111 protein-coding genes and 3 tRNA genes (2 of these 114 cut by a window edge) are annotated in these 115,343 nt (G+C 34.9%); 46 read left to right on the top strand and 68 right to left on the bottom strand.

All coding sequences use genetic code 11. The features are described 5' to 3' along the window. The 7 genes from PI23P_RS04765 to PI23P_RS04735 form a co-directional block, all read right to left on the bottom strand. On the bottom strand, nt 1-1,463 hold the 5' portion of the coding sequence (locus PI23P_RS04765) for a M1 family metallopeptidase (protein WP_004569615.1). 379 nt of this gene lie to the left of the window's left edge; 1,463 of the gene's 1,842 nt are visible here — the first part of the coding sequence; the start codon lies at nt 1,461-1,463; its stop codon lies off the left edge, out of view. Nucleotides 1,464-1,516: 53 nt separating this feature from the next. Continuing rightward, nucleotides 1,517-3,214, bottom strand: coding sequence for a S8 family peptidase (locus PI23P_RS04760; RefSeq protein ID WP_004569614.1), 1,698 nt, complete (start codon nt 3,212-3,214; stop codon nt 1,517-1,519). A gap of 10 nt (nt 3,215-3,224) precedes the next feature. Continuing rightward, entirely contained in the window at nt 3,225-4,070 is an 846-nt protein-coding gene (locus PI23P_RS04755) for an MBL fold metallo-hydrolase (RefSeq protein ID WP_004569613.1), read from the bottom strand. Between the two features lie 174 nt (nt 4,071-4,244). After that, nucleotides 4,245-4,318 (bottom strand) — tRNA-Cys (locus PI23P_RS04750). Between the two features lie 94 nt (nt 4,319-4,412). Then, on the bottom strand, nt 4,413-4,769 hold the full coding sequence (folB, locus tag PI23P_RS04745) for a dihydroneopterin aldolase (protein ID WP_004569612.1): 357 nt from the start codon (nt 4,767-4,769) through the stop codon (nt 4,413-4,415). Then, nucleotides 4,770-5,198 carry a DUF2452 domain-containing protein gene (locus PI23P_RS04740; RefSeq protein ID WP_004569611.1) on the bottom strand — a complete coding sequence of 143 codons (429 nt, stop codon included), beginning with the start codon at nt 5,196-5,198 and terminating at the stop codon, nt 4,770-4,772. 203 nt (nt 5,199-5,401) lie between these two features. Then, nucleotides 5,402-5,617: a zinc ribbon domain-containing protein gene (locus PI23P_RS04735; RefSeq protein WP_004569610.1), complete on the bottom strand. Its 216-nt coding sequence runs from the start codon at nt 5,615-5,617 to the stop codon at nt 5,402-5,404. A gap of 110 nt (nt 5,618-5,727) precedes the next feature. Here PI23P_RS04735 and PI23P_RS04730 point away from each other — a divergent pair, with 110 nt between their 5' ends. Further along, nucleotides 5,728-7,419: a glutamine--tRNA ligase/YqeY domain fusion protein gene (locus tag PI23P_RS04730; RefSeq protein WP_004569609.1), complete on the top strand. Its 1,692-nt coding sequence runs from the start codon at nt 5,728-5,730 to the stop codon at nt 7,417-7,419. Between the two features lie 41 nt (nt 7,420-7,460). Next, nucleotides 7,461-7,775, top strand: coding sequence for a DUF6370 family protein (locus tag PI23P_RS04725; protein ID WP_004569608.1), 315 nt, complete (start codon nt 7,461-7,463; stop codon nt 7,773-7,775). A 99-nt stretch (nt 7,776-7,874) separates the two neighbouring features. Here the strand turns inward: PI23P_RS04725 and PI23P_RS04720 are convergent, their stop codons facing one another. Both PI23P_RS04720 and PI23P_RS04715 read right to left on the bottom strand, forming a co-directional pair. Next, nucleotides 7,875-8,915, bottom strand: coding sequence for an aldo/keto reductase (locus PI23P_RS04720; RefSeq protein ID WP_004569607.1), 1,041 nt, complete (start codon nt 8,913-8,915; stop codon nt 7,875-7,877). Nucleotides 8,916-9,099: 184 nt separating this feature from the next. Then, complete coding sequence (locus tag PI23P_RS04715) at nt 9,100-10,287, bottom strand: phosphoglycerate kinase (protein WP_004569606.1); 1,188 nt, start codon at nt 10,285-10,287, stop codon at nt 9,100-9,102. A 197-nt stretch (nt 10,288-10,484) separates the two neighbouring features. Between PI23P_RS04715 and PI23P_RS04710 the strand changes: the two genes are divergently transcribed. Beyond that, nucleotides 10,485-11,627: a DNA polymerase III subunit gene (locus PI23P_RS04710; protein ID WP_004569605.1), complete on the top strand. Its 1,143-nt coding sequence runs from the start codon at nt 10,485-10,487 to the stop codon at nt 11,625-11,627. 253 nt (nt 11,628-11,880) lie between these two features. Here the strand turns inward: PI23P_RS04710 and PI23P_RS04705 are convergent, their stop codons facing one another. The 3 genes from PI23P_RS04705 to PI23P_RS04695 form a co-directional block, all read right to left on the bottom strand. Further along, nucleotides 11,881-12,438 (bottom strand): MOSC domain-containing protein, encoded by a 558-nt coding sequence (locus PI23P_RS04705; RefSeq protein ID WP_004569604.1) that lies wholly within the window; start codon nt 12,436-12,438, stop codon nt 11,881-11,883. Between the two features lie 4 nt (nt 12,439-12,442). Further along, nucleotides 12,443-13,210: an enoyl-CoA hydratase/isomerase family protein gene (locus tag PI23P_RS04700; RefSeq protein WP_004569603.1), complete on the bottom strand. Its 768-nt coding sequence runs from the start codon at nt 13,208-13,210 to the stop codon at nt 12,443-12,445. A gap of 90 nt (nt 13,211-13,300) precedes the next feature. After that, nucleotides 13,301-14,635, bottom strand: coding sequence for an MATE family efflux transporter (locus PI23P_RS04695; RefSeq protein WP_004569602.1), 1,335 nt, complete (start codon nt 14,633-14,635; stop codon nt 13,301-13,303). Between the two features lie 94 nt (nt 14,636-14,729). Between PI23P_RS04695 and PI23P_RS04690 the strand changes: the two genes are divergently transcribed. Further along, the gene (locus tag PI23P_RS04690) at nt 14,730-15,518 is read left to right on the top strand and encodes a universal stress protein (protein WP_004569601.1); all 789 of its coding nucleotides are present in this window, start codon (nt 14,730-14,732) and stop codon (nt 15,516-15,518) included. Nucleotides 15,519-15,524: 6 nt separating this feature from the next. On the opposite strand, the gene PI23P_RS04685 is transcribed toward PI23P_RS04690, so the two are convergent. Continuing rightward, nucleotides 15,525-18,278 (bottom strand): PD-(D/E)XK nuclease family protein, encoded by a 2,754-nt coding sequence (locus PI23P_RS04685; protein WP_004569600.1) that lies wholly within the window; start codon nt 18,276-18,278, stop codon nt 15,525-15,527. A 79-nt stretch (nt 18,279-18,357) separates the two neighbouring features. Between PI23P_RS04685 and PI23P_RS04680 the strand changes: the two genes are divergently transcribed. Both PI23P_RS04680 and PI23P_RS04675 read left to right on the top strand, forming a co-directional pair. Beyond that, nucleotides 18,358-19,179: an amidohydrolase gene (locus PI23P_RS04680; protein ID WP_004569599.1), complete on the top strand. Its 822-nt coding sequence runs from the start codon at nt 18,358-18,360 to the stop codon at nt 19,177-19,179. 121 nt (nt 19,180-19,300) lie between these two features. Beyond that, nucleotides 19,301-19,819: a GNAT family N-acetyltransferase gene (locus PI23P_RS04675; RefSeq protein WP_004569598.1), complete on the top strand. Its 519-nt coding sequence runs from the start codon at nt 19,301-19,303 to the stop codon at nt 19,817-19,819. A 115-nt stretch (nt 19,820-19,934) separates the two neighbouring features. Here PI23P_RS04675 and PI23P_RS04670 read toward each other — a convergent pair whose 3' ends face one another. The 16 genes from PI23P_RS04670 to PI23P_RS04595 all read right to left on the bottom strand — a co-directional run bounded on the left by PI23P_RS04670 (nt 19,935) and on the right by PI23P_RS04595 (nt 37,739). Beyond that, nucleotides 19,935-20,915, bottom strand: a complete 981-nt coding sequence (locus PI23P_RS04670) for an acyl-ACP desaturase (protein WP_004569597.1) — start codon at nt 20,913-20,915, stop codon at nt 19,935-19,937. Between the two features lie 4 nt (nt 20,916-20,919). Further along, entirely contained in the window at nt 20,920-21,648 is a 729-nt protein-coding gene (locus tag PI23P_RS04665; protein WP_004569596.1) for a lysophospholipid acyltransferase family protein, read from the bottom strand. A gap of 85 nt (nt 21,649-21,733) precedes the next feature. Continuing rightward, entirely contained in the window at nt 21,734-22,159 is a 426-nt protein-coding gene (locus tag PI23P_RS04660; RefSeq protein WP_004569595.1) for a hypothetical protein, read from the bottom strand. Nucleotides 22,160-22,321: 162 nt separating this feature from the next. Then, nucleotides 22,322-25,606: a TonB-dependent receptor gene (locus tag PI23P_RS04655; RefSeq protein WP_004569594.1), complete on the bottom strand. Its 3,285-nt coding sequence runs from the start codon at nt 25,604-25,606 to the stop codon at nt 22,322-22,324. A 221-nt stretch (nt 25,607-25,827) separates the two neighbouring features. Next, a complete protein-coding gene (pgi, locus tag PI23P_RS04650) occupies nt 25,828-27,396 on the bottom strand; it encodes a glucose-6-phosphate isomerase (RefSeq protein ID WP_018941892.1) in 1,569 nt (522 codons plus the stop codon). Between the two features lie 4 nt (nt 27,397-27,400). Beyond that, entirely contained in the window at nt 27,401-28,669 is a 1,269-nt protein-coding gene (locus PI23P_RS04645) for a peptidoglycan DD-metalloendopeptidase family protein (protein ID WP_004569592.1), read from the bottom strand. A 120-nt stretch (nt 28,670-28,789) separates the two neighbouring features. Then, a complete protein-coding gene (locus PI23P_RS04640; protein WP_004569591.1) occupies nt 28,790-29,560 on the bottom strand; it encodes a DUF3108 domain-containing protein in 771 nt (256 codons plus the stop codon). A 102-nt stretch (nt 29,561-29,662) separates the two neighbouring features. Beyond that, complete coding sequence (locus PI23P_RS04635) at nt 29,663-30,580, bottom strand: tryptophan 2,3-dioxygenase family protein (RefSeq protein ID WP_004569590.1); 918 nt, start codon at nt 30,578-30,580, stop codon at nt 29,663-29,665. Nucleotides 30,581-30,768: 188 nt separating this feature from the next. After that, a complete protein-coding gene (gene hppD / locus PI23P_RS04630; protein WP_004569589.1) occupies nt 30,769-31,932 on the bottom strand; it encodes a 4-hydroxyphenylpyruvate dioxygenase in 1,164 nt (387 codons plus the stop codon). A 294-nt stretch (nt 31,933-32,226) separates the two neighbouring features. Beyond that, nucleotides 32,227-33,384 carry a homogentisate 1,2-dioxygenase gene (locus PI23P_RS04625; protein ID WP_004569588.1) on the bottom strand — a complete coding sequence of 386 codons (1,158 nt, stop codon included), beginning with the start codon at nt 33,382-33,384 and terminating at the stop codon, nt 32,227-32,229. 343 nt (nt 33,385-33,727) lie between these two features. After that, entirely contained in the window at nt 33,728-34,783 is a 1,056-nt protein-coding gene (locus PI23P_RS04620; RefSeq protein WP_004569587.1) for an NAD(P)/FAD-dependent oxidoreductase, read from the bottom strand. Nucleotides 34,784-34,888: 105 nt separating this feature from the next. Then, nucleotides 34,889-35,125, bottom strand: a complete 237-nt coding sequence (locus PI23P_RS04615; protein WP_004569586.1) for a NifU family protein — start codon at nt 35,123-35,125, stop codon at nt 34,889-34,891. 3 nt (nt 35,126-35,128) lie between these two features. Further along, complete coding sequence (locus PI23P_RS04610) at nt 35,129-36,268, bottom strand: Mrp/NBP35 family ATP-binding protein (RefSeq protein WP_004569585.1); 1,140 nt, start codon at nt 36,266-36,268, stop codon at nt 35,129-35,131. A gap of 185 nt (nt 36,269-36,453) precedes the next feature. After that, nucleotides 36,454-36,780, bottom strand: a complete 327-nt coding sequence (locus PI23P_RS04605; protein WP_004569584.1) for an MGMT family protein — start codon at nt 36,778-36,780, stop codon at nt 36,454-36,456. 56 nt (nt 36,781-36,836) lie between these two features. Continuing rightward, on the bottom strand, nt 36,837-37,508 hold the full coding sequence (gene trmB, locus PI23P_RS04600) for a tRNA (guanosine(46)-N7)-methyltransferase TrmB (RefSeq protein WP_004569583.1): 672 nt from the start codon (nt 37,506-37,508) through the stop codon (nt 36,837-36,839). A 9-nt stretch (nt 37,509-37,517) separates the two neighbouring features. Next, a complete protein-coding gene (locus PI23P_RS04595) occupies nt 37,518-37,739 on the bottom strand; it encodes a DUF6341 family protein (RefSeq protein ID WP_004569582.1) in 222 nt (73 codons plus the stop codon). A gap of 41 nt (nt 37,740-37,780) precedes the next feature. Here PI23P_RS04595 and PI23P_RS12890 point away from each other — a divergent pair, with 41 nt between their 5' ends. Then, nucleotides 37,781-38,710, top strand: coding sequence for a DUF6427 family protein (locus PI23P_RS12890; protein WP_367888911.1), 930 nt, complete (start codon nt 37,781-37,783; stop codon nt 38,708-38,710). Here PI23P_RS12890 and upp read toward each other — a convergent pair. Beyond that, nucleotides 38,705-39,358 carry a uracil phosphoribosyltransferase gene (gene upp, locus PI23P_RS04585; RefSeq protein ID WP_004569579.1) on the bottom strand — a complete coding sequence of 218 codons (654 nt, stop codon included), beginning with the start codon at nt 39,356-39,358 and terminating at the stop codon, nt 38,705-38,707. The two genes, PI23P_RS12890 and upp, sit on opposite strands and share 6 nt — an antisense overlap. Before the next feature lie 179 nt (nt 39,359-39,537). Here upp and PI23P_RS04580 point away from each other — a divergent pair, with 179 nt between their 5' ends. The 7 genes from PI23P_RS04580 to PI23P_RS04550 all read left to right on the top strand — a co-directional run bounded on the left by PI23P_RS04580 (nt 39,538) and on the right by PI23P_RS04550 (nt 45,738). After that, complete coding sequence (locus PI23P_RS04580; RefSeq protein ID WP_004569578.1) at nt 39,538-40,425, top strand: DMT family transporter; 888 nt, start codon at nt 39,538-39,540, stop codon at nt 40,423-40,425. Nucleotides 40,426-40,481: 56 nt separating this feature from the next. Then, nucleotides 40,482-41,336, top strand: coding sequence for a YicC family protein (locus PI23P_RS04575; RefSeq protein WP_004569577.1), 855 nt, complete (start codon nt 40,482-40,484; stop codon nt 41,334-41,336). Between the two features lie 72 nt (nt 41,337-41,408). Next, entirely contained in the window at nt 41,409-41,990 is a 582-nt protein-coding gene (gene gmk, locus PI23P_RS04570; RefSeq protein WP_004569576.1) for a guanylate kinase, read from the top strand. A gap of 81 nt (nt 41,991-42,071) precedes the next feature. Beyond that, complete coding sequence (gene nadD, locus PI23P_RS04565; RefSeq protein ID WP_004569575.1) at nt 42,072-42,656, top strand: nicotinate (nicotinamide) nucleotide adenylyltransferase; 585 nt, start codon at nt 42,072-42,074, stop codon at nt 42,654-42,656. An 82-nt stretch (nt 42,657-42,738) separates the two neighbouring features. Next, nucleotides 42,739-43,605, top strand: a complete 867-nt coding sequence (locus PI23P_RS04560) for a M23 family metallopeptidase (protein ID WP_004569574.1) — start codon at nt 42,739-42,741, stop codon at nt 43,603-43,605. After that, a complete protein-coding gene (locus tag PI23P_RS04555) occupies nt 43,605-45,113 on the top strand; it encodes a GH3 auxin-responsive promoter family protein (RefSeq protein ID WP_004569573.1) in 1,509 nt (502 codons plus the stop codon). Before PI23P_RS04560 ends, PI23P_RS04555 begins: the two co-directional genes overlap by 1 nt. Nucleotides 45,114-45,288: 175 nt before the next feature. Beyond that, nucleotides 45,289-45,738 carry a 6-pyruvoyl trahydropterin synthase family protein gene (locus PI23P_RS04550; protein ID WP_004569572.1) on the top strand — a complete coding sequence of 150 codons (450 nt, stop codon included), beginning with the start codon at nt 45,289-45,291 and terminating at the stop codon, nt 45,736-45,738. Nucleotides 45,739-45,779: 41 nt separating this feature from the next. Here PI23P_RS04550 and pth read toward each other — a convergent pair whose 3' ends face one another. The 3 genes from pth to PI23P_RS04535 all read right to left on the bottom strand — a co-directional run bounded on the left by pth (nt 45,780) and on the right by PI23P_RS04535 (nt 48,079). Further along, nucleotides 45,780-46,346 (bottom strand): aminoacyl-tRNA hydrolase, encoded by a 567-nt coding sequence (gene pth, locus PI23P_RS04545; RefSeq protein WP_202899943.1) that lies wholly within the window; start codon nt 46,344-46,346, stop codon nt 45,780-45,782. Nucleotides 46,347-46,517: 171 nt separating this feature from the next. Then, nucleotides 46,518-47,117 (bottom strand): 50S ribosomal protein L25/general stress protein Ctc, encoded by a 600-nt coding sequence (locus PI23P_RS04540; RefSeq protein WP_004569570.1) that lies wholly within the window; start codon nt 47,115-47,117, stop codon nt 46,518-46,520. Nucleotides 47,118-47,137: 20 nt separating this feature from the next. Beyond that, nucleotides 47,138-48,079, bottom strand: a complete 942-nt coding sequence (locus tag PI23P_RS04535; RefSeq protein ID WP_004569569.1) for a ribose-phosphate pyrophosphokinase — start codon at nt 48,077-48,079, stop codon at nt 47,138-47,140. Nucleotides 48,080-48,202: 123 nt separating this feature from the next. Here PI23P_RS04535 and PI23P_RS04530 point away from each other — a divergent pair. Beyond that, nucleotides 48,203-48,284: transfer RNA gene (locus PI23P_RS04530), tRNA-Leu, on the top strand. A gap of 114 nt (nt 48,285-48,398) precedes the next feature. Here the strand turns inward: PI23P_RS04530 and PI23P_RS04525 are convergent. The 4 genes from PI23P_RS04525 to PI23P_RS04510 are packed head-to-tail and all read right to left on the bottom strand — an operon-like array spanning nt 48,399 to nt 52,480. After that, nucleotides 48,399-49,418: a UDP-glucose--hexose-1-phosphate uridylyltransferase gene (locus tag PI23P_RS04525; RefSeq protein ID WP_004569568.1), complete on the bottom strand. Its 1,020-nt coding sequence runs from the start codon at nt 49,416-49,418 to the stop codon at nt 48,399-48,401. Nucleotides 49,419-49,420: 2 nt separating this feature from the next. After that, on the bottom strand, nt 49,421-50,572 hold the full coding sequence (galK, locus tag PI23P_RS04520; RefSeq protein ID WP_238299975.1) for a galactokinase: 1,152 nt from the start codon (nt 50,570-50,572) through the stop codon (nt 49,421-49,423). Then, nucleotides 50,565-51,479 (bottom strand): aldose 1-epimerase, encoded by a 915-nt coding sequence (locus PI23P_RS04515; RefSeq protein ID WP_004569566.1) that lies wholly within the window; start codon nt 51,477-51,479, stop codon nt 50,565-50,567. Before PI23P_RS04515 ends, galK begins: the two co-directional genes overlap by 8 nt. 2 nt (nt 51,480-51,481) lie before the next feature. Continuing rightward, on the bottom strand, nt 51,482-52,480 hold the full coding sequence (locus PI23P_RS04510; RefSeq protein ID WP_004569565.1) for a GntR family transcriptional regulator: 999 nt from the start codon (nt 52,478-52,480) through the stop codon (nt 51,482-51,484). 97 nt (nt 52,481-52,577) lie between these two features. Between PI23P_RS04510 and galE the strand changes: the two genes are divergently transcribed. Continuing rightward, nucleotides 52,578-53,609 carry a UDP-glucose 4-epimerase GalE gene (gene galE, locus PI23P_RS04505; protein ID WP_004569564.1) on the top strand — a complete coding sequence of 344 codons (1,032 nt, stop codon included), beginning with the start codon at nt 52,578-52,580 and terminating at the stop codon, nt 53,607-53,609. 69 nt (nt 53,610-53,678) lie between these two features. Beyond that, the gene (locus PI23P_RS04500) at nt 53,679-55,328 is read left to right on the top strand and encodes a solute:sodium symporter family transporter (protein ID WP_004569563.1); all 1,650 of its coding nucleotides are present in this window, start codon (nt 53,679-53,681) and stop codon (nt 55,326-55,328) included. Between the two features lie 152 nt (nt 55,329-55,480). Here the strand turns inward: PI23P_RS04500 and accC are convergent, their stop codons facing one another. From accC to pdxA, 6 genes are all read right to left on the bottom strand, one after another. Beyond that, nucleotides 55,481-56,818 (bottom strand): acetyl-CoA carboxylase biotin carboxylase subunit, encoded by a 1,338-nt coding sequence (accC, locus tag PI23P_RS04495; RefSeq protein WP_004569562.1) that lies wholly within the window; start codon nt 56,816-56,818, stop codon nt 55,481-55,483. Between the two features lie 64 nt (nt 56,819-56,882). Further along, nucleotides 56,883-57,353, bottom strand: a complete 471-nt coding sequence (accB, locus tag PI23P_RS04490; protein ID WP_004569561.1) for an acetyl-CoA carboxylase biotin carboxyl carrier protein — start codon at nt 57,351-57,353, stop codon at nt 56,883-56,885. 25 nt (nt 57,354-57,378) lie between these two features. Beyond that, the gene (locus PI23P_RS04485; protein WP_004569560.1) at nt 57,379-58,374 is read right to left on the bottom strand and encodes a beta-ketoacyl-ACP synthase III; all 996 of its coding nucleotides are present in this window, start codon (nt 58,372-58,374) and stop codon (nt 57,379-57,381) included. 153 nt (nt 58,375-58,527) lie between these two features. Further along, the gene (rpmF, locus tag PI23P_RS04480) at nt 58,528-58,722 is read right to left on the bottom strand and encodes a 50S ribosomal protein L32 (RefSeq protein WP_004569559.1); all 195 of its coding nucleotides are present in this window, start codon (nt 58,720-58,722) and stop codon (nt 58,528-58,530) included. 1 nt (nt 58,723) lies between these two features. Beyond that, entirely contained in the window at nt 58,724-59,260 is a 537-nt protein-coding gene (locus PI23P_RS04475; RefSeq protein WP_004569558.1) for a YceD family protein, read from the bottom strand. Nucleotides 59,261-59,340: 80 nt separating this feature from the next. Beyond that, nucleotides 59,341-60,381, bottom strand: a complete 1,041-nt coding sequence (pdxA, locus tag PI23P_RS04470) for a 4-hydroxythreonine-4-phosphate dehydrogenase PdxA (RefSeq protein WP_004569557.1) — start codon at nt 60,379-60,381, stop codon at nt 59,341-59,343. Nucleotides 60,382-60,438: 57 nt separating this feature from the next. On the opposite strand from pdxA, the gene PI23P_RS04465 reads away from it, so the two are divergent. Beyond that, entirely contained in the window at nt 60,439-61,026 is a 588-nt protein-coding gene (locus tag PI23P_RS04465) for a riboflavin synthase (protein WP_004569556.1), read from the top strand. A gap of 48 nt (nt 61,027-61,074) precedes the next feature. Here the strand turns inward: PI23P_RS04465 and azu are convergent, their stop codons facing one another. After that, the gene (gene azu, locus PI23P_RS04460; RefSeq protein ID WP_004569555.1) at nt 61,075-61,602 is read right to left on the bottom strand and encodes an azurin; all 528 of its coding nucleotides are present in this window, start codon (nt 61,600-61,602) and stop codon (nt 61,075-61,077) included. Between the two features lie 398 nt (nt 61,603-62,000). On the opposite strand from azu, the gene PI23P_RS04455 reads away from it, so the two are divergent. Continuing rightward, nucleotides 62,001-62,291, top strand: coding sequence for a DUF8622 domain-containing protein (locus tag PI23P_RS04455; RefSeq protein WP_238299974.1), 291 nt, complete (start codon nt 62,001-62,003; stop codon nt 62,289-62,291). 563 nt (nt 62,292-62,854) lie between these two features. On the opposite strand, the gene PI23P_RS04450 is transcribed toward PI23P_RS04455, so the two are convergent. From PI23P_RS04450 to PI23P_RS04435, 4 genes are all read right to left on the bottom strand, one after another. Further along, on the bottom strand, nt 62,855-63,292 hold the full coding sequence (locus PI23P_RS04450; RefSeq protein WP_004569552.1) for a hypothetical protein: 438 nt from the start codon (nt 63,290-63,292) through the stop codon (nt 62,855-62,857). Nucleotides 63,293-63,334: 42 nt separating this feature from the next. Further along, the gene (locus PI23P_RS04445; protein WP_004569551.1) at nt 63,335-63,574 is read right to left on the bottom strand and encodes a hypothetical protein; all 240 of its coding nucleotides are present in this window, start codon (nt 63,572-63,574) and stop codon (nt 63,335-63,337) included. A gap of 99 nt (nt 63,575-63,673) precedes the next feature. Next, the gene (locus PI23P_RS04440; RefSeq protein ID WP_004569550.1) at nt 63,674-64,123 is read right to left on the bottom strand and encodes a JAB domain-containing protein; all 450 of its coding nucleotides are present in this window, start codon (nt 64,121-64,123) and stop codon (nt 63,674-63,676) included. A 175-nt stretch (nt 64,124-64,298) separates the two neighbouring features. Next, nucleotides 64,299-64,700 (bottom strand): hypothetical protein, encoded by a 402-nt coding sequence (locus tag PI23P_RS04435; protein ID WP_004569549.1) that lies wholly within the window; start codon nt 64,698-64,700, stop codon nt 64,299-64,301. Nucleotides 64,701-65,167: 467 nt separating this feature from the next. Between PI23P_RS04435 and PI23P_RS04430 the strand changes: the two genes are divergently transcribed. The 6 genes from PI23P_RS04430 (at nt 65,168) to PI23P_RS04405 (ending at nt 70,573) form a co-directional block, all read left to right on the top strand. Further along, complete coding sequence (locus PI23P_RS04430; protein ID WP_004569548.1) at nt 65,168-66,454, top strand: DUF2130 domain-containing protein; 1,287 nt, start codon at nt 65,168-65,170, stop codon at nt 66,452-66,454. A gap of 17 nt (nt 66,455-66,471) precedes the next feature. Continuing rightward, nucleotides 66,472-66,960, top strand: a complete 489-nt coding sequence (locus PI23P_RS04425) for a 5' nucleotidase, NT5C type (RefSeq protein WP_004569547.1) — start codon at nt 66,472-66,474, stop codon at nt 66,958-66,960. A gap of 24 nt (nt 66,961-66,984) precedes the next feature. Then, nucleotides 66,985-67,272, top strand: coding sequence for a hypothetical protein (locus tag PI23P_RS04420; protein ID WP_004569546.1), 288 nt, complete (start codon nt 66,985-66,987; stop codon nt 67,270-67,272). Continuing rightward, nucleotides 67,254-68,021, top strand: coding sequence for a putative phage abortive infection protein (locus PI23P_RS04415; protein ID WP_004569545.1), 768 nt, complete (start codon nt 67,254-67,256; stop codon nt 68,019-68,021). Before PI23P_RS04420 ends, PI23P_RS04415 begins: the two co-directional genes overlap by 19 nt. A gap of 4 nt (nt 68,022-68,025) precedes the next feature. After that, a complete protein-coding gene (locus PI23P_RS04410) occupies nt 68,026-69,993 on the top strand; it encodes a DUF2779 domain-containing protein (protein ID WP_004569544.1) in 1,968 nt (655 codons plus the stop codon). 61 nt (nt 69,994-70,054) lie between these two features. After that, entirely contained in the window at nt 70,055-70,573 is a 519-nt protein-coding gene (locus PI23P_RS04405) for a hypothetical protein (protein WP_004569543.1), read from the top strand. Nucleotides 70,574-70,814: 241 nt separating this feature from the next. Here PI23P_RS04405 and PI23P_RS04400 read toward each other — a convergent pair whose 3' ends face one another. The 7 genes from PI23P_RS04400 to PI23P_RS04370 all read right to left on the bottom strand — a co-directional run bounded on the left by PI23P_RS04400 (nt 70,815) and on the right by PI23P_RS04370 (nt 76,277). Next, on the bottom strand, nt 70,815-71,147 hold the full coding sequence (locus tag PI23P_RS04400; protein ID WP_004569542.1) for a hypothetical protein: 333 nt from the start codon (nt 71,145-71,147) through the stop codon (nt 70,815-70,817). 367 nt (nt 71,148-71,514) lie between these two features. Continuing rightward, a complete protein-coding gene (locus tag PI23P_RS04395) occupies nt 71,515-71,937 on the bottom strand; it encodes a hypothetical protein (protein WP_026288391.1) in 423 nt (140 codons plus the stop codon). A gap of 447 nt (nt 71,938-72,384) precedes the next feature. Continuing rightward, nucleotides 72,385-72,651, bottom strand: coding sequence for a hypothetical protein (locus tag PI23P_RS04390; protein WP_238299973.1), 267 nt, complete (start codon nt 72,649-72,651; stop codon nt 72,385-72,387). 846 nt (nt 72,652-73,497) lie between these two features. Next, the gene (locus PI23P_RS12670; RefSeq protein ID WP_004569538.1) at nt 73,498-73,671 is read right to left on the bottom strand and encodes a hypothetical protein; all 174 of its coding nucleotides are present in this window, start codon (nt 73,669-73,671) and stop codon (nt 73,498-73,500) included. A 248-nt stretch (nt 73,672-73,919) separates the two neighbouring features. Then, on the bottom strand, nt 73,920-74,216 hold the full coding sequence (locus PI23P_RS04380; protein WP_004569536.1) for a hypothetical protein: 297 nt from the start codon (nt 74,214-74,216) through the stop codon (nt 73,920-73,922). A gap of 904 nt (nt 74,217-75,120) precedes the next feature. Further along, nucleotides 75,121-75,194: transfer RNA gene (locus PI23P_RS04375), tRNA-Ile, on the bottom strand. A gap of 60 nt (nt 75,195-75,254) precedes the next feature. Further along, a complete protein-coding gene (locus tag PI23P_RS04370; RefSeq protein WP_004569535.1) occupies nt 75,255-76,277 on the bottom strand; it encodes a polyprenyl synthetase family protein in 1,023 nt (340 codons plus the stop codon). A gap of 75 nt (nt 76,278-76,352) precedes the next feature. Between PI23P_RS04370 and PI23P_RS04365 the strand changes: the two genes are divergently transcribed. The 5 genes from PI23P_RS04365 (at nt 76,353) to PI23P_RS04345 (ending at nt 83,604) form a co-directional block, all read left to right on the top strand. Beyond that, entirely contained in the window at nt 76,353-76,952 is a 600-nt protein-coding gene (locus tag PI23P_RS04365) for a TetR/AcrR family transcriptional regulator (RefSeq protein ID WP_004569534.1), read from the top strand. An 8-nt stretch (nt 76,953-76,960) separates the two neighbouring features. After that, entirely contained in the window at nt 76,961-78,367 is a 1,407-nt protein-coding gene (locus PI23P_RS04360; protein WP_004569533.1) for a TolC family protein, read from the top strand. Between the two features lie 6 nt (nt 78,368-78,373). Beyond that, entirely contained in the window at nt 78,374-79,546 is a 1,173-nt protein-coding gene (locus PI23P_RS04355; protein WP_004569532.1) for an efflux RND transporter periplasmic adaptor subunit, read from the top strand. A gap of 10 nt (nt 79,547-79,556) precedes the next feature. Continuing rightward, the gene (locus PI23P_RS04350) at nt 79,557-83,051 is read left to right on the top strand and encodes an efflux RND transporter permease subunit (protein WP_004569531.1); all 3,495 of its coding nucleotides are present in this window, start codon (nt 79,557-79,559) and stop codon (nt 83,049-83,051) included. Nucleotides 83,052-83,124: 73 nt separating this feature from the next. Next, on the top strand, nt 83,125-83,604 hold the full coding sequence (locus PI23P_RS04345; protein WP_004569530.1) for a regulatory protein RecX: 480 nt from the start codon (nt 83,125-83,127) through the stop codon (nt 83,602-83,604). 158 nt (nt 83,605-83,762) lie between these two features. Here PI23P_RS04345 and PI23P_RS04340 read toward each other — a convergent pair whose 3' ends face one another. Both PI23P_RS04340 and PI23P_RS04335 read right to left on the bottom strand, forming a co-directional pair. After that, complete coding sequence (locus tag PI23P_RS04340) at nt 83,763-84,269, bottom strand: nuclear transport factor 2 family protein (RefSeq protein ID WP_004569529.1); 507 nt, start codon at nt 84,267-84,269, stop codon at nt 83,763-83,765. Nucleotides 84,270-84,271: 2 nt separating this feature from the next. Next, entirely contained in the window at nt 84,272-85,018 is a 747-nt protein-coding gene (locus PI23P_RS04335) for a hypothetical protein (protein ID WP_155811759.1), read from the bottom strand. Nucleotides 85,019-85,190: 172 nt separating this feature from the next. Here PI23P_RS04335 and PI23P_RS04330 point away from each other — a divergent pair, with 172 nt between their 5' ends. The 5 genes from PI23P_RS04330 (at nt 85,191) to PI23P_RS04310 (ending at nt 90,232) form a co-directional block, all read left to right on the top strand. Then, nucleotides 85,191-86,144 (top strand): NAD-dependent epimerase/dehydratase family protein, encoded by a 954-nt coding sequence (locus PI23P_RS04330; RefSeq protein WP_004569527.1) that lies wholly within the window; start codon nt 85,191-85,193, stop codon nt 86,142-86,144. Nucleotides 86,145-86,173: 29 nt separating this feature from the next. Continuing rightward, nucleotides 86,174-86,776 carry a thioredoxin family protein gene (locus PI23P_RS04325; protein ID WP_004569526.1) on the top strand — a complete coding sequence of 201 codons (603 nt, stop codon included), beginning with the start codon at nt 86,174-86,176 and terminating at the stop codon, nt 86,774-86,776. A 94-nt stretch (nt 86,777-86,870) separates the two neighbouring features. Next, nucleotides 86,871-87,356 (top strand): hypothetical protein, encoded by a 486-nt coding sequence (locus tag PI23P_RS04320; protein WP_004569525.1) that lies wholly within the window; start codon nt 86,871-86,873, stop codon nt 87,354-87,356. 60 nt (nt 87,357-87,416) lie between these two features. Beyond that, nucleotides 87,417-88,565, top strand: coding sequence for a lycopene cyclase family protein (locus tag PI23P_RS04315; RefSeq protein ID WP_004569524.1), 1,149 nt, complete (start codon nt 87,417-87,419; stop codon nt 88,563-88,565). After that, entirely contained in the window at nt 88,562-90,232 is a 1,671-nt protein-coding gene (locus tag PI23P_RS04310; RefSeq protein WP_004569523.1) for an RluA family pseudouridine synthase, read from the top strand. The genes PI23P_RS04315 and PI23P_RS04310 overlap by 4 nt, the downstream gene beginning before the upstream one ends. On the opposite strand, the gene truB is transcribed toward PI23P_RS04310, so the two are convergent. The 7 genes from truB to PI23P_RS04275 form a co-directional block, all read right to left on the bottom strand. Next, nucleotides 90,222-90,932: a tRNA pseudouridine(55) synthase TruB gene (gene truB, locus PI23P_RS04305; RefSeq protein ID WP_004569522.1), complete on the bottom strand. Its 711-nt coding sequence runs from the start codon at nt 90,930-90,932 to the stop codon at nt 90,222-90,224. The two genes, PI23P_RS04310 and truB, sit on opposite strands and share 11 nt — an antisense overlap. Before the next feature lie 22 nt (nt 90,933-90,954). After that, a complete protein-coding gene (locus tag PI23P_RS04300) occupies nt 90,955-91,749 on the bottom strand; it encodes an undecaprenyl-diphosphate phosphatase (protein WP_004569521.1) in 795 nt (264 codons plus the stop codon). Between the two features lie 2 nt (nt 91,750-91,751). After that, entirely contained in the window at nt 91,752-91,994 is a 243-nt protein-coding gene (locus PI23P_RS04295; protein WP_004569520.1) for a DUF3098 domain-containing protein, read from the bottom strand. Between the two features lie 4 nt (nt 91,995-91,998). Continuing rightward, on the bottom strand, nt 91,999-92,877 hold the full coding sequence (locus PI23P_RS04290) for a cell division protein FtsX (RefSeq protein WP_004569519.1): 879 nt from the start codon (nt 92,875-92,877) through the stop codon (nt 91,999-92,001). 130 nt (nt 92,878-93,007) lie between these two features. Next, complete coding sequence (mce, locus tag PI23P_RS04285; protein ID WP_004569518.1) at nt 93,008-93,427, bottom strand: methylmalonyl-CoA epimerase; 420 nt, start codon at nt 93,425-93,427, stop codon at nt 93,008-93,010. Between the two features lie 11 nt (nt 93,428-93,438). Next, nucleotides 93,439-94,860: a DUF5689 domain-containing protein gene (locus PI23P_RS04280; RefSeq protein ID WP_004569517.1), complete on the bottom strand. Its 1,422-nt coding sequence runs from the start codon at nt 94,858-94,860 to the stop codon at nt 93,439-93,441. 19 nt (nt 94,861-94,879) lie between these two features. Continuing rightward, nucleotides 94,880-97,630, bottom strand: coding sequence for a carboxypeptidase regulatory-like domain-containing protein (locus tag PI23P_RS04275; protein ID WP_004569516.1), 2,751 nt, complete (start codon nt 97,628-97,630; stop codon nt 94,880-94,882). 130 nt (nt 97,631-97,760) lie between these two features. On the opposite strand from PI23P_RS04275, the gene PI23P_RS04270 reads away from it, so the two are divergent. After that, a complete protein-coding gene (locus PI23P_RS04270; RefSeq protein WP_004569515.1) occupies nt 97,761-98,813 on the top strand; it encodes an endonuclease/exonuclease/phosphatase family protein in 1,053 nt (350 codons plus the stop codon). A gap of 701 nt (nt 98,814-99,514) precedes the next feature. Here PI23P_RS04270 and PI23P_RS04260 read toward each other — a convergent pair. Continuing rightward, nucleotides 99,515-100,141, bottom strand: coding sequence for an HmuY family protein (locus PI23P_RS04260; RefSeq protein ID WP_004569513.1), 627 nt, complete (start codon nt 100,139-100,141; stop codon nt 99,515-99,517). Nucleotides 100,142-100,178: 37 nt separating this feature from the next. Beyond that, a complete protein-coding gene (locus tag PI23P_RS04255; RefSeq protein WP_004569512.1) occupies nt 100,179-102,227 on the bottom strand; it encodes a TonB-dependent receptor plug domain-containing protein in 2,049 nt (682 codons plus the stop codon). A gap of 97 nt (nt 102,228-102,324) precedes the next feature. Between PI23P_RS04255 and PI23P_RS04250 the strand changes: the two genes are divergently transcribed. Genes PI23P_RS04250 through PI23P_RS04230 form a run of 5 tightly spaced genes read left to right on the top strand, consistent with a single transcriptional unit; the run spans nt 102,325 to nt 107,771 of the window. Further along, entirely contained in the window at nt 102,325-103,224 is a 900-nt protein-coding gene (locus tag PI23P_RS04250) for a DUF6607 family protein (protein WP_004569511.1), read from the top strand. A gap of 3 nt (nt 103,225-103,227) precedes the next feature. Continuing rightward, entirely contained in the window at nt 103,228-104,706 is a 1,479-nt protein-coding gene (locus PI23P_RS04245; RefSeq protein WP_004569510.1) for an ankyrin repeat domain-containing protein, read from the top strand. 9 nt (nt 104,707-104,715) lie between these two features. Next, nucleotides 104,716-105,210: a DUF2271 domain-containing protein gene (locus tag PI23P_RS04240; protein WP_004569509.1), complete on the top strand. Its 495-nt coding sequence runs from the start codon at nt 104,716-104,718 to the stop codon at nt 105,208-105,210. Between the two features lie 10 nt (nt 105,211-105,220). Beyond that, nucleotides 105,221-107,407 (top strand): PepSY domain-containing protein, encoded by a 2,187-nt coding sequence (locus tag PI23P_RS04235; RefSeq protein ID WP_026288389.1) that lies wholly within the window; start codon nt 105,221-105,223, stop codon nt 107,405-107,407. Nucleotides 107,408-107,417: 10 nt separating this feature from the next. Further along, the gene (locus PI23P_RS04230) at nt 107,418-107,771 is read left to right on the top strand and encodes a DUF6686 family protein (RefSeq protein ID WP_238299972.1); all 354 of its coding nucleotides are present in this window, start codon (nt 107,418-107,420) and stop codon (nt 107,769-107,771) included. Between the two features lie 408 nt (nt 107,772-108,179). Here PI23P_RS04230 and PI23P_RS04225 read toward each other — a convergent pair whose 3' ends face one another. Then, a complete protein-coding gene (locus tag PI23P_RS04225; RefSeq protein ID WP_004569506.1) occupies nt 108,180-109,709 on the bottom strand; it encodes an Rne/Rng family ribonuclease in 1,530 nt (509 codons plus the stop codon). 318 nt (nt 109,710-110,027) lie between these two features. Next, complete coding sequence (locus PI23P_RS04220) at nt 110,028-110,318, bottom strand: HU family DNA-binding protein (protein ID WP_004569505.1); 291 nt, start codon at nt 110,316-110,318, stop codon at nt 110,028-110,030. A 141-nt stretch (nt 110,319-110,459) separates the two neighbouring features. Here PI23P_RS04220 and mutY point away from each other — a divergent pair, with 141 nt between their 5' ends. The 5 genes from mutY to gldD form a co-directional block, all read left to right on the top strand. Next, the gene (gene mutY, locus PI23P_RS04215; RefSeq protein WP_004569504.1) at nt 110,460-111,503 is read left to right on the top strand and encodes an A/G-specific adenine glycosylase; all 1,044 of its coding nucleotides are present in this window, start codon (nt 110,460-110,462) and stop codon (nt 111,501-111,503) included. A gap of 150 nt (nt 111,504-111,653) precedes the next feature. After that, complete coding sequence (locus PI23P_RS04210; RefSeq protein ID WP_004569503.1) at nt 111,654-112,766, top strand: glycosyltransferase family protein; 1,113 nt, start codon at nt 111,654-111,656, stop codon at nt 112,764-112,766. A 383-nt stretch (nt 112,767-113,149) separates the two neighbouring features. Next, nucleotides 113,150-113,584 carry a single-stranded DNA-binding protein gene (locus tag PI23P_RS04205; RefSeq protein ID WP_004569502.1) on the top strand — a complete coding sequence of 145 codons (435 nt, stop codon included), beginning with the start codon at nt 113,150-113,152 and terminating at the stop codon, nt 113,582-113,584. Nucleotides 113,585-113,603: 19 nt separating this feature from the next. Further along, nucleotides 113,604-114,932, top strand: coding sequence for a gliding motility-associated protein GldE (locus tag PI23P_RS04200; protein ID WP_026288388.1), 1,329 nt, complete (start codon nt 113,604-113,606; stop codon nt 114,930-114,932). Next, nucleotides 114,925-115,343, top strand: the 5' portion of a protein-coding gene (gene gldD, locus PI23P_RS04195) for a gliding motility lipoprotein GldD (protein WP_004569500.1). Its footprint extends 142 nt past the window's final position; the window shows 419 of its 561 coding nt (coding positions 1-419); it begins with the start codon at nt 114,925-114,927; its stop codon lies off the right edge, out of view. The genes PI23P_RS04200 and gldD overlap by 8 nt, the downstream gene beginning before the upstream one ends.

Below are 115,343 nucleotides of genomic sequence, written 5' to 3'. Positions count from 1 at the left end.
TCATTTGGTGTGGGATGCTTAAAACTAAAATCTGTAAAATACTTTTTAAGTCCCTTTGCAACGTTCTGCGCACCGATAACATATTCTAATTGTGACAAGAAAATATTTCCTTTCGAATAGCTCGCGATGCTGTATGCCGTGTTCGTTTTATAACGATCTGCGTGTGTTGTAAGCGGCTCTTCCATGTTGTTCTTTACTACATAATTATACCCTTTGTAAGAACCTGCATGTGGGTTTTCTCTTCCTTCCTCCAAAATTAAATTTTCTGCTTTGTTCGAAATATAAGAAGTAAAGCCTTCATCCATCCAGGGATGTTTGCTTTCATTAGAAGCTAGTAAAAACTGAAACCACGTATGCGCCATTTCATGGGCTGTTACGCCAAAGAGACTCCCAAACTTTCGTTCACCAGTAATTAAAGTAGCCATTGCATATTCCATTCCGCCATCTCCTCCCTGAATTACAGAGTATTGCTTATATGGATACGCTCCAACATGCGCTGAATAGTAGGTCATTAAATCTGCTGTTTTAGATTGTAAATCTTTCCAATTCTGTAAAAATTTTACTGCTAGATCTTTCTTATATAAAAAATGTAAATCAATTCCAGTTGCTGTTGTTAAAATATCATGCTGATAATTAGGATCCGCTGCCCACATAAAATCGTGCACGTTGGGTGCTTTAAAATACCAAGTTAGCTTTTCTGTATTTGGAATGTTTAGCGCTTTTGAAACGTCTTCGTAACCATGTCCTATTTCTTGCGGGTTTTGCAAATACCCTGTACCTCCGAGAACATACTCTTTATCAATTGAAATTTTTACGTCAAAATCACCCCACACTCCATGGAACTCTCTTGCGATATAAGGAGGTGTATGCCAACCCTCAAAATCATATTCTGCCATTTTAGGATACCATTGTGCCATCGACAAGGCAACACCTTCTTTATTATCTCTTCCTGATCTTCTAATTTGCAACGGAATTTGCGCGTCAAAAAGCATATCAAAAGTCACACTTTCACCCGCTTTAACCGGTGTATTCAAGGTAACTTCTAAAATAGTCCCTACGGTTTCGTAAAAGACTGCAGCACCGTTTTGTTTTAGTGAATTTACCTTTATATACCCTATTTCATCCGCATTTAACTTGCTAATTCTATCCCGAACTCTGGCATCTGGATCGATAATATTTAAAGATCTTACATCCATTTGAGAACCTGGCTGGAAGGCATTAAAATACAAATGATAGTATACTTTTGTCAACTCATCTGGCGAATTATTTGTGTATACTACTTGCTGTGTTCCCTTGTATTGGTGCTTTTCTACAGCAACATCGATATCCATTGCATAGGAAATGTGCTGCTGCCAATATGTAGTGTTAGTAGCCACATTTGTTTGCCGAGCGGCAGCTTCCTTTACCTGAACGCAAGAAGTTGTCAATGCAATTGTAAAAATAAAAATTAAGAGTTTTTTCATAGTGTTTGTTGATTAAAATTTAAATTTGAGAATCCCCTAGGGATTGTAACCTATTATTTTTTTCCAGCTACAATTCTATCTGCCATTTTCAAAGCATTGTAGGCATTCACAACTCTACCTGAAACGGATAGGTCTGAAAAAGGAACGCGCGCTTCTTCAGTTCCGGGTTTGAGAACCTCAAAATTAACTTTCATCCCAGAATTCATAAGTATGTGTTTTACTTGACTTGCTGAAAGCATCGGATAATACGAACGCACTAAAGCTGCCACTCCTGCAGTAGAAGGCGCTGCCATTGATGTTCCACTAATAGATGCATATGCGTTGTTTGGGTACGATGCATAAATAGCTACGCCCGGAGCAAATACATCTACATTTACTTTTCCATAATTAGAAAAAGTTGCAGGCAATTGTTCATCGTAATGCAAACTCATCGCTCCAATAGTCAAAACATTGTCAGAAATTTCATGCATTGAATCTTCAGAATCATTTGGAAATGTTCTTTCTACATCAATATCTTTCCCATCGTTTCCTGCCGCATTTACGATCAGTACGTCTTTTTTTGCTGCATATATAATTGCATCATACACCCACTTTTTATTTGGGGAATATGCTTTTCCAAAACTAGTATTGATCACCTTTGCACCGTTATCCACCGCGTATCGTATCCCTAGAGCAACATCCTTATCGTGTTCATCTCCGTCAGGCACTACTCTTACCGCCATAATTTTTACATGATCTGCAACACCATTTACCCCTTTACCATTATTTCTAGACGCCGCAACAATTCCGGCGACATGTGTTCCATGACTCTCTAAATCACGATCCCCAATTATATTATTGTTTCCATAAATCTTATCTGTAATATCAGATAAGTCATCTCCTAAAGATTGGCGTGCATTGAATTCTAAATCATAACTTTTAGAAGCTTTTTTAGCACCCATATAGGTCATTAGTTCCTTCTTATAGTCAATAATAGCTACTTCTGTCATTCCCTTGCTAAGCATGTTCACAACATCTGCAATTTTAGCGGCTAGCAACGCACTTTCTGGACGTGCACTTTTTAAAGCTTCCTCTGTGATCTCGGCATCCCCAAGAAACACTTTTACATCTTTAAAATTCTCTTCAATTTGAGTAATTCTCGCTACTGTTTTTTGAAGATTCTCTAATTCTGTTGTGTGTGCGTTGACTGATTTTGTATATTTTTCTTTTAACTTTACAAACGCTTCATATGGCACTCTGTTCGCCTCAGAAATTTCTGCTGCTTTTTTGTCTCCAAATTGAAGCATTCCCTGCTTTACAATTCGCGTCATTTCTAATTGATCTGCATGTACCATAACTCCTGCTTTATTTCCTAAGAAATTCCAACCGCGCACATCATCTACATACCCATTATTATCATCATCCTTGTTATTTTCTGCAATTTCTCCTGGATTTTCCCAAGCCACACCAATTAAATCTTCGTGCTCTAAATCAACACCAGAATCTGCAATTGCTACAATAACGGTCACTCCCTTTTTCCCTTCTAAGAATTGATATGCCTTTGCAATACTCATCCCAGGAATAGAATCTGTTTCTAAATCCATATGGCTCCAAGTCTGCAACTCAAGCGCTGTTAATATTCCTTTTTTTGCAGGAATATTCAGGACATTATTGCTTCCATTTGGGACTGGAATCGTATTTATAGCTACACTACAACCTGTCAAAATAATACCAGCAAATGCTGTATAAACTATTGTTTTTAATCCGTTCATTTCTATTTTCTTAATTAAATATGTCTGTAAATCTATGAGTATCTTTTAGTCGAACGCCTTTTTCTGTATGCATTACAGTACAAATTTCGTTGTGTGCGTCGTGTTCTAAAAAGAGGTAATAATTATGGGTGGCGGCTTCCGCTAAAAAAGAAGCTTTTTCTTTAATTGTTAAAAGTGGTCTCGTATCGTACCCCATGACATAAGGTAAAGGAATGTGGCCCACCGTTGGTAATAAATCTGCCATAAAAACAAGTGTTTTGCCTTGATACTTTAACTTTGGTAGCATTTGTTTTTCTGTGTGACCGTCCATAAATAACACGTCAAAACCAACTTGGTCCATTGCCTCCGTTTGAATAAAGTGCAACTGTCCACTTTCTTTTATAGGGTTGATATTCTCTTTCAAGAAGGATGCCTTTTCTCTAGGATTTGGAATTGTTGCCCATTCCCAATGCGCTTCATTAGACCAAAATTTTGCATTTTTAAAAGCGGGCTGTAAAACTGTTTTTTGCACATTCCATTCGATAACCCCTCCACAATGATCAAAGTGAAGATGCGTTAAAAAAACATCTGTAATATCTTCTCTGTGAAAGCCCAATTTTGCAAGTGAGTTGTCCAGCGAAAAATTTCCAAACAAATGGTAGTAACCAAAAAACTTTTCTGATTGTTTGGCCCCCAAACCCGTGTCTATTAAAAGTAAACGCTCTCCGTCTTCTATAAGCATGCATCGCATACTCATGTCTATTAGATTGTTGGAATCTGCAGGGTTTGTTTTTTGCCAAATTGTCTTCGGCACCACACCAAACATTGCACCCCCATCTAACTTAAAGTTCCCCGTTTCTATTGGATAAATTTTCATCGAGACAAATATGCAGAAAAAAGGACACTTTTTTGTTAATAAAAGTCTAAACATTCTCTTTTAACATCTGGTGTTTATCAGAACTTAATATTTTAAAAGTCGCAAGAGGACTGCTCTTTTTTGGAGCTCTCAAATCTGAATAAAAAAAACCTCAATCTTTTCGATTGAGGTTTTTGGAGGTGTCTAGCGGATTCGAACCGCTGTACATGGTTTTGCAAACCATTGCCTAGCCACTCGGCCAAGACACCTTTTGTATTTTAAATAACATACTGCTGTTGTTGCATGTTATTTAAAGATTGCAAATTTAGACAAATTTACAAGTATACCAAGTGTTTTTTACGCTTATCGCTTTTTTGTAAGAATAATAACCACTTCTTCTACATTTCCACCAATGGGTGGATTTATTTTTGATACGGCAACTTTGGCCCTTTTTACTTTTCTTATTTCCTTAAAAACCCGATTTAATATACGCTGTGCAACTTCTTCTAATAATTTAGATCGAATGGCCATTTCTTCTTTAACAATGTGATTTAGATGCACATAATCGACAGTATCTGCCAACTCATCACTCTTTGCTGATTTTCTTAGATCCGCTTTTACCTCCACATCAACCCGATATTCACTTCCTATTTTGGCCTCTTCATCTAGGCATCCATGAAATGCATACAGCTTGATATTATTTACTTGAATTATCCCCATCTATTCTTCTTTATTTGAAAGCTCCTCAATTTTTTCCCACATTTTGTCAGAATTTAATCTAAAAGACCCTCTATGCTCTAAATTCCATTGATCTGGATCAATAATGGACAAGAATAATTCTTCCTTTTTATTTATATACAAATGATAGGTTTCTCCGATAATGGGTTCAAACCCAAACTTGGCATTGTAGAGCATGTCGTTGTACTGAAATTTTTCCATCAGCATTTCATACTCTTTCTTTACCTCGTCAAACTTTCCTTTCAAAATTTTATTCACCCTTCTCACACCATCACCTGTCCAAGTAGCTGTGTTTGTTGGCTTAATTACAGGAGAACTTGCAGACGTCCCGTAAGGTTTTAACGCCGCGTCATAACGCTGTGTTTCTTCATTAAAAACGACTAAATCTGGTTTTTTTTCTTGCTCTTCCATACTTTGCAAAAATACGATAAAAAATAAGTATCACAGAAGCTTTTAGAAAATTTTAACGCCTATAAATAGTTCTAAAAACAACTACTCCTTCTTTAATAATCGTTTTGAAATGCGCATTTATATCAGATACATGCGTATCCTTTTCGCGGGATTGTAGCCCTTAAAATTGAGAGACAACTTCTACTTTTTTAAACGGAAACCTACTACCCCGTAAAAAAATCAAAAACATTGCTAATTGCACTCGTTTTCGTTTTATAAAACTCGGTGTACTTACAGCGCTCACAAGTTACACTCGTAAACTTCTGATTTTGAATATCAAAAATTTTTGACAAGGTTCCGCCAGTAGCCCGCATCTCCCCCAACTTATAGGTTTTGGAATCACATTTAGGGCAACTATAATTTCTAATTTGATCACTCATCGTAAAACGTATTTATTTGTTAGAAGTTGAATTTACAATTTTGTTACAAAACGCTCAATGACAATCAAGTATTTTATGTAATTTTGTTTCTTAATTTTTCGTAGAAAATGATGTCTGAAGAGAAAAAAACGCTCAATTTTTTAGAGCATATTATTGAAGAGGATTTGACAAATGGAATGCCGAAAGAAAGTTTACGCTTTCGCTTTCCACCAGAGCCAAACGGATATTTACACATTGGCCATACCAAAGCTATTGGAATTAGTTTTGGCTTAGGAGAAACATACAATGCACCCGTAAACCTGCGTTTTGACGATACAAACCCTGCAAAAGAAGAGCAAGAATACGTAGATGCCATTAAAAAGGATATTTCTTGGTTGGGATATTCTTGGGCAAATGAATGTTATTCTTCGGACTATTTTCAACAGCTATTCGATTGGGCCGTATTGCTGATTAAAAATGGAAAAGCCTATGTAGATTCTCAATCATCGGAAGAAATGAGAACGCAAAAAGGAACGCCTACTTCTTTGGGAACAAACAGCCCATTTAGAAATCGGTCTGTGGAAGAAAACTTGGAATTATTTCAAGGAATGAAGGATGGAAATTTCAAAGAAGGCAGTCATACATTGCGCGCAAAAATTGACATGGAAAATCCAAATATGTTACTGCGAGATCCGTTGATGTACAGAATTCTGTTTAAATCTCATCATAGAACTGGCAATGATTGGTGCATTTACCCAATGTATGATTGGACACACGGTGAAAGTGATTATATCGAACAAGTCTCACATTCTTTGTGTTCTTTAGAATTTAAACCGCACAGAGAATTATACGATTGGTTCCGAGACCATGTCTTTGAGTATGGTAAATCTGAATATCCAAATCCACCCAAGCAAAGAGAATTTTCTCGGTTGAATTTGAGTTATACCATTATGAGTAAACGCAAGCTATTAACACTTGTTGAAAACGGCGTTGTTTCGGGATGGGACGATCCGAGAATGCCAACAATTTCTGGCTTGCGAAGAAGGGGTTACACCCCAAATTCGATAAAAAGTTTTGTAGAAACTGTGGGAGTTTCTAGGCGTGAAAACGTGATTGACGTCGCCCTTTTAGAATTTAAAATTCGTGAAGATTTAAATAAAACAGCCAACAGAGTTATGGCAGTTTTAGATCCTGTAAAAGTGGTAATTACAAATTATCCAGAAGGAAAAGAAGAATTTTTAACCGCAGAAAACAATCAAGAAGATGCCGCTGCTGGATTTAGAGAAGTTCCTTTTTCTAGAGAAATTTACATCGAAAAAGAAGATTTCAGAGAAGAAGCAAATAAGAAGTTCTTTCGTTTAAAGATAGGAAAAGAAGTGCGTTTAAAAAGTGCCTATATCATCAAAGCAGAAAGCTGTACAAAAGACGAAAACGGAAACGTAATCGAAATTCAATGCACCTATGACGCACTGAGCAAGTCTGGAAGCGGCTCTGAAGAAAGCTTGCGAAAAGTAAAAGGAACTCTTCACTGGGTTTCTGTAAAACACGCAGTAAAAGCAGAAATTAGAGCGTATGACAGGCTCTTTTTAGAGGAAGCACCTGATTCGCACAAAGACAAAGACTATATGGATTTTGTAAACCCCAATTCTTTAGAAGTAATTCATGCTTTTTTAGAACCAAGTTTGCAATTGGCGGAAATAGGGGAACGTTTTCAATTTCAGCGATTAGGGTATTTTAATGTTGATGATGACGCGACTGCTGACAAACTAGTATTCAATAAAATTGTTGGATTGCGAGATTCTTGGGGAGGTGATAAAAGTTAAATAAACAAATTAAAATAATAAAATTAACGCTATTCAATAGGATGAAAAAATTACTTTTCGCAACGCTTTTCAGCATTACTTTTTCCTGCTCAAACAGGAAAGAAGTACCTCAAATTGTAGAAATTGCTTGTGGACAATGCCAATTTTCATTAAACAGTGAGCAGGGTTGCAACTTAGCAGTCCGTATTGATCATAAAGCCTATTTTGTAGATGGCTTTGACATTGATGCCTTTGGAGATGCGCACGACGAGCACACAGGCTTCTGTGAAGTCATTCGGAAAGCGGAAGTTTCTGGAAGTGTTCAAAAAGACCGTTTCAAAGCCAGTGCGATGCGATTGATAGAAAATGTAGAGTAAAGAAATAAAGGTCGAAAGATAAAAAAAATCCGAAGTATAAGTATACTTCGGATTTTTTTATGGCCTCATTTATAAGCTCCTTCGAGACTAAGTGCTCCTTTAAGGAGCAGGATTCGGTATTGCAGCGTGCACTGCCTCTATTTCTTTCAGAGTGTCTTCTGATAAATCGATGTGGATGCTCCCAATGTTTTCTTTTAATTGACTCATTTTTGTTGCCCCTATAATATTGCTAGTAACAAAAGGCAATTGATTCACAAACGCCAAAGCAAGCTCCGTTAATGTAATCCCATTTTTCTTGGCAATAGCGTCATATCTTTTCACGGCTTCTAAAGAAGAATCGCCCATATACCGTGCAATAAAACGTGGAAATAAATCTCCTCTTGAGCCTTCGGGTGAATTTCCGTCTAAATACTTTCCAGACAACACACCTTGCGCCAAGGGCGAATATGCCAACAAACCAATGTCTTCTCGCAGCGAAACTTCCGACATGCCATACTCATATCCTCTGTGCACCATCGAATAGGAATTCTGAATGGTAATTGGACGTGCTAAATTATGAATTTTAGCAGTTTCTAAATATTGCATAGTACCCCAAGGTGTTTCATTTGAAAGTCCAATGGCTTTAAGCGTTCCCTTTTTTACAAACTCATCTAATGTGGCTAAGATTTCTAGATGATTTTCTGCTTCCTTACTCGCTGTTTTATAGGGATAATCCCGCACTCCAAAAGCATTTACACCCCGCTCTGGCCAATGCAACTGAAACAAGTCTAAATAATCTGTTTGTAGACGCTTTAAACTGCCCTCCACCGCTTCTGTAATATTTTTCCGATTGAATTTACCCGTTCTAATATGTTTTGTATAGTCACCACCTCCGGCAATTTTAGTTGCTAAAATTACCTTTGCTCTGTTCCCAGTTTTCTGAAACCAATTTCCAATAATTCTTTCTGTGTCTGCATAAGTTTCTGGACTTGCAGGAACGGGATATAGTTCTGCGGTGTCAAAAAAGTTAACTCCTTGTGAGAGCGCATAATCCATTTGCTCAAAAGCCTCTTCTTGCGTATTTTGATTTCCCCAAGTCATCGTTCCCAAACATATTTTGGAAACTTCAATATTCGTATTTGGTAATTTTGTGTATTTCATTGCTCCTTATTAATTCGTGTATTTGTATGCGTGCACACTTGCTAAAAATCCAACCACGAAATTAGAACTTATATTCTATTAAAAAAAGAAGCATATAATTTTAACAATTATACGCTTCCTTAAAATTTTATTTAAAAAAATAGCATTTAAAAATTTAAGCTAAAAAACATATAATTATAGAACCTTATTTTAAAATTGCTTCAATACCAGGCAACGTTTTTCCTTCTAACATTTCTAACATAGCACCACCGCCTGTTGAAACGTAACTCACCTTTTCTGCAAAACCAAACTGTTTCACTGCAGCAACAGAATCTCCACCACCTACGAGAGAAAATGCTCCATTTTTGGTTGCAGTATCAATCGCATGACCTAAGGCAATTGTTCCTCCGGCAAAAGATTCCATTTCAAAAACACCCAAAGGCCCATTCCATAAAATTGTCTTACACTTATTTACCACCGCGTCAAAAATTGCGATAGATTTAGGCCCAGCATCTACACCTTCCCAACCGTCAGGTATTGCAGAAATATCACAAATTTGTGTGTTTGCATCGTTTGAAAAATCATCCGCAGCAATAACATCCACAGGAATGTGAATTTGCACGTTTTTAGCCTTGGCTTGCTTTAAAATTTCCAATGCCAATTCCATTTTATCGTCTTCACAGATCGAATTTCCGATGTTCCCACCTTGTGCTTTGACAAAAGTAAAACTCATACCACCTCCAATAATTAAGTGATCTACTTTGTCTAATATATTTTCAATAACTGTAATTTTCGAAGATACTTTGGCACCTCCTAAAATTGCCAATACTGGCTTTTCAGAATTATTTAAAACCTTATCTATGCTTTCTATTTCTCTCGCTAATAAATTACCAAAACATTTGTTATCCTTAAAAAACTGAGCAATAATCGTAGTAGATGCGTGCGCCCTGTGCGCAGTTCCGAACGCATCGTTTACATAAATATCTCCAAATTTGGATAATTTTTCTGCAAAAGCAAGCTCTCCTTTTTCCTCCTCTTCATAAAAACGAAGGTTTTCTAATAACAAGATTTCTCCTGCTTCTAAATTTGCCACAGCATCTGCGACCTTATCACCAATACAATCGTCGATAAACTTTACGGTATAACCAATAATAGATTCAATAGATTTCACAATATGTTTCAATGAAAACTCTTCTTGAAAACCTTTTGGGCGCCCTAAGTGAGACATTAAAACGCAGCTTCCACCCTGCTCTAATATTTCTATAATTGTTGGCTTTGCAGCCTGAATTCTAGTAGCATCAGTTACCTCAAAAGCACCATTCAAAGGCACATTAAAATCTACGCGAACAATCGCTTTTTTATTTTTGAAATTAAAATCTTTTACTATTTTCATGGTGTATCGTTTTGGGCAAAAATACCTAATTCTTTAGATGTATCGAATTTCAAACCTCAAAATTTAATATATCGTTTGCGTGGCATTTATATTTTAAAGGAGTATTAGGTGATAGCTCAGGGTTTGCTACTAAAACTAAAACAAAGATTGCTTTCTAAAATTGATGCATGTGTGCAGAACAAATTTTATATTTGTAGATGCTTTTCAACCAAATTATAGGTCAAGAACATATAAAAAACCATTTGCAAGTTTCTGCAGAAAATGGGAGAATACCGCATGCACAACTATTTGTTGGCAAAGAGGGGAGTGGCACCTTGCCTATGGCAATTGCATATGCACAATTTTTATTGTGTAATTCTTCTGAAAACCCAGAAGCATGCGCCGTAAAATGCAATAAATTGCAGCACCCCGATTTACATTTTGCATTTCCTGTGACCACAAACGATGTCGTAAAAAAACACGCAGTAAGTAACTTATTTCTTGAAAATTGGCGCAATTTTATTGCAAGTGATCCCTACGGTGGCCTTTTTAACTGGTTGCAATTTATTGGTGTTGAAAACAAACAAGGAAACATTGGTGTTGATGAAGCCGAAGCTGTAGTAAAGAAACTACAATTAAAATCTTTTGAAGGTGGTTTTAAAGTGATGATTATTTGGATGGCAGAAAAAATGAATATTGCTGCTGCTAATAAATTATTAAAGCTCATTGAAGAACCCCCAAATAAAACTGTTTTCATTTTAATTACAGAAAATGAAGAGCAGATTATAAGTACCATAAAATCCCGTTGTCAAGCCCTGCATTTTCCTGTTTTAAGTGAAAATGATATTTCAAGTGCGTTGATGGAAAGAGAAAAGTGCAGCCTACCAGAGGCTTCTAAAATTGCACAGCAAGCAGCCGGCAACTATAACAACGCCCTGCATTTATTGCGCAACGATGGAAATGATTTGGTTTTTGAAGAATGGTTTGTAGCCTGGATTAGGACCGCTTTTAAAGCAAAAGGAAATGCTGCTGTTGTCCAACAATTAATTGAATGGTCTGAGACAATTGCGAGAACAGGAAGAGAAACTCAAAAACAATTTTTAGAATATTGTTTGCAATTTTTTAGAAATGCTTTGCTGTTAAATTACAAGAGCGATCAGCTGGTTTTCATGGAAACCCAAACAGGTTTTGATCTTTCAAAATTTGCACCTTTTGTGCATGCTGGAAATATTATGGACATCGAGAAAGAACTAAATGATGCCCTATATCACATCGAAAGAAACGGGAGTGCCAAAATTATATTATTGGATCTTTCCATGAAGTTAACTCGATTTTTGCATAAAAAAGAGGAAGCCGTTTAATTATTTTCACCCTACTATCCAATTGCATAGATTTATTAGAGACCAATGTATTTGAATTGAAAATTTCAATTTTTAGCAATACAACTTCTCGATATAATTCTTGGTTCCATTTCACTATTTCAGAAAACACGCGAATAGTTCGCAAGGATTATAGCCCTTTATATACCTGATATCACACTGAATAATTTCGGTATTCAAATTCCTACAAAAATAGAAATTACAAATAAGTCCATTCAAACAAGTACGCTAAAAACTACGCGCCCGTATCCACTCTTTTTGCTAGATATAAATCGGCAATTGTTGGATTTTCTAAGCAGCTTTTAATTTGCACAAACACGTCACCAACGGTTACTTTTCCTGGTTGGATCACTTTAAAATAAACGCCACAAAAAGTAGTATTCCAAAATTGCTTTATAATTTTCATGTCGTTAAACCGAACCCCTAATTTCAGACAAGGATCTCTCTGAAGTGTTGCCTCTATAATCGCATTTCCAACTTTAAAAGTGTCTCCGACATGAATTTTTGTCTCGTCTAAATCATCCATCGTCAAATTTTCACCAAACATCCCAAGTTGCCATTCTAAATTTGGATATAAAGGTTTAAAGTGATCGTAATGTTTTACTGAATAGACGTAAGTTGCTTGTAGGATTCCTCCATGATTTTCACGGTCGGAAATCTCGTCTCCTTTCACATCTTCAAAGTCTAGGAAAATAGGAGTGTCGACAGGAAATTTAAAAATCCCCGTGGTAATCAGCGTCCCTTTCCAGTCGATTTCTTTTCGCGCACCAATGTTTGTAGAAATTATTTTCATGCCGTTACTTTTTAAATTTTAAAAGTGCTGTTTTCGTAAATTCAGACAATACTAATTTCCCAGAAATAGCAGTTCTTTCTGACAACAACGCATTCCATTCTTCTGTTCCTCTCCAAAAAACCTTTTTCATTTCTGCCAAAGCTGCGGGATTGTATGAAGCTAGCTTTGCAGTGAAAATAGATACCTCATTGTCCAAGTCGTGAATGGAATCAAATACCTTTGCGTATAGCCCCTTCTCCTTTGCCCAGTAAGCACTTTTCCAATCGGTTGCATCCATAGTAAGTGCAGCCATTTCAGCAACTCCTATTTTTCGAGAAACTGCGGGCTCAATAACAAAAGGACCAATACCTATTGTAAGTTCAGAAAGTTTTATGGCGGCGTGCTCCGACGCCAAAACATAATCACAGGCTGCTACCAAACCAACACCACCACCCACGGCCTTTCCTTGAACTCTTCCAATAATTAACTTTCCACAAGTTCGCATGGCATTGATTACATTGGCAAAACCTGAGAAAAAGAGTGCTCCTTCCTCCAAATTTGAAATCGCTACCAACTCATCAAAAGAAGCCCCTGCACAAAAGGCTTTTTCTCCTTCTGATTTCAATACAATTATTAAAACCTCCGGATTGTTTCCCAAAGAAATAAACTCCTTAGAGAGTCTGTCTAACAACTCACTAGGAAAGCAATTGCTTGAAGGGTGCCCAAAGGCGATTGTAGCAATCTTATTTTGAATATCTGTATATAAACTTCCGTTCTCTTTTGTTTTACTCATAGAAATTGATTTGAGGTAAAAGTATGATTTTATTCTTAAAAGCGCTCAAATCCCTTTTTTCAATCTTATAAAAAAAACCAAGATTTCATTTTAATTCTCTTTTACAAGGGGTAAGAAAGTACTTCTAAATTTGAGAATTAATGGCAAACCTCTGGCTACAATCCAACAGGTAAAAGCGATCCAAATGGCGATCAACTTAAAACCAAAATAATCAAAAATCAACAATGTTGGAATAAAAACAATACCCGTTGATAAAAGTAATAAATTTCTCAAATACTTCATTTCTCCCATCCCCTTAAAAATCCCGTCATAAATAAAAGTAACTGCGTTTATGGGTTGCGTGACTAGTACGATCCAAAAAATAGAATAGAACTGCTCTAAAACAAGGGGTTCTTTTGTAAATATTCTTCCAATAGAATTGTAAAAGAGGGCGCCGACTCCCGCAACAATAATTCCAATTACAATTCCGTATCTAAAGAGTTTCGAACTTAAGCTTAACAGCGATTTATAATCTTTTGCACCTAATAATTTTCCTGATAAAATATTCCCTGCACTGGAGTACCCGTCAATCATAAAGGCACCTAACAACCAAATATTTAAACTAATAGTATATGCTGCAATATATTCTTTCCCGTAAGCTGTAGCATACGAAGTGGCTAAGTACAAAGCTGTATTTAAGGCAATTGTTCTAATGAAAAGATTGCCTATCATATTTAATAACCTCGGAATTTCTGGATGGAGTTGAAAACTTATTTTTAACGAGATGGGTGTTTTCTTTATCAATAAAAACAAGGAAATTCCCGCCATTGTAATTTGTGCTATTAAACTTGCATATGCAGCACCTTCGATGTTCATCGCTGGAATATAGCCTTCAATTCCGTACACCAGAATAATATCTAAGACAATATTTAAGGAGGCTCCAATAATTGCAATAATCATGGGGTAAAAAGTATTTTGTAGACCTCTAAATGTTCCAAACACCGCAAAGACAAACAGTGCAAAAGGAAAGCCGAAAATTCGAATATTAAAGTAGGCGATGCAGTATTCTAAAATCTGATCCGAAGCATTATAGAATTCAAAAATTTGCCGAGAGAAAGGATAGGAAATTGCCAATACGGCCAAACTTCCAATTACAACAATCGCTATTGCTTGCGCAGGAAGTTCTTTCACTTCGTTTATTTTATTAGCTCCAACATATTGTGAGATAATAGATGAAATCGCGCTTCTTATTTGGCCAAACACCCAAATTAACATCGAGATAAAAGCACCTACAATACCAACCGCTGCTAAACTCTCTGTGGCATTACCGTCGATATTCCCGACAATAGCAGTATCTGTAATAGACAAAACAGGTTCTGCAATACCAGCGATTAAAGCGGGAATTGCCAATTTATTTATGCGCTTAAAGCCAATATTTATATCCAAAAAAAATATTTTTGCAAAGATACATATCTAAAAAATAGAAAATCAGCGGATTCCCTTAAAATTAACTAGCTTTGCATCCTTATCTCTAAGCACTATGAAACACATTTTAGTACCAATAGGATCTACGGAAAATGCTCAAAAAACACTGCAATATGCAATTGATTTTGCTGCTGCAATCAACGCAAAAATATTTGTATTTAGAGCATACAGTTCACTCACAAAAGCAGGGACTATGATAAACGTAGATACCATCATCACTAGGGAAACAAACTTATACCTAAGAGCTATGGTAAATTCTTGTGTTCTTAAAAATGTGGATATCAAGCTAATTTCAGCCAAAGGAAGCGTTGTAGACAGTGTTGCTGCGATCGACCAAGAGCTGGGAATCGACTTGGTAATTGTAGGGGCAAAAAGCAACTCTATTAAGGAAAACCTTTTTCTTGGAAGAACAGCAGGGAGCTTAGTAAAACGATCAAATGTAGCGGTATTGACGATTCCAGAAGGATACATTTACAAGCCCGTTTCTACTATTTTAATGGCGTTTAAATCGGGAATAATAAAAAGTAAAACAATCTTAAAACCATTGCAATTTGTCGTTGAAGAATTTAAAGCAGACGTAAATTTACTTTTGGTGAAAACCCCAAATTATACGGAAGAGGATTTAATACTACACCCGCATTTAAAGGCATTACAAAGCACATTAACAGTCACCGAAAATGCAACTACCTTTCAAGGTGTTTTAGAACATATTAAAATTCAAAATCCTGATATGGTTTGTGTTTTAAGACGAAAAAGAGGATTCTTTCAAAAACTTTGGGAAAAAAATACAATCCTTAAAGAAGAGTTTTACTCAAATGTTCCATTACTAGTTTTAAAGGGATAATAAACGCTAATATCTTAAATCTGACGGCTCAATAAAGCCTGTTGTAGGCGTAAATATCTCTAATATACATTTTTTAAGCTCTTCTATAAAAGCGTCTAGTTTTTCGGAGGTAATATTTGTATCCGGTGCCTTGCGTGCTGGTGCAAAATCAATCGCTAAAAATCCACTGTGTAAGTTTTTAAAAGAATAAATACCCGCTTCGAGAGGTTGAGAAAAATCATGCTTTTTGTTTTTTGTAAACAAATACGCATACAGCAAAACCTGAATTGCTTTCAAATGCTTTTCATCTCGTACATTCTCAAATTCTGGTACTCGTAAATTAGTTGCAGCCACCATTCCTGTTTTGTAATCTATAATTCGCAAGACTCCATTTAATTCATCCACGCGGTCTACTTGACCGTGCAATTTTATTGGAAAATCAATCCCTTCAATTGTTATTTCTGTAGCCAAATTTTCCTCTGTGGCAATAATTTTCAATTGGTTCTTTTCATCTTGAAGTAGGTCTATTTCTTTTGATAAAAAGTTAGCGACAAACCGATTGGCTACCTCAAAAATTAATCTATTTTTTCCAGTTTTTAAATCTCCATTTTTAAATTGAAGTTTAAAATGTTTTATGACTAAATCTTTCGCTATTTTTTGCATGTTGACAACATTTGTCAACGACAAAAATTTTCCAACAAAAGGCCTATATAGTTCATCTAAGGCCTCATGAACTACAGTCCCTAAAGTATTAAAAGCAACCGTTTCTTCCACCTCATCAAACTCCTTAATCTTTAACACTTTTTGCTTGTAGAATGAAATTGGGTTGTGTAGATAATTGGTGAGCGCAGAGGGTGATATTCCTTTGGTTGCCAACTCTTTTAAGCGCTCTAAAGTCGCCTCATTTTTAGAGACTTCTTTTAATTCTGTTTTACTAGGAATTACTTTTGGTGCAATATTTTTTTGAATAATGTCTGGCCTCATCATTTCCAACTGTGTGACAAACCGACTTTTTTCTCCGCTTCCAAAGGCATCGTGCTCCGTATTGTACAAAATAAAAATATTTTTTGCTCTTTGAATTAACCTAAAAAAGTGATACGAAAAAATAGCATCTTTCTCTCTGTAAGTAGGCAACCCAAAAGCGAGTTTCACATCAAAGGGAATGAAAGAATTTTGCTGAGAACCTGCGGGCAACACGCCTTCATTGGTGGACGTTAAAATAATGTTTTCAAAATCTAAAACCCGTGTCTCTAACATCCCCATTAGCTGTAAACCTCGCAAAGGTTCTCCCTGAAAAGACAGTGTCTCTGAAGCAATTAGTTGCTTAAAAAACAAAGTCAATGTTTTTAGGTCTGTAAAATATTCATACTCTTTCTGTAGCGTTTTTAGCTGCGTAAAAACCGTATAAAATCGAAATAAATATTCTTTTTCTAAACCTGTAACCTCCTCTTTTAGAAAACGGATAAGGTTTAAAATTCTCTCTAAAAAATCGTTGATCGAAGTATAGGGGCTAAAAATTGAAGAAATTAATTCTCTTACTTCTGCACTTTCTTTTATTACTGCAACTTCCAACTGTTTCTTCCGAATAAAGATATAGTTCTCCTCTCCTATTTCAGTGATAAAGGAAGTGACAAAAGATTGGGTATTTTTTGAGAATAATGGATGCATCGATTGATGCTTTAAAAATCGAACCACATCTTTGTGATAAAACTCATTCACTGCTGTTTTCTGCAATTTTTCTTGAGATACAAACAATTGAAATATTGAAAAAAACAAACTTGTTGTAGGGATATCTTTCAAAGGATATCCCATTGTAATATTAATAGCGTTGATGTTTTTTGGCAAAGAGTTTAAGGTAATCGGTAATAAGGTCTCGTCTGCTAAAATTAATGCCGTGTTTTTAAAATCTGTAAAATTTTCTAAAATTTCCCCAGCATATTTTAATTGTGTTGTGTTTTTAGAAGCCCCTATGACTTCAATTTTTTTTGGCTGAGAAAAAGAATTGCTCAACGTTTTCAAAGCATTTCTCTGATAGTACTTCCACTCCTTTGTATACTTTCTGATAAAGGTTCCTGCTTGGTGGTTTGAGTTGAAAAAAGCAGCATCTAAATCCCAGTAAATATCAGCGTTATTAGTGTCCAAGACTTTTTGAAACAAAAATTCCTCTGCTTTATTTAACGCGTTAAAACCGATAAAGAAAAACTTTTTACGCTTATTTTTCTCCAAATACTCATCAACCTTCTTGCATGCCTCTCGGTACATTAGTCCCTGATACCCAATTTTTTTTTCTATCAAAAAGGCATACAGTGGCGGATAAAAATGATTTAATTTTTCTAAAAAAGAATAATGATCTTTCATGAGTTCTGTTTCCGTAAAAGTGCCACTTACAGACCATTTCTTTAAGCGTTGGATGTCTCTTAAATATATAAAAATCTCTTTTGTCTTTAATAAGTTTTGATCGATTTCATTAAAATCCTGCAAAACAGTGAATGCCCAAGAAGAAAAAGTATCAAAAGAATCTGGGTCTTTTTCTAAGCTTTTGTAAATCGTATAGAAATGAAATAACAACTGTATACTGTCTGCTTTTTCTAGCTCCGATACTTGCTGCACGAACTGCTCTATATTGAGCGTCTCGGGCAAAAAACCAACTGAAATTTTATCTTTTAACGTTTGTTTTAAAAACACTTTGGCTCTTTGGGAAGGCAGTATAAAAACAGCGTTTTCAAAAGATGTTGTTGTTTTTAGAATGGAATCGAGCGTTTCTGAAATAAAGGACTGCATGTTATTTTACGGTGTTCAATTGGGATTCTAAATTACAAAAACTTACTTTTATACTTGTTACATCTTTAAATTTATTTAAGTGAAAAACGAATTGAAAATAATAGGACTACAAGCCGAACTTATTTGGCACAATTCCGAACAAAATATACAGCACTTTGAGCAGCAGATAGACCAATTAGAATCTTCAGTAGACCTCATTGTACTTCCAGAAATGTTTACCAGTGGTTTTACAATGCATCCAGAACAGGTTGCCGAACAGATGGATGGTTTTACGGTCTCTTGGATGCAAAAGATTGCCAAAGAAAAGGAAGCTGCCATCTGCGGAAGTATTGTGATTTGTGAACCCGTGAATGTCCCTACTATTGCAGAAAAAGGAAAAACACATCCGTCTAAAAATTATTACAATCGTTTTATTTTTGTGCACCCCTCTGGAGAAATACATTGCTATGATAAAAGACATTGTTTTACCCTTGCAGGTGAAGACAAAGTATACATCGCTGGGAATCAAAAAACCCTCATCCCGTATAAAGGATGGAAAATTTGCCCACTGATATGCTATGACTTGCGTTTCCCTGCTTGGTCTAGAAACCAAGAGGAATACGATCTTTTAATCTATGTTGCCAATTGGCCCATTGCTAGGATTAAAGCCTGGGAAAGTCTCTTAAAAGCCCGTGCTATTGAAAATATGAGTTACGTCATTGGCGTAAATAGAATTGGCACAGACCAAAACAACTACGCATATTCGGGCAACTCTTTGATCCTTAATTATTTTGGAGAAATATTGTCTGATGTAGAGAAAGACACTAATGGAGTTGTAAATGCCACCATTCATCGGAAAGAACAAGCTGCTATAAGAACACAACTTGGATTTTTAAAGGATATGGACTCTTTTAAAATTTAACAATAGGTTTTTAACATTCTAAACCTCTTAACGCTTCCAACCCTAAAAATGAAACTGCATTTCAAAAACGAGCTATAGATTGCAAAATAAATTTAACCATCGATTCTTTTAAACCACTATTATGACGATTAAAAATAGTTCCATTTCTGATATTGATGCAATTTTTAAACAATATCAGCTTGCCTCAAAATATCAAAAATCGAAAAAAAAAGTAATTGTGTGGCCCGATTTCGATAGAAAAATGATTGAAGATGAAATTGTAGAAAAAAGACAGTTTCAACTTTTAAGAAACAATGAAATTGCTTGTATTTGGGCCATTACTTTTTCTGACCCAGATATCTGGGAAGAAAGAAATACAGATAGCGCAGTCTATATTCATAGAATTGCAACAAATCCTGAGTATCGAGGAAATAATTTTATCAGCGTTATTGTGCAATGGGCGAAAGCACTTGCGCGCAAAGAAGGTTTTCAGTTTATTCGATTAGATACCCTAGGTGAGAATAAAAAACTCATCACACATTACAAAAATGTAGGGTTTGATTTTCTTGGATTGTTTCCTTTAAAAAATCCCACAAATTTACCTGAACATTATAAGAAAGCTCCAGTTTCTCTTTTTGAAATTAATATGTTCAAAAAATAAAAAACCCTTCGGAATTTGAAATCCAAAGGGTTTATACTCTTTATTTTTGATAAGAAATTGTCACAGGAAGCACAAAAAACTTCCCTAAAACAATCACCACTGCGCACCTAATATTTTAAGCGGGCAACATCCATTTAAAATCAAACTTTGTATCTGGAATTACAATACGTTCTGAAATGCGATACATTCTATCTGGAAGTTTCATTAAATAATCTCTCGCTTTCTCTGCTTCTGGTGTTAGATTTGTAATTTTATCAATCTCCCACATGGTATTTAATTTCCTTAAGATATCCACGTAATCAAAACCTGTATACACTCCTATTCTTTGAGCTACTGCTGAAAAATCATCAAATGCCGTTCCTTTAGCTCCAAAAGATTCTCTTAAGTGCAGTGCTGGCATTACAATTTTATATTTCATCATGTCCCGAAAAGCCAACATCATTTCACTTGGGTCTATCTTGAAAATTTCCTTTACAAAATGTGAATATGCTTGGTGATGACGCATTTCGTCTCCTGCAATGATTTTAGACATCTTTGCCAATACTTTATGACCCTTTTTACGCGCTATCTTAGCAACATTGTTGTGAGACACGTACGTGGCTAATTCCTGAAATGTAGTGTATACAAAGTTTTTATACGGATCTGTAGACGTCCCAATATCAAAACCATCTGCAATCAAATGCTGTGTAGAAATTTCTACTTCTCTCATGTTTACACGCCCTGATAAATACAAGTATTTGTTTAAAACATCTCCGTGCCTATTTTCTTCTGAAGTCCAGGTCCTTACCCATTTTGCCCATCCATTGTCTGGATCTTGGTTCACACCGTCTAGATCTAACAACCAAGACTCGTAGGTTGGTAGTGCCTCTTCTGTAATCGTATCACCCACTAAAACTACCCAAAAATCGTCATGTAATTCTTTAGAGATCTCTCTAATTTCCTCCACTTCAGAGATAAAAGAATCTTTTTGAGAATTGGGTAAAAAATCTGTCGGCTGCCAAATTTTTTCTGCAGGAATTAAATACCTATCCATAAAGCTTTGCATGCTTTTTTCTAAGTTTAACATCACTTCTTTTCTAACGTTGTATATAGACATATTTCTAATTTATGTGTTTTTTAATAATTGTTTCTGTTTTTTCAAATAACTCTTCAAACGGCAAAGAGCCAATTTTCATGGGGGTATGAACTGTAATTGTTATTGGACTTCCCATTCCGAAGGGAAACTTACCATACTTAAAGACTTTCCAAGAATTGTTTATTGTTAAAGGTACGACATAGCTCTCTTTATTATACTTTGTAATTATTTTTACCCCATTGGACGCAAATGACTTTGGAACTCCATTTCTACTTCTTGTTCCCTCTGGAAAAATAACTGCTGACCAGGTGTTGTCTTGTATTCTTTTTGAAAAATTAACCAACGCACCAATTGCTTGTTTTGGATCATTTCGGTCAATTAAAACGGCTCCTCCGTGACGTAAATTATAGGAAATACTCGGTATTCCCCTTCCTAGTTCTGTCTTTGATACGAATTTTGGATGGTATTTTCGAAACGCCCAAATTATTGGAGGAATGTCAAAAAGACCCTGGTGGTTTGAAACGAAAACGAGCGGTACACCATTTGGCAACTCCTCTTCATTCTTGACGGTAACGGTAACCCCTATAATCAACAACGATTTTACCAACAGAAAATTCATCGTATCAACGATAAACTTGTGCCCTTTGTAACCAAACCCGTGCAATCCAATCCACTGCAAAGGATGGAAGACGATTAGTACTAAAAAAAACACCAGCATAAATATTGGTGATACCAAAAAACTTAAAATTTTCATACCTCAAACTTTAAACACTTAAGCTAATTTTATCTGCTCACCTTTTAGACAAATGTATTATTTGCCAAGATTCTATTTAAAATAATTAAGAAAACCAGTTGCTCCAAGGAATCTTGGAAAGCATTAATAGCAAACCGACTCCGTAAAAAATCGAAAATATTTTAAACTTTTCAATTGCAATAGTCTTCTTCTTGTGCTTCGACCAGCCTACTGTAATAATTGCAATGGCTATGATCATTGTAATCGGATGTTCTACTGCCAATAACCGCACTGACTTCTCTTTCATCACTGCACCTGCATCACTTATTAATGCAGCAAACCAAGGTGACATAAAATACCATACCAAGCCAATTAACAATTGAATATGGCACACGATTAAACCAAACAATCCAATGCGCAAATCTTTGTCTGTAAATTCCTTTTTCTTAATAAAACCAATGCTTGCGTTTACTACTGCATATATCAGAACAATTAACACTACATATGCCCAATAAGAATGAATATTTTTCATGCTATCTTTTTTACATTGATGTGCAAAGTTACTCATTTTTAAAACAAAAAAACCACCTCATTTGAGGTGGTTTTTTTCTAATCTATCATCTTAAAATACCATGTAATTTAAATCCCGATTGCTACGATCTCTTGTATACCGAAATTTGCACTATTGGGCTTTTTAGAATGAGTACTTAACACCAATTTGTAGTCTCCAAGTTTGGTTAAAGTTATAGTTGTAATCAAATGTCTCAGTAGGATATTCACCAGAAACTTTCGCGAATGAATAGCTTGGTTCATTTTCACTGTCTTTACCTTCATATTTTAGAATGTCTCCACGATTTGATACCGAAGTACTTTGTGTAACACCCCATTTAGAATTTAGGAGGTTTCCAACATTTAAAATATCACAACTAAACTGCAAAGTATGCTCACTTTCACCTGCATTGATATAATACTCACGTAATATTCTCAAGTCAAAATTATGCACCCAAGGAGCTAATGCTGCATTTGCTTCAGCATATTTACCCTTATTCGCTTTTAAGTAACTGTCTTGTTCCATAAAGTTGAAAAAAGCGTCCTCGTCAGCAGGTGTTATGAAATTAACATCACCTCTTTCTTTAGGAATATAAATTAAATCCGATGCAATCCCATCGTTATTCATGTCATTTGAATACGTATAGCTATATCCATAAGCTGAAGAGCCTGAATAAAACAAATTGATTAGAGTAGCTGCCTTTAGTTTATCATTGGCCCAAGGAAGTTTATACCCAACAGAAGCAATTACTTTGCTTGGTACCACATATTGTGACCGTTGTAGTTCTGGTAAATGTGGTCCGTTCACTCCAACAAGTCCATCATATGCAGAACGTGCATTACTACCTGGCATCCCTGAAATTTCTTGTGACTCAGTATACGTGAAAGCCGCCATTAATTTTAAATCTTCAACAGGTTCTGAATTCACCGTAATGTTTCCAATAGCTCCCCATCCTTCATTATTATTTGAAAGTATGTAGGCTGCTTTTGAAGTATACGTAAGATCTGCTTTCGCTGGATAAATATACCTGTCATCTGCACCAGAAAAACGTTCCCAAGTTGCATCTGGTTGTTTTAGATTCTTGTTTTTAAGCATAACACCATTAATATTTTTTGTAACAATACCTTCTACTGTAACAAATAATGGAAAAGAAACTGGAACTTGATAATCCAAAGCTAAAGAAGTTTTCCAAACTTGTGGCATTTTGAAATTAGGATCTACTCCATTTACATCCCGTGGCAACACGCCGTCTTCAGGAGTAATTGTATTTGGCAAACCTAATCTGCTAATCATTTCATCTACATCAGTGATCATCGGACCTGCGAGACCTGCTAAAGCAGGATCTGCCGCTTTTACTGAACCATCTGCATTATACGTAGTAGTAGCTGAATAACTTCCCTGCACCATTCCTGCATTGGTTGGCATATTCGTAAAGAACACTAAAGGTAATCTTCCTGTAAAGATTCCTGTTCCACCACGTAATTTCATGGATTGGTTTCCCTTTATGTCCCATGCAAAACCTACTCTTGGTGAAAACAAAACATTTGCGTCTGGAAATTTACCAGTATCAATTGAAGTACCCCCAAAATCAAGGTCATAAATTGCGTTATTTCTAATTAGGTTATCGTCATATCTTAAATAATCTGCACGAATTCCAGAAGAAAGTTTAAAATTAGGATTGATATCCCAATCATCTTGAACATAAATTCCTAATTGGTTGAATGCAACCTCAGCAGAAGGATTTGATTCACCGTCGTATCCATACGTTAAAGCGAAATCTCTAGGAGCTGCTTGGGTAAGGAAGTCATTCATACTTGCATATCTGTAGTAACCAGTACCATTACGCATGTATGAATTATTTGCCAATTGGCGCTCAAAACTTACACCTCCAGTAATTTTATGGTTGTCTAAATAGTACGTTAAGTTATTTGTAACGGTTAACGTGTTATTATTTACTGCATTATTCCAAGTAAAAAGCTCATAACCTGCTGACATGTAAGGCTCTAAAATTTGATTTCCTTCAGGTGTTAAACCATTCATGATATCGATAAAAGGAAAGGGTGAAGAGTTAGAACCTCGAGCATCTTGAATTTTTGAATATGTCGCAAGAAGCTGATTTGAAAGCTTGTCTGAAATTCGACTATTTAAATCAAATGAAACTGTATTTACTACGTTATCAGCTGAATAAATAGAATTTGAAAAAGCCATAGAATTTTGTGAAATACGATTCATATTTCTATTTCGGTAACCACCGTCATTTGAATTACCATTCGTAGCGTTCCAACCTTGATTTTTTGCATGGTTGTATCGCACACTTAATTTATTTGCATCGTTGATATTCCAATCAAGACGAACAAGTAGTTTTTTATTCGTTTCATCTGCAGGAAAGTCTTCGTAAGATCCCGTGTCATAACCATAGTTAGAACTTAAATGTTGTCTTACACTTTCCATGTCCGCTAAACTGGTGCGCGAAGTCATCAAATCTAAATTTGCCACTCCATTTTCAGAAGCTCTCCAATTCACAACTTGTCCTGGACGCACTATAGACTCTGCATTTACGAAAAAGAATAATTTATTTTTAATAATCGGACCTCCAAAAGTCACACCCCTAATTGTTGTAGAGGACTCAGGTCGCTCTCCAAAATCAACATCACCAATTTTATTACCTCGCATTTCTTGGTTGTTGTAATAAGCGTAAGCAGACCCTTTAAATTTATTATTTCCTGACTTAGTAATCGCATTAATTCCACCACCAATAAAATTTGTTTGACGGACATCAAAAGGAGCTATTACTACCTGCACTTCCTCAATCGCGTCTAAAGAGATTGGACTCCCACCACCGGGAAGACTAGAACTCAAACCAAAATTATTATTAAAATTAGCACCATCTACAGTGAAGTTTGTAGAACGCCCATCCCCTCCTGCTATACTCATGCCATTTGCATATGGAGACATCTTAGCAATATCAGCAATACTTCTGTTGATCGTTGGCATAATTGTCAACTGCTGATTAGAAATATTGGTAGTCGCTCCTGTTTTTTCTGCTGCAAATTTGGATCTTTTAGCAGTAATAACAATTTGACTTAGTGAAACATTATCTTCTGTTAAAACAACATTGTGAACATAAGCCGCACCTAAACTAGTAATAATACCGCTCGTCTTGTTTGTTCCGTATCCAAGATAAGAAACTTCTACACTGAATGGCCCACCTACACGCAAACCGGGTAAGTTGTAACGCCCTTCACTGTTTGTCGAAGTACCGTACTTTGTTCCAGAAGGTGTGTGCGTAGCAACAACCGAAGCGCCAATAATAACTCCTAGTTCATCTGTAACTCGACCGTTCATACTGGAAGAGGTTACCTGAGACATTGCCACAGTAGCGAGCAACAAAGCGAAAGGTACCAATAAAAATTGAGTAATTCTTTTCATGATAAATTCTTGATTTAATATTATTTAATTTCTGCAAAAATCCTCCTTTTGTAACTGTAACATGTTAACTTAATGTTAAATTTCAACCAAAAATTAAGATACTCAAAAGTAAAAATAAATTGTTTTTTACTGAATTTAAAAGAAATTATATATCAACAACCTTATGAACACGAAAGTTGGACTCTACTACAATGTTGTTATTGAGTGATTCAACTGCAAACCTACTGTGCTGTTAGAAACTTTTTAGCGAGCTCTTTTCCCAACTCTACACCAAATTGATCATAACTATAAATGTTCCACAGAATTCCTTGTGTAAAAATTTTATGTTCATACATCGCGACTAACTTCCCTAAAGAATGTGGTGTTAATTTATCAAAAACGATGGCGTTGCTTGGTCTATTTCCCTCAAACACTTTAAAGGGCAACAATTTTTCAATTTTCTCTTGATCTCCAGAAAATTTCAACTCTAAATGCACCGCTTCTTTTGTTTTACCATAAGCTAACGCCTCTATCTGACCATAATAATTTGCCATTAAACTCTTATGATGCTCTGTTAAACCATACAAAGACTCTTTATAACCGATAAAATCAGCGGGGATCAACTTGGTCCCTTGATGCACCAACTGCATAAAAGCGTGTTGCATATTTGTACCCGTGCTTCCCCAAACAATAGTTCCAGTTTGATAGTCTACAACGTCTCCATTTCTATCCACACCTTTTCCATTACTTTCCATAATCGCCTGCTGCAAGTAATCCGGTAGCTTTTTTAAATATTGAGAATACGGAAGTACTGCCTCTGTTTCTGCACCATAAAAATTATTATACCAAATGCTTAACAATGCTAAAATTACGGGTATGTTTTTCTCAAAAGGGGTGTTCCTATAATGCAAATCCATCTCCTCTGCACCGTCTAACAACGCTCTATAATTGTCATATCCAATAGACAGACTGATTGACAAACCCACTCCAGACCATAAAGAAAAACGACCACCTACCCAATTCCACATCGTGAAAACGTTTGATTTATCAATTCCAAAATTATCTACAGCTTCTAGGTTGGTAGATACTGCCACAAAGTGTTTTGGGATGTCAAAAATTGTTGCGGACTTTAAAAACCAATTTTTTAAAGTTTCTGCATTTGTAATGGTCTCCTGCGTTGTAAATGTTTTAGAAACAATTACAAACAAAGTTGTTTCTGGGTTTAATTTTTTCATTACCTCAGAAACATGATCTCCATCTATGTTAGAGACGAAATGCGTGGTCAATTGGTTTTTATAGTATTGTAGGGATTCTACAACCATGTCTGGCCCAAGATCAGACCCTCCAATACCAATATTTACAATATCTGTTATTGATTTACCCGTATACCCTTTCCATTTTCCAGAGACTACCTTATTGCTAAAGCTTTTGATCTTCCTTAAAGCCGTTTGAATTTGAGGCTTTATATTTTTTCCCGCAACATAAACAGGATCCTCAGAAGTACTTCTTAAGGCCGTATGAAGCACCTCTCGTCCTTCTGTTACATTAATAATTTCACCATTGAATTGTTTTTCTATCGCATCTCTTAAACCTACCTCTTCTGCCAAAGCTACTAGCAACGAGATGGTCTCTTTATCGATCCTGTTTTTTGAGAAATCTACTGACAAGTCCCCTAGTACAACAGAAAAATCTTCTTTTCTCATAGGATCTTTACAAAGATCTTTGATCGTTTTATTTTTGTTTTCACCAAAGTGAGCGGTCAGTTTTCCCCAAGCTGAGGTTTTCGTTGGGTTGATATTTTTTAATGCCATACTGTTATTTTTGAGCAATTACTTTAGTGGATACTGAAGATGCGATTGTTTGTGGTTGGTATTGATTTAGCTGTCCCTTTAAAGACTTGATAAAGGCAAAAAAGCTAGGTTTTATATTTTCTTTCATCGGTTTTGCAGCGGGAAGCTTTTCTCTTAGAGGATCTACCTGCTTTCCATATTTCCAAAAACGATAACACACATGGGGACCTCCAGTATTTCCAGTCATACCTACAGTTCCAATTACATCGCCCTGTTTTACATATTGTCCTTTTCTAACTTTGCGCTTATTCATATGCAGATACTGCGTAGCGTAGGTGTTGTTGTGTTTTATTTTTACATAATTACCATTGCCTCCTCTTTTTTCGGATTCGGATACAGTACCGCTAGCTGTGGCTATAATTGGTGTGCCCACTTTGGCTGCAAAATCGGTTCCTTTGTGGGGCTTTATTTTGTTTCCATAATACGCGATTCTTCTCCTTAAATTGTATCGTGAAGAAATCCGGTATTGAAACTTTATCGGTGCTTTTAAAAACTGACTGCGCAGCATTTTTGCATTTTCATCATAGTATTCATGAATGTTCATAATAGAATCTGCAAGGAATCTAAAAGCGTAAAAATCCTGACCTACATGATTAAATACAGCGGACTTTACCTCTCCATAGCCTCCGAAAATACTGTCATTAATTATTTTCTCTTCAAACACAAACTTGAAAGAATCGCCTTTCTGCAGTTTTCCAAAGTCCAAAGTCCAAGCATAAATATCTGCAATTCTCCAGGTTAAATTCGGAAGCAAATGCAAGCTATCCATCGCATTAGACAAGTTTGAATAAATTTCTCCTTGTACAATTTTCTCTACAGTTTTTATAGGCTGAAAGTAGGGGTATGCCTGAATAATAGAATCTTGGAAATCTACAACCGTTGCTCTAATCTCGTCATTCTTATAGATAAAAACTTTTGCTTGCTCCGTAGAATCCTTGCTAGACAAAATCATGTAAGGCTTCCCTGCCCTAACTCTTCTCACATCAAAAACATCTTTAATGGAAGTGGCAATTTCATTAATTTTTGGATACTCGACGTGGTGCCTGTCTAGAATTACGCCAAAACTCTCACCACTTCTAATTGTATCTAAAACAATTTTATAATCTTTTATTCTGTAACCGTACTCATAGATGGGCTTTGGAACGAGTTTGAGAACAGACTCTTTCTTTTTTTCTTCGTTTTTACACGCCGAAAATGCAAAAAAGATACAGAAAAGGAAGCTTATTTTTTTCAAGAGCGAAGGTGTTTAATTTCAAGTTTCAAAAGTACAATTAAATTTGATTTCTCCGATACCTGTTTTGGGAAGTTCCAATAAAGGTTTCGTTAAATTTTAATGTGGTCCAAAAGTGTCTCATTACTGTTTATTGAAAGCATTCGCCAAACCTTTATAATTTTCTAACTCTGCTCTTAGCGACCCTACCGCTAAATCTGCTTGCATCTTAATTGGTATTTTATTGGCATCGTCCGTAATCCAAATAGTCACACTTTCTTGTGCTTTAAATGTTCTACCAGATTGCACCAAGGGTCTAATTACCAAACAATTTACTTTTCCGAATTTTGTATTTAACACCTCTTTTCCTAAAAACAGTAGTTTAAATGGATAAACTTGAGAATCGATAAACAGATCAATAGATATTTCATCTCCTTTTTTAAACCCTTTTACATTTTGATTTCTTAAATAATAAAAAGAAGAAAGTATATCTTGCACTTTAGAAAAAACCATCGTAGTATCTGTCTGGTTCTTAATATCTTGAATGTATACTTTATTAGAAGCATAATCAAACTTTGTTACCCGGTGTTTTTTATACCCACCTTCATCTATTTTTCTTTTGAATAAGTAAGGTTTAATCGTGTCTTTATCAAAATAGCTTTCGTACACATCATCTACTTTAAAAAACCATTTTATCATACCAGAAGTCCAACCTGTGCCTATGGTATGAAAAACTTTTTTACCACCTAAACTTGTCTCTTCAATCTTTAGTATTGCCGTTCCAGCTCTTAAAAAACCACTGTAATTCATTTTGTATCTCAACCATTCCCCCCCCTTAAAGGCAGATTTTTCTTTCTGTGAAAAACTTGTAAAAGACAAAAAAAGAAGAAGGACTACTGCTAGCTGTTTTTTCATAAAAATCAAACTTATAAAAAAGTATTGACAAAACCCATTCCAAAAAAGAAAAAGTCATTCACAAGTTGATTGTAAATGACTTTTTAACCTTTCTTTTTGATTTTATAAGGTGCCCCAATTTTTTAACTCTTCGGCACTCCACAAATCTGGATAAAATATTCTTCGTTGGTACTTCGGATGCATGTACTTTCTCCAGCTACTTCCACCAGTTGCTTCTAAATCTTTTTCTTTACCTCCTAAATATTTCCCTGCAGCATCATAATGAGCCAACACCCACTTTACATTCACTGTGTAATCATAATGGCGCATTGCGTTGATAAGCGCTTTGTCTTCTTGCACTTCTAATGGAAGTGCTTTGAATTTTTTAGAGAGGTTAATCTCATTATAGTCTTCCATAAAATCGATAAACTCTCCTAAATATTTTTCCTCAAAAAGATTTAGCAAAGTCGATTTTTGACCAGTTGTATAGTTTTTTCCTGCTGCCTGCCAATACAAGTGATTGTACGCATTTTTTAAAGAAGAATCTTGGTCTATGGTATCCCTAAAACGTGCGTCGATTAAATTAATTAATTCTGTGGAAGCAAATTCAATTTTGCGATATTGCGAACTTTGAAAACCGCTTGCGGGCGTAAGTGTCGTTCTAAATTTAAGATATTGTTCTCTCTCCATACCGTCTGCCATCACAGAAAAGGAGGTACATAGCATGTCGAAATATCTGCTAATTCTGTTGAGATGTAGCGAAAATTTATCTGCGGAAACAGTTGCTGTTTTCGCCACTTGATCAATTTCCCACAAAATCATTTTAAACAACAATTCATTGACCTGATGGTACATGATAAAAACCATTTCGTCTGGCTGTGTTGTTCTTGGGATTTGCAAGCCCAAAAGCGCATCTGTTTGTATATAATCCCAGTATGTAATTGGCGTGCTCCATAACAAACCTTCTAACATCGCGTCTACTGGAACTCCTAATTTTTCGTACTTTTCTTCTATTGCTTTTAAAATTTCTTCTCTTTCCATTTTCCTTCTGAAATTAACAATCTTTTGAGCTTTTTATTTTTACTGCAATTTACTACTAAAATGGAGATTTATATCATTTTAAAGGCACGGAATGTCACATAATCTTTAGTGTATATTGGAGCTAAATACAAAAAGAATTAAAAACCAGGAGGAACTCTTGCTTCTTAATTCTTTTGCCAAAACGCTTCTTAAAGGGTTCCTCTTTTCGCTTGCTCTCTTTCGATAGATTCAAACAATGCTTTAAAATTTCCCGCACCAAAACCTCTCGCACCCATTCTCTGGATAACCTCAAAAAATAAGGTAGGTCTGTCTTCAATTGGCTTCGTGAAAATTTGCAACAAATACCCTTCTTCGTCGGCATCAATCATAATCCCCAAATCCATTAGCTTTTCAATATCCTCTCGTAATTCATGGCTAAACTCCTGCAATCTTCCAGGAACTGATTTGTAATAGGCAGCTGGTGGTGTCGATAAAAATTCAACCCCGTTGGCTTTTAATTGAGACACTGTTTTTATAATATCATCTGTTGCAACTGCAATATGCTGCACCCCTGCACCCTCATAAAAATCTAAATACTCTTCAATTTGAGAACGTTTTGCTGCTTTTGCTGGCTCGTTGATTGGAAATTTAATTCTTCCATTTCCATTCGACATTACCTTACTCATTAATGCAGAATACTCTGTGTGAATTTGCTTGTCATCGAAAGATAAAAAGTTTTCAAAACCCATCACATCTTCATACCATTTTACCCAAATATCCATTTGATTCCAACCTACATTCCCAACCATGTGATCTATGTATTTTAATCCTGCACTAGGTGGATTGTAATCGGACTCCCATGCATCAAAACCGGGTAAAAAAGTACCTGTATAATTTTTACGCTCTATAAAGAGATGCACTGTCTCGCCGTAGGTATAAATTCCTGCACTTATAACTTCTCCGTTCTCATCGGAAGTTACAGTGGGCTCCAGATACGCTTTTGCTCCTCTTGCAGTCGTTTCTTCAAATGCTTTCCGCGCATCTTCAACCCACAATGCAATCACTTTCACACCATCACCATGTTTTACAATATGATCGTTTATAGGAGATTTGCTATGTAGCGGAGTGGTTAGTACTAATTTAATTTTGTCTTGTGTTAACACATAACTCACAGAATCTTTAGAACCCGTCTCTAAACCACGATATGCATGTGACTGAAAACCAAACGCTGTTTTATAAAAATGCGCTGCCTGTTTTGCATTCCCTACATAAAACTCTATGTAGTCTGTTCCTAGCAATGGAAGAAAATCCTGTGCTCCTTCAAATATTTTTTCTAAACCGTAGTCAACTGATTTTATTTCTTTTTTGCTCATGTTTCTGTTTTAAAGAGAGGCGAATTTAAATATGAAGAAAAAAAGATTGCGACTTGTTTCAAAAAATTCCCAACCAGTTTTAAAATTCATGCATTTTAGATTCAAACTGTATTAATTGCTAATTTAAAAGATTTCACTCGTTTTTAAAACCTTTGAAATCTTATCTTATTAATTCTAAGATTCTTTCAGAAGGCTAATTGCATATTTACAAGTTGAGCCCTGATTGAAGTGACATCTTTTTTGCTTTTCCAAAAAGATATAGCGGAAAGCAGGAAATAGCTACCCACACTAATTTTACTCCAACCAAGATTTATAGTAGTTTTCGTCTGCAATTTTCATCGCCTCTTCGGTCACCTGTAAAGGCTTGAAAGTATCTACCATCACTGCTAATTCTTCCGTTTTTGTATGCCCGATACTGCGCTCTGTAGCTCCAGGGTGCGGCCCATGAGGTATTCCAGACGGATGCAGACTAATCTGCCCCTGAGCCACGTCATTTCTACTCATAAAATCACCATCTACGTAATACAATACCTCATCTGAATCAATATTGCTGTGATTGTATGGCGCTGGAATTGAATTGGGGTGGTAATCATATAAACGGGGTACAAAGCTGCAAATTACAAAGGCGTTTGTTTCAAAAGTCTGATGCACTGGTGGTGGTTGATGAATTCTACCTGTAATCGGTTCAAAATCATGAATTGAAAATGCATAGGGAAAATTATACCCGTCATATCCCACTACGTCAAAAGGATGTGAAGCATAGATCATTTCTATAATTTCGCCTTGTTTTTTTACTTTGATTAAAAAGTCTCCTAAAACATCATGGGTTTCTAACTCATAAGGCCTCCTGATATCTCGCTCACAAAAAGGGGAATGCTCTTGTAATTGACCAAAATGATTTCGATATTTCTTTGGCGTATAAATAGGCGAATAAGATTCTACAATAAACAAGCGATTGTTTTCATCGTCAAAATCTAACGTATAGATAACTCCTCTTGGAATCACTAAATAATCACCATATTTGAAGTCAATATTCCCTAAGTGAGTTCTTAATTTCCCAGAACCTTTGTGAATAAAAATCACCTCATCCGCATCTGTATTTTTATAAAAATAGGCATCAGTAGACTGTTTTGGAGCTGCTAAAATAATATTACAATCTGTATTTGTTAACACAATCTTTCTGCTTTCTAAATAATCGTCTTCCGGCGGTACTTGAAATCCTTTAAAGCGGTAACTCTGAATGTTATTTGCTTTTGCAATTTTTGGTTTTACCGAGTACTGCTTTCCAATTTCTTTGACCATTGTCGGTCTGTGCTCGTGGTAGGAATTGGTAGACATTCCGTCAAAACCGATGGTACCAAAAAGCTGCTCATAATAGAGACTTCCATCTTTTTTGCGAAACTGCGTGTGTCTTTTCGGTGGAATTTCTCCTAATTTGTGATAAAAAGGCATGATGCTAATATTAATGAATTAATAAATAAAAGGTAAACGTTTGTCTTTGGCTATAAACTTTTAAATGTACACAATAAAAAAAGGTGTGTTCAATCTTTATTCTAGATTGCACTTTCTTAAAAATTTTTAATCTCTTTGCAATTGTGTAAACATTTCAATCGATTTCGTTGTACGGCAAATGTACAAAAAGTCTGTTAAAAATTTTCTTTTAAGTGAAGTATCCTGTACTAAAGGTCTAAAAGCTGACTGCTAATTTTTGGAATCTCACAGTGAAGAACTGCGAAAATAAAGCCGAAGATTTTGGTCTTCACGAGTTTCAAAAACTTGTGAAGACCTTTATTTATTATTCAATCTTTTTAACCACTGCTTTGGGTGCCTCTTTTCTTGTGCCGTCAAAACCATCTACACCTCCAACGGTGGTGTATTTCATCACATATTTTTTATCGGGAAAAATACGTTTGTAAACACTTTGACACATTAAAGTTGCTTCGTGGAAACCACAAAGAATTAGTTTCAACTTTCCTGGGTAGGTATTTACATCTCCAATGGCATAAATTCCTGGAATGTTGGTTTGATAATCGAGGGCATTGTTTACTTTAATCGCATTTTTTTCGATTTCTAATCCCCAATTTGCAATCGGGCCTAGTTTTGGAGACAATCCAAAAAGCGGAATAAAATGGTCTGTTACAATGGTAAATTCTTCGCCTCCATCTCGAATCACAGCAACTCCGGTTACTTTATCAGTACCCAAAATTCCCTTTACTTCTGCTGGTGTTATCATAATAATTTTACCAGCATCTTTTAATTCTTGTACTTTATCTACAGAGTCTAAAGCCCCTCTAAACTCATTTCTTCTGTGAATTAAAGTTACTTCTGCAGCCACATCTGTTAAAAATATTGCCCAATCTAAAGCAGAATCTCCTCCTCCAGAAATCACCACTTTTTTATTTCTATACAACTCTGGATCCCGAATAATATACTCTACTCCCTTGTCTTCAAAATCTGAAATGTTGAGAATCGGAGGTTTTCGAGGTTCAAAAGACCCTAATCCTCCAGCAATTGCTACTGTTTTGGCGTGGTGTTTTGTCCCTTTATTCGTCGTCACTACAAAAGTTTCATCTGCTTGCTTTTCTATGGTCTCTGCACGCTCTCCTAAAGTGAAACCGGGTTCAAATTGTTTAATTTGTTCCATGAGCTTGAGCGTTAAGTCTCCTGCAAGAATCTCTGGATACGCAGGGATGTCATAGATTGGTTTTTTGGGATAGATTTCAGAACATTGTCCACCAGCTTGTGGCAGTGCATCTATTAAATGACAGCGCATTTTTAACAAGCCTGCTTCAAAAACGGTAAACAGTCCTGTAGGCCCTGCCCCAATAATTAAGATATCTGTTGTAATCATTCTTTTTCTTTTCAAAACCCCACAAAGTAGTATCCTTGTGAGGTCTTTTTTATATGGTTAATGGCGCTAGCGCCCTTGCTTATTCGTTTGTATTCCTCCACTGGCTTAAGCCACGTTTATAACTTCTACAATCTGTGGTGCATACTTTTTAATGGTTGCTTCCACACCGTTCTTTAAGGTCATTTGATTTACAGAGCAACCTGTACAAGCGCCCTCTAACTGAACTTTTACAACACCGTCTTCTATCGACAGTAGTTTAATATTACCTCCATCACTCATTAAAAATGGGCGAATTTCTTCCAAGGCTTTTTCTACATTTTCTAGTGTTTCTTCTGTTGTCATAATTTATTTTTTTACGGCACTACAACCACTCATTGTTGTAATTCTCACAACTTCTGTCGGTGGCAAACTCTCGTTTCTTTTTAACAGTTCTGCAACCATTTCTTTTGTGATCTCTTTAAACGCATTTTCTAATGCAGTCCCCTCTTGCAAGGCTACTGGGCGTCCAACATCGCCAGATTCACGGATGCTTTGTACTAAAGGAATCTCGCCTAAAAACCTAGTTTTAATGTCTTCTGCTAAATTCTTTGCTCCATCTTTTCCAAAGATATAGTACTTATTGTTTGGCAATTCTTCTGGTGTAAAATAAGACATATTCTCTATGATTCCTAATACGGGCACATTGATGTTCTCTTGTTGAAACATGGCAACACCCTTTCGAGCATCTGCCAAAGCTATGTTTTGCGGAGTGCTTACCACTACCGCTCCACTAATTGGCAATGCCTGTACAATTGACAAATGCACATCACCTGTTCCCGGTGGCAAATCGATTAACAAAAAATCCAATTCACCCCAATCTGCATCAAAAATCAATTGATTTAAGGCCTTAGAAGCCATTGGCCCCCGCCAGATTACTGCCTGTCCTGGATCTGTAAAAAAACCTAAAGACAATAACTTTACACCGTAATTCTCTACAGGTTTCATTTTTGAACGTCCTTCTACATTTACCGAAAGTGGCTTTTTACGTTCAACATCAAACATTATATGTTGCGATGGACCGTAGACATCCGCATCTAAGACACCAACATTAAAGCCCATTTTAGCTAAAGATATCGCGGTATTTGCCGTAATTGTAGATTTTCCTACACCTCCTTTGCCAGACGCAATCGCAATAATATTTTTGATGTTTGGTATTTCTTTTCCACGAATCTTATTCGGATTCTCCTTTGAAGCTGTCTTTTCCACAGTTAAATTGATCTTTACAACAATTTTCTCTGAGACTTTTGCATGAATCACCTTAGTAATCTCCCCTTCAATTTTCTTTTTTGCCTGTAACGTAGGATTCCCAATCGTTACATCGATCTCTACCTCGTCTCCAAACGCAACAACATTTGTTATATTTTTGTTTTCCACCAAACTCTTTCCTTCTCCAGGAGCCGTTATAGTGTCTAATGCTTTATATACGTCCTCTTTTTTAAAACTCACGTCTTGTGTTGATTTAATCTTGTTTACAAAGGTACGCCTTACTGTTCAGAAAATAAAGCTTGTAGATTGTGATTCTTTATGGTTTAATAGCTGGAAATTATGCAAATCGCTTTCTATAAGTTCTATCCAACTTTTTTCTTTCAAATAGTGCCTGCTTTTTGTAAAATTCAAAACAGCAAAGACCACTATTCTATAGGATTCCAAAAAACGCGTTCAAAATCTTGAATTTGATTTTCAACGACCACAATTCCCTCGCTTTCTAGCAATTGCTGCATTAAATTAGTCCCTTCAAAATGATGTTTCCCCGTAAGCAAACCCTTTCTATTGACGACTCTGTGGGCAGGTACCGATGTTGGTTGATGGTGAGAGTTATTCATCGCCCAACCCACCATTCTTGCTGATTTTGCAGCACCAAGATAACTTGCAATAGCACCGTAACTAGTAACTCGACCAAAGGGAATTAAACGTGCAATTTCGTATACTTTATCAAAAAAATTATCTGTGTCTTTCAAGATGTGAAGGTAAGAAGTTTTGTGAAATAATTATTTCACAGTACCCCTACATAACATTAATACTTCAGTCGAAATTTAATATATGTAATGGGCTTTCCAACTTCTAAATACTGGTTTTCATAAAAAGTCTGGATCTCTGTCACCTCTTTGGGAGCACCCTCATTTTTATACACCGTATGATTTGCATACAGCACCTCATGCCCAGCACCTTGCAACAACCCAAGTGTATAACCATGCATAAACTCACTGTCTGTCTTTAAATTCACAATCCCATCTTCATTTAAAATATGATGGTACTTTTTCATGAAAGAACTGTTGGTCATTCGATGTTTTGTACGTTGGTATTTTATTTGAGGATCTGGAAAGGTAATCCAGATTTCAGCAACTTCATTTTCAGCAAAAACACAAGCTACCAATTCTATTTGAGTTCTTACAAAAGCAACATTTGGTAAGTTTTCTTCAATTGCTGTTTTTGCGCCACGCCAAAATCGTGCACCTTTGATATCGATTCCAACATAGTTTCTATTTGGATTTTTTCTAGCCAGCGCAATGGTGTATTCACCCTTACCGCAACCCAGTTCCACAACAATAGGATTGTTGTTTCCAAAAAAAGAATGCCATTTGCCTTGCTGAGAAAAATTTGTAACTACTTCCTCTCTTGTCGGCTGAATGACATTTTTAAACATTTCATTTTCTTTGAAACGTTTCAGTTTGTTTTTACTTCCCAAATTATAGAATTAAGCTTTATCTTCTGTTCCCTCTTTTGCAAAGCGACGCGATTCTTTCATCCAATATGCAAACAGAACTAAAAGAATTAATAAGAAAAACCAATTTACTGCATTCGATATCCACCAACCTAAATCTCCTTTTGCAACTGTTGTGCGTAACCAATTAAAGGGAAGAAATAATAGATCTGTAAATAAACTACCAATCCACTTAAAAATATTGCCTGCTATCATAACTTATTTATCTTTACCCTGCAAAAATAACAAAAGAATCAATGCGAGCCAATTTTTTAGGGAAATCTAAGCCAATCAATTTTATAATTCTTCTCAGCTTGTTTACTGGCTCGTTTTTATTTGCCTCTTTTTCACGCTTCCCTTCCCAAAATTTTAACTTTAACAACCTGTTCGAAACCGCAGGGTTTCTCGGATTCTACTACAGTATTTTTTTTTTTTATAACTTTATTGTTTCTAAAAATAATTTAACCTTCGACAATTCTTATGCTTTTTTTATTTTTACGATATTACTCAGTGATTTCCTACCGACAATAAGCAACTTTAAAACGTTAACTATCCTATTGTTATACACTCTTTTCCTCAGAAAAACATACAGCTTAAAATCGCACAAAAACGTCTTAAAAAAACTTTTTGACAGTGGCTTTTGGCTCGGTGTTTTATTTCTTATAGATCCTTTTACTGCCGTCTTTTCAATACTGATATACAGCGCTATTCTTCTTCATCAAGAATTGACAATCAACAACTTATTCACGCCGATAATTGGCTTTTTAACTCCTGCCCTTTTATACTTTACGCACTGTTTCTGGTTTGATCAATTGTATCTTTTTACCAATCTTTTTTATTTTGAGATTCCTGCTTCTTTTAATTTCTATGCAGTGCGCCCTTTTTACTGGCTCACCATTGCCGTTCTAAGCCTTTCTTTTCTTTCAATGCTCGTGAAATCTCCAAAAACCTTCTCTATTAACAACTCTTTTAAAAAAAGTTGGATTCTTCTCATCCTAAATGTATTTCTTGGGGTTTTGTTTGCATTATTGATTTCTAATAAAAATGGTTCGGAGCTTTTATTTTTAGTCTTCCCTGCTGCAATAATTATTGCAAACGGAGCAGAAACAATTCCTACTGTGTTTTTGAGAAATCTATTTTTTATAGTCCTGTTTATAAGTGCTGTCTCTTTTCCTTTTTTATTATAATTTACTTCCAAAAGCAAGGTCTCCAGCATCACCCAAGCCAGGAATAATATACCCTTTGTCACTTAGATCGTTGTCTATTGCTGCAATCCATAAATGCGTGTTTTCAGGAAAATGTTCTTTCACGAAGGCAATGCCTTCTTTTGCAGCGATCACAACAACAATATGCAATTCTTTTGGTGCACCGTATTTCTGAATAGCGTCATACACTGCAACTAAACTTTGACCAGTAGCCAGCATCGGGTCTGCCAATAGTAATGTTTTCCCTTTTATTGAGGGTGCTGCAAAATATTCGACAACAATCTCGAAATCGGCATCGTTGTTTGGATGCCGTCTGTAAGCAGAAATAAAAGCATTTTCAGCAGCATCAAAATAATTTAACAACCCTTGATGTAGCGGCAAACCTGCCCTTAAAATGGAACACAACACGACATCATTCACGGGTTCATTTATTAATTTTGTACCCAAAGGAGTCACAACCTCAACGCTTTTGTAAGAAAGGTTTTTACTCAACTCGTAGCCTAAAACCTCCCCAATTCTCTCTATATTTCTCCGAAAACGCAAAGAATCCTTCTGAATAGTAACGTCTCTAATTTCTGCTATAAATTTATTTAAAATGGAATTACTCTCTGAGATGTGGTGTATTTGCATTCTGTGAAGATAAGTAAACAAATTCACTGCAAATCGCAAAATCGTCTCTCTTCAGAAGTGCCTTGTACAATGGCGATTTTAAGCTGCAGAATTTTAAAAAGTGTTTCCCCTTTTTTTAGAGATACATTTAAAATTTATACGCATCTTCGCAGGCTTTATAGGAATCAAAATACTTCCAAATGAACAAAAGAATACTTGCTTTAATTGCGGTGTCTATTGCTACCCTAATTTACGGAATCACTTTCACAGTTGCCAAAGAAGTCATGCCACTATATATAAAGCCCTATGCTTTTATTTTATTAAGAGTTTCTGGGGGTACCCTGGTGTTTTGGACCTTAGGCTTGTTCTTAAAACAGCAAAAAATAGAAAAATCTGACTATCAAAAAATAGGCGTTGCTTCTTTTTTTGGCATCGCACTAAACATGCTTACTTTTTTCAAAGGATTGAGCATCACCACTCCAATTAGCGCCGCTGTCATGATGGTTATGGCGCCTATTATGGTGCTTCTTTTTTCCAGTATTTTAATTAAAAAAGCCATCGGAAAACAACGCATTGTCGGAGTCTTTGTCGGTTTAATCGGAGCCCTGTTATTGATCACTTTCGGCAGCGCTTCTGAACAGAGTAGCACCAATAATAATTGGGGAAACTTTTTAGTTTTTGTAAACGCGGCCTCTTATGGTTTGTACCTTGTACTCGCAAAACAATTGCTCGTAAAATACCACCCCGTAGTGTTTGTAAAATGGTTGTATTTGTTCGGGTTACTTTTTGTAATCCCTTTTGGATATGCGGAATTCATAGAGATTGCTTGGAGCGGAATTCCAAAAAATAGCTACTGGAATATTGCTTTTATAGTGCTGTTAACTTCTTGTGTAACCTATCTTTTTAACCTCTACGGATTGTCAAAATTAAAACCCACAACAGTGGGTGTTTTTATCTATTTACAACCTGTAATTGCTGCTATTTACGCTCTAATTGTTGGCAGTGATTCTTTAAATTTAGTAAAGATTAGCGCAACATTACTCATCTTTTTAGGTGTATATTTAGTAACCAAACAAGTAGAAAAATAGGGGAATTAAAAGTATATTTGCGACTCATTTAAAATAACGATTTTATGATTCAATCGATGACAGGTTACGGAAAAGCAGTTTTACAATTGCCTACAAAAAAAGTAACCATAGAAATTAAATCTTTAAACAGTAAAAGTTTGGATTTAAATGTTCGCATTCCTTCCCACTACAAAGAAAAGGAATTGACTGTTCGTAAAAAATTAGCAAGCGCTTTAGTTCGCGGAAAAGTAGATTTTTCAATCTACATAGAAATGACGTCAGACGAAACTTCTACCACTGTAAATCTTGGAGTGGTACAAGCGTACATGCAACAATTAAAGAATGTGTTTCCACAGGGCGATGGCAATGATGTTGAATTGCTTAAAATGGCAGTAAGAATGCCAGATGCATTAAAGACAGACCGTGAGGAATTAGATGACAATGAATGGCAACTTATCGATGACAGCATCACCACAGCCATTAGAGAAATTGTACAATATAGAACAGACGAAGCGGCTTCTTTAGAAATTGATTTTAAAGAAAGAATAAAAAACATACAAACCTATCTAGAGGAAGTAAAGGCATTGGATGGCGATCGCGTTGAAAATGTAAAAATCCGTTTAAAAAAGGCTATCGACGATTTAAAAGTAGACCTCGATGAAAATCGTTTTGAACAAGAATTGATTTACTATCTTGAAAAATTAGACATCAACGAAGAAAAAGTTCGCTTGGCAAACCATTTAGACTATTTCCTACAAACCTTGGCTTCAGAAGATTCTAATGGTAAAAAATTAGGGTTTATTGTTCAGGAAATGGGCAGGGAAATTAATACCACTGGATCTAAAGCTAATTTTGCTCCAATGCAAAAAGCAGTGATTCAGATGAAAAATGAGTTGGAACAAATAAAAGAACAAATATTAAACGTTTTGTAAACACGTTATTTTCGAAAAAAACGTTTCACTGCGCTCAAGGAAGTCTCCTTATGACAACGTAAAAACCAGATTATGAGTAAGCATTTTAAAGGAAAGTTATTTGTATTTTCGGCACCTTCAGGCTCAGGGAAAACAACCATCGTGCGTCATTTGTTAAAACAAGAGCGGTTCAATTTGGCCTTTTCTGTTTCTGCAACTTCAAGAGATCCAAGGGGCTTTGAAAAAAATGGAGAAGATTATTACTTTATCGACTTAAAAGATTTTAAAAGTAAGATTAAAGGTGATGAATTTCTAGAATGGGAAGAGGTCTATCGAGATAATTTTTATGGAACTTTAAAAACAGAAATTACACGCATCTGGGCATTAGAAAAACACGTTATTTTTGACATTGATGTTGTTGGTGGATTGCGCATTAAAAAGAAATACCCTTTAGAGACATTGGCGGTTTTTGTAAAACCACCAAGTGTAGACGAATTGAAGATTCGCTTAAAAAAGCGCAAAACAGAAAGCGAAGAAAAAATCAATATGCGCATTGCAAAAGCTTCCGTAGAACTGGCAACAGCACCACAATTTGATAAAATCATTAAAAATTATGATTTAGAGGTTGCTTTCAAAGAAGCCGAAGATTTAATTGGTGCTTATTTAGGATTGTAACAACACTAAAAAAAGAGAGCGCGATTTCATCATATTTTAAAATGTATTTTGACCTACTGATCTCTTTAATCTGCAAAGAACATGAGTAAAATTGGATTGTATTTCGGCACTTTTAACCCCATTCACGTAGGGCATTTAATCATTGCCAATCACATGGTTGAAAATTCAGATTTAGATGAAATTTGGATGGTTGTTACCCCACACAATCCTTTTAAAAAGAAAAGTTCTCTGCTCGAAAATCATCACCGCTTCGAACTGGTATACAAAGCGACAGAAAATTATCCTAAAATTAAGGCTTCTGATATTGAATTCAAATTACCACAACCCAATTATACTGCACATACCCTAGCACACATCTCCGATCGCTATAGCGACAAAGAATTTTGTTTGATTATGGGTGAAGACAATCTCAAAAGCTTTCATAAATGGAAAAATTTTGAAACAATCTTAGAGCACCATCAATTGTATGTATACCCAAGAATTTCTGACGGAGTTCTAGAGACCACACTTGATAGTCATCCAAAAATTCAAAAGGTGGAAGCTCCCATCATACAAATTTCTGCTACCATGATCCGAAATGGAATTAAAGAAGGTAAAAACATACGGCCAATGCTGACAAAAGAAGTTTGGAATTATATCGATGAAATGAATTTTTATAGAAAATAATTTTCTTAATTTTATGCCCTTGACAAATTGAAGTCAGCCCACAAGTTTTCATTGTATATTTGTAATTATTCAAAACAAAATATTGGCTAAGAAGAACAAAAAAAAAGGAAGATTCAAACAAAAACTAACTGACAAATACCGGTTGGTTGTTTTAAACGATGAAACTTTTGAAGAGCGTTTTTCACTAAAACTATCCCGCTTAAATGTGTTTGTACTAGGAGGTCTTTTTTCTATTGTACTCATTGCTGTTACGTCAGTTATCATCGCATTCACCCCTATTAAAGAATACATTCCTGGATATGCCTCTTCAAAATTAAAGGCAAAAGCCATCAAATTAACCTTTGATGCCGACTCTCTAAAACAGAAGTTAGCAATTCTAGAAAATTATACCAAAGCCTTGAAGCCAATCCTAACAGGGGAAATTAGCTCAGAAGAAATCGATTCTCTACAAGTGCAGGCAAAACAAATAACTATTGATGAAAGTGAATTAGATGCCTCAAAAGAAGACTCTTTGTTTAGAGAAAAAATAGATAGGGAAACACGTTTTTCAATTTTAAACAATTCTAAAAGTAATGTCAAAATTGTATTCTTTGCTCCTTTAACAGGAACTATTTCGCAAGGCTTTGAAGCAACTTCAAAACATTTTGCCATCGATATTGTTGCAAAAACAGGTACCCCGGTACAAGCTGTGGCAGATGGAACTGTTATTTTTTCTGGATGGAGTGCAGAAACTGGATATGTCCTTCTTCTAAAGCATGACAATGACTATATCTCTGTATACAAACACAATGGAGACTTATTGAAACAGCAAGGAGATTTTGTGAAATCTGGCGAAGTAATTGCAAGTGTTGGTTCTACAGGTGAACTTTCGACAGGACCTCATTTACATTTTGAACTTTGGAAAGGTGGATATGCCATGAATCCAAAAAACTTTATAGACTTTAAATAATGAGTATTAAATCTTTTTTTGCGATTCCATATGCTAAAATTGCCACGAGAAATGTCTACAAATGGGCAAACCAACCGCATGTAACTCAAGAAAAAGTTTTTAAAAACTTAATTTCTAAAGGTGGTAAAACTGCCTTTGGAAAAGATCATAATTTTGATACGATTTCTAATTATAACGATTTCAAAAAAGCGGTACCAGTTACAGATTACGAGGGATTAAGACCTTATGTAGACCGCATGGTGGCTGGAGAATCGGATGTTTTATGGATCGGGAAACCGCTCTATTTTGCCAAAACGTCTGGCACTACCTCAGGTGCAAAATACATTCCTATTACCAAAGAATCAATGCCTACACATATCAAAGCTGCAAAAAATGCTTTGTTGTTTTACATCATCGCAAAAAAAGATGCAAGTTTCGTAGATGGTAAAATGATCTTCCTACAAGGAAGCCCAGTTTTACAAGAGAAGAACGGTGTAAAACTTGGTAGATTAAGTGGTATTGTGGCGCACTACATTCCGCAATACTTGTTAAAAAACAGGCTGCCAAGCTGGAAAACCAACTGTATAGAAGATTGGGACGCCAAAGTAAATGCCATTGTAGAAGAAACCGTCTGTGAAGACATGTCTGTGATCAGCGGCATTCCTTCCTGGGTGCAAATGTATTTTGAAAAACTAATTGAAAAAACAGGAAAGCCGATTTCTGAAATCTTTCCAAACTTTAATTTCTTTATCTATGGCGGTGTGAATTTTGAACCTTACAAAAATAAGTTCGAGAGTCTCATTGGTAAAAAGATAGATTACATCGAATTATATCCAGCCTCAGAAGGATTTATTGCCTACCAAGATTCGCAGACAGAAAAAGGAATGCTCCTACAGTTAGATTCTGGTATTTTTTACGAATTTATTCCCGCAGACAACTTCTTTGAAGAAAATCCGCCAAGACTCTGCTTAAAGGAGGTAGTAATTGGGGTTAATTATGCCATTATTTTAAATACTACTGCAGGCCTTTGGGGTTATAATATTGGAGATACTGTAGAATTTATATCTACAAAACCCTACCGAATTAAAGTAACTGGGCGCATAAAACACTTTATTTCTGCATTTGGTGAACACGTGATAGGGAAGGAAGTAGAAACCGCTTTGAACGAGGCTATCCAGGGAACTGCGATAAACATTAGTGAGTTTACTGTTGCTCCCCAAGTAAACCCACTAAAGGGATTGCCATATCACGAGTGGTTTATCGAGTTTGACAATGCTCCTGAAGATGTAGATACCTTTAGCGCGAAAATAGATGCTGCCATGCAAACTCAAAATATCTATTATTATGATTTAATCAAGGGACAAATTTTGCGTCCATTGATTATCCGGAAAATAAAAAAAGGCGGCTTTCACGCCTATATGAAATCTATTGGGAAATTCGGAGGACAAAATAAAATTCCACAATTATCTGACAACCGAAAAATTGCAGATGTACTCGAAAATTTTTTAATTGAAAATAATAAAATATAAACAAAATGGGCGATTATTTATTTTTTGTATTGGCAATCGGATTGGTTATTGTGTACTTTTACAACAAGTACAGAAACAAACGTCGCTAACGCTATTTCCAAAGCAAAAACACACACACTATAACTTCGATACGTACGCACTTTAGTGCCGTTTTGAAAACACCAATAAAATTAAAATGAGCACAATTAGAATTACAAAAAAATTTAATTTTGAAACAGGACATGCATTGTACGGATACGATGGAAAATGCAAAAATGTTCACGGGCACTCTTACAAACTTTCTGTAACCGTTTCAGGGAAACCCATTACAGACAACACCAATCCAAAATTTGGGATGGTAATTGATTTTACAGACTTAAAAAAGATTGTAAATGAAGAAATTGTCGATGTATTTGACCATGCAACTGTCTTCAACCAAAACACACCGCATGTAGAGCTTGCAAAAGAATTAATGGCAAGAGATCACCACGTGCTATTGGTAGATTACCAGCCCACCAGTGAGATGATGGTTATAGACTTTGCTCAAAAAATTAGAAGTAGATTGCCAGAAAATATAAAATTACACGCTATAAAACTGCAAGAAACAGAATCTAGCTTTGCGGAGTGGTTTGCTAGTGAAAACTAAGATTTTGCAGACGCAATAAAGCGCAGCAGTTAGTACTACTGTTATTTTCCGTTGAAAATATTCATGGTATTTGCCAAGCCATCAGTGCCAAAAGAGGTAATTGCATTGGACGAAGTAGGAAGGCGCTCAATTAATTGACTCGTTTCTTCTTTGTCCCATTCCCCAAGCACAAAATCGACTTGCCGACCTCTGGCAAAGTTTGCCCCCACACCAAATCTAAAACGGGAATATTCTTGTGTATTTAGTTTCTCTTGAATGTCTCTTAGTCCATTGTGACCACCAGCGGTCCCTTTGGCCTTGATCCGTATCGTACCAAAATCTATGTGTACATCATCGGTTACTATTAAAATATTTTCAATGGCTATGTTTTCTTTGTCCATCCAATATTTTACTGCTTTACCACTTAAATTCATATATGTACTCGGTTTTAAGAGGGTAAAACTTTTCCCTTTAAAACCAAAGCTTGCGATGTCTCCTAACTTCTCTGTTTCAAAAGTTACCGCATGCGCAGCTGCAACGGCATCTAAAATTTTAAAACCAATATTGTGACGGGTATTTTTATAGGCATCTCCAATATTTCCCAAACCTACAATTAAAAATTTTTTCATTACGTCTTCTTTTGTTTGCAAATTCTTACTAAAAAAATATTTTAAAAATGCTGCAAGCTTCCTACTTTAAAAATACTAAGAAATTAAATTGGAACCACCAGCAACACGTTTAAAGCAAAAAAAAGCGTTACAAATTTGTAACGCTTTCGTATACTTAAAGAGCTTACCGATTTATTCTGCTGCTGCTTCTGATTCTTCTTCTCCTTCAATGTCGTCTTCTGCAGTCGCATTACGAGAAGTTCTTACTTGTACTACCACAGTATTGTCTGGGTGCATAAAAGTGTAACCATCTGTTGTTAATGAAGCGACTGTTAATTTACCACCAATTCTCAATGCTGAAATATTGGCGTTTACAAAATCTGGTAAATTAGCGGGTAACGCTTTCACTTTTAACTTTCGGTTTGTAAAACGCAAAGAACCTCCATTTAAAACTCCTGGTGAAGTTCCTGTTAAGTTCACAGGAATTCTCATGGTAATTTCTTTATCCTCAAACAACTGATAAAAATCTGCATGTATAATGCGATCTGTTACAGGATGAAATTGGATGTCTTTTAAAATTGTTTGTATTGATTGTCCATCAACAATAATTGTAGCGGTATAAACATTGGGAGTGTATACCAATTTTTTAAATGCTAATTCTTCTGCTGAAAAATGCACTAGCTTACCTCCTCCGTATATAACGCAAGGAACCATACCAGCATTACGTAAGGCTTTTGTTGCTACTTTGCCCACGCTTTCTCTTTTTGATCCTTTAATTGTAATTGATTTCATTACTTTTTTTATTAATTTGTTTACATTAAAAATTGCCCACTAATTGACGTGTTATCTTGAACTTTGCCCATAACATCAGCAAATAATGGGGCGCAAGATACAACTTTTATTTTAGAAGTCTCTTTTCGTAATGGAATAGTATCTGAAACAATGAGCTCTGTTAAACCCGAATTTTCTATTTTTTCATAGGCATCTCCTGAAAGAATTGGATGTGTACAAATTGCACGAACACTTAAGGCACCTCTTTCCATCATTAAATTTGCAGCATGTGCTAAAGTACCTCCTGTATCAATCATATCGTCTACGAGAATTACATTTTTTCCTTCCACATCTCCAATCAACTCCATACTCGAAATTTCATTGGCTTTCTTGCGTTGCTTGTAACAAATAACAACATCAGAATGCAAATGTTTTGAATAAGCATAGGCACGTTTAGAACCTCCCATATCTGGAGAAGCTATTGTTAAGTTGTCTAATTTTAAACTCTTTATGTAGGGCATAAAAATAGTAGAGGCATATAAATGATCCACTGGCTTTTCAAAAAATCCTTGAATCTGATCTGCATGTAAATCCATTGTAACAATTCTAGTTGCCCCTGCAGATTGCAAAAGGTTTGCAACTAATTTTGCGCCAATTGCGACCCTTGGCTGGTCTTTTCTATCTTGTCTCGCCCAACCAAAATAAGGCATAACTGCTGTAATATGTCTCGCTGATGCTCTTTTAGCCGCATCTAACATTAAAAGCATTTCCATTAAATTGTCTGCATTTGGAAATGTAGAACCAATAATAAAAACACGCCTTCCTCGAACAGATTCTTGAAAAGCAGGTTGAAACTCTCCATCACTAAAGTGTGTTGTTTTTACTTTTCCTAAAGTAGTGTTGTACTCTTTGGCAATATTTTCTGCCAAAATAATACTTTGTCTGCAGGCGAAAAGTTTTGGCATTAATTGATTTGTAGGCATTTAGTTGTTGTTTAAGTGCTGTTATTGTGTGCAAACAAAAGTAAAAATATTTATTGAGTTTGAAATTAATTTATGGACTTTAAAATAAAATAATTTTATACATTTGCATTGCTATTAAAAAAAGCTCAAGTGGCGGAATTGGTAGACGCGCTGGATTCAAAATCCAGTTTTTTCGGAAGTGCGGGTTCGATTCCCGCCTTGAGTACTAAAAGCCCTTTAAAAATATTTTAAAGGGCTTTTTAATTGATTCCTTACAAATTTCCCCGATCTTTTTACTACCGATAATTATTCTCTATAATCAAAAATAAAAGCGAAAAAGTTAAACGAACTCTTTCAGTCGTTGTGCCGCTATTTCTGGAGTAATGTCTCTTTGCGGAGAACCGAACAGCTCATAACCAACCATAAATTTTTTTACTGTTGCACTTCTCAATAGTGGGGGATAAAAGCTCATATGCCAGTGCCAATACTCGTTTTTATCTCCATTTGTTGGTGCTTGATGAATTCCGCTAGTATACGGAAAAGAGGTTTGAAACAATTGATCGTAGGCCCTGGTAACAACCGCTATTGCTTCTGCAAAGTTATTCGCCTCAGAAGCCTTCATTTCTGAAATATCCCTTTGTGCTTTTTTAGGTGCAATCATCACCTCAAATGGCCAAATCGCCCAAAAAGGAGTCAAAACTAAAAAATCTTCATTTTCAAAAATCACTCTTTCCTTTGCAGCAATCTCCTGAGCTAGGTAGTCTACTAACAAGCTACTGTTGTGGTTTTTAAAATAGTTTCGCTGCTCCCTATCTTTCTTTTCAACTTCATTTGGCAAAGAAGATTGACTCCATATTTGTCCGTGTGGATGTGGATTGCTGCAACCCATCACTGCTCCCTTATTTTCGAAAATCTGCACGTAATTAATTTCTTCGTTTTGTCCTAAAGAAAGGTATTCTCTTTGCCAAACATGCACTACTTTTTGAATGTCTTCCACCTCCATATCTGCTAAACTTTGAGAGTGATCTGGACTGAAACAAATAACTTTACAGATCCCTGTTTCACTTTTTGCTTTGAACAAGCCCTCTTCCACTTCAAAAGACGGAGATTCTTTTTGAAGAGCTGCAAAATCATTTGTAAAGACAAATACATCTGTATAAGCTGGATTTATTTCTCCATTAATTCTTGTATTTGTAGCACACAAGTAGCAATTTTCGTCGTAGGAGGGTCGTTTTTCTTTAGAGACCTCCTCGTGCTGACCTTGCCAAGGCCTTTTTGCCCTATGTGGAGAAACCAACACCCACTCTCCTGTTAGCATATTCAACCTTTTGTGCGAGTACTCTTGTAAATTTGTAGCCATTTTTATTTTTTTATAACCCTGGTTCCTTTGGATAGTTTTACGTGATAGCTTGTGCATTCTTTTCGGAACTCCTGCTTGAATTTTTTTGAAATTTCTTTTTTAAACTCCGCAACTGCCGATTTCTTTATCAAATTAATCGTGCATCCTCCAAAGCCCCCACCCATCATTCTTGCGCCTAATATATTTTTATTTTCTTTGGTTTGGGCGACTAAAAAATCAAGTTCTTTACAGCTAACTTTATACTGATCTCGCAAACCTGTGTGCGATTTATAAAGTAGTTTTCCCAATTTTTTTAATTCGTTGTTCCTAATCGCTTTGGCAAACAATTTTACGCGGTGATTTTCTTGAATTACATACAATGCCTTTTCATAATCCGCTGCAGAAATTTCATCTTTTATTTTTGCTAACTCTTTTTTAGTTGCGTCTCTTAAAGCAGCTACTTTTAATATTTTTGCCACTCTTTCACAAACTTCCCTTTTCTCATTATAAGCACTTTCTGATAAATCGTGCTTTACATTGCTATTAATCAAAAGCAATTGGTATTTTTTTAAATTTATTTTAAAGGATTTGGCTTTAATCGTTCTACAATCCAAAAGCAATGCACTGTTCTTCTTTCCAAACATACTTACAAATTGATCCATAATTCCGCATTTTACGCCTACAAAATTATGTTCCGCTTTTTGTGAAATCAAAATCATCTCACTCTTTTTTAAAGAAAATTGGAACAACTCATTCAAGGCAAAAACGACACTATTTTCTAAAGCTGCCGAAGAAGACATGCCTGCACCCCCAGGAATATCTCCTGCAAAAACCATATTAAAGTTGGGTACTGTAATTCCTAAATTCTGAACCTCTGCAACCACGCCAACAATATAGTTTCTCCAACTACCTGCCTCTAAAGGCACAATACTCCGGACATCAAAAGAATACATCTCTTCTTTATTCAATGCGTATACATGACTTTCATTCTCCTTATTTTCTTGAATCGCCAATAGAATTCCCTTGTCAATCGCTGCCGGAAACACAAAGCCTTCATTATAATCTGTATGCTCCCCTATTAAGTTTATTCTTCCTGGAGAAAAAACCAATATCGGTTTCTTACCAAAATGAGACTCAAAACTCTTTCGAACGTTTTTTACTAATTTCTTATTCATTCTTGCTGCCTTTTTTAATAAAATGAACATCCCATTGTGCCCTATACCCCGCGTTGGAATCTAATATTTGCAATCCTTTTTTATTATTAAAACTATCTGAAATTCCACTCATAGGTTCAAGAGCGGTTACCTGCTTATCTTTTGGTGTATAGACTTGTAAATAATTTTCTTTCGCATCACTATTTAACAAAATACTGTGCGTGGGGGTGCTGAACTCGACAGAACCCTCTCTTAATACATAACAATCATCGAACCCCTTGTTTTTAATTTGACACGGATTTTCCGCTTCGAATTCAATAATTGTATCCGTAATTAAATTGGCGTCGAATTGCACTTTTTGCTGACTTTTAAAAGACAAAAAACTATGGTAAAGGTCTGTGGAAACAAAATAAGGGTGCCAACCTAGCGTGAATGGAAAAGAAGTAATATCTGTATTTTTTACCTGCACAGCAATCGAAATATGCTCCTCTTTTAAAATATATTTTAAAGTCATATCGTACAAAAAAGGAAATCCTATTGACCTTTCTTTTTCTTGATAAAAGAGTGTAACAGAACAAAGGTTCATTTGTATTTGTTGATCAATTACCAAAAACTGTTTATTATAAACCAATCCGTGCAGTGCGTTGTTATTTCCTTTTTCATTGCATTCAAACTGATACACGGTGTTGTTAAAAGAATAGTTGCTATTCTTAATTCTGTTTGCAAATGGAAATAAAATAGCAGCAGCAAAAGAGTCCTCGTACTTTTGTCCAATGGGTTCTTTCACTACGTCAATTGCGTCAAATTGCAATGCCTGTAATCTACCGCCTTCCGTCAAAGAAACAACAGCTTTTGTTGCATTATTTGCACTTTTTAATTCGATATAAGATTTTTTGTTTTCTTTTATTATGGGTGAGATGACAAACATACTTATAAAGATTTTCGTAAAATAAAACTACTCGTATTGGCAATTTTCTCCTGCTGTTTGTGCAGCACCATATTCGCTAACCGCGCTCCCATCAGATTAAAATCTGTTGAAATTGTAGTAATCCCCCCAGCTACAATTTCTTTAAGCATGGTCTCATTGTAAGAGATAATGCCGATATCCTGCGCTAAAATTAATTGTTCTTGTTTTATTTTTTTGACAACCCTAATAAGATCTTTGTCGTCTAGAAGGATGTATAAAGCTCCTTTTTGCAAGGTTCTATCTTCAAGAGAATCAATGACGGCACTCTTTAAATTGTTGTCTTTACAAAATAAATTAAATCCGGCTAACAATCCCTGTGGTTGTTTTTCTTTAGAAAACAATAAAATTAATTTTGTATACTTTTTTATCTGTGAAAGTCCCTTTTGCAAACCATGATAAAGGTCTTTTTCAAAATTTTGAAAAATTCCGGAATATTCCGATAGCTCTTTGTGCATCTGGTCTAAGATATACACTTTTTCTCTCGGTAAATTTTGGAGCACCTCTCCAGTTCCTACTAAATTTGCCGGCATGATTACATATCTGCTATAGTTGCCTACATTATCATGAATTAACTTTGTAAAAACAGCCATATTAAAGTGATGGAAAAAAATATCAACTTGAACATTTGCTCCTAAATTTTGTACAAAAGAGGTATATAAATCCTCTTTAAAAGAATTGAACTCGTCAAATAATAAGAATATTTTTTGCACAACATCAATTTCTTCCGTAGAAACATAATACCCTTTCCCAACTACAGAATGAATAATCCCTCTGTTTTTTAAAGCGTTGAATGCATTTAAAACAGTATCTCTAGACAGCTTGTGCTCATTTTTAATTGTATTTAATGAAGGCAATTTGTCTCCTTTTCTTAGCAACCTATTCATAATCGCATCTTCTACAGCCTGCACTATTTGCTTGTATTTAGGTGTTCCAGGTGTTTTTTCTAAGGACAATGTTTTCATACAACAAAGATAAAATAATATTTATAAAAACTACTGGTACGAACTGGTAGTTTTTAAATTTATTTTATTATTTTTGAAAACGATATCCGATACAGAAATGAAAAATAAGATTATTGTTACTGGGGGGTGCGGCTACATTGGCGCTCACACCGTAATTGAATTAATTACACACAATTTTGAGGTGTTAATTTTAGATAATTTATCAAATGCTACTGAAAAAACATTGGAACGGATTCAAAAAATTACTGGAATAAAACCACGCTTCACAGAAATTGATTTAAAAGATGCCGTAAAAACCAATGCTATTTTTTCGAAGCACCAAGATGCCATAGCAGTCATTCATTTTGCAGCACACAAAGCGGTAGGAGAATCGGTTGACAATCCAATAAAATACTATAAAAACAATCTGTACTCTTTATTAAATACCTTGAGTGCACAGAGAAAAAACGGGATTCAAAATTTTATTTTTTCTTCGTCTGCCACGGTTTATGGGACTCCAAAAACATTGTCAATTACCGAAGAAAATGAAACGCAACGACCTTTTTCTGCATACGGAAATACTAAAAAAATAGCCAAAGAAATCTTAGAAGACCTCATCAGCACAGACAAAACATTCTCGGCGATTTCATTGCGTTATTTCAACCCAATTGGAGCGCATGATTCTGGCTTGATTGGAGAATTGCCTAGCGGGATACCCAACAACTTAATGCCCTATATCACACAAACTGCTGCTGGTATTCGTGAAAAACTAATGGTCTACGGCATGGATTACCCTACAAAAGACGGCACGCCCGTTCGAGATTATATACATGTAGTTGATTTGGCAAAAGCACATGTCGCCGTTACAAGACTCCTTGAAAAAAAACAAGAAAAAGCGTTTGAAGTTTATAATTTAGGCACCGGTGTGGGTTTTTCAGTTTTAAAAATTATCAAATCTTTTGAAGCCGTTTCAGGCATCGCACTAAATTACGAAATTACAGACAGGAGGCCTGGAGATGTTCCCCAGCTATTTGCATCCACAGCACTTGTAAAAGAAAAACTAGGATGGTCGGCAGAAAAAAATTTAGATGCAATGATTCGTTCTTCATGGGAATGGGAACAAAACGTAAGATCCATTAAAAATTTGTAAATTTTACCTACTTTGTGCCCGTAAAAATCGACTGCTAAAACATAAACTAAAGAACCAATATTAATTACAATGATGCAAATTTTAACCTTTTTAGGATTCACAATACTGGTTGCGGTCATCTCTTATTTCGCAACAAGAAACACAGAAGAAGCATCTTCAGATGGCTACTTTTTAGGAGGAAGAAGTTTAACTGCGGGTGTAATCGCAGGTTCCTTGCTACTCACAAACTTGTCAACAGAACAAATTGTTGGCCTAAACGGTGCCTCTTATCAAAGTGGGTTATCTGTAATGGTTTGGGAAACTTTAGCAGCAATTGCCATGGTGGTTACCGCCCTCTTTTTATTACCGCGATACCTAAAAGGAGGTCTAACAACCGTCCCTGGATTCTTGGCAAAAAGATTTGATACGACCACAAAAACCTTGACCTCTGTTTTATTTCTCTCTGGGTATGCAATTGTGCTACTCCCTGTCATTTTGTACTCTGGATCCCTTGCCATAAGCGGTATGTTTAAGATCCCCGAATTATTAAACGTTACACACACGCAGTCTATTTGGATTTGTGTGTGGGGAATTGGAATTATTGGCGCTATTTATGCCGTTTTTGGGGGGCTAAAGGCGGTAGCAGTGTCAGATTCCATCAATGCAATTGGCCTCTTAGCAGGCGGTATTTTAATCCCTATTTTTGGCTTGCTGCTTATTGGGAACGGAAATATTTTAGAGGGATTAAATAGCATAACTACCGCACATCCAGAGAAGTTCAAATCGATGGGTGGACCAACAGATCCAGTTCCTTTTTACACCATATTTACAGGAATGATGTTGGTACAATTATTCTATTGGGGAACAAATCAACAAATTATACAGCGCGCTTTGGGCGCAAAAAACTTAGAAGAAGGTCAGAAAGGACTGTTGCTAGGTTCTTTTGTAAAAATATTAGGACCGTTAATTGTAGTATTGCCAGGTATTATTGCGTTTCATCTTTTTGAAGGAAAGCTAGAAAATGCAGACAGTGCGTATCCAATGTTGGTAAACAAAGTACTCCCAGATGCCTTTGTCGGTTTTTTTGCAGCAGTCCTTTTTGGAGCCATTTTAAGCTCATTTAACAGTGTCTTAAACAGTTCTGTTACCTTGTTTGGTATTGATGTGTACAAAGAGCATATCAACAAAGAGGCCACAGAAAATACAATTGTCAAATACGGAAAAATATTTGGAGTAATTTTGGCGATTGTCGCCATGTTTATTGCGCCTTTAATTGCAAATGCAGGAAGTCTATTTGACTATTTACAAGAAATTAATGGTATTTATAGCATTCCTATTTTAACCATTATAGTGGTTGGATATTTGACAAAACGCGTTCCTGCAATCGCTGCTAAAATAGGGTTGGTTTCGGGATGTCTTTTGTACATTATAAGTCAGTTTTTTATGCAACCTTACTTTGTTGTCACGGCACTAGAAAAAGCTTCGGAACGTGGGATCACAGATGCTGCAGCACTGGCCTTAATCGAAGTACAAGCCTACCCTCACTTTTTAGATGTCATGGCTATTTTATTTGTACTGAATATCGCAATCATGTTGCTGATTGGAAAGATAAAGCCAAGAGCTACCGATTTTATTCAAGAATATACACAGCAAGTAGATATCAAACCTTGGAAGCATGTAAAAGTTGCAGGTCTTGGAATTTGTTTTATAGTCATAGGAATCTATGTCTATTTTGCTTAAAAAAAATACTAAAGAAGAGAGCTGCATTCCATTGAATGCATCCCTCTTTTTTCACTGAGAATTTTTGAGAACTTAAAAAAAATAAGGACACAAAAAAAGAGAATACTTTAAAGTATTCTCTTTTTTTATTACTTGTATTACCACCTTATCTACTATTTCATCACAAAATCTTCCATAAATTTTGTCGTATAATTTCCTGAAATATAATCTGGATGGTCCATGAGTTGCCTGTGAAAAGGAATGGTTGTTTTTACGCCCTCTATTACAAATTCGTCTAAAGCCCGCTTCATCTTGTTAATCGCCTCTTCTCTGGTTTGAGCAGTGGTGATTAATTTTGCGATCATAGAATCGTAATTTGGTGGAATCATGTACCCTGCATACACGTGAGTATCAATGCGAATTCCATGGCCTCCTGGCGCGTGAAAAGTAGTAATTTTTCCCGGTGCTGGTCTAAAATTGGCGTAGGGATCTTCTGCATTAATTCTACATTCTATCGCATGCATTTTCGGATAGTAATTCTTACCAGAAATTGGCACCCCTGCAGCAACTAATATTTGTTCTCTAATTAAATCATAATTTACAACTTCCTCTGTAATGGGATGTTCTACTTGAATCCGCGTATTCATCTCCATAAAGAAGAAGTTTCGATGCTTGTCTACCAAAAACTCTACCGTTCCTGCACCCTCATATTTTATGAATTCTGCCGCCAAAACAGCTGCATTTCCCATTTTTTCTCTCAACACATCTGTCATGAAGGGAGAAGGTGTTTCTTCTGTTAATTTTTGATGACGCCTTTGCACAGAACAATCTCTTTCAGATAAGTGACATGCTTTCCCAAAAGAGTCTCCAATCACCTGAATTTCAATATGTCTTGGCTCTTCAATGAGTTTCTCCATATACATATCGTCATTGCCAAAAGCCGCTTTTGATTCTTGTCTTGCAGAATCCCAAGCATCTTTTAAATCTTCTGCTTTCCAAACGGCACGCATTCCTTTACCACCACCACCAGCAGACGCTTTTAGCATCACGGGATATCCGGTCTCTAAAGCCACCTTAATACAGTCTTTAAAGTCAAGAATAATGCCCTCACTACCGGGAACACATGGCACACCTGCAGCTTTCATGGTTGCTTTCGCATTTGCTTTGTCACCCATTTTATCGATCATCTCACCAGTAGCTCCAATGAACTTGATATGGTGCTCTTCGCACAATTTAGAAAACTTAGCGTTCTCTGATAGAAAACCGTACCCTGGATGGATTGCATCGGCATTTGTAATTTCCGCCGCAGAAATAATATTTGACATCTTTAAGTAAGATTCTGAACTTTGTGGAGGACCGATACAAACTGCTTCATCCGCAAAACGAACATGCAAACTTTCTGCATCGGCTGTAGAATAAACAGCAACTGTTTTAATACCCATTTCTCTACAGGTTCTAATAACGCGCAGCGCAATTTCTCCCCTATTGGCAATCAATATTTTTTTAAACATACCTATAAAAAATTATGAATTATGACCTACAAATTCTAAATTTAGAATTCGAACTTCATAATTATTAAGATGGATCTACCAAAAACAAGGGTTGGTCAAATTCTACTGGAGAAGAATCGTCCACAAGAATTTTAACAATTTTCCCTGAAATTTCAGACTCTATCTCGTTAAATAATTTCATTGCTTCAATCACACAAACTGTATCTCCAATTCTTACCTCGGTACCCACCTCTGCAAAATTTGGTTTGTCTGGCGATGGTTTTCTGTAAAAAGTACCAATAATTGGCGACTTGATAGTAATGTACTTCGCGTCTTCATTCTCAGAAACCACGGCTGCAACCGCACCAGGAACCGCAGCAATCGGCGCAGCACTTTGCGGAATCCCTTGCATTGGCGGAGCTTGAACAATTGTTGTTTCTGTAGCACCTGAACCTGTTTTAATTGTAATTTTCACATCTTTTATTTCTAACTTTACCTCGCTAGCGCCAGATTTAGCTACAAATTTTATAAGATTTTGAATTTCCTTAATATCCATTTTTCTTATTGTTTAATTATTGTATTTATGAATTGTATGCCCATTTTAAGTAGGCAGCTCCCCATGTGAAACCTCCACCAAATGCAGCAAAAATTAAATTATCCCCTTTTTTTAATTGCGTTTCATAATCTGCGAGTAACAAAGGCAATGTAGCCGATGTGGTATTCCCATATCTATGAATGTTCATCATTACTTTTTCTGGAGAAACCCCTACCCTTTTCGCAGTTGCCTCTATGATTCTTTTGTTTGCTTGATGTGCTACTAACCATTGAATGTCTGGCTCTGTCAGATTGTTTCGAGAAAGCATCCTTCCAGCAACATCAGCCATGTTTGAAACGGCATATTTAAAAACAGTTTTCCCTTCTTGATAAACATAGTGTTTTTTACCGGCTACCGTTTCTTTTGTGGTGGGCATCAAAGAACCTCCAGCTTCAATTCTTAAAAAATCTCTACCAACACCGTCACTTCTTAGATACTCGTCTTGCAATCCCAAACCTTCATGATTGGGCTCAAATAAAGCTGCTCCAGCGCCATCACCAAAAATAATACAGGTTGCTCTGTCTGAATAATCGATGATAGAAGACATTTTATCTGCTCCTATTAACAACACTTTTTTATACATCCCAGAAGCAATGTATGCTGCTGCCGTAGACATGCCATATAAAAAACTAGAACATGCCGCTTGTAAATCATAGCCAAAAGCATTGATAGCACCTATCTCACTGGCTACATAAGCAGCTGTAGAGGCGATTGGTAAATCGGGTGTAGCAGTAGCAACAATTACGAGGTCGATCTCTTTGGGATCAATATTTCCTTTTTTAAATAAATCTTCAGAAGCTTTTATAGCCATGTAAGAGGTTCCTAAGCCCTCTCCTTTTAAAATTCTTCTTTCCTTGATTCCAGTTCTAGAAGTAATCCATTCATCGTTGGTCTCTACGTAAGATTCCAACTCTTTATTTGTTAAAACATATTCGGGAACGTATTTCCCAACTGCGGATATTGCTGCAGTAATTTTTGTCATAATTGTTGTTTATTGTCCCAATCTTAAGGGGGATCAAAGAAATGAAATTTATTTTAATTTTTGACCTAAAACTTGTCAAAAACGCGTGAATTTCGAATAAAAGCACAAAAAAACCCTCCAAATAGAGGGTTTTTTGTACAAAATAAAATTTATTTATACCTCTGCAGTTGCAGATTCTAAAACAATTTGGCCTCTGTAATAAAGTTTCCCTTCATGCCAATGTGCTCTATGATATAAGTGTGCTTCACCCGTTGTAGGATCTGTAGCAATTTGCTGATCAGATGCCTTGTAATGTGTTCTCCTTTTATCTCTTCTTGTTTTGGATATTTTTCTCTTAGGATGTGCCATTTTATGTCTTTTTTTCTGTTATTAAATTCTTTAATTTATCCCACCTTGGGTCTGTTATTTCAACAGTTTTCTCTTCTTCTTTTTCTACTCCTTCTAAATGCTGCGTTTCATCGGTCTCCTCATCTTCTAAAATTACATCTGGATGTATTCTTTTCGAGGGAACTCCCAACACAATCATCTCGTAAATAAACTGTGCAACGCTAAATTGATATACTTCGTGTGGCAAGATTAAAATCTCTTCATTTTCGTCATTGTACTCTGGTCCAAACTTAACAACTAACGGTAACGTGGCTGTTATTTCCTGGTCAAAATATTCATTTGTAAGGTCACAGGGAACGTGTACGGTTCCTGTAGCCGTGAAATTAAGCTCAAACAACGTGCTTTTTTTCACAAACTCTAAAGTAACTTTTACTGACGCTTTTCCAAACTCACGATAGTTATATATCTCAAAGAACGTAGTATCAATATGATACTCAAATACATGTTTGCCTTCCTTTAATCCTACAAACGGAATGTCGAATTGTTTCAAGTCTTTCATTATCAAACATCATTTAAGCGTGCAAAGATATAAAAAATAGTTTTTCTACACTCTTTTCTTAGAAAAAAATAATTTTATTTTTAACGCTTTACAAAAAGCGGGTTCTTCGTAAGTTCTTTGTATTCTTTTCTTGTTTTATAAATTTCAATTGCCGCAAACAAAGCTTCTTTAAAAGAGGTGGCATTTGCCTTATTCTTCCCTGCAATATCAAAGCCTGTTCCGTGATCTGGCGAAGTTCTAATCGCATTCAATCCTGCTGTAAAATTAACACCGCTTCCAAAAGACAAGGCTTTAAAGGGTGCTAAACCCTGATCGTGATATGTTGCCAGCACGCCATCAAATTGCTTGTACGTTTCAGAACCAAAGAACCCATCTGCTGCATAGGGACCAAAAACCAATACTCCTGTTTCTGCAATAGCCGCTAAGGTTGGCCTTATAATTTCATCGTCCTCTTTGCCAATAACTCCTTTATCTCCACAATGTGGATTCAACGCCAAGACAGCAATCTTCGGTTTCGAAATACCAAAATCTTCTTTCAAAGAAGCATGCATGGTCTTTACTTTTTCTCTGATGAGCGCAGGTGTAATCGCGTCTGAAACCTTAGAAATTGGAATGTGCCCTGTGATCAGACCAATTCTTAATTGTGAGGTCATGAGCATCATTAAACCCTTGCCTTCTAAATTTGCTGCTAAATATTCTGTATGGCCAGGAAAATTAAAACTTTCTGATTGAATGGTTTCTTTGTTAATGGGTGCGGTTAGCAAAACATCTATGCTGTGTTCCTTTAAGTGTTTTACGGCCTCTTCTAGCGACTTTGCAGCATATTTTCCAGAAATTTTAGTCGCCTGCCCCAAGGCAACAGCTACATCTTCTTTCCAAATATTTAAAACATTTATTTTGGAATGGTTTATCTGATTGATTGCTGCAATTCCGTGCAAAGGAACATCTAACTCCAACACATTTTTATGGTGCGAAATTACCTTTACAGACCCAAACAACACAGGAGTACAAAAGTCTAACATCCTCTTGTCTTCAAATGTTTTCAAAATAACCTCTATCCCGATTCCATTTAAATCTCCAATCGAGATTCCCACAATAATTTTATCCGTTTTATCCACCATAATTCCTGTAAAGTTCTTAATTTTGTTCTTCTACAAAAGTAACTAAAATTTAAAGAAATGTTTACGGGAATTATTGAAACACTCGGTGAGATTACAAACCTAGTTAAAGACCAACAAAATCTTCACATTACAGTAAAAACAGCCATTGCAAATGAGCTAAAAGTAGACCAAAGTGTGGCGCACAACGGCGTCTGTTTAACCGTTGTAAAAGTGCAAGAAGACACGTATACAGTAACGGCTATCAAAGAAACTTTAAGCAAAACAAATATTGGTGATTTGGTGCTGTCTCAGAAAGTAAACCTAGAGCGCGGTATGAAACTTGGAGATCGCCTTGATGGTCATATTGTGCAAGGCCACGTTGACGAAACTGGTGTTTGTACCCATATTGAAAATCAAAGCGGAAGTACTGTTTTTAGTTTTACATACCAATCTGTACAAAATAACATTACCATCGAAAAAGGCTCTGTTACCGTAAATGGCGTAAGTTTGACTGTCATAAACTCTACAGACAGCTCTTTTAGCGTAGCGATTATACCCTACACAAAAGACAACACTTCTTTTAGAAGTTTAAAAGTGCATGACAAAGTAAATTTAGAATTTGACGTGATTGGTAAATACGTGAGCAGATTGACACAAAACAAATAACTTCACTTAAAAAGTGAAGTTATTTGTTACAAAGTCTTTTCTATTGGATTACTCTACTACAAACTTTCCTTTCATCAATGCGTAATGCGCAGGAAAACTGCAGATATAATCATAGATTCCCGCCTCTGGCGCAGTAAACTCAACGGTTGTTGTTTCGCCTCCACCAATCATCTTGGTATGCGCAATCACCTCAGTGGTTCCTGCTGGGATGAAATCATTGTCGCGAGACGCAGCGGCTTTTGAAGCAAAAGAAGACAGGCGTGTTCCTTTTTTTAAAATAACTACATTGTGTCCCATGATCCGCTTGTCTAATCTTCCAGAATGCGTTAATGTAAGTTTCACTTTCTGACCCGCTTTTACAACGATCTTTTTTACGTCGAATTTCATGCTGTCATCGCTGCGTATTTCGATATGTACAACCCCATCTGCTGCCATACTTGCGCTTTCTTCTGCACTAGAAGTGACCACTTTCTGAACGGTTTTTATTTCTTTCTTCTGATCTGATGTGCCTTTTTTGTCTTTTCCACAGCCAACGATAAAAAAGAGGCCAATGATTGCAATTAAAATAGATTTCATTTTTTTGTGTTGTTTTTAGAAGCTCTAAAATACTGCTTTCTTCGCTGTAAGCCAAATGAAAAACGTATTAGAAACAATTAAAATAACCAAAACCAACCCACAATTTCAACCCCTTGCACCGCCAGAGAAAACATTAAAAAATAAAAACACCATACCACTCCACAAGACCAAGACGCATTGGTCTCAAAATACAACATACAAACGCTGCCTATTTTCTACAAAACTTATTGGTAAACAAACATACAAGGCCTCTTTAAAAGTCCTAAGCAAAAAGAAAATTATTATCTTTAACATTTATAACCTCTCATAAAAACAATCCTACATGAGGCGCCTGCAATAAAAAAAAGTAGCGCAACTAAAATAAGGACTACAACCTGTTGTCTTTAAAAAATAGGAAGGTGTGTAAGAAATTGATTAGAGACACTAATTTTGATTGCGATGTAATTTTAACAGTGCACTTTTTATTAGACCAAAAGAACACCGTTTTGAAACCCAACAAACCAAATAAAAATACAGCCGATATGAAAACAAGAGATAAGCAATGTGAAGCGTGCAAAACAGCATTTCCCACCATGTATAGAATACAGTATACAACACCTAAGATGTGGGTCTTTGTTTGTGAGCAGTGTCTGCTGCGCTTAAAAAAAGACAATCCTGCTTATACATACGGAGGGACTTGGAAGCTGTGATTTTGTCTTTTACTTTTTTCACACCAAAGCAGCTTTCGGAATTTAGAAACAATAGAGAAAAAACAACTCTTGTGCCCTCAACAATTACAATACAAATGCAGAACTATATATCATTCAACTACTTTGTAAACTTTAGAAATTAGAGGGATAAAAGATTTATATTTGATGCTAAAAGGCTCAAAGAACTACCTTCGTAAAAAAGAGTTAATGATTTAAAAAATCACAACGACATCTGAAAGTTGCAAAAATATGGAGATTGAGCCCCACTAATAAATTCACAAAACACAATTTAGCCGAACAATAACGATACCCCCTTTACTTTAAGCTTGTTTCCAAAAAAGCCTCACATTTCTGTAAGGCTTTGATTTTAAAAGTGGTCCCACTTGGGCTCGAACCAAGGACCCTCTGATTATGAGTCATTCCCATTAACTTTTCAGATAGCTCTATTTTATTTCAATAGACTCATTTTTAAACAATTAGAAACAATAAATATTTCTCTTGTTTCTAATTTTTATCAAAATAGACAGTAAATGTTTAACCTATGTTTAACCCAAGGGTATTTTTTAATCTAATTGAACTTTAGTCAAAATTTGTAAATTACGCTCTTTTGAATCCTCTTGTTCATAGAAATCTTGTATTGATAATTCTTTTTCTCTAATATAATTTATTTTACATTTATCAGTGCACTTAAAATTAAAATCATCATTCTCAATTAACATCATATTTTCATTAATATGAAATACACCAGCATGTTTATTACAATTTTCCTTCCATGTAATATTAACCATATTATTTTCTAAAAAACTATACTTAAAATAATCATTCTCCCATTCTCCAAGAATATCATTTTTAATTTTATTGTTCATTGGAAGAGTCATCATTTTATCAAACTCAATATTAGCATCTATGTAATCATCCATTTCCTTTATTAATTCTGGTCTAATTCTCATAAATCCATTTTGCATTGCCTCGTGCATTTTATCATGGTCTTCTGCATACATAGTTTTAACTCTTACAAAAGACTTAACTCCATCAACTTCCTTCTAATAAATTGTAAAGTCATCTACAAAATCTATTCTTTGATTATGATTTTCAGGTAAAACAAACTCAACTAACTCTTCTTTGTATATTGGAATCCTGTCACTATCATCTCCTGGGAACATTTTTTCAGTATAATTGTAACCCTCTATTACATTATGTTTAACTATTAAATTATTGCCAACAATTATAACCTTAGCGTAAGCAAATAAATCGTATTCAAAACAAATTTCCTTAATACACATTTTTATTCTATTTTAAATACTTATCAATTTATCTTAATAATCTAGACCAGAATTTTAACCTTATAGCAAATATTGAAGTCAAGATACTTCATCTTAACTTCAATAACAATCATTATCAGATAAACTATAAAATTCATCTTTAGTAATAATTAAATGGTCTAGTAATTTAATGTCTAATAATTCTCCACTCTTTTTAATTCTTTTAGTTAATTCTAAATCACTCCTACTAGGTTTTAAATTAGAAGATGGATGATTATGTGCAATAATTATTCCTGTAGCATTAGATTTTAATGCAATAACAAAAAGTAATTTTAAATCTACAACAGTTCCTCTAGTACTTCCTTTGGATAAAGCGTGTATTCCTAATACTTCATTTGCATTGTTAAGTAGTAGTATTTTAAATTCTTCTTGAAGCTCAATTAAATCCATATCCCAACTTTGGGTAAATGACTTAAATGCATCTGAACTTTTATTAATTTTGATTCTGAACTTTTTTAAAGTCTTATTTGAATAACTGATTTTGACCTCAGATATATTGGATTCTAACATAATTATTGGATTTAGCTATATTATTTAATGACTAGTAGTGGTTGGTGATTTGTAACCCTGTTTTTAGTAGGTGCATTGGCTAAGCTTGAATAAAAAAGGATGCCTTATTAAATTAATAATAAGACATCCTTTTTAACATTTTCGGTGATACTTGCCTACATAGCCAAATATCAATTTAAGCTTGAGCCATTATAGATTTTCCATTTAAGGAGAATGGTGTAAACTCTGACCTTAAAGCTTGTTCTACAACTTGCTTTTCCGCTTCCAAATACTCATAAGTGTGAGATAAGGTTATCATCTCTCCTGTCTCTTTGTTCAAATATTCATAAGATTCACACTCAACTTTCACCACTTGACCAGGAAGTTCTTTACCTATTAATGAACTACAAGTCATTTCATTAAATGTCGTAGGAATGCTTGTGGTCCTAGCAGTAATATAGGAATTCCCATTTACTGATTTTACAATTTCTACTCCTCCTTGGATAGTTAATGTGAAAAATTCTCTGCCATCATCTGACTTTCTTTGATTAAATTCCGTTACTGTTACCATAATTTTAATTGTTTTTGAGTTGTACATTTATTGATTTTTCATCAGAGATAAAAACCTCAGCTATCAACTTGATTTATTTTATCTGCCCTGAATTTTTCTTTCAAATAGAAAGATGGTGGGGGTGTTTTCCCTCCTGAAATTAGTGGGGGTATTGAACTAGGGAAGCTTATAAAAACATACGTGACAAGAATTTTTTTTATACTTTTTTTTATAGCAAATTTTAACTATCTAAAACCAATTTAGATTTTGGGAGTTATAAAACAAGAAGTAAAAGAAATTTAAGGTAAGAATATGAAAAAAAAGTTAAATATGTGATTAAAAGGTAATCAGGAGTGGTGAATTTTTTGATAATCATTTTTTTGTATATTTAAAAAAAAATGAGGTTGGAACGTATGTTCCTTTTATCCAGATCTCCATATAGCTAAGAAATAAGTTTATCTCCTTTGCAACTATATATGTAACACTTTAATGATTCTTTTTAACTAAAAAAAGCTATGAACAAGAATACCAGCGTAAAATGTCCTAATTGTAAAGAAGTTTTTAAAGTAGATGACAGTGTATATACAGATATTATAAAACAGGTTAGAGATAAAGAATTTGCAAACGAAATAAAAAGCAAGTTAGCATCGGCTGATAAAGAAAAAGAGTCAGCTTTAAAACTTAAAGAATCAGAATTAAAAAGTGCTTTCAATCAGCAATTAATACAAAAGGAAAGAGAAATTGATGCTCTAACATACAAAAGTAAAACTGAATTATTAGATGAGGTTTCAAAAAAAGAAGAGCAAATTAGAGAATTAAAATCTAAACTAGGTAATGCTGATACCCAAAAACAACTAGCTCTTTCTGACGCTGTAAGAGAGATTGAAAAAGAAAGAGATCAATTGGCTAACGATTTGAAGAATAAAGATATTGAAAAAGAATTGTCAGAAAAATCGTTAAAAGAAAAATTTTCTGGAGAACTAAAGACAAAAGATGACATCATTAAGCTGAGGGAAGAAGAAATTACTCTTCGAAAGGATATGAAACTTAAACTTTCAACCAAAATGATTGGCGAAACACTTGAACAACATTGTGAAGCCGAATTCAATAAACTTCGTTCAACTGGTTTTCAAAATGCTTATTTTGAAAAAGATAATGATTCAAGATATGGAAGTAAAGGTGATTTCATCTATCGGGAAAAAGATGACGCAGGAAATGAAATTATATCAATCATGTTTGAAATGAAAAATGAGGGGGATGAAACAGCTACAAAAAAAAGAAATGAAGATTTTTTTAAAGAACTAGACAAAGACCGTATTGAAAAGAAATGTGAATACGCGGTTCTTGTTTCATTGCTAGAAGCGGATAGCGAACTCTATAATGCTGGAATTGTTGATGTATCCCACAAATCCCTCAAAATGTATGTAATCCGCCCTCAATTTTTTATCCCGATTATAACACTTCTTCGCAATGCAGCTATGAATTCTATGAAGTATAAGGCAGAGCTAACTTTAATAAGAAATCAAAATAATGATATTACAGATTTTGAAGATAATGTAAACACATTTAAAGTTGGATTTGCGAAAAATTATGAATTAGCTAGTCGTAAGTTTAAAACCGCTATTCTTGAAATAGATAAAACCATTGATCACCTTCAAAAAACTAAAGAAGCATTGTTATCCTCAGAAAACAATCTACGCTTAGCTAATAATAAAGCAGATGATTTAACTATCAAAAAATTAACAAAAGGAAATCCAACAATGTCAGCAAAATTTGAAGCGCTTTCATATAAGGCTAAATAATATTACAAAAGATCATTATGATAAAGACTACAAAAAAAATTGTTTTTATAGACATGGATGGTGTCTTAGTAGATTTTAAAGATGCTATTGAAAATGCTTACCGCATCAATCCTAAGTATAAAGAAAAATTTAAGAACAACCCTGATGAAATCAAAGGTATTTTTAAAAACCCTAAACCCATAGACGGTGCCATTGATGCGGTTATAAAACTTGCAAACAGTGGGAGGTACAATTTATTTATAGCCACTACAACACCCTGGGAAAACCCTAAAGCTGCGATGCATAAACGACTGTGGATTGAAAAACATTTCGGTGACTTGTTCCTGAAAAAAATGTTTATCACCCATCGTAAAGATTTATTGATTGGAGATTATTTAATAGATGATAGATTAAAGAATGGAGCTTCAGAGTTTAGGGGAGAATTACTTTCGTTTGGTTGGGCTTATGAACAAAACCAATGGAATGAATATAAAACTTGGGGTGATATCTTAAAAAAATTATTATAGAAAATTTTCTAATACAACAAAATTATGAAACAATTTTTAAAGAAAATTGAATGGAAGACCCGGCATTGGAATTTTGAGTTTGCTCTTTTTAACATATACTTTCCTACAGAATTTAGAGTTTGGGGTTTTGAACTATTTAAAATACGGTGTCATCTAAAAGATTTTTCTTTATTAAAATTGCAATGGAGACTCCCTAATGGAGCAGAACGAACTCAAGTACAGTTTTTCTGGGATTTATTTTTTACGCAGAATTACCTAGAGAAAAGAGCTATAGAAAAGGCTGAAGCGAAATTATGGAGCAACAAAAAATAAAACACAAACTTAAGACGAATAAAAAAATGATGAAAAAAACCAAGCTTATATGGATGATTTGTTTTGTACTTATAATAATTATTACTCTTGCCCTTAATTGGTGCTTTTTCTATAACGATATTAATAGAGGTACTTTTGGAGACATGTTTGGAGCTGCAAATGCTCTTTTCTCAGGTTTAGCATTTGCAGGTATAATATATACGATTTTGTTACAAAGAGAAGATTTAAAGAGCACAAAAGAAGAATTTAAAATACAGCAATTTGAAACAAATTTATATAATCTGATTAATTCACATCTGAAAATAGTTGAACAATTAGGTGTTAAAGGAGATAACGGTATTTATATTAAAGGTAGAGAAGTATTCCGAATTATTTACGAAACAAAACCACAGAATAAGACTAGTAAGGAATCATTTGATGAACTAGATGATTTAGGTCATTACTTCAGAAATATTTATAGAATTCTTAAAATCATTTCCAGGGAGGAGTTTAAGGGAACTGAAGATGAAGTGAAAACAAGGAAGTATCGTTATTCAAATCTCTTGAGGTCCCTTTTATCAAATTATGAACTAAAGTCCATATTATTTTGGTGTATTCAAGAGGACGGAAAGGGACTTATAAAATACATTAATGAATATACTTTATTTAAAGACTTATCGAAGGATTTAAAGGACGTTTCACTCCATACCAAATTAGAAAAAGAGGCCTTTGAGACTCCAGAGCGTTTTAGACATAAATTAGAATCATAGTATAATGAAAAAGAAAACCCGTTACCTCACAAAATCAAGATTCAAACTAGCACTAGAATGTCCAACAAAACTTTTTTATACAGGTAAAGACGAATACCCAAGTACCAAGACCGATGACACCTTTTTAGTAGCCTTAGCAGAAGGTGGCTTTCAGGTTGGAGAATTGGCTAAGTGTTATTTTCCTGGCGGGCATGATATCGTTGAAAGAAGCAATGAGCTGTCATTGAGCAAAACAAATGAATTACTCAAACAAGAAAATGTCATTATTTATGAGGCGGCAATTCGGTATGAAAATTTATTTATTCGAGTTGATGTATTAAAAAAACAAGGAAATAATATTGAGTTAATAGAAGTCAAAGCCAAATCTTCCGATGGCTCTAATTATGATGATTTCCTAGGTAAAAAAGGTCAAATAACGAGCTCTTGGAAACCCTATTTACACGATGTAGCTTTTCAAAAGTATGTCGTGAATAAGGCCTTCCCAAATTGGCAGGTAAAAGGCTTTTTAATGCTGGCTAATAAAAGTGCTGTAGCAACCATTGATGGTTTAAACCAAAAGTTTCAACTCACAAAAACAGACGACGACAAAACATATGTAAAAATCACGGGAGATGTATCTCCAAATGCACTAGGTAAACAACTATTGAGTCAAATAAATGTTGATGAACTTATTCTTAGGATTTGGAGTACAGCATACTTTGGTCAAAATGAGGAGTATTCTTTTGAGGATTATATTCATTTTCTGGCAAATCACTATGATAAGGGCAAGAAAATAATTACGCCAATTAGTAATGTTTGTAAAGGGTGTGAATTTAATGCTTCCGAAGAGAAAGAAAAACCAGGACAGAAATCCGGGTTTAAAGAATGCTGGAAACAGCAATTAAACTGGAGTGATAATCAGTTTAAAAAACCATTTGTTTTTGATGTTTGGAATTTAAGAACACCTAAACTACTAGAACAAGGTATTTATCATATTGAAGATGTAGAAAAGGAGCATATTGGAGATATTAGTCCAGAGATTGATGGTTCACTTTCCAGTAAAGAAAGACAATGGTTGCAAATTGAAAAGATTAAAAATAAAGACAAAAAATTTTATGTCGATAAATATGGCTTAAGAGATGTAATGAATTCATATACATATCCACTTCATTTTATTGATTTTGAAACCTCTATGGTGGCTATCCCTTTTTATAAAGGAAGAAGACCTTATGAACAGACCGCTTTCCAATTTTCACATCATATAGCTTATGAAAATGGTGCTATTGAACATAAGGGGCAATATTTATGCACTGAGAAAGGGAAGTTTCCAAATTTTGACTTTGTAAGAGCCTTAAAAAAAGAACTTGAAAATGATGAAGGAACTATTTTTAGATATGCACCTCACGAAAACACAGTACTCAATCAAATAATGGTGCAATTGCAAGACACTGATGTTTCTGATAAAGAAGAATTGATAACATTTATTAAATCTATTACACATGGAGCAAACCACAATAGCGAAAGAGATATGGTTGATATGCTCATGTTGGTGAAAAAATATTATTACCATCCTTCAATGGGAGGATCCAACTCAATTAAAGCTGTTTTGCCTGCCGTATTAAATGCCTCAGTATTTATTAAGGGAAAATATTCCAAGCCGGTTTACGGAAAGACTTCAGAGGTAAAGAGCTTGAATTTTGATGATGGGTGGATATGGATAGAATATGATGAAAAAGGAAAAGTGACAAGTCCTTATAAATTACTTCCAAATCTTCACGAGGGTATAGATAATGATATCGTAGATAAATTTATATACGGAGATAAACTTGCAGATGGAGGGGCAGCAATGACAGGGTATGCTAAAATGCAGTTTATGAATATCTCTGAAGAAGAACACCAAGCCATCTCTGTAGGGTTGTTAAAATACTGTGAACTGGACACACTTGCGATGGTAATGATTTGGGAACATTTTAAGGAATTGACAGGTAACTAAAAACCTGCATAATAAATATTTAATTCGGTTATTTAAAGATAAATTAATAAACTTAAATGATATGGCACAAATATGGTTTGGAGATCTCGATATGAGTATTGACTCTAAATCCGAAATAAACATTTCGGAATTGAAAATTGCATTAAACACTCTTTATAAAATTTATGAAGAAAAGGATGCTGTTTTCTTTAAAGATTTTAGACCAGTAATTATATCCGAAGAAAAGAATGAAATATCTTTTGACAAACCTTTTTTTAAAGATTGGCAAATAAATAAATATTTAATACCCTTTGTCATACAGGGCGGAAATTTTAAAGAAAGAAATATTGGTTGGGGGTGGAAAACGGAAGAACATTTTGACAATAAATTGGTACAGGAATTTACAAACGATTTAATGAAATTAATAGGTGAAGGTTCTAAAATGAATTTTAGTTTTGATGTAAATGCGGATAATGTGTATGAAGAATACCAAATTGATATTAGTACAAATTTTAAGTCTAAAATTCCTAAAACTAAGTTTCATGCTTATTTTCACTCAGAAGAAGATGATAAGGATGAGGATGAGGATGAGGGTTGGTAATATGTTTAAAAAAAAAAGGATTTAAAAATATTTAAAAGAACAGGTTCTCTAACCAAGTTACAAAAAGCAATGGGACATTCATCTATAATTGTAAGTTTAACCTATTTAAGAGGGTTAGAGCTCCCTGAATTAAAATAAGAGGATATGCCTCTGGTTTAGTTATTAGGAAGTGACGGGGTGATTATACACAGTACAATAAACATTATAGGTACGCTTTAGTAGACCTACATACCGCCAACAATTATAACACAATTGCAAGAACGATAGATAATAAAACCAATGCTCCAATAGGTATTCCAACAATTAATCCACCGGTTTTTAATAATGAAAATTCTCTAACTTTAATATTGTAAACTTCTTCCATAGGAATTGTTCCTTGGCCATTTTTTGTTTGTAAAATTATTGTTTTTTCGTTTTTAGAAACTAACCGACCTTTCATACTTGTTTTATTAAGCCTCAAAACCTCAAGTTGAAGTTTTTTGTCGATTTCTATCGTACTATAATCTATTGATTTGTAACTGTAACAACTTTGAAATAAAATTGAAAATGATAATAAAAATAAAAGTTTCTTCATAATAATATTTTTTCAAATGTACGTATTCTGTATAAAATACTTTTATAAATATTGTATCGTTTTATATATATAATTAATAATATTACCTATTTGATTGATATACAAAACCTTACTATTATTAGGTGTAGAACTCCTTGAATTAAAGGAGGAAAATATGCCTATTTTTTAGGACCTTTATTAACTACAGTATTTTTATTTCTTCAAGTAATAATCTGCAATCTTTAGTTTGTGGGTTTTCATTCCTTAAGTTAAATCTAACGTTTATGTACATGGCTTGTTGCGTGTTTCAAGCAACTAATTTAGTAAATACAAAACCAACTAAAAAATCTGCGAGGATTTTCGTAAGTAAACGAGAACCAGCAATTAATTATACACGATGTTCGCAAATGGCATTTTTTTCAGATGATAAATTTAACTCCGCTAGTATGCTATTTAATTCCACAAGTGATTTTTCGTCAATCAATTCCGTATTAATTTTCAATTCTTTTGTTTCTGTTTTTAGAGTATAATCTCCAGCGAATTCTTTAATAGAATTTATGTCGTTTAATTCAATTTTTTTTCTAAATCCGTATAATGCATTTTTTCGAATCGTTCCGTTTTCAATTGTCAAATACTGATTGTTTAAATCATATAAATAATGTCCAAGATATAAAAACCCTGCAAGCAAATATCCATAATCAGTCCATCTTAAACTTTCATCTTCTAATAGACTGAAAATACCAAGTCCAATCCAAACAAGTCCGAGTATTAAATTTATATAAAGTCTTTTTTTCTTAAATTTTATTTTCATTACGAGTGTTTTTTTGCTTTTTTCTAACGTGTTTGTATATGGTTTGTTGCGTATTTTAAGCAAGTAATTTAGTAAATAATTACTGACCAAGAAAGTCCGCGAGGACTTTCGTAAGTAGGCGAGAAGCCAGCAATAAATTATATACGGTGTTGTAACACGTTTTTTTTATTCAACTTTTTCATAAATTGTTGTTCCACAATCTTCGCAAGGACTTTTTCCAGGTTTTAAAGTTAATAGTCCATTTGTTTTAATATTAACAATATAAATTCCTTTCTTTTCAAACTCTATTATTGGAAGTCTAAAATAAGTTCTTGAAAGTTTATATTTTTCTTTTGAGATTAACTTTCCTTCCTTGAAAAAATACGCAAATTTATTTTTTTTAAATTGTATCTGCTCGTTTTTTTTATCATTAAATGGAAGAAAAGTATTAATTAATGCTTTCCATCTCTATTTTCCAACAATCTGATTTAATTTTACAATTCGTTGATTTACTTCGATATTTTTAATTCTATCTATTGAATACATTGAGAAGTATGATTTTGGAAATTTTTTAGCGAAATCGACGTATTCTTTCACAAGTATTGAATCAGATGTTTTCAATTCATTGTCTTGTGTTGGTAAAATATATTCAGTTTTAGATTTATTTCTCAAAGAATCTAAAGAGGTATCTTTAGATATTATTTTTTCAAATTGAACGCTTGGTAAATTTCTCAAAGAATCTAATTTAGAATTGAGCGAATTTATTTTATTATTCAATTTAATGTTTTCCGATTTTAATTTTTCAGATGTATTTGAACAAGATAAAAAAAAAGCTATTATTATAAATGTTACGATGTTTTTCATAGTATGGTCAAATGTGTTACAACTTGTTTATAAACTTACTTTTTGTCCGTGTATCCACCCATATTGGCAGGATAAGCAGATGTTTGGTGTTTGTATAGCTTTCTGTTTTTTATAAAAAAAAATGATCCAAAACCAATTCCTAATATACAGACATCTTCATTAAGAAATGTGGATTTCCATAAATATTTAGTTATTGAATTCATATTAAAAGATGAGTAATCCATTCGATTTTAGTATTATTTCTCAAAGTTGATATACCGATTTCAAGCAAAAAGATATTTGACTATTAAATGAAATTATTTAATCGTTGAACTACATTACCGTAGAAGAGGATTTACCCTCTAAACACCTATTTTACGACTATATAAATTAAACGTTTTAAGCCACTAAAGTATATAATTATAGAGATACCCTAAACAAGTAAGGAAAGGTATGCGAGCGTCAAAAGCAATCTTCACTAAGGTTTCATATAATGATTAATACCTTTGTATTAAATATAACTCCTCTATTATATTAGGGCTAATAGAAAGTATAAAAAAGGTTTAACTTAAACACTATGTCTAAATTGATTTACATTTAATTACATAATAATTGTAACAGTATAAGTATATATAATTAATAGGGATTAACCATTTTACTAATTTATAAACGCCCACTATCATTAGATTTAGAAGAGGTGTTTTCATCTAAAAAATCACTTACCCATTTTACTAATTTTTAAGCACCTTTCTTTTTATTTGTATTATATTCCTTTTGCTTTCTTTGCTCTGTAGTTCCTGAGTATTCTTTAATTTTTTGATATATTTTGTTGAGTTCCGAACGCTTACTTAAATAGTTTTTAATCGTTGAAATAGATAAATTAGTAGCATTCTTTAAAATGATTTTATTCATCTTCTTTTGACTCAAATCATAGTCAATTAATGTTTTTTTAATCAACTCGTAATTTACCTCTGAAATCCCTCTATTAATTGCACCGTTAAGATGAGCTCTATTAATCTCTTTTCTTTTTTCAAAATCTACTTTCTACCAAACAAAATATGGATTCTTTAAATACCTTATTGTAGCGTTAGGTAAAACATCTGTTACATCTTTTAATTCTATTACTTTGTCAACAATATACTCATAACCAGAATTAGAAATCATACCTCTTTAGATATATTACGCATCCGTTTTGCAGCATCAGTTAACATATCTTTTACTGAATCTTCTGGAAACTGTTTATGAGCAGCTGCTATCTGATTCAAGAGCTTTTCAGTCTTATTCATTACTACATAACTCTCCCAAGTAGATTTGTTCGATATAAACCATTTAAAAATGGGTAGATCTCTTCCTAAATCTATCATTATAAACTCATTTCTATTATCCAACAATAACTTATTGTGCTTTCTAATTAAACTTGATTCTGTTTCTACAAATAAACGATCTCCTACATTCATGATTATGATGAATTAAAGAGTCAATCACTATGATTGACCTCTAAAGAGATAATCACTAAATAGAAATTTTTTTTTACTCAATACAATCGTATTAATGATGTTCGCCAATACGCACAAAGATTTATATTAAAACCAGAAACACTCTATTTATATACCTATTTACACCTATAAATATCTCAAAATAATTAAAAAAATTATTTAATAGTATTGAGAAGTGTTACCTACCGTTATTAAATTATGAGGTAAAAACTTGTGTAAAGTGCGGCAATAAGAAATTCTATACTACCACAACTAATTTTGAGAAGACTTGTACCAAATGTAAAACCAAATATAAAACTACCTATAATACAAGGTTTCATAATGTTCGATTTGGTCTGTTAAAAGCATTTCATATTTACATTGATGTTGTTTATGAAGAACCTCAGCCCACAGCATCTGAATTAGCAAAAAGATACAACTTAACATATAAGCCTACTTATAACTTTAAACAAAAAGTAATAATGAGCTTTGGCTTTATGAACTTAGAAAGTTATTTGAAAAAGAGAAAACTATCTGATGATAAAAAACTATAACGATACTTTAGAGAAATAAATTAATAGTTGATTTCTATTGATTAATCAAAGTAAGTGAAAATTAGATAAAGTACATTTCCAATTCATAAGGTTACATAGCTAACGAATGTTGGTTACAACTTCGTTTGAAAACACTTCAATTTTTCCAAGTGTGCCAAATGTGTGCCAAATACATCTAATATTTACTATATTCGGTTACCTCTTTGAAAGGTGTTGTAAGAGGATAAATAGTTCTAATTGAATTGTTAAATAGTGGTTTAAAGCCTATGTATAAACAGAAGAGGGTTAACAAAAAAAAGCCTCACATTTCTGTAAGGCTTTGATTTTAAAAGTGGTCCCACTTGGGCTCGAACCAAGGACCCTCTGATTATGAGTCAGATGCTCTAACCAGCTGAGCTATGGGACCAAAAATATTGGCTGCAAATGTACTCTTTATTTTAAAAGCATACAATAAAAAACAAGAATCTTAAACAGCTCTATTCATCAACCACAAACCAAAATCTTTGAGGCGTTTTTTATCTTCTTCTATCAAATCCATTTTCGTTAAAGTAGCAAATGCTTTCTCTGTGTAACTTTCTATTTCTTGCTTTATTAAATAAGGAATATCGTTCATTTCGAAAATTCTTCTTACCGCTCCGATCTTTACTGCATTTTCTTTTAGTTTCTTTTTGTAAAAATGCCGAAGCTTCCCGATATCCTCCTTTCCTGAGACCTCTAATGCCTTCAGATATAAATACGTTTTTTTATTTTCTATGATATCTCCTCCCACCTGTTTTCCAAATGTTTTTGGATCTCCAAACGTGTCTAAATAATCATCTTGCAGTTGAAAAGCCAATCCTAAATTTAGACCAAAATCATAAATTAACTGTGCATTTTCATCACTGGTTTCTGCTACAATTGCACCCATTTTTAAGGCTGCTGCCACTAACACAGAAGTTTTCAAGCGTATCATATTAATGTACTCTGGAATGGTCACGTTACTTCGCGTCTCAAAATCAACATCTAATTGCTGCCCGTCACAAACTTCCAGTGCTGTCTTGCTAAAAAGCTTTGCTAATTTTAGAAAAACGATGGAGTCATAATTCTCGAAATACTGGTAGGCCAAAATTAACATGGCATCTCCCGAGAGAATTCCTCTGTTCGTGTCCCATTTTTCGTGCACTGTTGGCTTTCCCCTTCTCAAAGGAGCAGCATCCATAATATCGTCATGCACCAGCGTAAAGTTATGAAAAACCTCTACTGCCAAAGCAGCAGGTAATGCTTTCTTAAAATCCCCAGAGAAAATGTCTGAAACCATTAAAGTCAACACAGGCCGAATTCTTTTTCCACCTAATTTTAAAATATAATCAATAGGCTCATACAAATTCTTAGGCTCGTGAATCCAATTTTTTGATTCTAGATAAGTGAGAAACTCTTTTTGATAATGTGCAATGTCCAAACTTCTAATTTTTTTTGTAAAAATAATATAAAGAAATGCTGCTTTTAGCATAAACGCTAAAAAATTAATAAAACTTTGGAAACTATTTTGGTTTCTAAAGTTTCCCTTTGTACCTTTGCACTCGATATGAAGGCTGAAATTTTAGAGAAATCAAACAAACTTTTTTTAAACCTGGGGTTTAAAAGTGTCACAATGGACGAAATTGCCAGTTCTCTCGGCGTTTCAAAGAAAACAATCTACAAATATTTTAAAAATAAAACACAACTCGTAGATGCGGTAACAGAGTATATCTTCGACACCATTTGCGAGGGTATTGATCGAATTTGTGCTTTAAACATGAATCCCATCGATGAATTGTTTTCGATAAAAAGACTCATTAGCGAGCATTTAAAAGATGAAAAGTCGTCACCACAATACCAACTCCAAAAATATTACCCGAAAATTTACGCTTCTCTAAAACAAAAACAGTTTCAAATAATGCAGACTTGTGTGATAGACAATCTTAAAAAAGGAATGGTAACAGGAATGTATCGCGCAGACATCGATGTGCAATTTATTTCTCGCATCTATTTTAATGGCATGTTGGGAATTAAAGACAAAGATCTTTTTCCCTTGAATATGTACGCGATACAAACGTTGATGAATTATTATCTAGAATATCATTTACGTGCGATTAGCACAGAAAAAGGGTTAAAACAATTAGAGAACCAATTAAAATTGAAATAAAAAATAATATGAAAAAATTAATCCTGGCATGCATTGGTACCTGTTTTTTTGCTACTATTTCAGCGCAAGAAAAAATACAACAGCTCTCTCTGAAAGAAGCCATCAGTTTTGCTTTAGAGCATAGTTACAACTCAAAAACTGCTAAAAACGACATTAATTCCGCAAAGGAAAAAGTTTGGGAAACCACAACGATTGGCTTACCTCAGATCAATGCGCAAGTAAATTATCAAAATTTTCTGAGACAACCCGTTTCTTTATTACCCGCCGCAGCTTTTGACAACACTACTTCTGTTGTAGAAACGGTAGAAGACTTTTTCGATTTAACGCCAAACAGCACGCCCACACCGGCAGACGGATTTATCCCTGTAGTATTCGGAACGAAACAAAATATAAATGCTTCAGTTACATTGACCCAACTTTTATTTGATGGTTCTTATTTAGTGGGATTACAAGCGTCTAAAACTTTCTTAAAAATATCTAAACAGGCAGAAGAGAAGACAGAATTACTTACCAGAGAGGCTGTAATTAATGCATACGGAAATGTTTTAGTCACAGAAAAAAGCATGGAAATTCTAGCGGGAAATGTCAGCATTTTAAAGAAAAATTTTCATGATGCGCAACAAATTTATGAAAATGGATTGAATGAAGAAGAAGATGTAGAGCAATTAGAAATCACTTTAGGAAACCTAAAAAATCAACTAAATAGTGTCACCCGGATGAAAGCAATCGCATATCAAATGCTAAACCTTTCTTTAGGCAATCCAATAACTACAAAATTAATTTTAACCGACTCTTTAGACGGGTTAGCAGAGGACAATATCAATCTAGAATTAATTGGAACGGCTTTTGATTTGACAAATCACATCGATTTTAAAATTTCTGAAAACGATAGAGAAACCAAACGTTTGATGATGAAATATGAACAAAGCAAAGCGTTGCCCAGTTTAAGTGCATTTGTAAATTATGGAAGTCAGGCTTTTTCAGACTCTTTTTCATTTTTCGAAACCAATCAACCCTGGTTCAACTCCTCTCTTTTAGGAGTGAGTTTAAACGTTCCTATTTTTAGTAGTTTTGCAAGAAAATCGAGAACTGCGCAGGCAAAAATAGCATTAGAAAATGCGGATGTAAGATTGGAAGAAATCAAGCAAAAACTCTCTTTACAAGCACAAACAGCAAAAAACGACTATCAATTGAGCATTGAAAATTATCAAACTTCCAAAAAAAATGTGGGACTGGCAGAAAGAATAGAAAAGAAACAACGCGTAAAGTTTTTTGAAGGAATTTCTTCAAGTTTTGATTTATTACAAGCGCAGAACCAATTGTATGCACAACAACAAAATTACATTCAATCTATGCTCGCTGTGATTGCCAACAAAGCAACTTTAGAAAACGCCTTAAACATTCCTATTAAATAAAAAATTATGAAAAATATATTTATTACACTTTTAACAGCACTCGCACTAAGCTCTTGTGCAGAAAAAACAGAAGTTTCCTTGGAAACCCTCTTAGCAACCAATGATGTAGCTCAAATAAAAACTAGAAAAGCAGCCATGGACGCCGAGCAACAACTGTTGTCTACAAGTCTAAAAGCAATTAATGATAAATTAGATGCCCTCGTAGAGAATAAAAACATCCCATTAATAACCGCGTTAACGGTAAAAGAAACCGTTTTTACGCACTATATAGAATTGCAAGGGAATGTTCAAACAAAACAAAACATTCTCATCTACCCAGAACTTCCTGGAATTATAAAAACCATGTTCGTAAAAGAAGGGCAACAAGTAGTTAAAGGACAGGTTTTAGCAAACATTGAAGATGGTGGCATGTCTGCGCAGTTAGCACAAATAGAAGCAAACGCACAATTGGCAAAAACTACCTATACACGTCAGAAAAGGCTGTGGGATCAAAAAATAGGTTCGGAAATACAATTCTTACAAGCACAAACCGCCTATGAAGCTCAAAAAAGTGCGGTAAATCAATTGAAAAGCCAATTGGAAAAAGCCACTATTATCGCACCCTTTTCAGGTACTATTGATGCTATTTTTCAAGAAAAAGGAACCGTGGTAGTGCCCGGACAAGGAGTTCCTGTTTTTAGAATTATAAACCTGTCTCATATGTATATCGAAACAGAAGTTCCAGAAACCTATTTGGTAAGCATTACTAAAAACAAAGCGGTAGAAGTTAATTTCCCCGTGTTAGGAACTACATTGCAAACGAAAGTGAGACAAGTAGGTAATTATATCAATCCTAGTAACCGCTCTTTTAAGATAGAAATTGACGTACCAAATAATGCGGGTGCTATCAAACCAAATTTAACCGCAAGACTGAAAATAAACGATTATACAAATGCCAAAGCTATTTTAATACCGCAAAGTATCATCTCAGAAAACGCTAAAGGTGAACAATTTGTATACATCCTTAAAGACAAGAAAAAGAACAACGAAGCTACTGCTGAGAGGTTGGTAATCGCAACTGGAAAAACACAGGGAGATTTCATCGAAATAACAGCACATCTTTCTCCAGGTTCGGAAATAATTATGGAAGGTGCAAGAAGTGTAAATAATGGTCAGATCGTAAGAGTGATCAACAACTAGCAGAAAAAAAATGAAAAAAAACAAACAAGTGGACAAAGAGTTTAAACTCTCTTCTTGGGCCATAAATAATAAGACAACCATCTATGCATTGATGGCCGTGATTCTTTTTTTAGGAGTTTCTGCCTATTTTACAATGCCAAGAGAAAATTTTCCAGAAATAAACGAAACTAAAATTTATATCAGTTCTGTATACCCTGGAAATACCGCAGAAGATATTGAGAAATTAATAACAAACCCGCTAGAGGAGAAACTAAAGTCTGTTAGCAATGTTGTAGAAATCACCTCTACTTCGCAAGAAGATTACTCTATAATTACCGTGGAATTTGACGAGAGTATTTCTGTAGACAAAGCCAAGCAACAGGTAAAAGATGAAATAGACCAAGAAACTGCAGGTGAGGACTGGCCAACATTTAACGGTGCAAAAGTAACGCCAAATGTATTTGAGCTGAGCATGTCTGAGGAGGTGCCCATTTTAAACATTAACATTTCTGGAAACTACCCGGTTTCTAAGTTGAAAGAATTCGGAGAATACCTACAAGACGAAATTGAAGATCTTACTGAAATTAAAAAAGTAGCCATCCGTGGTGCACAAGATAAAGAAGTAGAAGTAGCCGTTGATATTTATAAAATGATGGCTGCTAAGGTTAGTTTTGATGACATTACAAATGCTATAAACCGTGGAAATATAACCATGTCTGCAGGAAATTTTATTACAAGTCAGCAAAGAAGAACCGTGCGTATTATTGGAGAAATTGACCGCCCTTCAGACTTGGGGAATTTTGTTATCAAAGCAGAAAAAGGCAACCCTATTTACTTAAAAGATGTTGCAGAAATAGCCTTTAAAGACAAAGATAAGACTACCTATGCAAGAGAAAATGGCGCGACTGTTGTCATGTTAGATGTTAAAAAAAGAGCTGGGCAAAATATGGTGACCGCCGCAGATAAAATTGGCGTCATTGTAAAAAATGCCAAAGAAAATTTTTTCCCGAAAGATTTAAACGTGAGCATTACAAATGATCAATCACCTAAAACAATTGGGCAGGTTGATGATCTTGTAAACAACATCATTTTTGGTGTTATTTTAGTAGTCATTGTATTGATGTTTTTCCTTGGTTTTAAAAATGCTCTTTTTGTTGGCTTTGCCATCCCAATGTCTATGTTTATGTCTTTGATGATTTTAGGAGCCTTGGGATATACCTTAAATACCATGGTTCTTTTTGGACTCATCATGGGACTTGGAATGCTAGTCGATAACGGAATTGTAGTGGTTGAAAACGTCTATCGCCTTATGGATGAAGAAGGCATGTCTAGAACCGAAGCTGCCAAAAAAGGAATTGGAGAAATTGCTTTTCCTATTATTATTTCTACCGCAACCACCGTAGCTGCTTTCATTCCTTTGGGTCTTTGGCCAGGAATTATGGGACAATTTATGGTAATTCTGCCGATTACTTTATCCATTGTATTAGGTTCTTCTTTATTTGTTGCTATTTTCTTTAACTCGGTATTGGTCTCTCAATTTATGACCACAGAAGACAAGGACATGCCACTTAAAAGTATTGTTAGACTCACCAGTATTATGACCGTTATAGGCTTGCTCATATTCTTCTTTGGAGGTGCGTACAAAGCGCTGGGAACTCTGATCGTATTCACGGCAATTATGTTGTGGGTATATCGATTAGTTCTCAGAAAAGCGGCAAATTCTTTTCAAAAGAACACCTTGGTTTCTTTAGAAAACTGGTACGAACGACAATTAAAGAAAGCACTTACTACCTGGAGACCCTATGTATTAGTAGCAGGAACTTTTGTATTGCTTTTTATCGCTTTTGCCGGTTTTGGATGGTCTTTAGGTGAACAAAGAACTAAAGTTGAGTTTTTTCCAGACAACAAACCAAATCAAATTATTGTGTACATTGAATATCCTGAGGGAACGGATATCGAAAAAACAAATAAAATTACCAAAGAGATTGAGCAAAAAGTATCAGGGGTTTTAAATCAAGACAGCTATACAGACGACGGCTACAATTTTATGGTAGAAAGTACCGTATCTCAAGTAGGTGCAGGTGCAGGAAACCCACAAACAGATGGCGGTTCTTCTGCAGAAATGCCCCACAAAGGAAAAATCACAGCTTCCATGCGGGAGTATAAATACCGAAGAGGAAAAGACAGTGAAGTGCTTCGACAAAAAGTACAAGCCGCTTTGGTTGGAATCTATCCTGGTGTCTTAATTTCGGTAGAAAAAGATGCCAATGGCCCCCCTACAGGTGCACCCATCAATATTGAGTTGAATGGTGAAGATTACGAAGAACTAATTTTTACTGCAGAGCGCATGCGTGACTATTTAAATACCCAAAGTATTTTAGGAGTCGATGAGTTAAAAATTGATGTAAATAAATCTAAACCAGGAATGCAAGTGCTAGTAGACCGAAAAAAAGCAGGTGAATTAGGTGTTTCTACAGGGCAGGTTGGACAACAATTAAGGGCTTCTATTTTTGGAAACAAAGCGGGCGTTTATAAAGAGAACGGTGAAGATTACGATATTTACGTGCGTTTTAACAAGGAAGATCGCTACAATAAAAGCGCCGTCTTCAATCAAAAAATAACCTTTAGAGATCAAGCAACTGGTAAAATTAAAGAAATACCCGTCTCTGCGGTTGCCGAGCAAACTAACAGCTCTGGCTTTAGCGCCATCAAACACAAAGATGTTAAAAGAGTGGTTACCGTATACTCTGCGCTATCTCCGGGAGAAACAGATGCAGGCGCCGTGGTTGCAAAAATTCAAAATTCCATGAAGAATTTTAAGAATTTACCACAAGAAATTCACATCGACTATACAGGTCAAATTGAAGAACAAAACAAGCAAATGACATTTTTGGTAGGTGCCTTCTTTACCGGTTTGATGCTCATTTTCTTTATTCTTATTTTTCAATTTAATTCGGTTTCAAAACCAGGAATTATAATGTTGGCGATCTTTTTGAGTTTTATTGGTGTCTTTGGAGGCTTGGTGATCACCGGTGCCCCTTTTGTAATCATGATGACCATGGTGGGAATTATTTCCTTGGCAGGAATTGTAGTGAACAATGGTGTGGTGCTGTTGGATTATGCAGAGCTGTTAATTGACCGAAGAAAGTTAGAAGATGGCATCTCCAAATCGGCATATTTGCCATTGGAAAGCTTGTATGAGACTGTTGTAAAAGCTGGAAAAGCGCGTTTAAGACCCGTCTTACTAACAGCCATCACAACTATTTTAGGACTTATTCCACTAGCCATTGGACTGAACATCAACTTCTTTACTTTATTTAGTGAGTTTGATGCCAACGTTTATATGGGAGGTGATAACGTTGTCTTCTGGGGTCCTTTGGCCAAAACCGTTATTTATGGACTTTTGATTGCGACCTTTTTAACCTTAATTGTAGTTCCCATTTTATTCTTTTTAATCACGAAATTTAAAATGAGAATAAAAGGATTGTTGAAAGAGGAAAGTGCAACGATACAAGTAGAAAATTAAGTAGCACCCTAATTTATATTTAAAAGAGGATGAAATTATTTCGAATTCATCCTCTTTTTGTATTTTCGATGCGATGTTTGAAAAAAAGAAAAAAGCTTTTACCGTTACTGAAATTAAACGAAAATTAGAGAATTACTGCGTCTACCAAGATCGATGTCACAAAGAAGTGGAACAGAAAATGCGAGAATACAGCGTAATCCCTGAAGCACGAGAACTCATTCTTTTGAGTTTAATGAAAGACAACTTTTTAAACGAGGAACGCTTTGCTAAGAGCTATGCGCGTGGGAAATTTAGAATTAAAAGCTGGGGAAAACAGCGCATTATTAGAGAGCTAAAATTTAGAGATATTTCTGCATACAATCTAAAAACAGCCCTCAAAGAGATTGACGAAACCGAATACATTGCTACCATTTACAGAATTACTGAAAACAGAAACGAAGTACTATCAGAAACAGACCTCTACAAAAGAAAAAAGAAATTGATTGATTTTTTAATGCGCAAAGGCTTTGAAAATGAGCTAATCTATAAAGTTGTTGCAGAAGTTACCTCCTAATTCCTTTCTCAAAAGGTACAAACAAACAACTCCAAGCAGCACTTCAAAATGATTGTGTGCTTCTGTGTTTTCTGTTCCTTAAAAATTATGGTTTTTACCAGAGCACAGTTTCTGTTCTGTTCTTAAAAACACTTGCTGCTACTCCAGAGCTTTAAAAACTATTCTAGATACTTTTTTAAAAACAGCGAATCCTTTTTCTTTTTTATGGCAATGACCGCTTGAATGTCTTCATTTGGAATTGGAATTGACAATACATATTGTTTTATTCTCCAAACACCTCCTGTTTTCTTTAATACTCCAGCACCTCTACAAGTGCCCATCCAGGTCTCTAGAAGTTCATCAAACCAAACAAAGTCTACGGTATCATCGACGTGTACATTGCGTTCTAACGTCTTAAAAGACCAAGCTTTACCCTTGTCGAAATAAGGTTTGCTAAATGCTTGAAACTGTGTTTTTGTCCAAACCTCCTCTGCGGCAGTTCCTATGAAAACAGAAAGGCTATCCATTGCAGCAAAATAATTTTCAAAGTTTGCGTCTGTAGCTGCTTGATGCCAAGCTCCTAAAAAGGTATGCACTTCTTTTCTGACCTGCGCTTTGTCTACTTTTACAGCATTACAGGAAGCGCAAAAATGCAGAGTGATGCATATGATAATTAATCTCTTCATGTTTATTGGTCACTAGCGGCAGTAGGCTTGTCTGCTTTCTTCGTTTGAAATGGCGTTTCTTTTTTCCCCTCCTTTGTCTCCACATCTTGAAATTTAGAAAGCGGTTCCTTTTTAATGAAAATACTCTTATCTTTTTTATTCAATCCCGCAGAGTTTTCTTTCGTGTTCTTTGATGTTTCTCGTTTTATATACACTTCTTTTCTAGAAACAGCTTCTAATCGACTGGTATCTAAACCAATAAAATCTACTTTTATATCAATCTCGTCTTCAAAATTCAACTTTGCAACAACTGTATTTATTTTAATGTTTACACTTGAAAATGCCAACATGGTTTTAGACACTTGTGTGTTTACTTCATTTGGTTTTACTGCAGCGATCTCTGTTAAATCTACCAATCGCAAAACCTCATTGTAGAGAATGTTCACACGGGCATTAAAAGCAGGAGTCTTGAAATGCTCTGGCTGCACACTGTCGATAAGATGTTTTATCAAATCTTTTAACTCAACGGCATTGCTCAATGCCTCGTTGGGTGTAATGTTTCGATACCTCACAAAAAAAGAATCTATTGCCTTGAGCTCTTTCCAGTCTTTTATCGCTGCTGCATATCGTGGATTTACATTTTCTGTAGCCTTGTGCTTCTGCACAACACCCATTAAAGGTTTCGGTTTTTTTGCCTTCTCAGTCTCCTTATTGTCCCCACAAGAAATCACAAAAAGTAAGCATGCTAAGAAGTATATATATTTTGCCATTGCGTTTAAAATGGTAAAAATACACAAATTATCAGCAACAGATAACACTTTCAAAAAACCTAAAAAACCTTCAAAAAAAAGCCAAAAATTATGCAATAATAATTTTATTAAAATATAATTACGAATACTTAAATTAATTACCTTTGTTTTTGATTTTAATTTAACTTCAGCAATGAGTGAAATAATTCTAATTATAGGTGCTAGTGGACAGATTGGCAACGAGCTCACGCAAGAGCTGCGCACAATCTACGGAAACAGTAATGTGATTGCTTCTGATATCAAAGAAGGAAGTGAAGAAATGATGAGTTCTGGGCCTTTCGAAATGATGGATGCAACGGACAAAGAAGGGATTTTAGGTATTGTAAAAAAACACAATGTTACACAGGTATACTTGTTAGCAGCAATGTTGTCTGTCACGGCAGAAAAACATCCTAAAAAAGCGTGGGATTTAAATATGAATTCTCTTTTAGGCGTGCTGGATTTGGCAAAAGAAAAACATATAAAACAGGTATTCTGGCCGAGCTCTATTGCTGTTTTTGGTTCTACGACTCCCAAAGACAACACCCCACAAAAAACCATTATGGAACCTAGCACTGTTTACGGAATTAGCAAACTTTCAGGTGAATTTTGGTGCAATTATTACCATGAAAAGTATGGAGTAGATGTGCGTAGTATCCGATATCCTGGCATTATTTCTTGGAAGACAAAACCAGGAGGTGGCACCACAGACTATGCGATCGATATTTATTTTAAAGCACTAAAAGAGGGTGCTTATGAATGTTTCCTATCCGAAAATACACGTTTGCCAATGATGTATATGAATGACGCTGTAGCGGCAACCATACAGCTTATGCAGGCAAAGCACATAGATGTGAAACTTAGAACTGGATACAACTTAGGAGCCATCGATTTTACACCAAACGAAATGGCCCTAGAAATTAAAAAACACCTTCCCGATTTTAAAATCTCATATCACCCTGACTTCAGACAAGAAATAGCAGCAAGCTGGCCTTCCTCAATCGACGACTCAGCGGCTAGAACAGATTGGAACTGGCAACATAAATTTGATTTGTCTGCCATTACAACAGAAATGCTTAAAAATATAAAAACCGAAAGCATCGTGTAAGTTTCGTAAAACCTTACGTCTACCTGTGTATGAAAGAAATTATAGAAAATAGTTTGAAAAATACGCTTTCGTATGAAGGTTATAAAACTTTAGTACGCAATTTATTAGCGGATGGTAAAGCTACCGGAACAGAACAATCGGAAGCGCTGACAGACTATAGTTTATTGAACGATAGAAGAATGAAGCGCTTGGATAAAACGCTAAAACTTTCCGAGGTAACACTGCAAGAGTTTAAAAAAATTACGATTCCACAAACATGGTTAGTACTCACCGAAGGTTGGTGTGGAGATGCTGCACAAAACTTGCCTGTTCTCAATAAAATCGCTGCCACATCTGATAAAATTGATCTTAAAATAATTTTAAGAGATGACAATCTCCCACTAATGGATTTGTTTCTGACAAATGGAGGACGCAGTATTCCAAAATTAATTGCGCTAGACAAAGATAATAACGTGCTCAACTCTTGGGGACCTAGACCTGATACTGCTGCAAAAATGGTGGCAGATTACAAAGAAAAAAAAGGAATATTGGATTCACGGTTTAAAGAAGAATTGCAAGTTTGGTACAATAAAGACAAAGGGCAAAGTGTACAAGAAGATTTAATACGTTTGGTAACAAAATTTCCTGTGTAATATAAATACGCTTTTAAAAATAATAAAAAACCGCAAACTGAAAATCAGTTTGCGGTTTTTCTTTTGGTTATCTTTGTACTTTAAATAAATACAAATGTTTGTAAATTTTGACGAAATTCCCGAGGATGCTAAAGTATGGGTATACCCTTCGAGTAGAAAGTTTTATCCAAATGAAATCCCGGAAATAGAAGAAAAAATAAAGACTTTTATTGCGGAATGGAAAGCAGATGATGCAAGTTTTAAGGCTTCCTATCAATTTTTATACAATCGGTTTCTTGTAATTACAGCTGATGACATCACCACTCCCCTAAAAAACAGTGATATCGACGACTCTGTTGCTTTTATTTTAAGCTTGCAAGAGACATACGAGGTCGCTCTTTTAGATCGCATGAACATTTGTTTTAAACAGGGAGAATTTGTGCAATACAAAGATTTAAAAGACTTTAAAAAGTTATTAAAAAATAAAGCTTTGACTGGAAAATCTATTATTTTTGATAATCTGATTACCACAAAACAAGATTTTGAAAATTTATGGGAAATACCAATTGAAGAAAGTTGGTACAGTCGTTTTTTAAAATAGACCGTATCAAAGGAAACGATTCCCGTTCTCTAATTCACTAAAAAAAGCAGGCATACAAGTATGAAATACGATTTTATTATAGCAGGTTCAGGATGTGCAGGATTAAGTTTACTGTATCACTTGTTACAAGAGCCTGCACTGCAAAATAAATCGATATTGGTTCTTGACAAAGAGCAAAAGAACAGCAATGACAGAACCTGGTGTTTCTGGGAAAAAAAACCAGGACCCTTTGAAGCGATTGTGCATGCAAAATGGAATACACTAGAATTTCTATCGACAAACTACAAAGCGCAATTAGATTTAGCGGCCTACACTTACAAAATGATTCAGGGAATTGACTTCTATGAATACGTACTAAAACTCGCCAAAGAATTTCCTAATGTGTCCTTTTTAAAAGAGCCAATTCTTTCCATAACGACTGCTAAAAACTCAGCAATTGTAACCACGGAAGAAAATACATATACCGGAACTTACGTCTTTAACTCCACCGCTATTTTTAACCCAAAAATAACGGAAGAAAACTCACTACTACAGCACTTTAAAGGATGGATCATCGAAACAAAAGAACCTGTTTTTGATCCTGAAATTGGAAGACTTATGGATTTTAGCGTTTCACAGGACAATGGTACCACTTTTATGTATGTTTTGCCAACGAGTAAAACAACGGCATTGATTGAGTATACCCTTTTTAGTAAAAAGATATTAGCGAAAGAAAAATACACCTCCGCCATTGAGAAATATATCAAAGAGGATTTAAATATTAACGATTATACAATTTCCCACGAAGAGTTTGGAGTGATTCCGATGTCTTTGGCGAAATTCCGGAAAAATCCGATAAAAAATGTAATCAATATTGGCACTGCAGGTGGTTTTACAAAAGCCAGTACTGGATATACCTTTCAATTCATTCAAAAGGATGTCGCTGAAATCGTAAAAAATTTAAAGGCGGGAAATAATATAAATACAGAAAGTGCTCTAAAAAAACAACGGTACGCTTGGTATGATCGGACTTTAATCGACGTGTTAATGACTGGAAAACTACCGGGAAGACAAGTTTTTTCGATGATTTTTAACAAAAATGAACCGGAGAAAATCTTGGCTTTTCTTGCCAATGAGAGCAAGTTTATAGACGATATTGCCATTATGAGCAGTCTTCCGATTGCGGCGTTTCTAACCTCTGGCATCAAACAACTTCTCGTTAAAAATTGAAACAAGTACATCTTTTTAAAACCAACATCTCTGGAATATCTCTTCCTGTAAAATTTACATTTCCTTTTTATTACAAACCCCACCTACTTGCAGAGATTGCCGCAAAAGAATTGCAAGATTACTTAGAACATCAGACAGACTTTGTACATAATTTTGGCTTAGAAGAAAGCTCAGACATACCAGCCGTAGGAAAAATGTTTGGCGTTCTTATTGTCAAAGATGCGCAGCACAACATCGGTTATATTGCGGCCTTTTCCGGAAAATTAGCCGATAAAAGTTTGCCTGAAAAGTTTGTTCCTCCCGTTTTTAATATGCGAACAGAAGGAAGTTTCTATCTCAAAGGAGAACTTGAAATTGACACTATAAATAGGCAATTAAGCAGCTTAAAGAACGATGCGAAATACCAAACCTTAAAAAAATCAGTTAAAGAAAACACCAAACTCATCGCAGATGACTTGGCATTTCAGCGAAAAAGACTGGTAATTTTTAAAAAAAACAGAAAAGCTGAAAAAAAGAAGGCAAGCACTACTTTAAATGATTCTGAGTTTGAAAAACTAACCCAAAAATTAACTCAACAGAGTTACAACGACCAATTTTTTCTTAAAGAATTACAAGTCTATTATCAAGAGAAAATTGAAGATATCAGCAAAGAGTGCGCACATATTTCTGGGAACATTGAAATGCTAAAAAAAGAACGGAAAGAAAAATCGAACTACTTACAGCAGACCTTATTTAGTAAATATGCCTTTTTAAATTCTAAAAAAGAATTGAAAAACTTACTCGACATTTTTAAGAATACTGCGATCCAACCTCCTGCTGGCTCTGGAGAGTGTGCCGCACCGAAACTCTTACAGTATGCATTTCAAAACAACCTGATGCCAATTACCATGGCAGAATTTTGGTGGGGAACCTCGCCAAACATGACTGTTCGGCAACACAAAAACTTCTATCCTGCTTGCCAAGGTAGGTGCAAACCCATCTTAACACACATGTTAGAAGACCTTCCAATGGATGCTAATTTGTTGTTGGAGAACTTATCTAAAGACAAAGAACTTGAAGTCATTTATGAGGATGCTGCCATGATTGTAGTGCACAAGCCCACCGAGCTGCTATCTGTTCCTGGCAAAGAAATTAAAGATGCTGTTTATACTCGGATGAAAGAAAAATACCCAAACGCAACAGGACCGCTAATCGTACACCGCTTAGACATGTCTACCTCTGGAATTTTACTCCTTACAAAGACAAAAGAAGCAAATAAAATATTACAAAGCCAATTTGTAAACAGAACGATTAAAAAACGCTATGTTGCGCTGTTAGACGGAAATTTATCTGAAGATAGCGGTACCATAAAATTACCACTGCGTGTAGATTTAGATGACCGCCCAAAGCAATTGGTAGACTTTAGCTATGGAAAAGCTGCCGAAACCACCTGGGAAGTTCTCGGTAGAGAAAACGGAAAAACACGTGTGTATTTTTATCCAGTTACTGGAAGAACACATCAATTAAGAGTGCATGCAGCGCACAAGAAAGGACTAAATACTCCTATTGTAGGTGACGACCTTTACGGAACCAAAGAAAATCGCCTCCATTTACACGCTGAATTCATCGAATTTCTGCACCCTACGACAAACAAAAAAATGAGTTTTACAGTTCCTCCTACGTTTTAGTTCCTTCTGAATTTTCTTTTAGTTTTTCAATAAAACCTTCTACTGACAATGCGTCATTTACAGAGAAATTACCAATTTTTGTTCTTCTTAAAGAAGATAAATATGCACCAGAATGCACTGCTTTTCCGAAATCAAAAGCCATCGATCGAATGTAAGTGCCTTTGCTGCAAATAATTCTAAAAGCTACCTCTGGCAAATCTATATTTGTGATTTCAAATTTAGAAACAGTCACTGTTCTTTCTTTAATTTCTGTAGTCTCTCCTTTTCTTGCCAACTCGTACAAGCGTTTTCCGTCTTTTTTAATTGCAGAAAAAATAGGCGGCTTTTGCTGAATTTCTCCCAGAAACTGTTGGGTCGTATCCCATATTAATTTTTCAGTAATATGTGCCGTAGGAAACGTGTTGTCAATTTCAGTTTCTAGATCGTAACTTGGCGTGGTTGCTCCCAACGTAAAAGTCCCAGTATATTCTTTCACCTGACCTTGGTAACTCTCTATTTGTTTGGTTTGTTTTCCGGTACAAATAATAAGTAAACCTGTTGCCAAAGGATCTAAAGTTCCGGCATGACCTACTTTAATTTTTTTAATATTGAAGTGCTGTCGTATTTCCCAACGTAATTTATTCACCACTTGAAAAGAGGACCAAGTAAGTGGTTTGTCGATCAGTAAAACTTGCCCATTTTTATATGCTTCTTCCGTCATTTGTCGCGAATTTTAGATGGTTTTAATGCAGAAGTCCGTACCCAATTGCAATACTTCCGATCACGGCGCAATAGATTGAAAAGTAGGAAAGCTTGCTTTTTTTAACGAGAGAAATCATCCATTTACAAGCTAACAAACCCGATAAGAAAGCGGCTATAAAACCAGCAGCAATGGGTGCTATTTCAGAAGATTGAAAATTTAAATCACCACTTAAAAGATCTTTCCCAATTTTTCCAAAAATTAAAGGAACTACCATTAAAAATGAAAATTTTGCAGCCCTTGTTCTGTCGACTCCCAATAAAACGGAAGTAGAAATAGTTGCTCCTGATCTTGAGATCCCTGGCAACATTGCAATTGCTTGTGAGATTCCGATGAGCACGGCATTTGGAAATGAAACTTCTTTTTTTGTGTTTTTTGCCTTGTCAGCCAGCAGCAATAATAAAGCCGTTAGCAATAACATCGTGCCTACTAGCAATATTTTTCCTCCAAAGAAAGATTCTAATTCTTTTTCAAAGAGCAACCCTATAACCACTGCAGGAAGCATAGAAATCATAATTTTTAGTGAAAACTTCGATTCGTCATTCCATTTGAACTGAAACAGTCCTTTAAAAATTTCTATAATTTCTTTTCTAAAAATTACCAGAGTACTTAATGCCGTTGCAAAGTGCAAAACTACGGTAAATGTAAGGCTCTCTTCGGGTAGCGAAGTGTCTCCTAAAATCACCTTTGCCAATTCTAAATGTCCACTAGATGAGACCGGTAAAAACTCTGTCAACCCCTGAATTACTCCGAGAATGATCGCTTCTAAAATATCCATACTTATTTTTTAGGACTGGTTAAAATTGCGTAGATTTCAATTCCAAAACCAATAATCACCAAGGTAGGTGCCAAACGAATGCGCTGCCAATTGTAAATTTCTTCGTTAAAAACAGCGGGATTATCACTACCTCCACCAGCCATAAAAATAAAACCCAACGCAATAAAAACAATGCCTATCGTCATAAAAATATAGTTCCGTTTTCCAAAAATAAATGCTGGTTTTTGACTCTTTTCTTCTTTCATATCCTTAATAATAAAGTTCGTCTGTTCGTAAATTTAAAAACCGTTGTGTGGCAAAGAATGTGCTCAACAAAGTGATGACAAAAGCTGCAAATAAAATGCCCACAACTAAATACGCCAATACCATATAGTCTTTTAACAGTCCGAGACTCGGTGCAAAAAAGTCCAAGTAATACACAACAACACTCATACCAACTAAAGCTAAAAAAGCTCCTATAAGACCTAGTTTCACACCTTGCCAAATAAATGGTTTGCGGATAAAGCTCTTTGTAGCACCTACCATTTGCATGGTTTTTATATTAAATCGTTTTGAATAAATGGTTAGCCTAATCGCACTGTTGATCAAAATAATTGCAACCAAAGCGAGGAATCCACTTAAAACAAATAACCAAAATCCAATTCTTTGTATGTGCTCTGTAATTAAATTAATTAAAGGTTTGTCGTAAGAGACATCGGCCACAAAAGCATTTTTAAGAAATCGTGTTTCCAATGCCTCCATTTTTTCTGGAGTTACAAAGTCTGCTTTCAAATAGATATCAATGCCATTTTTCAGAGGATTTTCTCCGAGGAAAGTTAAAAAATCTTCACCAATTTCTTTGCTGTAATTTTTTGCTGCCTGTGCTTTCGAAGTGTATACAACTCTCCGTGTAAAATCTTCTTTTGCCAAAGCGTCTTTAAACGTATTTATTTGCTTTGTGCTCACCTTGTCTTTTAAAAATAGGGTTACCGCTATTTTCTCTTTTACTCTGTTTGAAACCGTGGTTGACTTTAAAAGAACCAAGCCTAAAATTCCCAACATAAAAAGCACTAAGGCAATGCTAATTACGACCGAGATATAAGAAGATGCCAAGCGTCTTTTTTGATAAGATTCAAATTTTGAAGACATGTACTATAGTTTCAATTTGACGGCAAGATAATAATTAGTACTCATTTTACCCACACTGTTTACAGTATTTAATACCGGCCTTTTTTCACGTTTATACGGGATACAAAAAAGCATGCTTTTCTGCGTAAAATTACAAAGTAGGCGTGTGGCTCACGATCTCTTGACACAATTCTATCAACACTCCATTTGTTGTTTTTGGATGTAAAAAAGCGACCCATTTGTTGTCTGCTCCTTTTTTAGGTTGGTCATTTAAAACAACAAAACCAGCTTTTTTAAGCCTTGTGATCTCCGCTTTGATATCCGCCACAGCAAAGGCAATGTGATGCACACCTTCTCCTTTTTTAGCAATAAACTTGGCAATGGGACTTTCTGGGTTTGTAGCCTGTAACAATTCTATTTTATTAGGACCCTTTTTAAAAAAAGATGTTTTTACGCCTTCTGATGCCACTTCTTCTTCTTTATAGTGCACCGCGTCAAATAAAGAAGCAAACAGTTTGTTTGACACTTCTAAATCTTTTACAGCAATCCCTATGTGTTCTATTTTCTCCATACCTCTTCTAGTTACTTTGCAATGATAGTGATATTATCCAATTCATACGTGCCATCAAAATAAACATTACCACTTCCCCTGTATCTGAAAGCAATAAAACCAGTTCCAGTATAGGCAGATAAATTTACAAAAGTAGAATGCACCCAATTTTTATACCCTTCGCCATTAGCGACAATCTTAGCAGGTAAAACGTTCCATGCTGCCCTACTAACCGTTGCAACAGTGCCTTCCCAGTCTGTAGAAATTAAAACTTGTAAATCACTTCCATTCGCAAAACTATTGGAAGTTTCAAAAGATAAAAATTCTTCTGCTGTGCCGTCTAGATAAATGCCTTTTGTAAGCAGCCAAGTACTTGTATGTGCATCTCCAGAGTTTTTTGAACCGATTCTTGCTGCCTTGCTTTGTGAGTACGTATCAGAATAGGAACGCCAAGATTTAGTCCCTTCTTCTCTGTAGTTTATCCAATCTGTGATGTTTACTTCTCCCGAAGCGGTCTCAAAATCTTCCGACAGCAATGTCATTGGGAAATCGCTTTCAGAACGTGTGGTGCACCTTTCATCAGTCATCTTGACATCTTCAGAGGTATTTAAAACCAAAACTAAGAAATGCCCGTTGTAATCTTTAGCGACTACCGCATAGATCGAACCACCTCCCATTGGCAAGGATTTATTTGCAAAACTTGCGAAGGAACTCGTTTCTAGTAATAAATTTGCATACCCCACGCTCTGACAGGTCTGTATTTTGCGCTGCGTATCAAAATCTTCTGTAGGATCTGCATACGCTTTCCCCTCTAAAACGATTGGAAAAACAAGCCCTTTTACACAGACAAATGTTCCAATATCTGAAGCGTTTAAACCTGCTAAAGAAACTTCTTTCGGAACAATAATCGTGGTTTCATCAGATCGAAAAAAATGGTTCTTCATCTGATTTAAGGCAACACTTTCTATTTCCTTTTCGTCTGTAGTACTTACTTTCCCTCCAATAGTGCATACGCCATCACCTGTATTTATTTCTCCGAGATACAAGTTTTTCAAGCGAATATAAAGTACTCTACCCACATTGAATTTATTATAACTATTGGTTAAATTAATTGCAATCCTAATTCCTGCTGTGGGATTTTCGGGAGCATCTTGCATGTAAAATTCTCTAAAATAATTTCCCTTTGCATCCGAAGAAATAACATAGCCCTTGACCACAATATTGGAAACTATTTTAACAGGCTCTTTCCCCGAAACACAGAGCCTTTTTAAATCTTTTATTGATTTTAATTCTAACTGATTGTTTTGAATGCTATCTAACATTCCCGCTAATTTTAAATTTTCTTCAGCACCTAAATTTTGAGGCACGGCGTACTCCCCGTCTTGAACACAGGCATTAAAAAATAGACTTGTTACCAAAACTAGAATCCATGGGGTTGTTTTATTTATTTCCATTTTGATTGGGTTTACTTTTTTAAAAACTAACACTTGCATTTAAAAAGTAGGTAGTCCCACGTCCATACCAATACTTATTGCCAAATACTGGTTTCTTTAAGGCCTTATCTTCTTTTAACTGCGTGTAATTTGCATTTCTCCCTTGTTCAAATCCACCAGACTTATAGGCTGTATTTAACAAGTTGTTTATGGTTCCAAAAAAACTAATGTAATATCCTCTGATCTTCCAAGATTTTCCACCCACCATATTCACCACTTTATAGGCATCAAATTTTTCTTGTTGTACGAGTTCTCTCGCCAGATCTAAATCGTAATTTGGAAATGTTAAACCGTCTTCTGCAGTATAAAAATTGCTTGATCTTGTCAAAGGTGCAATGTCTACAAACGTATTGCTAAAGAAGTTTAAAGTACTGCCAACCCACCAATAGTTTGGATCTCTGTATCCAAAACCCACAGAATATGCATTGTGAGGTCCTGCAGCAATTTTATAATTTTTTAAGTTGGAAACATAGTCTCCTGATCGCCCATTTTCGTCAAAAACACCCTCATTTGTGCGGTCTGAAGTAAGATATAGATTGGGGTCATTTGCATATGTAAAACTGCCCACAGCAGCAGCTGCTTTTAATTTTATTGTTGCGGTCACCTGTGCTTCTATGCCTATTTCTAAACCCATATGTTTCTTTTCAATACCCGTCAGTATCTCTTGAACGAAGGCCGTATTATCTCCACCAACGCCATCTCCAAAATAAAAGGAAATTTCTGTTGCTTCCCGTATTTTTGCATAGTATCCCGTTACGCGAGCCGTTATTATTGGACTTCTTCTAATGTAACTGAGGTCTATAGAAAGTGCTTTTTCACGCTGTAAATTCTCTACAATATTGTTGTTTTCTCGCGAATTAGAAAAAGAGTTTCTTAGCAATGGCGCCTGTGTCAAATACCCTGCTTTTACGTTGATCAAATTGCGCCCGTTCAGTTTATAAGTAGCACCAGCTTTAATCCCATAGTCTGTGAAACTCAACACTTCTGAAGGACCTAAAGAGCTGTTCTCAAAACGTCCATTTTGATACAAACCTGTTCTTTGATTTGTTGTCTTAGAAAACTTGGCCGCTAAAAAAAAGTCTGTTTTATGGTATTTAAACTGTGCTTGTACAAATGTCTTTATTAAAACTGAGCTTAAATCAAAGTTGTACTTAAAAGCATCACCAACTGCCACAACTCTATTGGGGTTTGCAACATCATTTTGCATTTGAGCCGCTGTTTTTGCAAAATTATTGATATCCAGATAACCAACTCCTCCTAACAGGTCAATGACCTCTGCAAAATTATGAGAATTTAATTGCTTGTATTCTATTGCCGCGTTGAGTGCGATATTGTTATTTATAGCGGTATTGTAAATCGTATTTATAGTCAGTTGTTTGTCGTCATTTCTATCCTCATATAAAATATATGCGCTGTTTAACGCGGCAGTGGCATTGGTGCTGTTCGCATCAAAAATTCGCCACCAATCTATCTGCCCGTTGTCCATGAAATTTTCTTGCGCAGTATAGGCTTCAGATAGCTTGTTATTTCTTAAAAAATAACTGGGTAATTTTTGATAATAGGTAGGACTGGGACTTGCACCTCCGTTAAAATCTAAGCGACTGTTTCCAATTTTACCAAACTGATAGGCAATGTTTGTTTGCAGGCTCGTTTTTTTTGAAATATCCCAATAATGGCTGAGCATAAGTAGGGGCTCTGCAACCTCTTTAATTCTAGAGTTTACTTTACGCCCATGTAAACCACCCCAATATTCATTGTACGCAATGCCCTTTAAATCAAATACCTCTTGTGTGTTTGGAGATGACTTTCCCCTTCTATTTGGAGTAAAAATTCCAGTAAAATTAAGACGATGCCGGTCATTTATTTTCTTTCCTATAGCGGCAAAAAACCCAGATGCGTTGTAAGTCGTTGCTTCATTAAAACCCTCTTTCCCCGTCCTTCTGCTTCCCGAGAACGTAAAGACCCAACCCTTTTTTGAAATGCCCGTTGTATGGGTTACCATGACCCTATGCACATAACTCCTATTAGATGAAGAATAAGAAACCCTAGTTCCAGGACGCTGTTTGGATGCTTGAGTGTTCATATTCATCGCCCCCAAAAGACCTCCAAAAGTAAAATCGGAAACCGCCAAACCATTGCTAAATTCTTGATTTCTCAAAACATCGTTTAGACCTCCCCAATTTCCCCATTGTGCTCTGCCATCGTATATTTTATTCATTTCGACCCCATTCATTAACACCTTTCCATTCCGAGAATCTAAGCCTCTTATTCTAAAAAAAGAAGCGCTAAACTCAAAAGCCGCAGTTCTTAAAAAAACATCTTTAGTAGCTTGTAACAACCCTGAAATATTATCTGCTGCATTAGAATCCGCATTTAACTCATCGTCTGTAATTGTGATAATACTCAAATCTTGTACTTGCAAATACTCCTCAAATAATAAAATAGTTCCCAGATTTACCACGCCTGTAGAAAATACAATTTTAAAATTCTGAGTTTCAAATTCAGGATCACTAATTTCCACCATATAAGTACCCTCTTTGAGAACTTCAAGAACAAATCTTCCATGGGTATCCGTTCTCGTTGTCATGGTTGTATTTTTAATCCGCACGAGCACATTGGAAATCGGATTTTCAGAGACACTACTTAGTACTGTGCCTTTTAGTAAATTTTGTGAGTTCAGGGATCCTAAGCATGCTACAAATAGCACAATTAGCGCAGTCTTTTTTTTCATAACACACTCTTTTTCATAATTATAGCGTTCTAAAGCTAGTCTTTTAAAAACGAAAAAAGCTACTATTTTCGCTATTTTATTTTTAATAGTGCTTAATATTTTTTAAATTTATACGACAAAAACAAGCAAAATGAGGAAGAAAATTGCGCTATCCCTGCTTCTAATAACAAGTCTATGTGCTGCGTACGGTCAAGAAAAAAAGTATGCCATCCGCACCGTTGCATTTTACAATTTAGAAAACTTATTTGACACGATCAATGATCCAACAATGAACGACGAAGCAAGCCCGATGATGGAATTAAAGTTCAACAGATCTGCGGTGTATTGGGATAAGATTGAAAAACTAGCCAGCACCATTGCACAAATAGGATTGGAAAAATCAAAAACAAGTCCTGCAATTATTGGGGTTGCAGAAGTTGAAAACCGGAGTGTTTTAGAAGACTTAATAAAATCAAAATACCTGATAAAAAACAATTACGGGATCATACACTACGACTCTCCCGATAAAAGAGGTATTGATGTAGCATTGTTATATCAAAAGAAATATTTTAATCCTGTGTTTCACGAAGTTTTTAATCCCAATATGTATCGCGAAAACAAAAAAGTATTTACGCGAGACCAGTTATTGGTTTCTGGTTATTTGGACAACGAATTCATTCATCTAATTGTTAATCATTGGCCTTCACGAAGCGGTGGAGAAGCAAAAAGTAGGCCCTTACGAGAAAAAGCAGCCTATCAAAACCTAAAAATAATTGAAAAAATTAGAACGAAAGATGACTGTGCTAAAATCATACTTATGGGCGATTTTAACGACGACCCAATAAATTCTAGTTTTAAAAAAGTGCTCAAAACAAAACGAAAAAAGAAAAACGTCGGGAGAAATGATCTTTACAATCCATATGAAAATATGCATCGGAAAGGATTGAACACTTTGGCATATCGCGACAATCTAAACCTTTTTGATATGATTTTAATTTCGTCTCCTTTCTTAGACCACGGAGAAAAAAATTTTTCCAGTTACAAAATGTATCAGGCAATGATTTTTAACAAACGGTTTTTAAGCGATACCAAAGGGAAGTACAAAGGCTACCCTTTTCGCAGTTTTTCGAATGGAGGCTACACAGGTGGATACTCAGACCATTACCCGGTATATATCTATTTAATCAAAGAACAATATCGGTAACTATGAGACTGCCCTTTGGAATGCTGTGACCAATACACCACATTTAAAACTTGGTGGATGTTCATTTTTTTATTATTTTTAGAGCAGTAAGGATGGTAAATAATTATTTACAAACTGTCTTTTTATCTACTGAGCGCGCACAGCCCCTATCATTAATAAAACAAAAAGTATCTGATAAAAATGAAAACTACCCGCCAAAAACAATTGAGAATACGCACATTCGCAAGTTTGGTTTGTTGCTTGATTCCCTTTTTAATCTGGGTTTTATGGGTTTCTATTTTTAATTTAGAAACAAACCAAGCAAAAAGGATTGCTATTTTTAAAAGTTACTTTCCAGATTTTCTGAATGGAAGGTGGACTGTAACTTTGATTGGTCTCTTTTTTTGCGTTTTAGCCATTGGTCTCAGCAGTACTTGTTTGCATAAAACAAACAAAAACTGGAAAGTAGTTCCTATCTTAATACTCCTATTTAGCAGTCTATTATTAGTATTGAATTTATTTTCAATGCTATAATTTTATGGTTTCACAAGCTCTAAAAAAAAACAGTGGTCTGTGAAAAAGCTTAAACGTATCCCTTTTCACAAATAAGCAGCAATAAAAGGATGCAAGAATACTTAGATGTTTGTATTCTTTACACTAAAAAAGACCATTCAAACTTTCGTTCAAACAGCCTTTTTCTACTAATCCTCATTCAAATAATTTTATTCTAATTTATTGTCTCCAGTGTTTGGGTTATAGACATAATTAAAGGAATAATATCTACCGTTTTCTGCTTTGGAAGCATCATTATCTTTGTAATAACTTATAATTTCTATTTTTGCATAGTGCCCATCGTTTGTTTTCACCACAATTACTTTTCCCGCGATTGGGCTAATTTGATTTGTTTGTCGATTGTACGTGTACCACCCATTTCCACTTCCTTTCGTCAATGCATAAGTATCCGTAGCGTCTTGTTTAAAGGCTGTTGACATTGGGGCTTCTACAATACTTCCAAAAGTCCCTGTTTCTAATGCTAAGGCCCCATTTCCTGTTCTCATTGGCTCATCTGTTAAACCAATTTCCGATCCCCCATTTACAATGATTGAAGTTCCTCTGAACGCAATGTCCCAAAGATCATTAGACACTACTGTTCCCAATCGCAAACTAAATTTTGTAAAATCTCCAGACTCTGACGGCGGATTTACACTGTAATCTGTGGTTAGTGGCGCATGAATATTTATTACTGATTTAAGCGCTACGGGCTCTAAAACTATCTCCTCATTATTGTTGCAAGCACCTGCTAATAAACCTATAAATGCGATTCCTATAATTGATTTTAAATTTCTCATTGTTTTAAATTAAATTGATTTATGTATTAATTGTTGATTATAAATTGAAACGTACGCTCGTATAAAAACTCCTTCCTAAAAATAAAACAGCGTCTGTATTTTGAAACTTATTTTTATTTTTTAAACCTTTTTCATTGCCGATGTTATCGATGCCAAACTGCAAGTTCATGATCCCGAAAAAAGTCTTTTGAATTGAAACATTTACTTGTGTATTTCCCGCAACAAAATCATCATATCGGTCTATAATATTTTGACTGTTATTGGTATCAAATAAGGCATATTTACTTCTGTAGATAGCTCTAATATTTGCAGAAAAATTGTGCTTTAAATTGGTATAAAATAGTTTTGCATTCGCCGTATGTTTAGACCTATTAGAGAGGCCAAAATATGCCTCTTTTTTCAAAATTTCTGATGGCGAATTTGGCGTTCTTCTTAAAAAAATAGTGCCCGCTTCAATTTTTCGAATGTCCTCTTTATCTTTCGCTTCTAAATATTGATACCCGCCGGTAAACCGAACATTCTCTGAAAACTTATAATTGATATCAAACTCAATTCCTTGCGTAAAAACCTGATCTCTATTTTCGTAATAAAAAACAGCCGTCGTTGGTCCTAAATCTGCTACCCCTCCAGGAAGCGCAACTGTATTTATCAAATCTTTGATATCGTTTCTAAAAATATTGGTGTGTATTTTCAAATTAGCAATGGGTTTTATCTCCAACCCAAAATTATAACCAATCGCATTCTCTGGTTTTAAATCTTTTGAAGTTGCTTGCACATTTGGCGCGCTTCCATATAAATTGTGCAAAGTTTGAGTTCCTAAAACTACGTAACCACCAGCAGCGTTATTGAAATTGAAAAATAACTGTCTAAAATCGGGGGCTTTAAACCCATATCCTACAGATGCTTTCGCCTGTATCCAGTCGTTTATTTTATACGTAGATGCAATTTTAGGACTGAAAGCAGATTTGTATTTATTATGACTGTCAAATCTTGCACCCACAACAACATTCATTCTTTCTATTGGATGAAAATCAAATTGAGAAAAAATGTATTTTGAATTGAAAGTTTCTTTCTTTCCAAAAAAGGTTCTGCCTAACGCATCAAAATTTATTCCGATTCCACTGATCACAGTGCTGTTTTTAAAATTTGCGGTTGCTCTAATTTCTGGTCGTGTTAAGGTTTGATTAAAAACGGCTACTTCGCTATTAAACTGACTTTCAGTTTTAAACTTCGTCGTGTAAAAAGTATACTCAAAATCCCAGATATTGTTCATTTTGTGCCGCAATTCAATATTGGAATTCCAATCCCTTTGAAAATTGCGTTCTGCTTGCTCTTCGTAAAAGTATCTTTGAGAGGCGACCAGGGTTAATTTCTTAGAAAAATCATAAGAGACCTTTAAATTACCTGTGTAATTTTGATAAGCTTCTGTAGTTTTAACAACTGTTTCTGGACTTAAGTCAAATCCACCACTTGAATTAAGATTGATTCCTGCAACCAAACTCAGCTTGTCTTTTCTAAATAAGAAATTTGTATTCAAGTCTAATTCATTTCTTGAGCCAACTCTTGTAAAATATCGAATATCTCCTTTTGAAGTGTCTTTTTCCAAGTGCTCTGTAATAATATTGATCACACCCCCCAGCGCTTCCGAGCCGTATAGAGAAGAGGTAGGTCCTTTTACAACTTCTATTTGTTTGATGTTATTTACCGTGATTCTATTCAAATCTAAATTTCCAGAACTCCTTCCTATTACCGGGACTCCGTCAATCATAACCATCACATATTCAGAGGACAAACCTTGCATTTGCACGCCAGTAAATCCACTTTGATCCGTTGCAAAGTTGATTCCTGTCTGTTCCAATAGGATTTCTTTTAATCTTGTTGTTCCCGTATTTTGAATCTGTTTTTTTGAAATTAAAATAACAGGCATTGGTACCGTAGATAATTGCCGCATTGTCCTGGTCGCAGTCACCACAATTTCATCCAAAGTATGCAGGGTTAGCGTATCTTTTATGACCGCTGTATTTTGGGAGAAACAGGTGAAAGTAGTTACTGAGAAAAGTAGGGCTGCAATCCTATTAAGAAACATTCTTGGTAATTTTCAACAAATATATTACCTTATTCTTATTCAATCTAAATAAATACTATATTTTTGTAAAAAACTTGTACTCTCAAAAAATTAGAAAATGAAAATAATAGCAAAACTTTTACTCCTTACAATCGCTTTCTCTGTAAATGCACAAAGTAAGAAGACACAAGATAGAAATGCCATTAAAGAAATGTGTGGTTGTTTTGAAGTCACTTATAATTTTATCGAAACATTTAATTATACCGATGATGCTTCTTACAAACCCTCTGAAACGAAACTTAGCAGAGGTTTAGAATGGGCAGGCTTAATTACGGATGAAAATAACAAAGTTTCCATTCAGCATATTTTACAAGTTGGTAATCCTGAAAGTCCAATGACTGTAAAACACTGGAGACAAGATTGGTTGTATCAAAATACAGACTTTTATATGTACAACGGAACGAATCATTGGGTGTTCGAACAAAAGGAAAAGAAGGACGTTCGAAAACAATGGACTCAAAAAGTATATCAAGTTGACGATAGTCCACGATATGAAGGTTCTGCAACCTGGGTTCATGTAGATGGAAAAAGTTATTGGGAAAATACAACTACCGCACCTTTACCAAGACGAGAGTATACCAAAAGAAACGATTATAACATCACACTAAGAGGAAACCGACATGAAATTACAAGTAGTGGCTGGGTACACGATCAAGACAATCGGAAACTACTTCGTGAGGCAGGAAAAGAAGATGTAATTATAGCAAATGAAAAAGGATACAATACCTACAAAAAAGTGCCTGAAGAAAGATGTAAGGTTGCAAAAGAATGGTGGACTGCAAACAATTCCAAATGGGAAATGGTTCGCAATAAATGGAATGAAATCTATACCAGAAACACCGATTTATCGTTAAAAATAAATGTTGATAACAAGCCCTTATACAAACATTTATTCTCTGAAAAAATAACAGAAAAAGAAGAAATGTATACCATTATAGAATCTTTTGTTCAAAAATAAAATATGAAAAAAACAGTAATACTATTTCTTTTATCCACTCTTTTCGGCAGCGCAAGCTTTGCTCAAAAACCAAATATTTTTCACAGTAGCGATTTTTGGAAAACCAATCCTTCAGTAGTGGAAATTGAAGAACAAATTGCAAAAGGAAATGCTATTTCCGCACTCAATGAGAATGCTTTTGATGGCCTTGTATATGCCATTCTAGAAGACGTGGATGCGAGTACAATCCAATATTTACTTTCAAAAAAAGGCAATCCTGTTCATAAAAAGACACATGATGGGAGAACGTATATTTTTTGGGCAGCCTATAAAAATAACTTAAAACTTATAAAATATTTAGTTGCTAAAGGTGCAAAAACAAATCTTATCGATAGCCACGGGTATACTGTTTTAAATTTTGCTGCATCCGCAGGTCAAACCAATATAGAAATGTATGATTATTTAATTAAAATGGGAGCGAACATTCACACGGACAAAAACCACAAAGGAGCCAATGCACTTTTACTTGTTGCGCCCCATTTAGAAAACTTCAATTTAGTGAAGTATTTCTTAGCGCAAGGAGCCTCTTTAAAAGATACAGATACAAATGGTGCAGGCCTTTTTGAATACGCTGCCAAAGGCGGTCACATTTCTTTTCTGAAAAAATTAATCGAGGAAGGAATTGATACTGGTGCGCATGCCATGATTTTTGCTAGCCAAGGTCTAAGAAGAAAAAAAAACAACTTAGAAACTTACAAGTTTCTTGAAAGCGTTGGTGTACAACCCAATACTGTTGATGCATCTATTAAGAATCCGTTACATGCCATTGCCTACAACAATACAGATTTAGAGACCTACCGCTATTTTATTTCAAAAGGAGTTGATGTGAATTTACAAGATCATGAAGGAAATTCTCCCTTTTTAAATGCTGCAAATAGCAATACTTTAGAAGTTGTCGTATTCCTATCAAAAACAGTTAAAGATATTAATTTAAAAGATGTGAACGGTCGCAGTCCCTTGGCAAAGGCGGTACAAAGGAACAGTACAGATGTAATTCAATTTTTATTAGAACAGAACGCTAATATTACCGCTGTTGATGCCAAAGGAAATTCACTTTCCTATTATCTAATTCAAACTTTTAATGCCGATGACCCTGCCAATTTTGAGGAAAAACTAGCACTTCTGCAAAAAAATGGACTGGTTCTTAACAGCCCACAAAATTCTGGAAACACTCTTTTACACCTGGCAACAGAAAAAAATAATCTCGCACTCTTAAAAAGAGTAAGCTCTTTTAACATCGATGTAAATAAACAGAATGAGGAGGGTCTATCTGCTTTGCAAATAGCCGCAATGACCTCTAAAAACCTCGATATTATGACCTACTTAATAGGTATCGGTGCTCATAAAAATATAAAAACGGCTTTTGATGAATCCATTTATGATTTGGCTTCAGAAAATGAAGCACTACAGAAAAACAATCTTGATCTGCAATTTTTAAAATAAGTAACCACCATGAAAACACGTAAATTACTAGCAATTCTACCCGTATTTCTTTTTCTTTTAACCGCTTTATTCAGCTTTAAAAAAAATACCCCAACAACCGCATACAAATGCCTAATTCAAATGAAGAATTATAGTGGCGAAGGAGCGTATGTAGTCATTTCTTTGCTAAATGAAAAGGGCGCTTATGAAGAAACTTTATTTGTACAAGGAACGGACGATGAATGGTACTTTGACATTAGAGAATGGTGGGATTTTTACGGAAAAAAACGCTCGGACATAGACGCAATCACTGGCGCAACTATTAGTGGAGGAGCGCGCGCAATTAATAGTATTGCCATTCCTAACGATGCCTTAAATAAAGGATATAAAATCCGTTTTGAAACTGCTGTTGAAGATCAAACATACTATAAAGATGACGTAGAATTTGAATTGACCTCAGAAAATATGAGCGCAAAAATTGAAGGCAAAGGTTTTATCAGATACATAAGAATGATGCCGCAATAAAACCAAAAAAATGACTATTTCTATATGGAGATATAGCCATCTCACCTTGGCTATTTCTTCTGCTTTATTTATCACAATCGCTGCACTTACAGGAATTATTTTAGCTTTTGAACCCATTTCAAATAAACTAAAACCCTACGCACCAGAAGCTTTAAATACTATTTATATTGCTGAAACTATTGGGGTTCTACAAGCAAAATATAAGGAAATTGTGACCATAGAAGTTGACGAGAATGAATTTGTTTCAGCATCCGTCATAACAAAGAAGGGAGAAAGTAAAACTTTTTATATCAATCCAAAAACAGGAGAGAACATCGGAAGCACCATAGAGAAATTAGGTGTTTTTAAATTTGCTACCACCCTACATCGTTCTTTATTCTTAAAATCTACAGGGAGAATTGTAATTGGATTTATTTCTTTTTTACTTTTTTTAATTGCTAGTACTGGGCTGCTTTTAATTGCTAAAAGCCAAGGAGGTATTCGCAAAATATTCTCTAAAATTGTAAAAGAAAATTTTCATCAATATTATCACATAATATTGGGTAGACTTTTTTTAATTCCAATCGTGATAATCACATTAACAGGAGTCTATTTGTCCTTTGGAAAATTTTTATTGCCAAACGAAAACACAAATAACATTCAAGAGTTAACCCATACAAAAAGAGCCAATATCGCAAATATCACAGATTTTGAATTTTTTAAAACTAAAAAACTAAAAGACATTCAGAAAATTGAATTTCCCTTCTCCAAAGACCAGGAAGACTATTTCTTTGTTAAAACAATTCAAAATAAATACCAGATTCACCAATTTAACGGACAAATAGTCCGTCAAACAAAACGCGGATTTGCTCACTTAGTAGCGTATTACAGCTTAGTTTTACATACAGGGAAAGGCGCTATTGTCTGGGCCTTCGCTTTATTAATGTCGTGTTTTGCACTCTTATATTTTATATTCTCCGGATTTTCAATGCTCCTAAAAAGAATGAAAATAAAAACAAAAATATTAAATAATACAACCAAAGATGAAGCTGAAATCATTGTTTTAGTCGGTTCTGAAACGGGGTCCACCTTCCCATTTGCACAGGCTTTTGAAAAAGCGCTTTCAATGGCAAATAAAAAAGTATTTGTTGCTACCTTAAATGAGTATTCAACTTACGAAAAAGCCAAAAACCTCGTTGTTTTTACAGCTACTTACGGTGCTGGAGAAGCCCCTTCAAATGCTTCTAAATTTTTAAAACTACTCGAACGGATACCACAAAAAAATGAGTTGAAATATACTGTAGTTGGTTTTGGCTCAAAAAAATATCCGGGCTTTTGTACGTTCGCAGTTTTAGTACATGCCTCTTTACAAATTCAACAAAAATATACCCCTGAAATGCCCCTATTTAAAATAGATAATCAAAAAATAAACTCTTTTAAAAACTGGGTAAATGAATGGAGTACTCTACACGATCTTAATTTAAAAATCGATGAAAAGAATGTTTTAGAAAAAAATAAAGAGGCTTCTTTTAATGTTGCTAATCGCACTAAAATAAATATTGATAGCACTTTTTTGATTTCATTAAAGCCAGATACTAAAATGCAGTTTACCTCTGGAGACTTGTTAGCAATTACTCCCAACGGAGACAACAATTCGCGGCTCTATTCGATTGCTAAAATTGACAATAAAATACTGTTGAGTGTTAAAAAACACGAATTTGGAGGATGTTCTAGCTACCTGAACGCACTCCGAAAAAATGACTGCCTACCGGGGCGCGTTCAGCAGAACGAAAATTTTCATTTCCCAAAGAAAGTAAAAGACGTACTCTTAATTGCGAATGGTACAGGAATTGCCCCCTTTTTGGGGATGATTCAAGAAAACAACGCTGTAAACATTCATTTATTTTGGGGAGGACGCACCATAGAATCGTTCGCTATTTATCGCGAATACATTGTTGCTGCCTTAAAAAACAAAACACTTACTTCTTTTCACGCAGCGTATTCAAAGGATCAAAAAAAATATGTGCAAGATCTGTTAGAAGATCAAACAGCCCTCATTGTCAGTACCCTAAAAGAAGAGGGAGTTGTGCTCATTTGCGGTTCTCTAAAAATGCAGTTCGCAGCAGAAAAAATACTGCATAAAATTGCTTTAAAAGAAGTAAATATCAATATCGAAGAATTAAAAGAAAAGAAACAAATAAGAACAGACTGTTATTAAAAATCTACATATGTGTCAAAAATCAAAAATAATCTCGAGTGTGAAAAATGGTGAATTATCTATGTGCACAGGTTGCCATAATTACAGCCTTATGTTTAACAATGTAATTTTTCAATTTGACAAAAATCAACTGCTTAAATTTAGAGAATACGTCTCTAATATAAATATTGACTATTGGTTACAATATGGGTCTTGCACAACGCAAAGAAGAAAAATTCCAATACAAACCTTCCATGAAAATTTAGTTTTAGTTTTCGATCTTTTTGAAATTAATGAATTGAAAAAATTATTGGGTATTTATAAGTTAGACAAAAATGACATTCTATCACCAGAAGATATCGATTATACTTTGGTGTTGAATTAAAATTTTGTCTCCTTTTTATCAAGTTTAAAAAGATGAAACGCACTAAATTGATTGTAGCTGCGTATTCGAGCGCAAAATAAAAATGCGTAAAGTCTGTAGGTACAAGATCTAAGAATCTAAGACCAGCTTAAGCTCACATTTCTAAATATAAATAAACTGCTAAAATGTAGCACCGTAGTGCCATAATTTAAATAGATAAAAGCTCACAGAAATAAAGTTCAAATTATCACACTAGTTGAGCCGAAGTGCATTTTCTCCGGTGATTTGCGAGCTTCGAAAGATGCACCTTTTTAGAATTAGTAAAGCTGTAATATTTAATAAAGAGAATATCCTAAAATAGAAAAACCCGAAACTTTTAAAGTTTCGGGTTTTTTTGATAAAAAATTATTGCCTTTTACAAAATAGAAATTAATCTCTAGGAGATTTAAATCGATAATGTAAGTATGTGTAAGCATCTCTAGGTATAATTGTGATCCACTTTTTATGTTTTAAATACCATTTAAAACGAATAGAATTTACGCCTTTTAATAAATAAGCAGCAATAAAAGGATGCAAGTGTAATTGGATCTTTTTATTCTTTGGATTAGAAATAAATTTTTCTAAATCTGCTTCTATCTTGTCTAATAAGACAATTGGCGCTTCTACTTCTCCATTTTTATTTGGATTGGCTTCGGTAGTTTTTATACTCAACTCTGGGCGCACCCTTTGTCTTGTAATTTGTACCAAACCAAATTTACTTGGAGGTAATATTTTGTGTTTTGTTCTATCAAAAGCCATTTGCTCTTTCAGATGCTGAAACAGTTTATTTCTGTTTTCAACTTTGTGCATGTCAATAAAATCTACAACGATAATACCGCCCATATCACGCAATTGTAATTGTCGTGCTACTTCAGTCGCTGAAATTAGATTTACTTCCAATGCGGTATCTTCTTGAGATCCTGCTTTGTTAGATCGGTTTCCGCTATTGACATCAATAACGTGTAAAGCTTCTGTGTGCTCTATTACTAGATATGCACCTTTGCTCATAGAAACTGTTTTCCCAAACGATGTTTTTATTTGTCTTTCAATTCCGTACTTTTCAAAAATTGGAACTTCAGACGTGTGCAACTTTACTATTTCTTCCTTTTCAGGATAAATTTCCTGTAGATATTCTTTAATTTCTACTTTCAAAGTTTCATCATTTGTTACAATACTTGTAAAAGATTCATTCATAACATCTCTTAATATTGAAGATGCCCTATTTAATTCGCTCAAAATTTTTGTTGGAGTATTTGTATTTGCAATGCTTTTACACATTGTTTTCCAACGATCTAATGAGTTTTGCAAATCTTTGTCTAATTCTGCTACCTTTTTTCCTTGGGCTACAGTTCTTAGAATCACACCAAACCCTTTTGGTTTTATGCTTTTTGCCAATCTTTTTAAGCGTTCTTTCTCTTTGGGATCTTCAATTTTTTGAGAAACTGAAACTCTGTTCGAAAAAGGAACTAAGACCAAAAATCTCCCTGCTATCGAAAGCTCTGAGCTTAATCGAGGTCCTTTGGTTGAAATTGGTTCTTTTACAATTTGCACTAACAGGTTTTGCCCTGTTTTAAGTGTATCGTTAATACTACCGTTTTTGTTAATGTCTTCCTCAAATCGGAAGTTCTTTAAAGTGAATTCTTTATACTTACCTGTGCTTACTTTCTTAATGAATGCGTTTAATGAGTTTACCTGCGCACCTAAATCGTGATAATGTAAAAATCCGTCTTTTGGATACCCTACATTTACAAAGGCTGCATTTAAACCTGTTAACACCTTTCCTATCTTGGCTAAAAAAATATCGCCAACAGAAAATTTGTTTCCAGTTGTTTCATTATTTAATTCAATAAGTTTCCCATCTCTTAATAAGGCAAAATCAATATCAGATGAATTTGAACGAATTATTAATTCTGTTTTCATACTGAATTTGGTTTTAACACTGCACTTTGTTGTGCAGATGGATTAATACTGTCAGGTATTTGTAAATACCGTGAGAAGATTTACTGCTTTACACCGCAAGCAAATCTTCGAATGTCAATGAACTTTTTTTGTTAAATTGATTTTTTTCGCTATTTAATAAACGAAAAAGTAAGCGGGTGCTTACTTTTTCTTGTGTCTATTTGCTCTAGCTCTTTTCTTTCTTTTGTGTGTAGAGATTTTTGCTCTCTTTCTTTTTTTACCGCTTGGCATAATGTTTCGATTTTTTTAAAATCCGTTAGGATTTAGATTATTACTGTTTTATTTAACAGCCACTTTACTTTTTACACCTTCTGTAAAAGTTTTGGCTGGTTTAAATGCTGGAATATTATGAGAAGGAATCTTGATAGTTGTATTCTTAGAAATATTTCTACCAGTCTTCTCTGCTCTTGTCTTGATAATAAAACTACCAAAACCTCTTAAATATACGTTGTCGCCATTTTCTAATGCACCTTTTACTTCAGTCATAAACGCTTCTACAGTTGCCAAAACATCTGTTTTTTCGATTCCTGATTTGTCTGAAATTTTAGATACGATATCTGCTTTCGTCATGTCTCTATTTTTACTGTTTTTTAATTAAATTACCCCTAAAAATGCGGAGGCAAATATATGATAATTAATCAATTCCAAAAAGATAAAGGCTTAAAATTATGTGAATTTTAAAATGTAATATTGCAAATCTATATTTTATTGATGAAATTTTCTAATACATTAGTTTACTGGTACTTACAAAACAATAGAGAACTGCCTTGGCGTAAAAGCAAAAATCCCTATTTTATTTGGCTAAGTGAAATCATGTTGCAGCAAACAAGAGTTGCGCAAGGTTTGGGATATTATTTAAAATTTACAAGCACATTTCCAACTGTTTTCGACCTTGCAAAAGCAGAAGAAAGTACCGTTCTAAAAATGTGGCAAGGTTTGGGGTATTATTCGCGTGCGAGAAACTTACACTTCTCCGCAAAACACATCGCACAAGAACTAAATGGCGAATTCCCAACATCGTACGCAGAAATTATCAAACTAAAAGGCATTGGAGATTATACAGCCTCTGCCATTGCATCGATCTGTTTTAACGAACCTACGGCAGTTGTAGATGGAAACGTTTACAGAGTGCTTTCTCGCTATTTTGGCATTAAAACAGCCACGAACTCAGCTTCCGGAATTAAAGAGTTTAAAACACTTGCACAAACGTTGATTGACCCTTCACAGCCCGGAACCTACAACCAAGCACTTATGGATTTTGGTGCACTGCACTGTAAGCCACAGAATCCGCTTTGTGTAAGCTGCCCGTTTTCTGACAGCTGCGTGGCCTTAGAAAAAAAACTAACAAAAGAACTGCCCGTAAAAGACAAAAAAATAAAAGTAAAAAAACGTTATTTTAACTTTTTAGTGATCAAAACAGCAAACAATAAAACAATCTTAACCGAACGAACAGGGAAGGGAATTTGGCAAGGACTGTATCAATTTCCTTTAATTGAATGCGAAAAAACTGTCAATCAAAAAGAAATTATTGATTCAGAAGAATTTGCGAATTTGTTTCCTGACGAGACCACGCTATCACTTTTCAATTCAAAAGAAATTGTACATAAATTATCGCATCAACACTTGTACACTCAATTTTGGATTGTAGAAACCAAAACCCTTAAAAATGCTGATATTCTTTGGGAAAATATTCAAGATTTCCCTGTCCCCGTTTTAATTGCGAACTTTTTAAAGGCTTTTGAAATCGTAAAGTAATTTATTTTACAGACGAATAACTCCCATTTTTATACTTTAAATTTGTACTTTTAAGAAAGACAGTTTGTATCGCATCTCTTTTCGCAACCGTCGAAAACTATTTTAGCAGACCTTACAAAATCTAAGAACTCCAAGAAAACTGAAAATAAAATGGCAGCAAACTATGTAATTGATTGTGCTGGGAATAAAGTACTCTCAGGGGATGCCCTTTTTTCATCAAAATGTTGGGTTGGTAATAGCAGCGATTATCTCGAAGTAAATAATAAATTTATAATTTCTGAAGCCGTCAATTGGCTCCACATTCCAAAAGTAGCTATTTTAATACCAATTTATCGCTCAGGTACCGATTTTTTAGGCACCCTGAAGACGCTTAGTGCTCAAAACTGGTCACAGCCACAAAACGTGGAGATTATACTTTCCATAAATCAACCTCTCGGACCTATTGATGCGTTAACTAAAGCCAGTTTAAAGGCAGCCAAAACATATATCAAAGCAAATAATTTAAGGAGCAACACACCTCAAGTTCGGCTTATTTTTGAGAGATTGGCGGGTGGTTTAGCGGAAGTTTATCAAAGAAGTTTCTCAACATTAGTAGCCCGCATTCGCAATAGTGTAAATGCTCGTAAACTTAAAACCAAACAAGAAAATGCCTTGGCAATAGGCGCCCTAATGGAGTCTACTATTTTCGCAATCATAGACGACGACCAAATCTTAGTAAATAACAATTCTTTACCCGCGGCTTTAGAGAAACTACAAGCTGGTACATCCGTTATAATGGGTCAAGTAAAAATCACAAAAGTAACTACCTCTTTTCCAGAATGGGATGCTATTATTGCCGATATTATGAACCTGTTTTTTAAATTTAAATACGAACACGGCACTGCAATTCTCACTCCTCGTGCTTTGATGGTTTCCGATCTATTTCACCAACCCACCCTAAAAATTGGCGAAGCGTATGCCGATCAAATTTGGTTTGCCGCAGCCGCAGCTAAAAAAGAGCGACTGTTGGTAAAGGTAACCACTACTTTAGAGCACGAAGTATATCCTAGTAACGCAAATATGGCAGCGAATCTCGCTAAATTCTTAGCGTCTGGAACCCCTAAAAATGCTATAGATATTTTCAAAAAGATACGAACAGCTTACAAACAATCCGCAGAAAAACTAGTGTATTCAGTGCATGACATCGAAAAACTAATTGCTTCACTTGAAACCCGCAACAAAAAAAATATTGAAAATTTAGTTCAACAAATGCTTCAAAGATAAAAATAACAAAAAGGGATATAAACAATATTTAAAAAAGTAAAAAGGCTCATTGCGATTAAACGTGCTTACTAATTGGAACTTTTTTTTGCAAGAAATCTTCTTGTTTTAAGCATTATGTATCAAAGGACACAGCTACAAAACATACAAAATATTGCTAGATGGCTTATCGCTTGATTACAGCAATTTTTTAGCAACGAAATACCTACACATCAAGAGCATAAACTCTACAAATGGGAGAACCCATTCGTTCCACACAAAATGAAGCAATTCTTAAAACCTTCTTCTAAATACCCAAACCTTTAGAAGCTCGCAACCTTCTTGGGTATTGTTTTATTTCGTAAATTAGCTTTTTTAAATAGGCAACAGAATTATACGACAATTTTATGGCAGGATCAGTAAACAAAGTAATACTCATTGGCAATTTAGGAGATGCTGTAAAAATGCATTATTTCGATGATAAAAACAGTGTTGGTCGCTTCCCAATAGCAACTTCAGAAAGCTATACCAACAAACAAACAGGAGAAAAAGTAACCACGACCGATTGGCACAATATTGTCGTGCGAAATAAATTAGCTGAAATTTGTGATAAATACCTATCGAAAGGAGATAAGGTGTACCTCGAAGGAAAACTAAAAAACAAACAATGGGAACAAGACGGCGTAAAGCGCTATGCGACAGAAGTTATTGTCACAGAGATTACCATGCTAAGTACTCAAAAAAGCTCAGAGCATAACGCAACTCCTGCGCAACAAAACACCCCGATTTCGGCAGCAGCAAAAACAGCGGCTCCCGATGACAACAACGACATCCCCTTTTAACCTTTATAAAACTTTAACCTTGGACCCAGACCCCGAACCTTTATTTTCTTTGCTCGCTTCTTTCGATATAATGATTGCTTTAAATGCAATTGTTTTAATTCTATTACTCATTAGCTCCGCATTAATTTCTGGCTCTGAAATTGCTTTCTTCTCTCTAAACCAAACCAATATTAATGAACTTTCCAACAATGGAAAAGAAGAAAATATTGTGGTTAGTTTGCTAAAAAAGCCTCGGAAATTATTAGCAACAATTCTGATCACCAACAATTTTATCAATATTTTAATTGTGCTGCTTTTTACCTCGTTTGCAGAAACGTTATTTGGCAGTTTTAACGTGAACTTAAACTTTTACTTCTTTGAGGTACCCGTTCGGTTTCTTCTTGAAATCATCCTAATTACCTTTTTAATACTTTTGTTTGGAGAAGTTTTACCCAAAGTATATGCATCTCGAAACGCCTTGCGTTTTGCCAAAACAATGTCTAAGTTTATACACTTTGTAAGTGTTCTATTGTCCCCTTTTAGCATGCCTCTAATTGCAATTACCAAGTGGATTGAAAAGAAATTTGGCAATAAAGCAAGTAATTTCTCGGTAGAAACCTTGTCTCAAGCATTGGAACTCACATCACAGAGCGCCACCAGCAAAGACGAGCAGAAAATACTACAAGGAATTGTGAATTTTGGAAACACAGAAACCGTGCAAATAATGAAGCCGAGGATTGATATTTTTGCGCTATCAGACAATGAGTCTTACGAAGATGTGCTGCGTAAAATTTTAACAAACGGCTATTCTCGAAATCCTGTTTACAAAGAAAACATTGATACAATTATTGGAGTCTTATATGCAAAAGATCTCTTAGCGCATTTGAATAAAAAAACATTCGATTGGCAAACCTTACTAAGGGAACCCTTTTTTGTGCCAGAAAACAAAAAGCTGGACGACTTATTAGGTGATTTTAGAGCGAAAAAAAACCATTTAGCAATTGTAGTTGATGAATATGGTGGGACCAGTGGATTGGTTACCTTAGATGACGTTATAGAAGAAATTGTTGGAGACATCAATGATGAATTTGATGAAGATGACTTATCCTATTCTAAAATAGATGACAAAAATTATATTTTTGAAGGAAAAACCTCGATCAAAGACTTCTGTAGAATTCTAGATGACGAGGACGAAACTATTTTTGAGGAAGAGAAAGGAGAAAGTGAAACCTTGGCTGGTTTCATCTTAGAAGTTTCGGGAAAGTTTCCAAAAAAAGGCGAAAAAATCACCTTTAAAAATTATACTTTTACCATCGAAGCACTTGATAAAAAACGCATCATCCAAGTAAAAGCGACCAAAAATGCGTAATTTTCTTCTTCTCATTTTACTCTTCTTATTTTACGCTTGTAAAGAAGTTGTTTTACCAAAACCTAAGGCCTACTTAAGCCTTTCATATCCTGAAAAAACATATGAAGACTTAAAATTAAAAAGACCCTACAACTTTCAGGTTTTAAAAAACACAACAATCATTGACATCCAAAACAATTGGCTCACCATTAAATACCCAACACAAAACGCCTCGATTGATATCACCTACAGACCCGTAAAAAAAAACCTGAGAGAATTGCTTCTTGAAGCAGAAAAACTTGTTTATAAACACACTTCAAAAGCAGACCAAATCATGCCAAAAGACTTTGTAAATAAAGAAAAAAAGGTCTTTGGAAGCTTGTATCAAATTACAGGAAATGCTGCTTCCCAAATCCAATTCCACCTAACAGA

The sequence above is a fragment of the Polaribacter irgensii 23-P genome (assembly GCF_000153225.1).
Lineage (GTDB): Bacteria > Bacteroidota > Bacteroidia > Flavobacteriales > Flavobacteriaceae > Polaribacter > Polaribacter irgensii.
The sequence above is the reverse complement of the archived record's forward strand: the minus strand, read 5'-3'. Positions and strand labels throughout refer to the sequence as shown.

Excerpts from the sequence above, each read along its gene's own strand:
- PI23P_RS04760 (WP_004569614.1), bottom strand. The coding sequence starts at position 3,214 with ATGAACGGATTAAAAACAATAGTTTATACAGCATTTGCTGGTATTATT.
- PI23P_RS04755 (WP_004569613.1), bottom strand. The coding sequence starts at position 4,070 with ATGAAAATTTATCCAATAGAAACGGGGAACTTTAAGTTAGATGGGGGT.
- folB (WP_004569612.1), bottom strand. The coding sequence starts at position 4,769 with ATGGGGATAATTCAAGTAAATAATATCAAGCTGTATGCATTTCATGGA.
- PI23P_RS04740 (WP_004569611.1), bottom strand. The coding sequence starts at position 5,198 with ATGGAAGAGCAAGAAAAAAAACCAGATTTAGTCGTTTTTAATGAAGAA.
- PI23P_RS04735 (WP_004569610.1), bottom strand. The coding sequence starts at position 5,617 with ATGAGTGATCAAATTAGAAATTATAGTTGCCCTAAATGTGATTCCAAA.
- PI23P_RS04730 (WP_004569609.1), top strand. The coding sequence starts at position 5,728 with ATGTCTGAAGAGAAAAAAACGCTCAATTTTTTAGAGCATATTATTGAA.
- PI23P_RS04725 (WP_004569608.1), top strand. The coding sequence starts at position 7,461 with ATGAAAAAATTACTTTTCGCAACGCTTTTCAGCATTACTTTTTCCTGC.
- PI23P_RS04720 (WP_004569607.1), bottom strand. The coding sequence starts at position 8,915 with ATGAAATACACAAAATTACCAAATACGAATATTGAAGTTTCCAAAATA.
- PI23P_RS04715 (WP_004569606.1), bottom strand. The coding sequence starts at position 10,287 with ATGAAAATAGTAAAAGATTTTAATTTCAAAAATAAAAAAGCGATTGTT.
- PI23P_RS04710 (WP_004569605.1), top strand. The coding sequence starts at position 10,485 with ATGCTTTTCAACCAAATTATAGGTCAAGAACATATAAAAAACCATTTG.
- PI23P_RS04705 (WP_004569604.1), bottom strand. The coding sequence starts at position 12,438 with ATGAAAATAATTTCTACAAACATTGGTGCGCGAAAAGAAATCGACTGG.
- PI23P_RS04700 (WP_004569603.1), bottom strand. The coding sequence starts at position 13,210 with ATGAGTAAAACAAAAGAGAACGGAAGTTTATATACAGATATTCAAAAT.
- PI23P_RS04690 (WP_004569601.1), top strand. The coding sequence starts at position 14,730 with ATGAAACACATTTTAGTACCAATAGGATCTACGGAAAATGCTCAAAAA.
- PI23P_RS04685 (WP_004569600.1), bottom strand. The coding sequence starts at position 18,278 with ATGCAGTCCTTTATTTCAGAAACGCTCGATTCCATTCTAAAAACAACA.
- PI23P_RS04675 (WP_004569598.1), top strand. The coding sequence starts at position 19,301 with ATGACGATTAAAAATAGTTCCATTTCTGATATTGATGCAATTTTTAAA.
- PI23P_RS04670 (WP_004569597.1), bottom strand. The coding sequence starts at position 20,915 with ATGTCTATATACAACGTTAGAAAAGAAGTGATGTTAAACTTAGAAAAA.
- PI23P_RS04665 (WP_004569596.1), bottom strand. The coding sequence starts at position 21,648 with ATGAAAATTTTAAGTTTTTTGGTATCACCAATATTTATGCTGGTGTTT.
- PI23P_RS04660 (WP_004569595.1), bottom strand. The coding sequence starts at position 22,159 with ATGAAAAATATTCATTCTTATTGGGCATATGTAGTGTTAATTGTTCTG.
- PI23P_RS04655 (WP_004569594.1), bottom strand. The coding sequence starts at position 25,606 with ATGAAAAGAATTACTCAATTTTTATTGGTACCTTTCGCTTTGTTGCTC.
- pgi (WP_018941892.1), bottom strand. The coding sequence starts at position 27,396 with ATGGCATTAAAAAATATCAACCCAACGAAAACCTCAGCTTGGGGAAAA.
- PI23P_RS04640 (WP_004569591.1), bottom strand. The coding sequence starts at position 29,560 with ATGAAAAAACAGCTAGCAGTAGTCCTTCTTCTTTTTTTGTCTTTTACA.
- PI23P_RS04635 (WP_004569590.1), bottom strand. The coding sequence starts at position 30,580 with ATGGAAAGAGAAGAAATTTTAAAAGCAATAGAAGAAAAGTACGAAAAA.
- hppD (WP_004569589.1), bottom strand. The coding sequence starts at position 31,932 with ATGAGCAAAAAAGAAATAAAATCAGTTGACTACGGTTTAGAAAAAATA.
- PI23P_RS04625 (WP_004569588.1), bottom strand. The coding sequence starts at position 33,384 with ATGCCTTTTTATCACAAATTAGGAGAAATTCCACCGAAAAGACACACG.
- PI23P_RS04620 (WP_004569587.1), bottom strand. The coding sequence starts at position 34,783 with ATGATTACAACAGATATCTTAATTATTGGGGCAGGGCCTACAGGACTG.
- PI23P_RS04615 (WP_004569586.1), bottom strand. The coding sequence starts at position 35,125 with ATGACAACAGAAGAAACACTAGAAAATGTAGAAAAAGCCTTGGAAGAA.
- PI23P_RS04595 (WP_004569582.1), bottom strand. The coding sequence starts at position 37,739 with ATGATAGCAGGCAATATTTTTAAGTGGATTGGTAGTTTATTTACAGAT.
- PI23P_RS12890 (WP_367888911.1), top strand. The coding sequence starts at position 37,781 with ATGCGAGCCAATTTTTTAGGGAAATCTAAGCCAATCAATTTTATAATT.
- upp (WP_004569579.1), bottom strand. The coding sequence starts at position 39,358 with ATGCAAATACACCACATCTCAGAGAGTAATTCCATTTTAAATAAATTT.
- PI23P_RS04580 (WP_004569578.1), top strand. The coding sequence starts at position 39,538 with ATGAACAAAAGAATACTTGCTTTAATTGCGGTGTCTATTGCTACCCTA.
- PI23P_RS04575 (WP_004569577.1), top strand. The coding sequence starts at position 40,482 with ATGACAGGTTACGGAAAAGCAGTTTTACAATTGCCTACAAAAAAAGTA.
- gmk (WP_004569576.1), top strand. The coding sequence starts at position 41,409 with ATGAGTAAGCATTTTAAAGGAAAGTTATTTGTATTTTCGGCACCTTCA.
- nadD (WP_004569575.1), top strand. The coding sequence starts at position 42,072 with ATGAGTAAAATTGGATTGTATTTCGGCACTTTTAACCCCATTCACGTA.
- PI23P_RS04555 (WP_004569573.1), top strand. The coding sequence starts at position 43,605 with ATGAGTATTAAATCTTTTTTTGCGATTCCATATGCTAAAATTGCCACG.
- PI23P_RS04550 (WP_004569572.1), top strand. The coding sequence starts at position 45,289 with ATGAGCACAATTAGAATTACAAAAAAATTTAATTTTGAAACAGGACAT.
- pth (WP_202899943.1), bottom strand. The coding sequence starts at position 46,346 with ATGAAAAAATTTTTAATTGTAGGTTTGGGAAATATTGGAGATGCCTAT.
- PI23P_RS04540 (WP_004569570.1), bottom strand. The coding sequence starts at position 47,117 with ATGAAATCAATTACAATTAAAGGATCAAAAAGAGAAAGCGTGGGCAAA.
- PI23P_RS04535 (WP_004569569.1), bottom strand. The coding sequence starts at position 48,079 with ATGCCTACAAATCAATTAATGCCAAAACTTTTCGCCTGCAGACAAAGT.
- PI23P_RS04525 (WP_004569568.1), bottom strand. The coding sequence starts at position 49,418 with ATGGCTACAAATTTACAAGAGTACTCGCACAAAAGGTTGAATATGCTA.
- galK (WP_238299975.1), bottom strand. The coding sequence starts at position 50,572 with ATGAATAAGAAATTAGTAAAAAACGTTCGAAAGAGTTTTGAGTCTCAT.
- PI23P_RS04515 (WP_004569566.1), bottom strand. The coding sequence starts at position 51,479 with ATGTTTGTCATCTCACCCATAATAAAAGAAAACAAAAAATCTTATATC.
- PI23P_RS04510 (WP_004569565.1), bottom strand. The coding sequence starts at position 52,480 with ATGAAAACATTGTCCTTAGAAAAAACACCTGGAACACCTAAATACAAG.
- galE (WP_004569564.1), top strand. The coding sequence starts at position 52,578 with ATGAAAAATAAGATTATTGTTACTGGGGGGTGCGGCTACATTGGCGCT.
- PI23P_RS04500 (WP_004569563.1), top strand. The coding sequence starts at position 53,679 with ATGATGCAAATTTTAACCTTTTTAGGATTCACAATACTGGTTGCGGTC.
- accC (WP_004569562.1), bottom strand. The coding sequence starts at position 56,818 with ATGTTTAAAAAAATATTGATTGCCAATAGGGGAGAAATTGCGCTGCGC.
- accB (WP_004569561.1), bottom strand. The coding sequence starts at position 57,353 with ATGGATATTAAGGAAATTCAAAATCTTATAAAATTTGTAGCTAAATCT.
- PI23P_RS04485 (WP_004569560.1), bottom strand. The coding sequence starts at position 58,374 with ATGACAAAAATTACTGCAGCAATATCCGCAGTTGGGAAATACGTTCCC.
- rpmF (WP_004569559.1), bottom strand. The coding sequence starts at position 58,722 with ATGGCACATCCTAAGAGAAAAATATCCAAAACAAGAAGAGATAAAAGG.
- PI23P_RS04475 (WP_004569558.1), bottom strand. The coding sequence starts at position 59,260 with ATGAAAGACTTGAAACAATTCGACATTCCGTTTGTAGGATTAAAGGAA.
- pdxA (WP_004569557.1), bottom strand. The coding sequence starts at position 60,381 with ATGGTGGATAAAACGGATAAAATTATTGTGGGAATCTCGATTGGAGAT.
- PI23P_RS04465 (WP_004569556.1), top strand. The coding sequence starts at position 60,439 with ATGTTTACGGGAATTATTGAAACACTCGGTGAGATTACAAACCTAGTT.
- azu (WP_004569555.1), bottom strand. The coding sequence starts at position 61,602 with ATGAAATCTATTTTAATTGCAATCATTGGCCTCTTTTTTATCGTTGGC.
- PI23P_RS04450 (WP_004569552.1), bottom strand. The coding sequence starts at position 63,292 with ATGTATGCAGAAGACCATGATAAAATGCACGAGGCAATGCAAAATGGA.
- PI23P_RS04445 (WP_004569551.1), bottom strand. The coding sequence starts at position 63,574 with ATGTGTATTAAGGAAATTTGTTTTGAATACGATTTATTTGCTTACGCT.
- PI23P_RS04440 (WP_004569550.1), bottom strand. The coding sequence starts at position 64,123 with ATGTTAGAATCCAATATATCTGAGGTCAAAATCAGTTATTCAAATAAG.
- PI23P_RS04435 (WP_004569549.1), bottom strand. The coding sequence starts at position 64,700 with ATGTACAACTCAAAAACAATTAAAATTATGGTAACAGTAACGGAATTT.
- PI23P_RS04430 (WP_004569548.1), top strand. The coding sequence starts at position 65,168 with ATGAACAAGAATACCAGCGTAAAATGTCCTAATTGTAAAGAAGTTTTT.
- PI23P_RS04425 (WP_004569547.1), top strand. The coding sequence starts at position 66,472 with ATGATAAAGACTACAAAAAAAATTGTTTTTATAGACATGGATGGTGTC.
- PI23P_RS04420 (WP_004569546.1), top strand. The coding sequence starts at position 66,985 with ATGAAACAATTTTTAAAGAAAATTGAATGGAAGACCCGGCATTGGAAT.
- PI23P_RS04415 (WP_004569545.1), top strand. The coding sequence starts at position 67,254 with ATGGAGCAACAAAAAATAAAACACAAACTTAAGACGAATAAAAAAATG.
- PI23P_RS04410 (WP_004569544.1), top strand. The coding sequence starts at position 68,026 with ATGAAAAAGAAAACCCGTTACCTCACAAAATCAAGATTCAAACTAGCA.
- PI23P_RS04405 (WP_004569543.1), top strand. The coding sequence starts at position 70,055 with ATGGCACAAATATGGTTTGGAGATCTCGATATGAGTATTGACTCTAAA.
- PI23P_RS04400 (WP_004569542.1), bottom strand. The coding sequence starts at position 71,147 with ATGAAGAAACTTTTATTTTTATTATCATTTTCAATTTTATTTCAAAGT.
- PI23P_RS04395 (WP_026288391.1), bottom strand. The coding sequence starts at position 71,937 with ATGAAAATAAAATTTAAGAAAAAAAGACTTTATATAAATTTAATACTC.
- PI23P_RS12670 (WP_004569538.1), bottom strand. The coding sequence starts at position 73,671 with ATGAATAAAATCATTTTAAAGAATGCTACTAATTTATCTATTTCAACG.
- PI23P_RS04380 (WP_004569536.1), bottom strand. The coding sequence starts at position 74,216 with ATGAATGTAGGAGATCGTTTATTTGTAGAAACAGAATCAAGTTTAATT.
- PI23P_RS04370 (WP_004569535.1), bottom strand. The coding sequence starts at position 76,277 with ATGCTAAAAGCAGCATTTCTTTATATTATTTTTACAAAAAAAATTAGA.
- PI23P_RS04365 (WP_004569534.1), top strand. The coding sequence starts at position 76,353 with ATGAAGGCTGAAATTTTAGAGAAATCAAACAAACTTTTTTTAAACCTG.
- PI23P_RS04360 (WP_004569533.1), top strand. The coding sequence starts at position 76,961 with ATGAAAAAATTAATCCTGGCATGCATTGGTACCTGTTTTTTTGCTACT.
- PI23P_RS04355 (WP_004569532.1), top strand. The coding sequence starts at position 78,374 with ATGAAAAATATATTTATTACACTTTTAACAGCACTCGCACTAAGCTCT.
- PI23P_RS04350 (WP_004569531.1), top strand. The coding sequence starts at position 79,557 with ATGAAAAAAAACAAACAAGTGGACAAAGAGTTTAAACTCTCTTCTTGG.
- PI23P_RS04345 (WP_004569530.1), top strand. The coding sequence starts at position 83,125 with ATGTTTGAAAAAAAGAAAAAAGCTTTTACCGTTACTGAAATTAAACGA.
- PI23P_RS04340 (WP_004569529.1), bottom strand. The coding sequence starts at position 84,269 with ATGAAGAGATTAATTATCATATGCATCACTCTGCATTTTTGCGCTTCC.
- PI23P_RS04335 (WP_155811759.1), bottom strand. The coding sequence starts at position 85,018 with ATGGCAAAATATATATACTTCTTAGCATGCTTACTTTTTGTGATTTCT.
- PI23P_RS04330 (WP_004569527.1), top strand. The coding sequence starts at position 85,191 with ATGAGTGAAATAATTCTAATTATAGGTGCTAGTGGACAGATTGGCAAC.
- PI23P_RS04325 (WP_004569526.1), top strand. The coding sequence starts at position 86,174 with ATGAAAGAAATTATAGAAAATAGTTTGAAAAATACGCTTTCGTATGAA.
- PI23P_RS04320 (WP_004569525.1), top strand. The coding sequence starts at position 86,871 with ATGTTTGTAAATTTTGACGAAATTCCCGAGGATGCTAAAGTATGGGTA.
- PI23P_RS04315 (WP_004569524.1), top strand. The coding sequence starts at position 87,417 with ATGAAATACGATTTTATTATAGCAGGTTCAGGATGTGCAGGATTAAGT.
- truB (WP_004569522.1), bottom strand. The coding sequence starts at position 90,932 with ATGACGGAAGAAGCATATAAAAATGGGCAAGTTTTACTGATCGACAAA.
- PI23P_RS04300 (WP_004569521.1), bottom strand. The coding sequence starts at position 91,749 with ATGGATATTTTAGAAGCGATCATTCTCGGAGTAATTCAGGGGTTGACA.
- PI23P_RS04295 (WP_004569520.1), bottom strand. The coding sequence starts at position 91,994 with ATGAAAGAAGAAAAGAGTCAAAAACCAGCATTTATTTTTGGAAAACGG.
- PI23P_RS04290 (WP_004569519.1), bottom strand. The coding sequence starts at position 92,877 with ATGTCTTCAAAATTTGAATCTTATCAAAAAAGACGCTTGGCATCTTCT.
- mce (WP_004569518.1), bottom strand. The coding sequence starts at position 93,427 with ATGGAGAAAATAGAACACATAGGGATTGCTGTAAAAGATTTAGAAGTG.
- PI23P_RS04280 (WP_004569517.1), bottom strand. The coding sequence starts at position 94,860 with ATGGAAATAAATAAAACAACCCCATGGATTCTAGTTTTGGTAACAAGT.
- PI23P_RS04275 (WP_004569516.1), bottom strand. The coding sequence starts at position 97,630 with ATGAAAAAAAAGACTGCGCTAATTGTGCTATTTGTAGCATGCTTAGGA.
- PI23P_RS04270 (WP_004569515.1), top strand. The coding sequence starts at position 97,761 with ATGAGGAAGAAAATTGCGCTATCCCTGCTTCTAATAACAAGTCTATGT.
- PI23P_RS04260 (WP_004569513.1), bottom strand. The coding sequence starts at position 100,141 with ATGAGAAATTTAAAATCAATTATAGGAATCGCATTTATAGGTTTATTA.
- PI23P_RS04255 (WP_004569512.1), bottom strand. The coding sequence starts at position 102,227 with ATGTTTCTTAATAGGATTGCAGCCCTACTTTTCTCAGTAACTACTTTC.
- PI23P_RS04250 (WP_004569511.1), top strand. The coding sequence starts at position 102,325 with ATGAAAATAATAGCAAAACTTTTACTCCTTACAATCGCTTTCTCTGTA.
- PI23P_RS04245 (WP_004569510.1), top strand. The coding sequence starts at position 103,228 with ATGAAAAAAACAGTAATACTATTTCTTTTATCCACTCTTTTCGGCAGC.
- PI23P_RS04240 (WP_004569509.1), top strand. The coding sequence starts at position 104,716 with ATGAAAACACGTAAATTACTAGCAATTCTACCCGTATTTCTTTTTCTT.
- PI23P_RS04235 (WP_026288389.1), top strand. The coding sequence starts at position 105,221 with ATGACTATTTCTATATGGAGATATAGCCATCTCACCTTGGCTATTTCT.
- PI23P_RS04230 (WP_238299972.1), top strand. The coding sequence starts at position 107,418 with ATGTGTCAAAAATCAAAAATAATCTCGAGTGTGAAAAATGGTGAATTA.
- PI23P_RS04225 (WP_004569506.1), bottom strand. The coding sequence starts at position 109,709 with ATGAAAACAGAATTAATAATTCGTTCAAATTCATCTGATATTGATTTT.
- PI23P_RS04220 (WP_004569505.1), bottom strand. The coding sequence starts at position 110,318 with ATGACGAAAGCAGATATCGTATCTAAAATTTCAGACAAATCAGGAATC.
- mutY (WP_004569504.1), top strand. The coding sequence starts at position 110,460 with ATGAAATTTTCTAATACATTAGTTTACTGGTACTTACAAAACAATAGA.
- PI23P_RS04210 (WP_004569503.1), top strand. The coding sequence starts at position 111,654 with ATGGCAGCAAACTATGTAATTGATTGTGCTGGGAATAAAGTACTCTCA.
- PI23P_RS04205 (WP_004569502.1), top strand. The coding sequence starts at position 113,150 with ATGGCAGGATCAGTAAACAAAGTAATACTCATTGGCAATTTAGGAGAT.